This window comes from Pseudomonas sp. JZ134, from assembly GCF_051027695.1.
GTDB lineage: Bacteria > Pseudomonadota > Gammaproteobacteria > Pseudomonadales > Pseudomonadaceae > Chryseomonas > Chryseomonas luteola.
Map to the genome: position 1 here is coordinate 2,757,412 of NZ_CP069250.1, position 115,343 is coordinate 2,872,754.

Annotated in this window: 108 protein-coding genes, 3 tRNA genes, 3 rRNA genes and 1 riboswitch (1 of these 115 running past the window's edge); of the genes, 46 read left to right on the top strand and 68 right to left on the bottom strand. The window is 55.3% G+C overall.

The features are described from left to right. The first annotated feature begins 427 nt into the window (after positions 1-427). From lon to cmoB, 4 genes are all read left to right on the top strand, one after another. On the top strand, positions 428-2,815 hold the full coding sequence (gene lon, locus JQR86_RS12840; RefSeq protein ID WP_434153673.1) for an endopeptidase La: 2,388 nt from the start codon (positions 428-430) through the stop codon (positions 2,813-2,815). A gap of 95 nt (positions 2,816-2,910) precedes the next feature. Further along, positions 2,911-3,312, top strand: coding sequence for a protease inhibitor I42 family protein (locus JQR86_RS12845; RefSeq protein ID WP_434153674.1), 402 nt, complete (start codon positions 2,911-2,913; stop codon positions 3,310-3,312). A 49-nt stretch (positions 3,313-3,361) separates the two neighbouring features. Continuing rightward, positions 3,362-4,102, top strand: a complete 741-nt coding sequence (gene cmoA, locus JQR86_RS12850) for a carboxy-S-adenosyl-L-methionine synthase CmoA (RefSeq protein ID WP_074827558.1) — start codon at positions 3,362-3,364, stop codon at positions 4,100-4,102. After that, a complete protein-coding gene (gene cmoB / locus JQR86_RS12855; protein ID WP_074827559.1) occupies positions 4,099-5,067 on the top strand; it encodes a tRNA 5-methoxyuridine(34)/uridine 5-oxyacetic acid(34) synthase CmoB in 969 nt (322 codons plus the stop codon). The genes cmoA and cmoB overlap by 4 nt, the downstream gene beginning before the upstream one ends. Positions 5,068-5,219: 152 nt before the next feature. On the opposite strand, the gene rrf is transcribed toward cmoB, so the two are convergent. The 16 genes from rrf to rpoE all read right to left on the bottom strand — a co-directional run bounded on the left by rrf (position 5,220) and on the right by rpoE (position 20,853). Further along, positions 5,220-5,335 (bottom strand): 5S ribosomal RNA (rrf, locus tag JQR86_RS12860). A gap of 118 nt (positions 5,336-5,453) precedes the next feature. Next, a 23S ribosomal RNA gene (locus JQR86_RS12865) occupies positions 5,454-8,344 on the bottom strand. A gap of 249 nt (positions 8,345-8,593) precedes the next feature. After that, a tRNA-Ala gene (locus JQR86_RS12870) sits at positions 8,594-8,669 on the bottom strand. A gap of 6 nt (positions 8,670-8,675) precedes the next feature. After that, positions 8,676-8,752, bottom strand: a tRNA-Ile gene (locus tag JQR86_RS12875). Positions 8,753-8,850: 98 nt separating this feature from the next. After that, positions 8,851-10,387: ribosomal RNA gene (locus JQR86_RS12880) — 16S ribosomal RNA — on the bottom strand. Together the 16S, 23S and 5S rRNA genes with 2 tRNA genes alongside form the textbook arrangement of a ribosomal RNA operon. 471 nt (positions 10,388-10,858) lie before the next feature. After that, the gene (gene pdxJ, locus JQR86_RS12885; RefSeq protein WP_010797643.1) at positions 10,859-11,608 is read right to left on the bottom strand and encodes a pyridoxine 5'-phosphate synthase; all 750 of its coding nucleotides are present in this window, start codon (positions 11,606-11,608) and stop codon (positions 10,859-10,861) included. Positions 11,609-11,620: 12 nt separating this feature from the next. Beyond that, positions 11,621-12,295, bottom strand: coding sequence for a DNA repair protein RecO (gene recO / locus JQR86_RS12890; RefSeq protein WP_407363067.1), 675 nt, complete (start codon positions 12,293-12,295; stop codon positions 11,621-11,623). Then, positions 12,295-13,194 carry a GTPase Era gene (era, locus tag JQR86_RS12895; protein ID WP_037030114.1) on the bottom strand — a complete coding sequence of 300 codons (900 nt, stop codon included), beginning with the start codon at positions 13,192-13,194 and terminating at the stop codon, positions 12,295-12,297. The genes recO and era overlap by 1 nt, the downstream gene beginning before the upstream one ends. Then, the gene (rnc, locus tag JQR86_RS12900; RefSeq protein ID WP_010797640.1) at positions 13,187-13,876 is read right to left on the bottom strand and encodes a ribonuclease III; all 690 of its coding nucleotides are present in this window, start codon (positions 13,874-13,876) and stop codon (positions 13,187-13,189) included. The genes era and rnc overlap by 8 nt, the downstream gene beginning before the upstream one ends. Continuing rightward, the gene (locus JQR86_RS12905; protein ID WP_407363066.1) at positions 13,873-14,250 is read right to left on the bottom strand and encodes a DUF4845 domain-containing protein; all 378 of its coding nucleotides are present in this window, start codon (positions 14,248-14,250) and stop codon (positions 13,873-13,875) included. The genes rnc and JQR86_RS12905 overlap by 4 nt, the downstream gene beginning before the upstream one ends. A gap of 14 nt (positions 14,251-14,264) precedes the next feature. Further along, positions 14,265-15,119 (bottom strand): signal peptidase I, encoded by an 855-nt coding sequence (gene lepB / locus JQR86_RS12910; protein ID WP_010797638.1) that lies wholly within the window; start codon positions 15,117-15,119, stop codon positions 14,265-14,267. A gap of 4 nt (positions 15,120-15,123) precedes the next feature. Continuing rightward, complete coding sequence (gene lepA / locus JQR86_RS12915; RefSeq protein ID WP_010797637.1) at positions 15,124-16,923, bottom strand: translation elongation factor 4; 1,800 nt, start codon at positions 16,921-16,923, stop codon at positions 15,124-15,126. A 140-nt stretch (positions 16,924-17,063) separates the two neighbouring features. After that, complete coding sequence (locus JQR86_RS12920; protein WP_019366536.1) at positions 17,064-18,479, bottom strand: DegQ family serine endoprotease; 1,416 nt, start codon at positions 18,477-18,479, stop codon at positions 17,064-17,066. 207 nt (positions 18,480-18,686) lie between these two features. Then, positions 18,687-19,619, bottom strand: a complete 933-nt coding sequence (locus JQR86_RS12925; protein ID WP_434153675.1) for a MucB/RseB C-terminal domain-containing protein — start codon at positions 19,617-19,619, stop codon at positions 18,687-18,689. Positions 19,620-19,637: 18 nt separating this feature from the next. Next, a complete protein-coding gene (locus JQR86_RS12930) occupies positions 19,638-20,240 on the bottom strand; it encodes a sigma-E factor negative regulatory protein (RefSeq protein WP_434153676.1) in 603 nt (200 codons plus the stop codon). A 31-nt stretch (positions 20,241-20,271) separates the two neighbouring features. Continuing rightward, positions 20,272-20,853: an RNA polymerase sigma factor RpoE gene (rpoE, locus tag JQR86_RS12935; protein ID WP_010797633.1), complete on the bottom strand. Its 582-nt coding sequence runs from the start codon at positions 20,851-20,853 to the stop codon at positions 20,272-20,274. A gap of 335 nt (positions 20,854-21,188) precedes the next feature. Between rpoE and nadB the strand changes: the two genes are divergently transcribed. Beyond that, entirely contained in the window at positions 21,189-22,805 is a 1,617-nt protein-coding gene (gene nadB / locus JQR86_RS12940; protein ID WP_434153677.1) for an L-aspartate oxidase, read from the top strand. On the opposite strand, the gene JQR86_RS12945 is transcribed toward nadB, so the two are convergent. Both JQR86_RS12945 and JQR86_RS12950 read right to left on the bottom strand, forming a co-directional pair. Then, positions 22,768-23,220 (bottom strand): protein YgfX, encoded by a 453-nt coding sequence (locus JQR86_RS12945; protein WP_407363063.1) that lies wholly within the window; start codon positions 23,218-23,220, stop codon positions 22,768-22,770. The two genes, nadB and JQR86_RS12945, sit on opposite strands and share 38 nt — an antisense overlap. Then, entirely contained in the window at positions 23,204-23,458 is a 255-nt protein-coding gene (locus JQR86_RS12950) for a succinate dehydrogenase assembly factor 2 (protein ID WP_010797631.1), read from the bottom strand. Before JQR86_RS12950 ends, JQR86_RS12945 begins: the two co-directional genes overlap by 17 nt. Before the next feature lie 147 nt (positions 23,459-23,605). Here JQR86_RS12950 and JQR86_RS12955 point away from each other — a divergent pair, with 147 nt between their 5' ends. Further along, positions 23,606-24,544: a YgfZ/GcvT domain-containing protein gene (locus JQR86_RS12955; RefSeq protein ID WP_407363062.1), complete on the top strand. Its 939-nt coding sequence runs from the start codon at positions 23,606-23,608 to the stop codon at positions 24,542-24,544. 33 nt (positions 24,545-24,577) lie between these two features. Continuing rightward, positions 24,578-25,414, top strand: coding sequence for an HDOD domain-containing protein (locus JQR86_RS12960; RefSeq protein ID WP_407363061.1), 837 nt, complete (start codon positions 24,578-24,580; stop codon positions 25,412-25,414). Here the strand turns inward: JQR86_RS12960 and JQR86_RS12965 are convergent. Further along, entirely contained in the window at positions 25,408-26,823 is a 1,416-nt protein-coding gene (locus JQR86_RS12965; RefSeq protein WP_434154909.1) for a sensor histidine kinase, read from the bottom strand. The genes JQR86_RS12960 and JQR86_RS12965 overlap by 7 nt on opposite strands. A 55-nt stretch (positions 26,824-26,878) precedes the next feature. Next, positions 26,879-27,550 (bottom strand): response regulator, encoded by a 672-nt coding sequence (locus tag JQR86_RS12970; protein ID WP_010797627.1) that lies wholly within the window; start codon positions 27,548-27,550, stop codon positions 26,879-26,881. A gap of 348 nt (positions 27,551-27,898) precedes the next feature. Between JQR86_RS12970 and JQR86_RS12975 the strand changes: the two genes are divergently transcribed. The 4 genes from JQR86_RS12975 (at position 27,899) to JQR86_RS12990 (ending at position 31,977) form a co-directional block, all read left to right on the top strand. Beyond that, on the top strand, positions 27,899-28,882 hold the full coding sequence (locus JQR86_RS12975) for a Bug family tripartite tricarboxylate transporter substrate binding protein (RefSeq protein ID WP_173869112.1): 984 nt from the start codon (positions 27,899-27,901) through the stop codon (positions 28,880-28,882). Between the two features lie 45 nt (positions 28,883-28,927). Continuing rightward, entirely contained in the window at positions 28,928-29,386 is a 459-nt protein-coding gene (locus JQR86_RS12980; RefSeq protein WP_434153678.1) for a tripartite tricarboxylate transporter TctB family protein, read from the top strand. A 1-nt stretch (position 29,387) separates the two neighbouring features. Next, positions 29,388-30,905: a tripartite tricarboxylate transporter permease gene (locus JQR86_RS12985; RefSeq protein WP_010797624.1), complete on the top strand. Its 1,518-nt coding sequence runs from the start codon at positions 29,388-29,390 to the stop codon at positions 30,903-30,905. 67 nt (positions 30,906-30,972) lie between these two features. Then, the gene (locus JQR86_RS12990) at positions 30,973-31,977 is read left to right on the top strand and encodes an AbrB family transcriptional regulator (protein WP_407363360.1); all 1,005 of its coding nucleotides are present in this window, start codon (positions 30,973-30,975) and stop codon (positions 31,975-31,977) included. 3 nt (positions 31,978-31,980) lie between these two features. Here the strand turns inward: JQR86_RS12990 and JQR86_RS12995 are convergent, their stop codons facing one another. From JQR86_RS12995 to ppc, 8 genes are all read right to left on the bottom strand, one after another. Beyond that, positions 31,981-32,766, bottom strand: a complete 786-nt coding sequence (locus JQR86_RS12995; protein WP_434153679.1) for a class I SAM-dependent methyltransferase — start codon at positions 32,764-32,766, stop codon at positions 31,981-31,983. 60 nt (positions 32,767-32,826) lie between these two features. Next, entirely contained in the window at positions 32,827-33,519 is a 693-nt protein-coding gene (locus JQR86_RS13000; protein ID WP_434153680.1) for an extensin-like domain-containing protein, read from the bottom strand. Between the two features lie 46 nt (positions 33,520-33,565). Beyond that, positions 33,566-34,423 (bottom strand): DUF72 domain-containing protein, encoded by an 858-nt coding sequence (locus JQR86_RS13005; protein WP_074827587.1) that lies wholly within the window; start codon positions 34,421-34,423, stop codon positions 33,566-33,568. 6 nt (positions 34,424-34,429) lie between these two features. Then, positions 34,430-34,786 carry a hypothetical protein gene (locus tag JQR86_RS13010; protein ID WP_434153682.1) on the bottom strand — a complete coding sequence of 119 codons (357 nt, stop codon included), beginning with the start codon at positions 34,784-34,786 and terminating at the stop codon, positions 34,430-34,432. A 160-nt stretch (positions 34,787-34,946) separates the two neighbouring features. Then, positions 34,947-35,624, bottom strand: a complete 678-nt coding sequence (gene tsaB / locus JQR86_RS13015) for a tRNA (adenosine(37)-N6)-threonylcarbamoyltransferase complex dimerization subunit type 1 TsaB (protein WP_434153683.1) — start codon at positions 35,622-35,624, stop codon at positions 34,947-34,949. Positions 35,625-35,720: 96 nt separating this feature from the next. After that, positions 35,721-35,909 (bottom strand): CsbD family protein, encoded by a 189-nt coding sequence (locus JQR86_RS13020; RefSeq protein ID WP_434153684.1) that lies wholly within the window; start codon positions 35,907-35,909, stop codon positions 35,721-35,723. A 161-nt stretch (positions 35,910-36,070) separates the two neighbouring features. Further along, the gene (gene adk, locus JQR86_RS13025) at positions 36,071-36,718 is read right to left on the bottom strand and encodes an adenylate kinase (protein ID WP_010797616.1); all 648 of its coding nucleotides are present in this window, start codon (positions 36,716-36,718) and stop codon (positions 36,071-36,073) included. Positions 36,719-36,993: 275 nt separating this feature from the next. Beyond that, complete coding sequence (gene ppc / locus JQR86_RS13030) at positions 36,994-39,633, bottom strand: phosphoenolpyruvate carboxylase (RefSeq protein ID WP_434153685.1); 2,640 nt, start codon at positions 39,631-39,633, stop codon at positions 36,994-36,996. Positions 39,634-39,756: 123 nt separating this feature from the next. Between ppc and JQR86_RS13035 the strand changes: the two genes are divergently transcribed. From JQR86_RS13035 to JQR86_RS13045, 3 genes are all read left to right on the top strand, one after another. Further along, complete coding sequence (locus JQR86_RS13035; protein ID WP_010797614.1) at positions 39,757-40,095, top strand: hypothetical protein; 339 nt, start codon at positions 39,757-39,759, stop codon at positions 40,093-40,095. A gap of 245 nt (positions 40,096-40,340) precedes the next feature. Further along, positions 40,341-40,784, top strand: a complete 444-nt coding sequence (locus tag JQR86_RS13040; protein WP_026004043.1) for a DUF4398 domain-containing protein — start codon at positions 40,341-40,343, stop codon at positions 40,782-40,784. A gap of 46 nt (positions 40,785-40,830) precedes the next feature. Then, positions 40,831-41,604, top strand: coding sequence for an OmpA family protein (locus JQR86_RS13045; RefSeq protein WP_434153686.1), 774 nt, complete (start codon positions 40,831-40,833; stop codon positions 41,602-41,604). A 55-nt stretch (positions 41,605-41,659) separates the two neighbouring features. Here JQR86_RS13045 and JQR86_RS13050 read toward each other — a convergent pair whose 3' ends face one another. The 7 genes from JQR86_RS13050 to JQR86_RS13080 all read right to left on the bottom strand — a co-directional run bounded on the left by JQR86_RS13050 (position 41,660) and on the right by JQR86_RS13080 (position 50,730). Next, on the bottom strand, positions 41,660-42,166 hold the full coding sequence (locus JQR86_RS13050; RefSeq protein ID WP_434153687.1) for an O-acetyl-ADP-ribose deacetylase: 507 nt from the start codon (positions 42,164-42,166) through the stop codon (positions 41,660-41,662). Between the two features lie 25 nt (positions 42,167-42,191). Beyond that, positions 42,192-42,929, bottom strand: a complete 738-nt coding sequence (locus JQR86_RS13055) for a TIGR00266 family protein (RefSeq protein WP_434153689.1) — start codon at positions 42,927-42,929, stop codon at positions 42,192-42,194. A gap of 38 nt (positions 42,930-42,967) precedes the next feature. After that, positions 42,968-44,263, bottom strand: a complete 1,296-nt coding sequence (locus tag JQR86_RS13060; RefSeq protein ID WP_312270109.1) for a flavohemoglobin expression-modulating QEGLA motif protein — start codon at positions 44,261-44,263, stop codon at positions 42,968-42,970. A 143-nt stretch (positions 44,264-44,406) separates the two neighbouring features. Next, positions 44,407-45,909, bottom strand: coding sequence for a lysine--tRNA ligase (gene lysS, locus JQR86_RS13065; protein ID WP_010797608.1), 1,503 nt, complete (start codon positions 45,907-45,909; stop codon positions 44,407-44,409). 62 nt (positions 45,910-45,971) lie between these two features. Further along, positions 45,972-47,067 (bottom strand): peptide chain release factor 2 gene (prfB, locus tag JQR86_RS13070; RefSeq protein WP_100217761.1). Its coding sequence is split into 2 segments (ribosomal slippage): positions 45,972-46,994 and positions 46,996-47,067, totalling 1,095 coding nucleotides; the frame shifts between segments, so codons are not numbered across the junction. A gap of 250 nt (positions 47,068-47,317) precedes the next feature. Further along, positions 47,318-48,940, bottom strand: coding sequence for an MFS transporter (locus JQR86_RS13075; RefSeq protein WP_010797606.1), 1,623 nt, complete (start codon positions 48,938-48,940; stop codon positions 47,318-47,320). 122 nt (positions 48,941-49,062) lie between these two features. Continuing rightward, a complete protein-coding gene (locus tag JQR86_RS13080; protein WP_286787061.1) occupies positions 49,063-50,730 on the bottom strand; it encodes a GMC family oxidoreductase in 1,668 nt (555 codons plus the stop codon). 132 nt (positions 50,731-50,862) lie between these two features. Between JQR86_RS13080 and JQR86_RS13085 the strand changes: the two genes are divergently transcribed. Further along, positions 50,863-51,777: a LysR family transcriptional regulator gene (locus JQR86_RS13085; protein WP_312270112.1), complete on the top strand. Its 915-nt coding sequence runs from the start codon at positions 50,863-50,865 to the stop codon at positions 51,775-51,777. Here the strand turns inward: JQR86_RS13085 and JQR86_RS13090 are convergent, their stop codons facing one another. From JQR86_RS13090 to ffh, 15 genes are all read right to left on the bottom strand, one after another. After that, the gene (locus JQR86_RS13090; RefSeq protein WP_010797603.1) at positions 51,778-52,494 is read right to left on the bottom strand and encodes a tellurite resistance TerB family protein; all 717 of its coding nucleotides are present in this window, start codon (positions 52,492-52,494) and stop codon (positions 51,778-51,780) included. A gap of 154 nt (positions 52,495-52,648) precedes the next feature. Beyond that, positions 52,649-53,752 carry an NADH:flavin oxidoreductase/NADH oxidase gene (locus tag JQR86_RS13095; RefSeq protein ID WP_010797602.1) on the bottom strand — a complete coding sequence of 368 codons (1,104 nt, stop codon included), beginning with the start codon at positions 53,750-53,752 and terminating at the stop codon, positions 52,649-52,651. A gap of 98 nt (positions 53,753-53,850) precedes the next feature. Beyond that, complete coding sequence (gene recJ / locus JQR86_RS13100) at positions 53,851-55,566, bottom strand: single-stranded-DNA-specific exonuclease RecJ (protein WP_010797601.1); 1,716 nt, start codon at positions 55,564-55,566, stop codon at positions 53,851-53,853. Positions 55,567-55,679: 113 nt separating this feature from the next. Then, on the bottom strand, positions 55,680-56,219 hold the full coding sequence (locus tag JQR86_RS13105) for a YaeQ family protein (protein ID WP_010797600.1): 540 nt from the start codon (positions 56,217-56,219) through the stop codon (positions 55,680-55,682). Between the two features lie 62 nt (positions 56,220-56,281). Continuing rightward, on the bottom strand, positions 56,282-57,424 hold the full coding sequence (locus JQR86_RS13110; protein ID WP_434153692.1) for a diguanylate cyclase: 1,143 nt from the start codon (positions 57,422-57,424) through the stop codon (positions 56,282-56,284). A 94-nt stretch (positions 57,425-57,518) separates the two neighbouring features. Further along, the gene (gene thrC / locus JQR86_RS13115) at positions 57,519-58,928 is read right to left on the bottom strand and encodes a threonine synthase (RefSeq protein WP_434153694.1); all 1,410 of its coding nucleotides are present in this window, start codon (positions 58,926-58,928) and stop codon (positions 57,519-57,521) included. Positions 58,929-58,986: 58 nt separating this feature from the next. Beyond that, the gene (locus tag JQR86_RS13120; RefSeq protein WP_010797597.1) at positions 58,987-60,291 is read right to left on the bottom strand and encodes a homoserine dehydrogenase; all 1,305 of its coding nucleotides are present in this window, start codon (positions 60,289-60,291) and stop codon (positions 58,987-58,989) included. Positions 60,292-60,452: 161 nt separating this feature from the next. After that, positions 60,453-61,181, bottom strand: a complete 729-nt coding sequence (gene dsbC, locus JQR86_RS13125) for a bifunctional protein-disulfide isomerase/oxidoreductase DsbC (protein WP_010797596.1) — start codon at positions 61,179-61,181, stop codon at positions 60,453-60,455. A 55-nt stretch (positions 61,182-61,236) separates the two neighbouring features. Continuing rightward, complete coding sequence (xerD, locus tag JQR86_RS13130; protein WP_372238859.1) at positions 61,237-62,127, bottom strand: site-specific tyrosine recombinase XerD; 891 nt, start codon at positions 62,125-62,127, stop codon at positions 61,237-61,239. 15 nt (positions 62,128-62,142) lie between these two features. Further along, positions 62,143-62,562 carry an acyl-CoA thioesterase gene (locus JQR86_RS13135; RefSeq protein ID WP_074827621.1) on the bottom strand — a complete coding sequence of 140 codons (420 nt, stop codon included), beginning with the start codon at positions 62,560-62,562 and terminating at the stop codon, positions 62,143-62,145. Between the two features lie 98 nt (positions 62,563-62,660). After that, positions 62,661-63,011: a 50S ribosomal protein L19 gene (rplS, locus tag JQR86_RS13140; RefSeq protein WP_010797593.1), complete on the bottom strand. Its 351-nt coding sequence runs from the start codon at positions 63,009-63,011 to the stop codon at positions 62,661-62,663. Positions 63,012-63,056: 45 nt separating this feature from the next. After that, positions 63,057-63,800: a tRNA (guanosine(37)-N1)-methyltransferase TrmD gene (gene trmD / locus JQR86_RS13145; protein ID WP_010797592.1), complete on the bottom strand. Its 744-nt coding sequence runs from the start codon at positions 63,798-63,800 to the stop codon at positions 63,057-63,059. Positions 63,801-63,803: 3 nt separating this feature from the next. Then, positions 63,804-64,343 (bottom strand): ribosome maturation factor RimM, encoded by a 540-nt coding sequence (rimM, locus tag JQR86_RS13150; protein WP_010797591.1) that lies wholly within the window; start codon positions 64,341-64,343, stop codon positions 63,804-63,806. Between the two features lie 5 nt (positions 64,344-64,348). Continuing rightward, complete coding sequence (gene rpsP, locus JQR86_RS13155) at positions 64,349-64,600, bottom strand: 30S ribosomal protein S16 (protein WP_010797590.1); 252 nt, start codon at positions 64,598-64,600, stop codon at positions 64,349-64,351. 156 nt (positions 64,601-64,756) lie between these two features. Next, the gene (gene ffh, locus JQR86_RS13160) at positions 64,757-66,133 is read right to left on the bottom strand and encodes a signal recognition particle protein (protein ID WP_010797589.1); all 1,377 of its coding nucleotides are present in this window, start codon (positions 66,131-66,133) and stop codon (positions 64,757-64,759) included. Positions 66,134-66,268: 135 nt separating this feature from the next. Between ffh and JQR86_RS13165 the strand changes: the two genes are divergently transcribed. Both JQR86_RS13165 and JQR86_RS13170 read left to right on the top strand, forming a co-directional pair. Further along, entirely contained in the window at positions 66,269-67,069 is an 801-nt protein-coding gene (locus JQR86_RS13165) for a cytochrome C assembly family protein (RefSeq protein WP_010797588.1), read from the top strand. Positions 67,070-67,304: 235 nt separating this feature from the next. Next, positions 67,305-68,615, top strand: a complete 1,311-nt coding sequence (locus JQR86_RS13170) for an MFS transporter (RefSeq protein ID WP_434153695.1) — start codon at positions 67,305-67,307, stop codon at positions 68,613-68,615. A 43-nt stretch (positions 68,616-68,658) separates the two neighbouring features. Here JQR86_RS13170 and purT read toward each other — a convergent pair whose 3' ends face one another. The 3 genes from purT to JQR86_RS13185 form a co-directional block, all read right to left on the bottom strand. Continuing rightward, positions 68,659-69,840, bottom strand: coding sequence for a formate-dependent phosphoribosylglycinamide formyltransferase (gene purT / locus JQR86_RS13175; protein ID WP_010797586.1), 1,182 nt, complete (start codon positions 69,838-69,840; stop codon positions 68,659-68,661). A gap of 84 nt (positions 69,841-69,924) precedes the next feature. Continuing rightward, positions 69,925-70,116: a DUF1289 domain-containing protein gene (locus JQR86_RS13180; RefSeq protein ID WP_073450372.1), complete on the bottom strand. Its 192-nt coding sequence runs from the start codon at positions 70,114-70,116 to the stop codon at positions 69,925-69,927. Positions 70,117-70,210: 94 nt separating this feature from the next. Then, positions 70,211-70,807, bottom strand: a complete 597-nt coding sequence (locus JQR86_RS13185; RefSeq protein WP_197872740.1) for a CoA pyrophosphatase — start codon at positions 70,805-70,807, stop codon at positions 70,211-70,213. A 113-nt stretch (positions 70,808-70,920) separates the two neighbouring features. On the opposite strand from JQR86_RS13185, the gene JQR86_RS13190 reads away from it, so the two are divergent. After that, the gene (locus JQR86_RS13190) at positions 70,921-71,463 is read left to right on the top strand and encodes an NUDIX hydrolase (protein ID WP_312270121.1); all 543 of its coding nucleotides are present in this window, start codon (positions 70,921-70,923) and stop codon (positions 71,461-71,463) included. Between the two features lie 89 nt (positions 71,464-71,552). Continuing rightward, positions 71,553-72,056 carry a L,D-transpeptidase family protein gene (locus JQR86_RS13195; protein ID WP_037030094.1) on the top strand — a complete coding sequence of 168 codons (504 nt, stop codon included), beginning with the start codon at positions 71,553-71,555 and terminating at the stop codon, positions 72,054-72,056. Between the two features lie 50 nt (positions 72,057-72,106). Here JQR86_RS13195 and JQR86_RS13200 read toward each other — a convergent pair whose 3' ends face one another. Beyond that, a complete protein-coding gene (locus JQR86_RS13200; RefSeq protein WP_010797582.1) occupies positions 72,107-72,418 on the bottom strand; it encodes a Nif3-like dinuclear metal center hexameric protein in 312 nt (103 codons plus the stop codon). Positions 72,419-72,482: 64 nt separating this feature from the next. After that, positions 72,483-76,382, bottom strand: coding sequence for a phosphoribosylformylglycinamidine synthase (gene purL, locus JQR86_RS13205; RefSeq protein ID WP_434153696.1), 3,900 nt, complete (start codon positions 76,380-76,382; stop codon positions 72,483-72,485). A 334-nt stretch (positions 76,383-76,716) separates the two neighbouring features. Between purL and mltF the strand changes: the two genes are divergently transcribed. Then, complete coding sequence (gene mltF / locus JQR86_RS13210; protein WP_407363356.1) at positions 76,717-78,189, top strand: membrane-bound lytic murein transglycosylase MltF; 1,473 nt, start codon at positions 76,717-76,719, stop codon at positions 78,187-78,189. 9 nt (positions 78,190-78,198) lie between these two features. On the opposite strand, the gene tcdA is transcribed toward mltF, so the two are convergent. Then, positions 78,199-78,996, bottom strand: a complete 798-nt coding sequence (gene tcdA, locus JQR86_RS13215) for a tRNA cyclic N6-threonylcarbamoyladenosine(37) synthase TcdA (protein WP_407363045.1) — start codon at positions 78,994-78,996, stop codon at positions 78,199-78,201. Between the two features lie 135 nt (positions 78,997-79,131). Here tcdA and dapE point away from each other — a divergent pair, with 135 nt between their 5' ends. From dapE to JQR86_RS13230, 3 genes are read left to right on the top strand one after another with little or no spacing between them, the layout of a single operon-like run. Next, a complete protein-coding gene (gene dapE, locus JQR86_RS13220) occupies positions 79,132-80,271 on the top strand; it encodes a succinyl-diaminopimelate desuccinylase (RefSeq protein ID WP_434153697.1) in 1,140 nt (379 codons plus the stop codon). After that, on the top strand, positions 80,271-81,074 hold the full coding sequence (locus JQR86_RS13225) for a putative RNA methyltransferase (RefSeq protein ID WP_219652864.1): 804 nt from the start codon (positions 80,271-80,273) through the stop codon (positions 81,072-81,074). The genes dapE and JQR86_RS13225 overlap by 1 nt, the downstream gene beginning before the upstream one ends. Before the next feature lie 20 nt (positions 81,075-81,094). Then, on the top strand, positions 81,095-81,475 hold the full coding sequence (locus JQR86_RS13230) for a hypothetical protein (RefSeq protein ID WP_019366583.1): 381 nt from the start codon (positions 81,095-81,097) through the stop codon (positions 81,473-81,475). A gap of 57 nt (positions 81,476-81,532) precedes the next feature. On the opposite strand, the gene JQR86_RS13235 is transcribed toward JQR86_RS13230, so the two are convergent. Next, positions 81,533-81,742, bottom strand: a complete 210-nt coding sequence (locus JQR86_RS13235; RefSeq protein WP_010797575.1) for a cold-shock protein — start codon at positions 81,740-81,742, stop codon at positions 81,533-81,535. Positions 81,743-81,816: 74 nt separating this feature from the next. Between JQR86_RS13235 and JQR86_RS13240 the strand changes: the two genes are divergently transcribed. The 4 genes from JQR86_RS13240 to JQR86_RS13255 are packed head-to-tail and all read left to right on the top strand — an operon-like array spanning position 81,817 to position 85,845. After that, the gene (locus tag JQR86_RS13240; RefSeq protein ID WP_150347786.1) at positions 81,817-82,125 is read left to right on the top strand and encodes a hypothetical protein; all 309 of its coding nucleotides are present in this window, start codon (positions 81,817-81,819) and stop codon (positions 82,123-82,125) included. Positions 82,126-82,141: 16 nt separating this feature from the next. Continuing rightward, positions 82,142-84,643: a glycerol-3-phosphate 1-O-acyltransferase PlsB gene (gene plsB / locus JQR86_RS13245; RefSeq protein ID WP_434153698.1), complete on the top strand. Its 2,502-nt coding sequence runs from the start codon at positions 82,142-82,144 to the stop codon at positions 84,641-84,643. Between the two features lie 24 nt (positions 84,644-84,667). Then, positions 84,668-85,153, top strand: coding sequence for a YbaY family lipoprotein (locus JQR86_RS13250; protein WP_122043144.1), 486 nt, complete (start codon positions 84,668-84,670; stop codon positions 85,151-85,153). A 14-nt stretch (positions 85,154-85,167) separates the two neighbouring features. Beyond that, positions 85,168-85,845, top strand: a complete 678-nt coding sequence (locus JQR86_RS13255; protein WP_434153699.1) for a DUF4197 domain-containing protein — start codon at positions 85,168-85,170, stop codon at positions 85,843-85,845. 42 nt (positions 85,846-85,887) lie between these two features. On the opposite strand, the gene ung is transcribed toward JQR86_RS13255, so the two are convergent. Then, positions 85,888-86,577: a uracil-DNA glycosylase gene (ung, locus tag JQR86_RS13260; RefSeq protein ID WP_010797570.1), complete on the bottom strand. Its 690-nt coding sequence runs from the start codon at positions 86,575-86,577 to the stop codon at positions 85,888-85,890. A gap of 271 nt (positions 86,578-86,848) precedes the next feature. Beyond that, positions 86,849-86,948, top strand: a riboswitch (guanidine-I (ykkC/yxkD leader). 54 nt (positions 86,949-87,002) lie between these two features. Here ung and JQR86_RS13265 point away from each other — a divergent pair. From JQR86_RS13265 to atzF, 7 genes are all read left to right on the top strand, one after another. Further along, on the top strand, positions 87,003-88,067 hold the full coding sequence (locus JQR86_RS13265) for a putative urea ABC transporter substrate-binding protein (RefSeq protein WP_434153700.1): 1,065 nt from the start codon (positions 87,003-87,005) through the stop codon (positions 88,065-88,067). 56 nt (positions 88,068-88,123) lie between these two features. Then, positions 88,124-88,942 carry an ABC transporter permease gene (locus JQR86_RS13270; RefSeq protein ID WP_434153701.1) on the top strand — a complete coding sequence of 273 codons (819 nt, stop codon included), beginning with the start codon at positions 88,124-88,126 and terminating at the stop codon, positions 88,940-88,942. After that, on the top strand, positions 88,939-89,712 hold the full coding sequence (locus JQR86_RS13275) for an ABC transporter ATP-binding protein (RefSeq protein ID WP_434153702.1): 774 nt from the start codon (positions 88,939-88,941) through the stop codon (positions 89,710-89,712). Before JQR86_RS13270 ends, JQR86_RS13275 begins: the two co-directional genes overlap by 4 nt. 10 nt (positions 89,713-89,722) lie before the next feature. Beyond that, positions 89,723-90,448 (top strand): urea amidolyase associated protein UAAP1, encoded by a 726-nt coding sequence (locus JQR86_RS13280; protein WP_122043149.1) that lies wholly within the window; start codon positions 89,723-89,725, stop codon positions 90,446-90,448. A gap of 11 nt (positions 90,449-90,459) precedes the next feature. Beyond that, positions 90,460-91,095 (top strand): urea amidolyase associated protein UAAP2, encoded by a 636-nt coding sequence (locus JQR86_RS13285; protein ID WP_074827661.1) that lies wholly within the window; start codon positions 90,460-90,462, stop codon positions 91,093-91,095. A gap of 224 nt (positions 91,096-91,319) precedes the next feature. Continuing rightward, complete coding sequence (gene uca, locus JQR86_RS13290) at positions 91,320-94,937, top strand: urea carboxylase (RefSeq protein WP_434153703.1); 3,618 nt, start codon at positions 91,320-91,322, stop codon at positions 94,935-94,937. A gap of 106 nt (positions 94,938-95,043) precedes the next feature. Next, positions 95,044-96,837, top strand: coding sequence for an allophanate hydrolase (gene atzF, locus JQR86_RS13295; RefSeq protein ID WP_434153704.1), 1,794 nt, complete (start codon positions 95,044-95,046; stop codon positions 96,835-96,837). 472 nt (positions 96,838-97,309) lie between these two features. Here the strand turns inward: atzF and JQR86_RS13300 are convergent, their stop codons facing one another. After that, a complete protein-coding gene (locus tag JQR86_RS13300; protein WP_197872700.1) occupies positions 97,310-97,726 on the bottom strand; it encodes an NUDIX hydrolase in 417 nt (138 codons plus the stop codon). 207 nt (positions 97,727-97,933) lie between these two features. After that, the gene (locus JQR86_RS13305; protein WP_434153705.1) at positions 97,934-99,073 is read right to left on the bottom strand and encodes a glycerophosphodiester phosphodiesterase; all 1,140 of its coding nucleotides are present in this window, start codon (positions 99,071-99,073) and stop codon (positions 97,934-97,936) included. Positions 99,074-99,322: 249 nt separating this feature from the next. On the opposite strand from JQR86_RS13305, the gene JQR86_RS13310 reads away from it, so the two are divergent. From JQR86_RS13310 to JQR86_RS13320, 3 genes are all read left to right on the top strand, one after another. Further along, complete coding sequence (locus JQR86_RS13310) at positions 99,323-99,544, top strand: cysteine-rich CWC family protein (RefSeq protein WP_434153706.1); 222 nt, start codon at positions 99,323-99,325, stop codon at positions 99,542-99,544. Further along, a complete protein-coding gene (locus JQR86_RS13315) occupies positions 99,544-100,245 on the top strand; it encodes a 16S rRNA pseudouridine(516) synthase (RefSeq protein ID WP_286787034.1) in 702 nt (233 codons plus the stop codon). Before JQR86_RS13310 ends, JQR86_RS13315 begins: the two co-directional genes overlap by 1 nt. A gap of 67 nt (positions 100,246-100,312) precedes the next feature. Next, complete coding sequence (locus tag JQR86_RS13320) at positions 100,313-101,299, top strand: aldo/keto reductase (protein WP_434153707.1); 987 nt, start codon at positions 100,313-100,315, stop codon at positions 101,297-101,299. A 13-nt stretch (positions 101,300-101,312) separates the two neighbouring features. Here the strand turns inward: JQR86_RS13320 and JQR86_RS13325 are convergent, their stop codons facing one another. Further along, positions 101,313-101,636 carry a protealysin inhibitor emfourin gene (locus tag JQR86_RS13325; RefSeq protein WP_010797555.1) on the bottom strand — a complete coding sequence of 108 codons (324 nt, stop codon included), beginning with the start codon at positions 101,634-101,636 and terminating at the stop codon, positions 101,313-101,315. Between the two features lie 10 nt (positions 101,637-101,646). After that, positions 101,647-102,705, bottom strand: a complete 1,059-nt coding sequence (locus JQR86_RS13330) for a M4 family metallopeptidase (RefSeq protein WP_019366594.1) — start codon at positions 102,703-102,705, stop codon at positions 101,647-101,649. A gap of 174 nt (positions 102,706-102,879) precedes the next feature. On the opposite strand from JQR86_RS13330, the gene JQR86_RS13335 reads away from it, so the two are divergent. Further along, positions 102,880-102,953: transfer RNA gene (locus JQR86_RS13335), tRNA-Gly, on the top strand. Between the two features lie 10 nt (positions 102,954-102,963). Here JQR86_RS13335 and JQR86_RS13340 read toward each other — a convergent pair. From JQR86_RS13340 to JQR86_RS13350, 3 genes are all read right to left on the bottom strand, one after another. Then, positions 102,964-103,332, bottom strand: coding sequence for a DUF1475 family protein (locus JQR86_RS13340; RefSeq protein ID WP_434153708.1), 369 nt, complete (start codon positions 103,330-103,332; stop codon positions 102,964-102,966). A 106-nt stretch (positions 103,333-103,438) separates the two neighbouring features. Continuing rightward, entirely contained in the window at positions 103,439-103,768 is a 330-nt protein-coding gene (locus JQR86_RS13345; RefSeq protein ID WP_010797552.1) for a hypothetical protein, read from the bottom strand. Positions 103,769-103,966: 198 nt separating this feature from the next. Then, positions 103,967-104,467, bottom strand: coding sequence for a UPF0158 family protein (locus JQR86_RS13350; RefSeq protein WP_150347800.1), 501 nt, complete (start codon positions 104,465-104,467; stop codon positions 103,967-103,969). Positions 104,468-104,525: 58 nt separating this feature from the next. Here JQR86_RS13350 and JQR86_RS13355 point away from each other — a divergent pair, with 58 nt between their 5' ends. Beyond that, positions 104,526-104,885 (top strand): hypothetical protein, encoded by a 360-nt coding sequence (locus JQR86_RS13355; RefSeq protein WP_434153709.1) that lies wholly within the window; start codon positions 104,526-104,528, stop codon positions 104,883-104,885. Here JQR86_RS13355 and JQR86_RS13360 read toward each other — a convergent pair. Further along, positions 104,872-106,101: a diguanylate cyclase gene (locus tag JQR86_RS13360; RefSeq protein WP_434154913.1), complete on the bottom strand. Its 1,230-nt coding sequence runs from the start codon at positions 106,099-106,101 to the stop codon at positions 104,872-104,874. The genes JQR86_RS13355 and JQR86_RS13360 overlap by 14 nt on opposite strands. 971 nt (positions 106,102-107,072) lie before the next feature. Here JQR86_RS13360 and JQR86_RS13365 point away from each other — a divergent pair. The 6 genes from JQR86_RS13365 (at position 107,073) to JQR86_RS13390 (ending at position 110,943) form a co-directional block, all read left to right on the top strand. Next, positions 107,073-107,366 carry a metal-sensing transcriptional repressor gene (locus JQR86_RS13365; protein ID WP_033352800.1) on the top strand — a complete coding sequence of 98 codons (294 nt, stop codon included), beginning with the start codon at positions 107,073-107,075 and terminating at the stop codon, positions 107,364-107,366. 117 nt (positions 107,367-107,483) lie between these two features. After that, entirely contained in the window at positions 107,484-107,687 is a 204-nt protein-coding gene (gene cydP / locus JQR86_RS13370; RefSeq protein ID WP_010797548.1) for a cytochrome oxidase putative small subunit CydP, read from the top strand. After that, positions 107,684-109,291 (top strand): cytochrome ubiquinol oxidase subunit I, encoded by a 1,608-nt coding sequence (locus tag JQR86_RS13375; RefSeq protein WP_219652808.1) that lies wholly within the window; start codon positions 107,684-107,686, stop codon positions 109,289-109,291. The genes cydP and JQR86_RS13375 overlap by 4 nt, the downstream gene beginning before the upstream one ends. A gap of 10 nt (positions 109,292-109,301) precedes the next feature. Then, on the top strand, positions 109,302-110,444 hold the full coding sequence (gene cydB / locus JQR86_RS13380; RefSeq protein ID WP_434153710.1) for a cytochrome d ubiquinol oxidase subunit II: 1,143 nt from the start codon (positions 109,302-109,304) through the stop codon (positions 110,442-110,444). 95 nt (positions 110,445-110,539) lie between these two features. Further along, positions 110,540-110,650 carry a cytochrome bd-I oxidase subunit CydX gene (gene cydX / locus JQR86_RS13385; RefSeq protein ID WP_010797545.1) on the top strand — a complete coding sequence of 37 codons (111 nt, stop codon included), beginning with the start codon at positions 110,540-110,542 and terminating at the stop codon, positions 110,648-110,650. After that, positions 110,647-110,943: a cyd operon YbgE family protein gene (locus tag JQR86_RS13390; RefSeq protein ID WP_010797544.1), complete on the top strand. Its 297-nt coding sequence runs from the start codon at positions 110,647-110,649 to the stop codon at positions 110,941-110,943. Before cydX ends, JQR86_RS13390 begins: the two co-directional genes overlap by 4 nt. Before the next feature lie 252 nt (positions 110,944-111,195). On the opposite strand, the gene JQR86_RS13395 is transcribed toward JQR86_RS13390, so the two are convergent. Further along, on the bottom strand, positions 111,196-113,421 hold the full coding sequence (locus JQR86_RS13395) for an ATP-binding protein (protein WP_434153711.1): 2,226 nt from the start codon (positions 113,419-113,421) through the stop codon (positions 111,196-111,198). Between the two features lie 201 nt (positions 113,422-113,622). Here JQR86_RS13395 and JQR86_RS13400 point away from each other — a divergent pair, with 201 nt between their 5' ends. Next, positions 113,623-114,345 carry an SOS response-associated peptidase family protein gene (locus JQR86_RS13400; protein WP_122044823.1) on the top strand — a complete coding sequence of 241 codons (723 nt, stop codon included), beginning with the start codon at positions 113,623-113,625 and terminating at the stop codon, positions 114,343-114,345. A gap of 36 nt (positions 114,346-114,381) precedes the next feature. Here the strand turns inward: JQR86_RS13400 and JQR86_RS13405 are convergent, their stop codons facing one another. Beyond that, on the bottom strand, positions 114,382-115,343 hold the 3' portion of the coding sequence (locus JQR86_RS13405; RefSeq protein ID WP_219652812.1) for an OprD family porin. The gene runs 400 nt beyond the window's last position; only the last 962 of its 1,362 coding nucleotides appear in the window; its start codon lies off the right edge, out of view; it ends in the stop codon at positions 114,382-114,384.

Sequence of the window (115,343 nt, forward strand, 5' to 3'; positions counted from 1 at the left end):
GCTGGTCATTGCCGTAACGAGAACAGTTCTTCACAGGCGTAATACAACATGTGTTGAAAACTGGGTCCGGCGCAGGATAACGCGCTAAAACACGCAACCTTTCCATGACATCAGAAACGTTTTCCGTCATGTCATCTTCATCAAGATAGACAATCAACGTCTGGTTATCGCCTAACCTTGCAAAAGCATAAACACGTTCGCCAAGAGCAGTGCAGGCTTGCAGGCGGCACGCTCTCTACCTCGCCCGTCCAGAGATAATAGCTAAGCAAACAATATAGGACGGAGCCAGTTTGTTTATGTGCACTTACTCAAATGAAGCGCACTTGCCTATTTATCTGCGGTCAAGTCTAGAGTAGCCATCGACCACATTGAAAAGCTTCAAAGCCCTCCCCATGTTGGTCGCAAATAGTCATTCTAAGGTAAGTCAATGAGCGATCAGGAACATACTCCCGAAATCATCAGTGGCGACGGTTCAAAGACCGGCCTTGCACTGCCTGGACAAAATCTTCCCGACAAGCTTTACATCATTCCCATCCATAACCGGCCTTTTTTCCCAGCGCAGGTATTGCCTGTTATTGTGAATGAAGAGCCTTGGGCCGAAACGTTGGAGCTGGTGGCCAAAACCGATCATCACTGTCTGGCATTGTTCTATATGGACAATCCTCCCGAGGATGGAAACAGCTTCGACCCTGATAACCTGCCAGAGCACGGCACACTGGTTCGTATCCATCATGCCAGTCGGGAAAACGGCAAGCTGCAATTCGTAGCGCAGGGGCTTTCACGCGTCAGGATCAGCGGTTGGCTGAGACGTAAGCACCCTTACCTTGTTGAAGTTGAGCATGCCAAGACTCCGACTGACCCAAGCGATGAGGTCAAGGCATATGGCATGGCGCTGATCAATGCCATTAAGGAGCTGCTTCCGCTCAATCCACTCTATAGCGAAGAGCTAAAGAACTATCTCAACCGCTTCAGCCCCAATGATCCCTCGCCTTTAACTGATTTTGCTGCAGCCCTTACAACCGCGCCGGGTCAAGAGTTGCAGCAGGTCTTGGATACCGTCCCGATCCTTAAGCGCATGGAAAAGGTTTTGCCATTGCTGCGTAAAGAGGTTGAGGTCGGACGCTTGCAGAAAGAACTGTCTGCTGAGGTCAACCGAAAAATCAATGAGCGGCAACGAGAGTTCTTCCTTCGAGAGCAGCTCAAACTGATCCAGCAAGAGCTGGGTATAACGAAAGATGATCGCAGCAGCGATCTAGAAAGCTTCAGGCAGCGCCTGGAGGGCAAAGTCCTGCCCGAGCCGGTACGTAAACGCATCGACGACGAGCTCAATAAGCTATCCATTCTTGAAACCGGTTCGCCTGAATATGGTGTAACGCGCAACTATCTGGATTGGGCAACCGATTTACCCTGGGGTATACAGGGCAAGGACAACCTTGATCTAAAACGTGCGCGTAAGGTATTGGATCGTCACCACGCCGGCCTTGATGACATCAAAAGCCGCATTCTTGAGTTTCTGGCTGTTGGCGCGTTCAAAGGGGAAGTATCTGGCTCCATCGTGCTTTTGGTAGGCCCTCCAGGCGTAGGTAAAACCAGTATCGGCAAATCGATTGCCGAATCACTGGGCCGCCCCTTCTATCGCTTCAGCGTGGGCGGTATGCGAGACGAGGCAGAGATTAAGGGGCATCGTCGCACCTATATCGGAGCCATGCCGGGCAAGCTTGTTCAAGCTTTACGTGATGTAAAAGTAATGAATCCAGTCATTATGCTGGATGAAATAGACAAGATGGGAGCCAGCTATCAAGGTGACCCTGCGTCTGCCTTGCTGGAAACGCTGGACCCTGAACAGAATGTAGATTTCCTGGATCACTATCTGGATCTGCGGCTAGACCTATCTAATGTATTGTTCGTATGCACCGCAAACACCATGGACTCCATTCCTGGGCCTCTTCTGGACCGCATGGAAGTCATTCGCCTCTCAGGTTATATCTCGGAAGAAAAGCAAGCGATTGCCAAACGCCACTTGTGGCCCAAGCAATTGGAAAAAGCCGGTGTGCCTAAAGAGCGCCTGATCATCAGCGACAGTGCGTTGAAAAGTATCGTTGAAGGCTATGCTCGAGAGGCTGGTGTACGCCAACTTGAAAAACAGTTGGGTAAGTTGGTGCGTAAGGCTGTTCTACAGCTCATTGAGGAACCTGAGCTCCGAATAAAGGTTGGGGCGAGTGACATCGAAAGTTATCTAGGGAAGCCTGTTTTCCGTAAGGAACAGGTTCTAAACGGCGTAGGCATTATCACCGGCCTGGCTTGGACCAGCATGGGAGGCGCTACCTTACCTGTAGAAGCTACGCGCATTCATACCTTAAACCGTGGATTCAAACTGACCGGTCAATTGGGCGAGGTTATGAAAGAGTCCGCTGAAATTGCATACAGCTACGTTACCTCTCACCTGAAGGAATTCAAGGGAGATCCTACGTTCTTCGACCAAGCCTTTGTACACCTGCATGTTCCAGAGGGTGCTACTCCTAAAGACGGACCAAGTGCCGGTATTACCATGGCTAGCGCCTTGTTATCTTTGGCACGAAATCAGGCACCCAAGAAAAACGTAGCCATGACAGGCGAGCTGACTTTAACCGGCCAGGTTTTGCCCATTGGTGGCGTCAGGGAAAAAGTTATCGCAGCACGTCGGCAGAAAATATTTGAGCTTATTTTGCCAGACGCCAACAAAGGAGACGTCGAAGAGCTGCCTGAGTACTTGAAGGAGGGGCTGACTGTCCACTTTGCAAAGCGTTTTGCAGATGTAGCCAAAATCCTTTTTTAATCCATTAGCAAGGGCAGTTTGTGTACGAGCTTGCCCTTGCCTATCTTAACTTCGTTATCCTTGCAGCCGGTTGAAGAGTTTGGTTGGAGATACGAATGTTAAAATCAGCTACGCTTTGCGCTTTATTGACAACGCTGCTAATGACCGGCTGTGCAAGCAGCCCCGAGCATACCGTCGCAATCAACGAGCGCACGCGCTGTAAACCTCTTTTACTAACACAAGGTCAAGAGCTACACCTCTCACTTCCCAGCGACCCTACAACAGGCTATAGATGGAAGCTCGAAAACACGGTTCCTTCCGTGTTGAAAAGCCTAGGTCCTGAAGTATTTTCATCCTCTGACGAAAGCGAAGATGGCATAGGCTCGGCAGGATTATCTTCCTGGCGCTTCCAAGCGACTCAATCAGGAGCGACTGAGCTTAAGCTGCAATATCAGCAGCCATGGGACGCAAATAGTACTCCCCAAAAGGCCTTCACTTGTCGTATCGAAGTAAAATAGCCACTCACCGCGCGGCTACACCATTTACATTTTCTAGTGGTACCTCTTAATGAGTGAGCAGGACCGTTTATTTGCCAAGCCACAGGCTACTGTTGCCGACTTCGCGTTTAACGAAGATGTCGTTCGGGTCTTCCCCGACATGATCAAGCGTTCAGTACCAGGCTATCCCACTATCGTCGAAAATATAGGCGTTATTGCTGCACAATTCGCTCAGCCTAATACGATTCTCTATGATCTAGGCTGCTCTCTAGGTGCAGTATCCCAGTCGCTGAGACGGCACGTTCAGAGTGAATCAACAAAGGTTGTTGCGGTTGATAATTCAGCGGCCATGATTGAGCGTTGCCGTGAATACATGTCTGCGCAAAGCTCAATGTATGAGCAACTGCTACCTATAGATATTGTTGAAACGGATATCCTTTCGCTGGATTTTCAGCCTGCGTCAGTAGTGGCTTTGAATTTTACTTTGCAGTTTATCGCCCCTGAAAAACGCCTAGGCCTGTTGCGTAAAATTCACAGTACCCTTCACCCAAAGGGCGCTTTGCTTCTATCGGAAAAGATCAGATTTGAATCTCAGGAAGAGCAAGTACTGCTTAACGACCTTCACATTGCATTTAAGCGAGCTAATGGCTACAGCGAAATGGAAATCGCTCAAAAGCGTAGCGCTTTGGAGAATGTCATGATGATCGACTCCATTGAAGCACATCGTGCGCGCTTGAAAGAGGCTGGCTTTAGCTCGGTTATCCCTTGGTTTCAATGCTTCAACTTCGCTTCATTTATAGCTCTTCCATGATCAATACACTAAATATTGAAGGCCTTGCCAATCGCTTGGGTGAAGGCCCCTTAGAAAAGTGGTTAGCCAGTCTGCCACCTGCGATTGCAGCAAAGCTTGAAAAAGGTCATGGCGACCTCGCGAGATGGCAAACGGCTCTCAAGACCCTGCCTGACTTAAAACCCGATTCGATTGTTTTAAAGGATAGGTTTTGTCTAGAAAAGCCTTTAGACGTTGAGACTCAACAAACCTTAAAAAACGCGCTACTTCAATTATCACCATGGCGCAAAGGCCCTTTCGATGTCTTCGGTATTCACATCGACACAGAATGGCGTTCCGACTGGAAGTGGGAGCGCGTGTCCAAACACTTGGATCTGAACAATAAGGTTGTCTTGGATGTAGGTTGCGGGAACGGCTATTACGCATGGCGCATGGTAGGTGCCGGCGCTCATACAGTAATCGGGATTGATCCTAACTGGCTCTTTTTATGTCAGTTTATGGCCATGAAAAAGTATTTGCCCGATATTCCAGTTTGGAGTCTTCCTCTAACGCTTGAAGAGCTTCCCCCTTCTCTCAACGGGTTCGATACCGTCTTCTCGATGGGCGTGCTTTACCATAGACGCTCGCCTATTGATCATCTTCTAGCACTGAAAGAATGTCTGCGCTCATCAGGTGAATTAGTACTCGAGACATTAGTTGTAGAAGGAAACGAGCAGACTGTACTGGTACCAGAAGATCGTTATGCTCAAATGAGAAATGTCTGGTTCCTGCCCTCGCCTGCAGCATTAGAACTATGGCTGCGTCGGGCGGGATTCAAAAATATAAGACTGGCGGATATTAGCAGAACCTCTATTCAGGAGCAGCGCTCTACCGAATGGATGAAATTTCAATCTTTGCCCGACTTTCTTGACACTACTGATATGAGCCGCACTATAGAAGGTCTTCCGGCTCCACTGCGTGCCACATTCATAGCCGAAAAGCCATAGAAAGCTTTTGTATAGCAGCTGTCTATACGGCTGCTATATCGCCTTACCAAATTAGCCAGTAGGCCACGCAAGAAAGAGCAGCCTATCTCTTTTATTTCTACCGCAAAAGCAAAACCCCCGGGCGGTTAGGCCTGGGGGTTCTGGGTATAGGTGCTTGACGATGACCTACTCTCACATGGGGAAACCCCACACTACCATCGGCGATGCATCGTTTCACTTCTGAGTTCGGAAAGGGATCAGGTGGTTCCAACGCTCTATGGTCGTCAAGCAATTCGGGTGGGGAACCGGTGTCTAGTCGTTTCCCCGAATGGGTATGTGATCGGTATTTGCGGTTCAACCAAGCTTTCGGCTGGTCTTTACCAAACAACAGATTGTTTGGGTGTTATATGGTCAAGCCTCACGGGCAATTAGTATCGGTTAGCTCAACGCCTCACAGCGCTTACACACCCGACCTATCAACGTTGTAGTCTTCAACGGCCCTTCAGGAAGCTCAAGGCTCCAGTGAGATCTCATCTTGAGGCAAGTTTCCCGCTTAGATGCTTTCAGCGGTTATCTTTTCCGAACATAGCTACCCGGCAATGCCACTGGCGTGACAACCGGAACACCAGAGGTTCGTCCACTCCGGTCCTCTCGTACTAGGAGCAGCCCCTCTCAAATCTCAAACGTCCACGGCAGATAGGGACCGAACTGTCTCACGACGTTCTAAACCCAGCTCGCGTACCACTTTAAATGGCGAACAGCCATACCCTTGGGACCGGCTTCAGCCCCAGGATGTGATGAGCCGACATCGAGGTGCCAAACACCGCCGTCGATATGAACTCTTGGGCGGTATCAGCCTGTTATCCCCGGAGTACCTTTTATCCGTTGAGCGATGGCCCTTCCATACAGAACCACCGGATCACTAAGACCTACTTTCGTACCTGCTCGACGTGTCTGTCTCGCAGTCAAGCGCGCTTTTGCCTTTATACTCTGCGACCGATTTCCGACCGGTCTGAGCGCACCTTCGTACTCCTCCGTTACTCTTTAGGAGGAGACCGCCCCAGTCAAACTGCCCACCATACACTGTCCTCGATCCGGATAACGGACCAGAGTTAGAACCTCAAGCATGCCAGGGTGGTATTTCAAGGATGGCTCCATGGGAACTGGCGTCCCCACTTCAAAGCCTCCCACCTATCCTACACAAGCAGGCTCAAAGTCCAGTGCAAAGCTACAGTAAAGGTTCACGGGGTCTTTCCGTCTAGCCGCGGATACACTGCATCTTCACAGCGATTTCAATTTCACTGAGTCTCGGGTGGAGACAGCGCCGCCATCGTTACGCCATTCGTGCAGGTCGGAACTTACCCGACAAGGAATTTCGCTACCTTAGGACCGTTATAGTTACGGCCGCCGTTTACCGGGGCTTCGATCAAGAGCTTCGCTTGCGCTAACCCCATCAATTAACCTTCCGGCACCGGGCAGGCGTCACACCCTATACGTCCACTTTCGTGTTTGCAGAGTGCTGTGTTTTTAATAAACAGTCGCAGCGGCCTGGTATCTTCGACCGGCATGAGCTTACGGAGCAAGTCCTTCACCCTCACCGGCGCACCTTCTCCCGAAGTTACGGTGCCATTTTGCCTAGTTCCTTCACCCGAGTTCTCTCAAGCGCCTTGGTATTCTCTACCCGACCACCTGTGTCGGTTTGGGGTACGATTTCTAATTACCTGAAGCTTAGAGGCTTTTCCTGGAAGCATGGCATCAACCACTTCCTCTTCATAAGAAGAGTCGTCATCAGCTCTCGGCCTTAACTGTCCGGATTTACCTAAACAGTCAGCCTACCGCCTTAAACTTGGACAACCAACGCCAAGCTGGCCTAGCCTTCTCCGTCCCCCCATCGCAGTAATTAGAAGTACAGGAATATTAACCTGTTTCCCATCGACTACGCCTTTCAGCCTCGCCTTAGGGGTCGACTCACCCTGCGTCGATTAACGTTGCGCAGGAACCCTTGGTCTTTCGGCGTGCGAGTTTTTCACTCGCATTGTCGTTACTCATGTCAGCATTCGCACTTCTGATACCTCCAGCAAGCTTCTCAACTCACCTTCACAGGCTTACAGAACGCTCCTCTACCGCTCATCTTGCGATGAACCCGTAGCTTCGGTGTGTAGTTTGAGCCCCGTTACATCTTCCGCGCAGGCCGACTCGACTAGTGAGCTATTACGCTTTCTTTAAAGGGTGGCTGCTTCTAAGCCAACCTCCTAGCTGTCTAAGCCTTCCCACATCGTTTACCACTTAACTACAACTTTGGGACCTTAGCTGACGGTCTGGGTTGTTTCCCTTTTCACGACGGACGTTAGCACCCGCCGTGTGTCTCCCATGCTTGCACTTCTGGGTATTCGGAGTTTGCATCGGTTTGGTAAGTCGGGATGACCCCCTAGCCGAAACAGTGCTCTACCCCCCAGAGTGATACATGAGGCGCTACCTAAATAGCTTTCGAGGAGAACCAGCTATCTCCGAGCTTGATTAGCCTTTCACTCCGATCCACAAGTCATCCCCTGCCTTTTCAACGGAAGTGGGTTCGGTCCTCCAGTCAGTGTTACCTAACCTTCAACCTGCTCATGGATAGATCGCCCGGTTTCGGGTCTATACCCAGCGACTAAAACGCCCTATTAAGACTCGCTTTCGCTACGCCTTCCCTATACGGTTAAGCTTGCCACTGAATATAAGTCGCTGACCCATTATACAAAAGGTACGCAGTCACCCAACAAAGTGGGCTCCCACTGCTTGTACGCATACGGTTTCAGGTTCTATTTCACTCCCCTCTCCGGGGTTCTTTTCGCCTTTCCCTCACGGTACTGGTTCACTATCGGTCAGTCAGTAGTATTTAGCCTTGGAGGATGGTCCCCCCATATTCAGACAACGTTTCACGTGCGCCGTCCTACTCGATTTCACTCAAAAGATCCTTTCACCTACGGGGCTATCACCCACTATGGCCGCACTTTCCAGAGCGTTCGGTTAAAATCAATTGAGCTTAAGGGCTAGTCCCCGTTCGCTCGCCACTACTTAGGGAATCTCGGTTGATTTCTTTTCCTCAGGGTACTTAGATGTTTCAGTTCCCCTGGTTCGCCTCTCACACCTATGGATTCAGTGTGAGATACCTGACTTATGTCAGGTGGGTTCCCCCATTCAGAGATCTCCGGATCACAGTCTATTTGCCGACTCCCCGAAGCTTATCGCAGGCTATCACGTCTTTCATCGCCTCTGACTGCCAAGGCATCCACCGTATGCGCTTATTCACTTGACCATATAACCCCAAAGAATCTGAAGTTATGTTTGGCTTGGAACACGACATTCGCCGAAAACTTGCGCTTGAACTCGCAAATTTACCTTGACCACATAGTCTGCAGTGAAACAGCCTATGTGTTCGTACTTCTATCACATACCCAAATTTTTAAAGAACAGTCTGAAAACAAAGTTCAGAAGTCAATGCTCCGACCCAACCCTTAAGGGGGGGGGGTAAGCACTCAGTTCTGAGCTTTAACGCGGTGTTAGATGGTGGAGCCAAGGAGGATCGAACTCCTGACCTCCTGCGTGCAAAGCAGGCGCTCTCCCAGCTGAGCTATGGCCCCATCGATTGGTGGGTCTGGGCAGATTCGAACTGCCGACCTCACCCTTATCAGGGGTGCGCTCTAACCAACTGAGCTACAGACCCAATCGTCTAACGCTTGAGTCTTGACTCATCTCGCGTCTTTATTTCAGTGAATCAAGCAATTCGTGTGGGAGCTTATGCCAAAGCTGGGATCTATCGATTAAGGAGGTGATCCAGCCGCAGGTTCCCCTACGGCTACCTTGTTACGACTTCACCCCAGTCATGAATCACACCGTGGTAACCGTCCTCCCGAAGGTTAGACTAGCTACTTCTGGTGCAACCCACTCCCATGGTGTGACGGGCGGTGTGTACAAGGCCCGGGAACGTATTCACCGTGACGTTCTGATTCACGATTACTAGCGATTCCGACTTCACGCAGTCGAGTTGCAGACTGCGATCCGGACTACGATCGGTTTTATGGGATTAGCTCCACCTCGCGGTTTGGCAACCCTTTGTACCGACCATTGTAGCACGTGTGTAGCCCAGGCCGTAAGGGCCATGATGACTTGACGTCATCCCCACCTTCCTCCGGTTTGTCACCGGCAGTCTCCTTAGAGTGCCCACCATAATGTGCTGGTAACTAAGGACAAGGGTTGCGCTCGTTACGGGACTTAACCCAACATCTCACGACACGAGCTGACGACAGCCATGCAGCACCTGTGTCAGAGTTCCCGAAGGCACCAATCCATCTCTGGAAAGTTCTCTGCATGTCAAGGCCTGGTAAGGTTCTTCGCGTTGCTTCGAATTAAACCACATGCTCCACCGCTTGTGCGGGCCCCCGTCAATTCATTTGAGTTTTAACCTTGCGGCCGTACTCCCCAGGCGGTCAACTTATTGCGTTAGCTGCGCCACTAAAGTCTCAAGGACCCCAACGGCTAGTTGACATCGTTTACGGCGTGGACTACCAGGGTATCTAATCCTGTTTGCTCCCCACGCTTTCGCACCTCAGTGTCAGTATCAGTCCAGGTGGTCGCCTTCGCCACTGGTGTTCCTTCCTATATCTACGCATTTCACCGCTACACAGGAAATTCCACCACCCTCTACCGTACTCTAGCCAGGCAGTTTTGGATGCAGTTCCCAGGTTGAGCCCGGGGATTTCACATTCAACTTACCAAGCCACCTACGCGCGCTTTACGCCCAGTAATTCCGATTAACGCTTGCACCCTCTGTATTACCGCGGCTGCTGGCACAGAGTTAGCCGGTGCTTATTCTGCTGGTAACGTCAAAGCTGCAACGTATTAGGTTACAACCCTTCCTCCCAGCTTAAAGTGCTTTACGACCCGAGGGCCTTCTTCACACACGCGGCATGGCTGGATCAGGCTTTCGCCCATTGTCCAATATTCCCCACTGCTGCCTCCCGTAGGAGTCTGGACCGTGTCTCAGTTCCAGTGTGACTGATCATCCTCTCAGACCAGTTACGGATCGTCGCCTTGGTGAGCCGTTACCCCACCAACTAGCTAATCCGACCTAGGCTCATCTGATAGCGTGAGGTCCGAAGATCCCCCACTTTCTCCCGTAGGACGTATGCGGTATTAGCGTTCCTTTCGAAACGTTGTCCCCCACTACCAGGCAGATTCCTAGGCATTACTCACCCGTCCGCCGCTGAATCAGAGAGCAAGCTCTCTTCATCCGCTCGACTTGCATGTGTTAGGCCTGCCGCCAGCGTTCAATCTGAGCCATGATCAAACTCTTCAGTTCAAACATATCCGGGTTTTGAGAAAACCCTAAACTTAGCTCAGCAATCGCAAATAAACTCTCGAATTCACGAGTGTTACTTGTCTTGCTGATAATCTTGTCGATCCATCAGTCTTACAGCACAAGCACCCACACGAATTGCTTGATTCAACTTGTTAAAGAGCGGTTGGTTAAGACCTCGTCTCAACCGAGGCGCGCATTCTACGCTAACCTCTTGTCCTGTCAAGCTTTTTGTTCAACCGGTCTAACCTGCTGAACTGCTTGTCGGACCTGCCGGATCAGGAAACCTGTTCTGGCAGCGGGAGGCGTATTCTACACAAACCCAGGGGCTTGTCAACTACCGCTTCCCTCTTTCCGCTTCTGCCAGACCGGAGGCCTGACCCTGACTAAACAGCTAACCCATTGACCTACAAGGCTTTTTGCTGTTACGTTGCAGCGGAAGTGGGGCGCATTATAGGCCCCTCCGCTCACAGGTCAAGCTTTATTTTTGAGCCAAGCCGAATACATTAACGCTTTCATTTCTACTACTGCTTGCTTAAAGCCAACGAACACAGCATGGGCCACAATGGCGTGACCTATATTCAACTCATTAATACCTGGGATTGACGCTATTGGCTCTACGTTATGGTAATGAAGGCCATGACCTGCATTCACTATTAACCCGCTAGACAAACCTGCCTCAACACCGTCTTTAATACGCTCAAGTTCGAGGGTTTGACTTTTTTCGCTCGCTGCATCCGCGTACTTTCCTGTATGAAGTTCAATGGCAGGAGCGCCAGCTCTCGCGGCGGCCTCTATTTGCTGCTGATCGGGATCGATAAAAAGTGATACCTGACAACCTGCCGACGCAAGCCTAGCGATAGCTTCCCTTATCCGATGTTCTTGCCCTAGAACATCCAAGCCACCCTCTGTCGTCAATTCTTCTCTTTTTTCAGGTACAAGGCAGACATGCTCCGGCCTGACATCGCAGGCTAAATCCAGCATCGCCGGAGTCATTGCGATCTCAAGGTTCATGCGCGTCTGAAGGGCTGCCTTGAAGAGGCGAACGTCTCGCTCCTGAATATGCCTACGGTCTTCACGTAAATGCAGTGTAATTCCATCTGCACCAGCCTCCTCTGCATCAAGCGCTGCCTTAAGAGGATCGGGATAACGTGTACCGCGCGCCTGGCGCAAAGTTGCCACATGATCAATGTTGACGCCTAATAAAAGTCGGCTAGCAAACATCGCATTCAACTCTCACTTAAGAAACAATTCACGGCTAATAAGCGGCTTGCCACTAAGCAGCGGAGCATAAGCCTGGCGCATGAGTCGTTTAGCTGATTTAAGGACACCTGCATCATTCCAGTCAGCGCCAGACAAGGCCAGCAGCTCACTACCTTGGAATGCACCAGGCTGATATACAGGTATACATTCAAGGCCTTCATCTGGAACAAAACGATAGATATTTTTGGGATCTATAGCGTTGCCGCGACTATCCACTTCTAATGAAAAGCCGTAACCCAACTCATCGAGAAACGTCCACTCGAAGTTCCTTAGCGGAGGTTCCACGTCTGTATGATTACTCAATGCACGCAAGGTATTTGCATATTGATGGAAGATCGCCGGGTGCGGCTCTTCTGGCAAAAGAAGACGTACGATGAGCTCATTGAGATAAAGGCCACTAAACAGAGCATCTCCGCTCAGAAGAAAGGGAGGAGCCAAAGGCTCCATACGGTGAACTGTCTTTAATTCAGTACGTCCCCGGAACTGCCCTTCAAATAGCTGAAACAGCCGAACAACACTGCCAGATTTTCCACGAGCGCCTCGATAGACTGCTCGAAACCTCCCACGCAATGAAAAAAAGTCTACGAGCGTGCTACTTTCCCTGAAGGGCCGAGCATGAAGAACGAAGACTTTCTCAGGTTCCTGCATCAAAGATCTGCGTATCCCAAAGAGCGGAGTGCGCGCTCATCGTCTGACCAGCCGCTTTTTACCTTCACCCAAAGGTTCAACATGACCTTCGAATCGAAGAGGGCCTCCATATCTTTCCGAGCATCCTGACCAATCCGCTTGATTCGCTCACCTGCATTTCCGATGAGTATCTTTTTCTGTCCATCACGCTCTACCAGAATCAGCGCATGGATGTGCAACACATTCCCTTGCTGTTTAAACTCCTCAATTTCAACCGTGACCTGATAGGGAAGTTCAGCACCCAGCTGACGCATAATTTTTTCACGTACGAGCTCTGCAGCCAGAAAACGACTACTACGATCAGTAAGCTGATCCTCAGGAAAGAAGTGGTCTCCCTCAGGCAGCCGATCCGCTACAAGCTTCTCGAGGGAATCCAGATTCACACCATTTTGCGCAGAGATAGGGATAACCTCTGCTTCAGGCAACTGCTCGGATAGCCACTTCAACTGAGGTAGAAGCTCTGCTTTATCTTCCATGCGGTCCGTTTTGTTAACCGCCACAATCACCGGACATTTGACATGGCGGACTCGTTCTAGAACGAACGCATCCTCTTCAGTCCAGCGCATGCGATCCACCACAAAGATAACTACATCTACATCTTTGAGGGCTGCGGATGCGGTCTTATTCATATAGCGATTGAGAGCTTTTTGATTCTCTTTGTGGATACCAGGCGTATCGACATAAACAGCCTGAACATCCCCTTCTGTCTTAATACCCAACAACGTATGACGTGTCGTTTGGGGCTTTCGAGAGGTGATAGCAAGCTTCTGCCCTAAGATATGATTCAGCAGAGTAGATTTGCCCACGTTAGGACGCCCAACGATAGCTACGTATCCACAACGGGATACCGGGTCAGTCATGGCCATTCTCTACTCCTAAAGCAATCAACGCGGCTGTTGCAGCCATTTGTTCTGCGATGCGGCGACTGGGCCCTTGGCCACTGGTTTTTTCGCTTAGCATCGATATGTCGCACTCAACGAAAAAGACGCGACAATGTGGCTCGCCTTCGATCGCGACCACTTCATACTTTGGCAACTCACATCCCCGCGCCTGCAGATGCTCCTGAAGGCGTGTTTTGGGATCCTTGTTCGTATCGACTGGCGTAAGCTCACGAAGTTGCGGCCCTAGCCAAGCCATGATCCGATCTCTGGCCGCTTCCATCCCAGCATCCAGATAGATAGCGCCAATCAGAGCCTCCATCGCATCTGCCAGAATAGACTCGCGGCGAAAGCCGCCACTTTTCAACTCGCCCGAGCCTAGCCGGAGATAGTCTCCAATCTCAAAACTACGGGCCAGGACAGCTAAGGTCTCTCCCTTTACCAATCTTGCGCGCAGGCGAGAAAGCTGGCCTTCACGGGCTTGAGGGAAATGTTGATAGAGCGCTTCGCCAATCACAAAGTTAAGAATAGCGTCTCCTAGAAACTCAAGACGCTCATTATTCTTACTGGCAAAACTGCGATGAGTGAGAGCCAGGACCATTTGGCCCTGGTCTTTGAAGGTGTAACCGAGCCGGCGCTCGAGACGATCTAAGGGTGGGTTCACGGGATACTTATACGGAAGTCGCGTTCAAAATGAACCACTAAATCAATATTACGGATTAGAGGTTCACGCTTTTCATAATCCAGATGGATAAGGAATCTATTGTCCTCAGTCTTCACCTGCATGGCTTTATCAAGGTCAATATCATTAATGCTATTAACCTGCATGCCCTTGCTTACATACGAATACACATCGGGCACGCTATGAATATTCATCGCTTTCTCACTTTCTATAGAGGTGATGACTTTGGTCATCGCCTGATAATCCAGATAATGAGGAATAAGCTTAAAGGCTGTGCTTGCCAAGAAAGCAATAATGCACAGCACTAGCAGCCAGCCTATGAAGGAAAGTCCCTTTTGCCTGTGCGACATAGACATGACGCATTTCCTATTTAATGAATGATCCCTACACGGGAAAAGTTAGGTAAATTTTTGACCTTTGGGTCAGGCCAGCTCATCCAGACAGCAAAGGCTTTGCCAACAATATTTTTATCGGGAACCATGCCAAGCAATTCGTGTGGAATACCAGGGTCGCTCCAGTAACGACTGTCATTGGAGTTATCCCGGTTGTCCCCCATCATGAAATAATGACCAGCCGGTATAACCCATTGACTATCCGCCGGCAGGTTATAACGAGTCATCTCCTCACGAATGACATGCTCTACTTCGCCTAATTTCTCTTTGTATAGCTTTGCACTACCCAAAGAGCCAGGCTCCTCTCCGATCAGTTGCTTTGAGACCAATTGACCGTTCACAAAAAGCTGCTTCTCTGGAGTATAGCGAATGGTGTCGCCAGGCAAGCCTACAACACGCTTGATGTAATTAACGGAGGGGTCGCTGGGATAGCGAAATACCATGACATCACCACGTTGCGGGTCTCCAACCGGGATGATCTTAGTATCGATAACCGGCAAACGGATTCCATAGGCGAACTTGTTTACCAAGATGAAATCGCCCACTTCCAATGTGGGCTTCATTGAGCCCGAAGGAATCTGGAAAGGCTCCACCAGAAACGACCGCAGAACCAAAACGATGGCGAGTACAGGAAAGAATGACTTCCCATACTCGACCAAGAGTGGCTCCTTCCTCAAATTATCCAAAGCAACTGGATCGGGCTCGGTAACCTGCCCTTCGTATGTCGCAATTCTTGTACGCCGGCGTGGCGCCAGAAAGACCAAATCAAACAGTGCCAAACCGCCACACACTGCGACAGCGATAACCAAAAGCAAAGGAAAATTGAATGACATATTCTCAGCTATCCACTTTGAGTACAGCCAGGAAGGCTTCTTGTGGAATTTCCACACTCCCAACCTGCTTCATCCGCTTCTTACCCGCTTTCTGCTTCTCCAGCAGCTTGCGCTTACGGGATACGTCTCCACCGTAACACTTGGCCAATACGTTCTTACGTAATGCCTTTACGGTTGTCCGCGCTACGATCTGCCCACCAATAGCTGCCTGGATCGCCACATCAAACATCTGACGTGGAATCAGCTCCTTCATTTTCTCTGTCAGAGCTCGACCTTTGTGGTGAGCCTTGTCTCGGTGAACGATCAATGCCAGCGCATCGACTTTCTCACCATTGATAAGGACATCAAGCTTGACCAGATTAGAAGCTTCGAAGCGATCAAAACTGTAATCCAGCGAAGCATACCCACGACTAACGGACTTGAGTCGATCGAAAAAGTCCAGAACAACTTCATTCATAGGCAGATCATAACTAACCTGAACCTGGCTGCTGAGGAACTGCATGTCCCGCTGCACACCACGCTTCTCAATACATAGGGTTATGACGTTACCCAAGTGCTCTTGAGGCACAAGAATATTGGCCCGCACGATCGGTTCGCGCATTTCTGCAATCGATGCAAGATCAGGCAGCTTTGAGGGGTTGTCTACGTATACGATTTCGCCATTCTTATGCACGACTTCAAACACTACAGTCGGTGCAGTCGTGATCAGATCCAGATCGTATTCGCGCTCCAAACGCTCCTGGATAATCTCCATATGGAGCATACCGAGGAAACCGCAGCGAAAGCCAAAGCCCAGTGCCTCTGAACTTTCAGGCTCGTACTGCAAAGACGCATCGTTCAAGGTCAGCTTCTGCAGCGCTTCGCGGAAGTCTTCAAAATCATCCGAGCTGACCGGAAAGAGGCCTGCATAGACCTGAGGTTTGACCTTTTGGAAGCCCGGCAGCATGGCTACGTCTGGCGTGCTGGAAAGCGTCAGCGTATCACCTACTGGCGCCCCCAGGATCTCCTTGATACCAGCGATAATGAAGCCTACCTCACCGGCCTTAAGATCCTGCATTTCGGTATGCTTAGGCGTAAAGACGCCAACACTATCCACCTGATGTACTTTGCCGGTGGACTTCACCAGAATCTTGTCGCCTTTTTTCACACGTCCATGCTTGACGCGTACCAAGGACACAACACCTAGATAATTGTCGAACCAGGAATCAATGATCAATGCTTGTAGAGGCGCCTCGATATTGCCTTCAGGAGCAGGGATTACCTTGACCAGTCGCTCCAGGACATCGACAACACCCATGCCACTCTTGGCTGAGCAGGGAACCGCGTCAGTGGCATCGATACCAATGATGTGCTCAATCTCTGCCTTAACGCGCTCTGGCTCGGACTGAGGCAGGTCCATCTTGTTGAGCACAGGCATGACTTCAAGACCTTGCTCAATCGCTGTATAGCAGTTGGCTACGGACTGAGCCTCAACGCCCTGAGCAGCATCAACAACGAGCAAAGCGCCCTCACAGGCAGCCAGAGAGCGGCTTACTTCATAGGTGAAGTCAACATGCCCAGGGGTATCGATAAAGTTGAGCTGGTACGTTTTACCATCCTGCGCTTTGTAGTGCAGCGTCACGCTGTGGGCTTTAATGGTAATTCCGCGCTCGCGCTCGAGGTCCATGGAGTCCAGCACCTGGGCTTCCATTTCGCGGTCGGACAGGCCGCCACACATTTGAATAAAGCGGTCGGCTAGCGTCGACTTGCCATGGTCAATGTGGGCAATGATGGAAAAGTTACGGATATGACTTAGGTCACTCACGGATCAACACTCGAAAGGCCAGCAGCGGAATGCCCGCTGGAAAAAATAGCCTGGGAGTTTACCCGATACTATGGAAACCCGTCACGCACGGACTTACATAAGGTAAAAAGGCGAGGTGTTTCCACCTCGCCTCATTGGCCTTACTTGGGCAGCCTGAAAGTAATAAAGCTGGCTCGTCCATCACGCATGACGCGCATGGAAATGGACTTGTCGGCAGGAAGCTTCTTCATTGTGTCCTGGAATTGGCGCGCCGAGGAAACCGGCTGATTATTCAAATGAGTAATTACATCGCCCGGACGCAAGCCAATCATGGCAGCCGGTCCGTCCGTTACCTGCTTGATTACCACGCCACTTTGCAACTGAAGGCTTTTCTTCTGCTCATCAGTCAGATCCGCAACAGCAATCCCCATTCGATTACTGCTACGCTCAGCGCCGGGCTGACCTGAGGCAGCAATAGAATCATCATCGGGCATATCACCGACCTTAACGGATACGGTCTTGCGTGCGCCTTCACGCACAATATTCATTTCCGCGGTGGCATCAGGCTTCAGGTTACCGATCAGATGAGGCAGATCTGCTGACTCAACAATCTGTTGCCCGTTAACCGACAGGATGACATCTCCCACTTTCAAGCCACTCTTGGCTGCAGGTCCGTTTTCCAAAACCTGAGCGATCAAAGCGCCGGCTGGCTTCTCCAAGCCAAAGGACTCTGCCAGGTCTTTGTCTACTTCTTGAATGACAACTCCCAACCAACCGCGTGTCACCTTACCCTCGGTACGCAACTGATTGGCCACATTCATAGCGACATCGATCGGGATAGCAAAGGAAAGCCCCATAAAGCCGCCCGAACGCGTAAATATCTGAGAGTTGATGCCTACCACTTCCCCGCTCAGATTGAACAGCGGGCCACCAGAATTGCCAGGATTGATCGCAACATCCGTCTGGATGAATGGAACATAGTTCTCGTTTGGCAAGCTACGCCCCTTGGCGCTTACGATACCGGCTGTCACGGAGTGGTCGAACCCGAAGGGCGAACCAATAGCCAGCACCCACTCACCGACCTTGAGCTTGTCAGAATTACCTAACTTAACGGTCGGAAGATTCTTGGCGTCAATCTTGAGGAGCGCCACGTCTGTACGCGGATCAGCACCAATTAATTTGGCAGTATGATCGCTTCTGTCAGAAAGGCGCACGATGATTTCGTCCGCATCGGCTACCACATGGTTGTTGGTCAGGACATAACCATCAGCCGAGATAATAAAACCGGACCCCAACGACTGGGCTTCTCGCCGACGACTGTCCGGCCCTTGCGGCATTTGAGGAATGCTTCGCTCGAAGAATTCACGAATACCTGGCGGCAGCCCTTCGAGATCAGGCATGGACATGGCACCGCCACGGCTAGCCGGCAGGTTTTGGCGAGTACTGATATTAACAACGGCAGGGCTTGCCGACTCTACCAGCGGAGTAAAGTCTGGAAGATCCGCATGGGCCAATAGCGATACGCCTAGCGCCCATGTTGCCATCAAGGCTGCCAGGTAATGTTTAAACATTCGCATGAAATACAGCTCCCGTTCTTGCAGGGGACAGACAGTGCTAACAGTTAGATTTTACCAAGCGATGGTGCAGTACCCACCGCATCACTACTTCAGGCAGCAGACGAACCGCCTTAAAAGAGTCACCTGACGAAATACCATAGAAAAGCTGAATGTTTCCTGATACTCCCTATGAGTATCAGGAAACATGTACTTATTAGCGGCACAGACTTAGTCGGGCCGTACGGATAACGCTATGCGCTCGGCCGTACCGGCAGGAACTTCGCCTACAACAGTAATCAACACATCCTTGTCAGATGGATTGATGCGCTTGGATACGACACTGGTAGGACCAAACTGGTTTCGACTATCGGTCATCGCTGTATGACTATCAGAGTCAACAAATACAGAAAAATTACTCAGACCATCGCTGTATAGAAGGTACTGTACAGGTCGTCCGTCCCCACCTGCCTGCCAGCTCTTCAATGATCGTACCTGCTCGAAGCCGGAGGGAAGCCAGGAAGCCGCCCATGTAGCTTGGTCTGCATGGCTCGCCTCTTCCGCTTCTGCGCTAGGAGCACAGTCACCTTTAGGATCAAGCTCAGCTGTACTTGGCGCAAGCGACGAGTAAGTAATGAACTGAAGTCTTTCCAGTGCATTACCCTTTTGATCGAATGTGGTGGATTTGAGGACCTGTCCAGTCGACTTGCTTAGTTGCATTTCATAAGCGTATCGATAGGAATCTTTAGGAATAAACGCTATGACATCCGTGGGATTGTCTGCAACGCGCGACTCTCCGAGATGCTTGAGGGTATAGCCTTTATCGATTTGATCAGGCCTCAATTTGGGAGCAAGGCTTTTTGCCACATCAACCTGATCATCTGCTGAAGTACTGCAGACAATGCGATTATTATCACGCACTACTTCATAAGGAATGCCATCAAGCCGGTAGAGACGCTCTTTAACATCCCCATTGGAATCGACTTTTCTGGCGATATGATGTGAAGTTAGATTCCCATTGCTCTCGTAGATAAAAGAACCTTGGGAATTAACCTTGTCACTGGTTGATAGCTTGTTCAACCAATCCGTTGACTCGGCGGCTTGTACTGATTGAGTTATCAGTAACAAACCGCCTATTCCATATATAACTGGAGCAAACCGCATGCTCTTCCTTATCAGGGATTAACGAGTTTCTGCGTTAGCACCACGTGCATAAGGAAGCGCGGAACCTTCAACACTGTTGAAAGTAGCCTGCTGTGCATGCTGACGAATGTAGCCAGGCAGCTGTGGGTTGGCCACTGCTGACGGATTAGCCGCCTTGGACTCAGAGCTCTGAGCACTTTCTTCGCTGTAATTAGCCAATACAGCAGGACTCTGTACCTGCGGTACGCTGATAGGTGCTGGAGCCTGTTGGGCCATCTGTTCAGAGACGCCTTCCTGGTTATACAGCCGCACACCTGCCAACACAGCCACTGTTACAGAAGCCGCGACTGCCACTCGACTGATCGCACTCCACCGGCCTGCCTTGGGCTTAGCCACTGCAGCAGGTGTAGTCACCACAGGCGCCTCTTCGTTAGCCAGCGCAGCCGATACTGCAGATGCGATATCAAGCTTTGGCATGATAGGTTCGTTGCGAATGACTGCACGAGCCATTGCATAACGGGACCAAGTAGCACGGAGTTCAGCGTCCTCGCTTGTCGCCGCGAGTACACGTCTGACTTCCAGTTCGTCCGCTTCGTTATCCATAACAGCGGACAGTGATTCCAGCAGAGCTTCACGATTCATATCAACCTCTCTCATAGCTGTCGCCGCTGTCTCATGCTTCCCGCAACAAAGGTTGCAGGGCTTTATCGATGGCTTCCCGCGCACGGAATATGCGCGAGCGTACTGTACCTACTGGACACTGCATCACATTTGCAATGTCCTCGTAACTAAGACCTTCAAATTCACGCAAAGTTAGCGCGGTTCTTAAATCTTCTGGCAATTGCTGAATGGTGCGATGAACGGTACTTTCAATTTCGTCCCGCAACAACGAACGCTCAGGCGACTCAATATCCTTTAAGGCATGATCACCTTCATAGAACTCAGCATCTTCTGCGCTTACGTCACTGTCCGGTGGACGACGACCACGAGCAACCAGATGATTTTTTGCTGTGTTTATCGCAATGCGATATAGCCAGGTATAGAACGCACTATCACCACGAAAATTCCCTAGCGCGCGATAGGCTTTGATGAAAGCTTCTTGCGCTACGTCTTGCGCTTCCTGGGTGTCGTGCACGAAGCGCACAATCAACCCTAAAATCTTGTGCTGGTATTTCAGCACCAGGAGATCAAATGCACGCTTATCGCCTCGCTGCACGCGCTCGACAAGCTGCTGATCCTGTTCCTGGGTTTGCATGGGAGCTCCTTGTTGATTCCGAAGGAGACCCGCTTCACCCTTCTCATCCTGTTGTTTGGATAGACCAGGGTGCTGCGTAAAAGTTCTCCCCACGGCAGATATCGGGCGAACCTTGTCTTCGATTCGCTGATCGGTAAGCCGGTCTTCCGCCGACATCCGCTGATAGCTATTAGCAGTCATTCCACTATTCATTCTCTCGGCCACTTTTTACTGTCCGTGTGGAAAATTATCCTCACATGGACGGCTCCGGGCCCTATAAAGTTCCTTCCTCCATAGAATGACATCGCCATTACGCTAGTTAATCGTATAGCTAAACCAACAAAAAGAGACGATATATGGGCCAACACATCGATCATGATGTTCTGATCATCGGCAGCGGCGCTGCTGGCCTCACCCTGGCACTAACCTTACCCTCGCACCTTCGGATCGCAGTTCTCAGCAAAGGCAACCTTTCCAATGGTTCAACCTACTGGGCACAGGGTGGTGTAGCCGCTGTGCTGGATGAGGACGACACCATAGACTCCCACGTCAAGGATACATTGATAGCGGGTGCTGGATTATGCAACGAACAGGCTGTTCGTTTCACGGTGGAAAGAAGCCGTGAGGCCATGGAATGGCTAATCGACTTAGGCGTTCCTTTTACTCGAAGCGAAGGAGACGCACAGAAAAGGTTTCCTCTTCATCTGACCCGTGAAGGTGGCCACAGCCATAGGCGGATCATCCACGCTGCCGACGCAACTGGCGCTGCAATATTCGATACTCTACTGGCTGCCGCTAAGGAACGGCCTAATATTCATCTGCTTTCACAACAGGTTGCGGTCGATCTGATTACAGGCATCAAGATCGGACTAAAAAACAACCGCTGCCTAGGTGCATACGTACTTGACCGAAACACCGGTGAAGTTGATACATACGGTGCACGCTTCACAGTCTTAGCGACCGGTGGAGCAAGCAAGGTGTACCTCTACAGCAGCAACCAAGAAAGCGCCTGCGGTGACGGCATTGCCATGGCATGGCGAGCCGGCTGCCGTATAAGCAATATGGAATTCAATCAATTCCACCCTACTTGCCTTTATCATCCGCAGGCCCGCAACTTTTTGATTACGGAAGCATTGCGAGGCGAAGGGGCTCTTCTGAAGCTGCCAAACGGTGAGCGGTTCATGCCGCGCTTTGACGAGAGAGCCGAACTGGCGCCACGCGATATCGTAGCCCGGGCGATCGACCATGAGATGAAGCGACTTGGCATTCCTTATGTCCATCTCGATATTAGCCATAAGCCGGCCGACTTCATTACTGCACACTTTCCTACGGTCTATGAGCGATGCCTGAGCCTGGGCTTCGATATTCGCCACGAGCCAATCCCTGTCGTACCGGCTGCTCACTATACCTGCGGCGGGGTATGCGTAGATGAAAACGGAAGTACTGACCTGCCGGGGCTCTATGCCGTCGGAGAAACCAGTTTTACGGGATTGCATGGTGCCAATCGAATGGCCAGCAACTCACTACTCGAATGCTTCGTTTATGCGCGCTCGGCGGCCAGGCATATCGAGAGTCAGCTCGACAAGACACAGCACCTTCCCCACCTTCCCAACTGGGATGCCAGCCAGGTAACCGATTCGGATGAGGATGTCATTATTACGCACAACTGGAAGGAGCTGCGCCGCTTCATGTGGAACTATGTAGGTATCGTCCGAACCGACAAGCGATTGCAACGCGCCTACAACCGCATACAGCTTTTAATGAAAGAAATAGATGACTTCTACAGCAATTACAAAGTAAGCCGTGATCTGATTGAGCTTAGAAATCTTGCCCAAGTAGCAGAGTTGATTGTCCGCTCCGCCATGGCGCGCAAGGAAAGCCGTGGCCTGCACTACACACTGGATTATCCCAGGCCGTGCAATCAGGTACAGGATACTATTCTGGTGCCGCCCAACGTCGCTGCGCAAACCTGAGCCTGACCCGCAAACGCCGGTGAGCATCCGGCGTCATGGCATCAGACGGGATACAAACTGCCCGGGTCCACTTTTCATCTACACGCCGATATCGCAACACGATAATAAGCGGCAGCGCCATGCTATCCCGGCATAGCTGAACAGGGTGCCACCCCTGCCCTGGAGACCAGAGTTGCCATCCGCTCTCATCATGTTTCAGGCGGCGCGGCTCATTTGGCCGATGCAACAATATGGCGCCCGGAATTACCCAGGCAGCATGGGCGACACACATGAGAGCGCCCATGATGGCCGCCCATGTCGGAATGTTGGCCATAAATAACGAGGCGAAGGCCAACAGCAAGGTCGCACAATAGACACAAAATAATTGTCGAGAGTGCTGCCAGTGGCATTCAAACGGCTCAATCCGGTTGGACACGATCCAGAATCATCCGAACGATATACTTTAGGTCTGGATCTTCAGGCTCGCCCCGCTGCATAAACCAGACGAACATGTCCTGATCTTCACAGTCGAGGAGTTTTTTGTAGCGGTCTTGATCCTGCTGGCTCAGTGAAGGGTAAACTTCCTGAACGAAAGGTACCAGCAACACGTCCAGTTCAAGCATGCCGCGACGGCTGTGCCAGAAAAGTCGCTTGAGTTCGGTTTCGTCTGTCATGGTGGCTCCTCAAAGTTGGGCGCATTATAGGCGAGTTCATCAGATTGCTCAGCTCTACCTGCAGGAAGGCATCTTGTTGTTATCGCAACTGACAAGAACACGCCTGCGTTCTATGATGAGCGTTCATTCTCTTGCCGTTGATGCTCTATGGCTGACTCCTTATATTTTTGCGCACTGTCTCATGAAGGCATCCTGGCGATTCGCGGAGCGGACGCGGGAAAATTCCTGCAAGGCCAAGTGACTTGCAACATCAATTATCTCAATGCAGAAACATCCAGCCTGGGTGCTCGCTGTACGCCTAAGGGAAGAATGGTTTCGAGCTTTCGCATCGTGCAAATCCAGGAAGGATACCTGCTGGCGATGGCGAAGGAATTAGTAGAGCCGCAGTTGACGGACCTAAAGAAATACGCAGTGTTTTCCAAGTCGACGCTGGCAGACGAAAGTGCTGAATGGGTGCGATTCGGCGCCAGCGTTGAGACAGCGCAGAAAGCACTGCCGTCATTAACTCTTCCCGAACAGGTTAATGGTGTTGCTCATTTTAACGGCATGCTGGCGATACGTCTGAGTAGACAGCGTATCGAAATCTGGACTCCTAGCGCGCTTGCAGAGTCCTTCCATCAGCAATTAAGCAGCATAGCGCCTGAGGTCGCCCTAGAGCACTGGCTGCTGGGCCAGATACGCGAGGGAATCGGACAGGTGTTCGGCCCCACCCGCGAGCTGTTCATTCCTCAAATGATCAACCTGCAGGCCGTGGATGGCGTCAGCTTCAAGAAAGGCTGCTATACCGGTCAGGAAATCGTCGCACGCATGCAATACCTTGGGCGACTGAAGCGCCGACTCTATCGCCTAAAGGTAGACGCTGATACACCAGCGCCTGGCACCGAGCTGTTTTCTCCGGTGCATAATAGCAGCGTGGGAGAAGTGGTATTGGCTGCGCGGGATGACGGTAGAACAGAGTTTCTGGCTGTTTTACAAATCGATGCGAAAGAGGATGGCCGCATTCATCTCGCATCTAACGAGGGCCCCGTGTGCGAGCTCTTGGATCTGCCTTATGTAATCGATACGGATCGCGAAATTCAACGCTGACGTATCAGACGAATGCTTTTCGAGGGATAAAGAATGATCATGCTTGCCGAACAGGTAGCTCAAGAGCTCAACGAGGCCATTGAAAACGATCAGCTGGTTCTGCCAACGTTACCTGAAGTGGCCCTGCGTGTTCGCGAGGCCGCCGAGGATCCGGATGTCACAAGCGCTGACATGGGCAAGCTCATCGGCAACGATACGGCATTGACGGCGCGAATCATTAAGGTAGTAAACAGTCCGCTGCTCAGAATTAGCAACGAGATCACGGATCTTCACACCGCTATCAATCGGCTAGGTATCAACTACACCTGCAATCTTGCAATCGGACTTGCAATGGAGCAGATGTTCCAAGCTACTACCGACGCGGTTGATCATAAGATGCGTGAGGTATGGGCTAAAAGTACGGAAATCGCGGGTATCAGCTATGTTCTGTGCAAGCACTTCACTCGCCTTTCTCCCGATCAGGCTGCACTGGCGGGCCTGGTGCATCAGATCGGTGTGCTACCCATCCTGACGTATGCCGAAGAACACAGTTCACTGCTGGCCAACTCGCTGACACTGGATCGTGTAATCGAGGAAATCCATCCCAAGATAGGAAAGCGGATTCTGAAAGCCTGGGATTTCCAGGAGCCCATTGTCAACGTGCCTCAGGATTATCTGCACTTCGAGCGCAATACGCCCAAGGTGGATTACGCCGACATTGTTCAGGTTGCTTACCTGCAGAGCCTTAGCGGCACGGAGCACCCCTTGACTAAAATGGACTGGACGCCTATTGCTTCCTTTAGAAAGCTGGGGCTGGATCCTTCTACCGACATCAAGGCCGATGAGGATCTAGGGGAAGCACTGGAACAGTCCAAGCACTTCCTTCAATAGGCCGTCCAATCGATATTGGGGATCACGCGCTCGTCAGGGAATACAACCCTTACACGCAGCCCTCCCGCCGCGCCATCATGCAAGGTTATAGCAGCCTGATGAGCGCGGCAGATCTCTCCCACGATAGCCAATCCCAACCCGGCACCGCCCCGCTGAGGATCCAGCCGGTGGAATCGCTCGAAAACGTGCGCTCGCGCATCGGCAGGAATACCCGGGCCATCATCCTCGACCTCAAGAATACAGGGTGTGAGCACCCGGATTATGACCGTACCATTTTCAGGCGTGTGAGCCAGTGCGTTATCAATAAGGTTGGATAACAACTCATTGAGTAAGGTCGGCTCGCCCTTTACCCATACCTCAGCTTCCGCTTCCAGCTCCAGCGAGACACCTCGCTTATAGGCCAACGGCGCAAGCGCAAGACCAAGATCTCTGGCCAAGGCTCCCAATTCGATGCGCTCTGCTCCACCTTCGGCAATGGCCTGTGCCCCGCTTTCGATCCTTGCCAGGGACAGGAGCTGATTGGCGAGATGAGCCAAACGGTCTGTATTGCGCTGGGCATCAAGCAGGGTTGCATGCCATTGCTGCGGGCTCTGCTCACGAACACCCAGCTCAAGACGAGCCTTTAGCGCGGCCAGTGGTGTACGTAATTCATGGGCGGCGTCGGCAATGAACTGAGCCTGACGCTCGAAGAGCCCTCTCAGCCTGACCGTAAACTGGTTCAATGCGCTTACCAAGGGAAACAGCTCCCGCTGAATCACCACCCTAGGCAGTGGACGCAAATCGTCCGCCTGACGCTCCTCAACCGCAGCCCTTAATCGCTCAAGCGGCTGAAGCGCTACGCTTACAACCCACCAAACCAGCAGCAAAGCTCCCACGGAAAGAAGGCAGAGCCGCAACAAGGTATCAACCAGCAGGCTACGCGCCATGTTTTCACGAGCCTGCTCTGTCTCCGCTACCCGTATTTCAGCCATGCCGTTCATGTTGGTTTCACTGACCGGCTGCATCAAACTGACAACTCGTACACCTTGCCCCCGGTACTGTCCGTCATAGAAGCGCGCCAAGGCAGGATAGTCCTGAGTCAGCGGCGTACCCGGAGGCGGTGGCGGAAGATTTTCGTACCCGGAGGTCAGATGCCCTTCAATGTCGAGCACCTGATAATAGATTCGGCCGGCACTGTCATAAGCAAAGGTATCCAGCGCGACATAGGGCACATCGGCCCTCAGGGTACCGTCCTCTGCGGACAGTCCGGCTGCGATGGTTCGGGCTGATGCTAAAAGCGTCCTGTCATAGGCGGTGTCGGCAACCTGGCGACCATTGATATAGGCGCTAAGGCTGCTCACGATCAATAACAAGGCCAGCAAAACAGCCAGACGACCAAGCAATCGACCCCGCAGACTGCCCTCGATGATAACGCTGCTATTGGCTTCAGAGATCTCCGGGCTTACCCGCACGCCTTCCCTGCGCTCAAGCACCTGAAAACTCCAGCAAGTAGCCCAGCCCTCTAAAGGTCACGATACGAACAGCACTGGCCTCAAGCTTCTTGCGCAAACGATGTATGTAGATTTCGATGGCTTCAGGGCTGGCTTCTTCATCTAGACCAAAGACCTGGGAAGCCAGTTGCTCCTTACTCATCACCCGACCGGGGCGGGCAATCAGAATGCCAAGCACTGCCTGCTCACGCGAGGTCAGGGTCAAGGGTTCATTATCAAGCGTGAAGCGTCGGGTGTTGAGGTCATAGACGAGCGGGCCGCAGCGCTGTTGGCGCTCGCCGCCCAACACACTGCGTCGAAGCAGTGCCTTGACTCGAGCTTCGAGCTCGGTAAGTTCGAAGGGTTTAGCCAGGTAATCGTCAGCCCCTAGGTTAAGCCCCTGAACCCGATCCTTCACTTCCCCGCGCGCCGTCAGCATCAATACCGGCAAACGGTTACCCCGCTCACGAAGACGGGCCAGGATTTCGAAGCCATCCATTCGCGGCAACCCAACATCCAGAATGGCCAATGCGTATTCCTCACTTGCCAGTGCCAGGTCAGCAGCGACACCGTCATTGATGACGTCGACAGTCCAACCTTCTCCCTTCAGCGCCTGCGCCACACTTTCAGCCAGTGACAGATGATCTTCGACGAGCAAGATACGCACTCGATTCTCCGAAATCGTGTTAGATCGTCTCAGTGTACCCAGAGCGACTGATAAATGGTCTAGATCCTTTCAGATTGAAAGCTTCGTGAAAGCTTGTGCCACTACGATCAGGTTAATAAGCCTTATACGCACCAAAGGCCCTACAAAAACAACAATACGGAATCCCATCATGCAGAATCGTCGCGTACTCGCCTCGTCGGAAACTCTTCCACCCTACCCTACTTACGCACTTCGCCAGCCGCCAGGCTCGCTACCTGTTTACGTATCAGTTTTCAACTGACGCAAGATTGCTTCAGCAATGGAATCACACTGCTCTGTTGCCGTTCCGCACTATAAAAACAAAAGGAGATAACCATGGCCCTATCCCTACGCCCCCTGGCAATCGCTGCTGTTGCAGCAATGCTCTCCACACAGCTGCAAGCTGAACCCAAACGCCCTGAATGTATTGCACCAGCCTCTCCAGGCGGTGGTTTCGACCTGACCTGCAAACTTGCCCAGAGCGCGCTGGTAAACGCCAAGCTGCTAGAAAAACCTATGCGGGTTACCTACATGCCAGGAGGTGTAGGCGCAGTGGCTTACAATACTGTCGTGGCACAACGCCCCAAGGAAGGTGGAACAATCGTTGCGTTTTCAAGCGGCTCCCTGCTCAACCTGGCGCAGGGCAAGTTTGGCCGCTTCGATGAAAAGGCCGTTAAATGGCTGGCAGCGGTAGGAACCAGTTACGGTGCTATTGCCGTAAAGAATGATTCCCCCTACAAGACCCTTGGCGATCTGGTCGAAGCGCTTAAAAAGGATCCAGGCAAAGTGGTCATTGGCTCTGGCGGAACCGTCGGTAGCCAGGACTGGATGCAGACCGCCCTCGTTGCCAAGGCCGCGGGTATCAATCCGCGTGACCTCCGCTATGTCTCACTGGAAGGCGGTGGCGAGATCGCAACGGCTCTGCTGGGTGGGCATATTCAAGTAGGCAGTACGGATATTTCTGACTCCATGCCTCACATCGAGAGCGGTGATATGAGAATCCTGGCGGTTTTTTCCGAAAACCGTTTGGATGAGCCTGCCATGGCCAACATCCCCACCGCTCGCGAGCAGGGGTACGACATCGTATGGCCTGTAGTGCGCGGCTATTACCTCGGCCCGAAAGTCAGTGATGAAGACTACAACTGGTGGAAAGCCTCCTTCGACAAACTGCTGGCTTCGGATGACTTTGCCAAACTACGCGACCAGCGTGAGCTTTTCCCATTTGCCATGACTGGCAGTGAGCTGGATGCCTATGTACAGAAGGAAGTTGCCAAGTACCGGGGCATGGCCAAAGAGTTTGGCCTGATCCAATAACGCTACCTGACGCTCCGCGCAGGCGGAGCGTCCGAGGGAAATGCCATGCTTTTTCAACGTCTCTTTCTGGGCGCCTGGCTAATTGCCGGCTTGGTCATGATGTACCTTGCCCTGGATTATCAGGCACCGTTCTCTTACGAGCCGGTCGGCCCCCGCGCCTACCCCATGTTGATGCTGGGACTGATGTCAGCAGGGCTGGCTTACCTTCTGGTCAAGCCTACGCCAATTGATCACGCCCATGACGAACAACCCATGGATGCACCGACTGCGCGCAAGGTAGTCAGCTGCGTTCTGCTGCTACTGGCTTACGCCCTGCTGTTCGAGCCATTCGGCTTTGTTCCCAGCAGCATCGTTGCAGGCTTTCTGTTTGCTCGACTCTATGGCGGGCGCTGGTTGCCCAGCCTCGTGACCAGCATTGTCATGTCCATCTGCCTATACATCCTGTTCGATCGCATTCTGGACGTTCCACTGCCCTTGGGCATCCTAGACGGCCTGGAGATCTAAGATGGAAACCTTGAATTTTCTTGCCCAAGGCTTTGGTGTTGCCTTAACGCCTACCAACCTTATTATCGCCCTGATCGGTACGCTGATCGGAACCGTGGTTGGCCTGCTCCCAGGCTTAGGCCCTATCAACGGGGTGGCCCTGCTGATCCCGGTAGCGTTTGCGCTAGGTCTGCCGCCTGAATCCGCTTTGATTCTTTTGGCAGCTGTTTACCTTGGCTGTGAATATGGCGGACGTATTTCGTCGATTCTACTGAACATCCCGGGCGAAGCATCAACGCTCATGACCACCCTGGACGGCTATCCACTGGCCCGTAAAGGACTGGCCGGCGTAGCCCTGTCCTTGTCGGCCTGGAGCTCCTTTATTGGCGCCTTCGTGGCGACATGCGGCATGGTACTGTTTGCCCCGCTGCTGGCTAAATGGGCAATTGCCTTTGGCCCAGCTGAATACTTCGTGCTGATGGTCTTTGCCATTGTCTGTCTGGCAGGCATGGCGGGTGACAAACCCGTCAAAACGCTGGTCGCCTCGTTGCTAGGGCTTTTCCTGGCAGCCATCGGCATTGATGCCAACAGTGGTGTTTATCGCTTCACCTTTGACAGCATCCATCTGGCAGACGGCATCCAGTTTGTTGTGCTGGTCCTGGGCTTGTTTTCAGTAAGCGAGGTGTTATTGCTGCTTGAGAAAACCCACCATGGCCAGGAAGCTGTCAAGGCAACAGGTCGCATGCTGTTCAACTTCAAGGAAGCCAAGTCGGTATTCCTGACCAACCTTCGCTGTGCTGTTGGCGGTTTTGTCATGGGTGTATTGCCCGGTGCGGGTGCGACACTGGCCAGTGCCTTGGCCTACATGACTGAAAAGCGCATGGCTGGTGAAAAGGGTGAGTTTGGCAAGGGAGACCTTCGCGGCCTTGCTGCACCCGAAACCGCGATCGGTGCGTCCTGCTGTGGCGCCATGATCCCTATGCTGACGCTGGGTGTTCCAGGGTCGGGAACGACAGCAGTCATGATTGGTGCCCTTACGCTGTACAACATCACTCCTGGCCCGCTTCTGTTTCAGAACGAACCTACGCTGGTCTGGGGTCTGATCGCTTCGCTGTTCATTGCCAACGTGATGCTGCTCATCCTGAACGTACCCATGATCAAGGTCTTCACCAAGATCCTGGCAGTACCGAACTGGGCATTGGTCCCTATCATTGCCATCATCACGTCAATTGGCGTTTATGCCGTGCACGCGACAACGTTTGACCTGATCCTCATGGTGATCATTGGAATCATTGGATACATCCTGCGCAAGCTGGACTTCCCACTGTCGCCGCTGCTGCTGGGCTTCATTCTGGGCGGCCTCATGGAACAGAACCTGCGCCGGGCGCTTTCGATCTCCAATGGCAGCATGGACATTCTATGGTCCAGTGGCATCAGCCAAATCGTATGGCTGCTGGTCATCGTCATGTTGATCCTGCCGATAGTTCGCATCTGGCGTCGTCGCTCTCTTCGCCGTAAAGCCAACTTGGCCAACGCGTGATAAAGGCAAAAACCAAACAGTGAAGCGTTTCTGTCACACGTTGATCGTCTCGCTCCGGCCCTGGTGGATGACTCCCCTGGCCGGAGCGGCCGGAGGATACTTAGCCAGTCTCGCGCACTGGCCCCTTCCCTGGATGATCGGATCACTGCTTGGAGTTATCGCTATCCGCTGCTGTGGCTGGCTGACTCAGGAAATGCCTCACGCGCGCAAAGGAGGCCAATGGGTGATCGCCACAGGCATTGGACTGCACTTCAACCAGACCATTGTTGAGCAAATTGCAGCGCACGCGCTGATCATTGTGCTTGGCACGGTGCTGACCGTCACCGCCAGTGTGATAGGCATCGTCTTATTACGACGCGGCGGCGAGGACCGTGCAACTGCTTTTTTTGCCAGCATGCCTGGGGGCGCCAATGAAATGGTCAATCTGGCCAAACGCAATGACGCCGTACTGGCTCGAGTGGCCGCTGCTCAGAGCCTGAGAATGGTGTTTGTGCTATTAAGCGTTCCGGCAGCTTACAAGTATTTATTTGGTGGCGAGCATGTTCTTGTTTCGCACACTGTTGAAATCAGTTTTTCTTGGTTATTGCCCATCATGGTGGCCGGTGCCGGTCTGGCATTCATCTTTCAAAAGCTGCGACTGCCAAACGCCTGGCAATTGGGCGCTCTCCTGACCAGCATTACAGCCAGCGTGACATTCAATTTGAATATCGGCTTGCCTGCAGGAGCGGGGGACATCGGCCAGTGGCTCATTGGCAGCTCACTAGGATGCTATTTCGATCGCCCCTTCTTTCGCCAGGCGCCCGCCTTCATGGCACGCACGGTGTTGGCTACCTGCTTGGCCATCCTCATTGCCACCCCTATTGCAATGGGACTGGGCTGGTTGACCGGACTCGATGCCCGCTCGCTTTTGCTGGGGATGGTACCTGGAGGTATCGCCGAGATGAGCCTGACCGCCGAAGCATTGCATTTGCTGGTACCGCTGGTCACCGCCATGCAGGTGCTTCGGCTGCTGCTGGTTCTTTTCCTGGCACAACCGGTCTACCGGCTCTGGATGCGCCGAGCGACTGACTAGCGACTAGCCCTTGCCCAACGCCTTTTTGGGATAAATATCGTAGCGACTGGATTTGCCATCCAGACTATAACTGGGCTTCGCCCCCTCGATAGGAGGCGCCTTGCGTGGACGCTTCACCACCACGCGATGACTGGCCAACCCGAGGGCAGCCTCAAGCAAGGCTGGTGCGTCAGGATCATCACCCACCAGGGGACGAAAAATGCGCATTTCCTTTTTTACCAACGCCGATTTATCACGATGGGGAAACATGGGATCGAGGTAGATCACTTGAGGTGCCTCATGCATCTTCCGCATCAGCTCAATGGCATTTCCCTTGAGAAGGGTCATGCGCGCCACGATAGCGCCGACTTCCTCGTCGCCTGTTGCACGCCTTAGTCCGTCCTCAAGCAGAGCAGCAATCAAGGGCTGGCGCTCGATTAATGTGACCGCGCAGCCCAGCGTCGCCAGAACGAAGGCATCACGGCCAAGGCCGGCCGTGGCGTCGAGTACACTCGGACGTATGCCTGTGCCAACACCGACAGCCTTGGCAATCATCTGCCCACTGCCTCCTCCAAACCGTCGCCGATGCGCTGCTGCACCTTCCAAAAGATCAACCCGCACGGGTCCTGGCGCATCTGGGCCACGCTGAACCAGTTGAAGACCCGACTCCCCCAACTGAAGCACAAAATCCGTCTCAGGCGCTTGGGTGACAGGCAGGCCTAGCTGCAAGCCCAAGGCATCTGCCTGTCCCTGCCATGCGGCATCAAGCGGTTGGATGGAAATGGCGACAGCACTTGGATCAGTAATCATGACAAGGTCAATCAAGAAACAAAGCCCGCATTCTGCCAGAGCGCTGCCGGATAGGCACGCTTAACGGCACACATGGAAGCCCCCCATGTCGAGATGAAAGTGGTCATGGTGCGCCGCGTTGTAATTTGGAGACAGCGTCGTGTTAAAGGATTTACAGGCTCCTTCTCGAAGCAAATGTAAGAACCGTGCCTTGCTATCGTCCCCTTTCCAATCACGCGCTACGGTAATGCGCTGTCCGTTCTCCAGGCGAAAGCCAGCCAAGTCCAACGCATTGGCGCTAGCATGCTCACTACGACGGGCATTGGCACGATGATAGATATTGCGGCAGGCGAAACTTCCAAAATGCTCGACACTGACGACACGCTGCCCGAAAACGGCCTCTGCTGCTGGTTGTAACGTGTGCAGTTCAAACAAGGCGTAGGCTGTTGCTAAAGGACATGTCGCAAGGAAACTGCCGCTGAAGGCTATATTGGAGCGTTGCACCCTAACGACATTCTCCAGCGGGCACTGCTTGGTCCCGGCATTAGCAGGCATCTGGGCGTAGCGCAGCGGTGACGTCTGCAACGCCTGTGCGCATAGCTCAGGATCGTGTTGCAGCCTCATCAGCTTGTATCGGGTCAGAAAATTGGGTGGCTGTCGCACATCAAGCGGCTTAAATGGATTCCATTGAGGCGGAACACGGATCCAGTCATAGGCCAGACCGATCCCGGCCACTAGAATGATCAAGCACATTAGAGCAAAGACGTAACGCATACCTGTCCTGACGGTGAGCGGTCATGACTGGCGTATATGATCTGGCTTACAGCAAGCCTAGCTGCTCGACAGGCTCAGCCATGACTGGCAATGGCGGTAGTTCCGGCAAGCGCTCCTGCAGTTGCGCATGAAAACGCATGGCAAGTTCAGGAGCATGACGGTTGTCAGGTGTATGCAGAAATATGTAAGGGGTACGCCCTTCCTTGATCCACTCTGCAAATTTATTCACCCAAGGTTCTAGATAGATATCATTGGCCTCAAGTTCCAACCGACCAATGAAGCGGATCTGTGGTGATTGGGTAAAAGCAGGAACACGGACAGGCACGCGAGGCTTTTTGGCTTGCGCATCACGGATGACATCGGAGACCGGTTCGCTACTGAACAAGGCACGGGAATCCAGTCCGATACGCTCGACATTTCTGGCCATCAGCAAATTGTTGAGCTCACGCTCAGCCATACCCTTGCTGAAAAAATCGTCATGTCGCACCTCTACTGCTATTCGCCCTGAGGAAGGCAGTGCATCCAGAAAATCAGCCAGCTCGGCCAGTCGATTCGGACCAAAGCTTGAAGAGAACTGAAGCCAGTATGGGCTGACACGCCTCCCTAACGGGACCAGCAACTGCATGAAGGAGTGCGCATGGGATAAGCAGGCTCTTAGATCACCGTCATGGCTGATCTCGCGAGGAAACTTGGCGCAGAAGCGAAAGTGATCCGGCATCAACTCAGCCCATCTCGATACCGTCTCGACAGAGGGCTCGGCATAGAACGTGGTGTTTCCCTCTACCGCGTTAAACACCTGAGCATAGCGCGGAAGAAATTCCGAGGATCGTGTAGATGCTGGATAAAGTGAGCCTCGCCAATGAGGATCACTCCATGATGGGCAACCGATGTAATAAGGCAGCATTACGCTTTAGACATAAAAGTCCAGCCCTACTACCTGGGCGGCCCCTGGATCTCGCGGTAGCATAGCGATACTGTCGTAACTGGCAATGGCACGTGCGCTACGGGCGCTGATCGGCTGTTCATAGAGAACATATTCCCGCGCTGTCAGCAGCTGAGCATCACTGGTCACTTCATCATCTGGCTGGGTTGACTCGACTCTGCGAATCAGTGGCGCAGTACCCAACCCCTGCGAGGAAACATTACCCGTAGCGGGCTGCTCACGACGGACTTCTTCCTCATTCTGTATCTCATGATACGAGCTGTCCGCCCGATTACGACCAGGACGATCTAATGAGTAAGAGGAAGTGTAGCTATCGATACGCATGATTAATGCCCTTTTGCCAGTATCGCCACTGTATGAGATCTCCTGCGCTTAGCAAATCATCTCAAATACCATATGGTCGATGAAATCAGCAGCTCATCTGTTGACCTCAGTAATACGGACGAGGTTTTACCGCCTGTCGCCTATTGCTGTCGAGGGCGGGTCAACGTGGTTGCTTAGGCGTGGCAACTTGATCACGCAAATACACAGGCTGCGCCTCCTCTGCAGGAACGGCACGCCCCTGAGTCCAGGCATACGTCGCCAGGGTCAGGATATCCTTGGCATGGGGCAAGAGAGTGCTATCCGTTTCGGCAACAGAAGCAGCCATACGGCCAACGTATCCCCATCCTGTACCGGCACCAAACCATTCGCCAGCAGTGTCTTCCGGAAGGTGTGTCTGCTCGGGAGGAAGTACTGCTTCGGCTTCAACCAGCTGCATGACCTCCTGCTCCAGGCGATAGCAGCCCCAGTAGACCTCATCCATACGCGCATCGATAGCGGCGGCTACCTGAATAACGCCTCGCTCACGATAGGCGCGCTGCGCCAGCGCAGCCAGATTGGATACAGGTAACACTGGGCGCTCCAGACCGAAAGCCAACCCCTGAACAACACCGACTGCAATACGTACGCCGGTAAAGGCACCGGGACCGCGACCAAACGCAATGGCGTCTATGGCCGCTAGCGCAAGCTCTGATTCAGCCATGAGTTCCTTAATCATAGGCAGCACTTTCTGTGCATGCATACGGGGAATCACTTCATAGCGGCACATGACGCTTCCTTCATGAAGGAGCGCAACAGAACAGGCTTCGGTAGCAGTATCAATGGCCAACAGCGTAGGCATCGGTAGGTATCCAGACAAAACAGCAAAGTCTGCCAGTATAAGTTCCAGAAACGACAACGGCCATCCGAAGATGGCCGTTGATCGAATCTCTAATGCTTACAAGTTGCCGGCTTTCTTGACGCCATCTTTGACATCGCCAACCACCTTTTGGCCTTTACCCTTGATCTCTTGGGCATCGCCTTCATTCTTGAGGCTCTGGTTATCGGTGGCTTCACCTACACCTTGCTTAGCTTTACCCGCTACTTCATTCGCAGTGCCTTTGATCTTATCTGTTGTGCTGCTCATAGCGTTCTCCTAATTTCGTTGTGTGCCTTATTAGGACTAAGCGCAAGGCAGAGGAGTTCAACTATTCCTGTTTGAGAGGGTGCTTTTTGGTTTTTTGCATTTTCCCTTCAGATACTAAAAACGGCCCTGAAAGGACCGTTTGGCAACAGATGGAAACGCCTTTACTTGAGCGCTTCGAGTACCTTGGCCGTAATCGATTCGACGGACCCGACACCTTCAACCCGGCTGCACTTCGGCGTACCTTCAGCGTCTGCTAGCTTCTGGTAGAAGTCTACCAGCGGCTTGGTCTGGGAATGGTACAGATCGAGACGCTTACGTACGGTTTCTTCTTTGTCATCTTCACGCTGAACCAGATCTTCCCCGGTTTCGTCGTCTTTACCTTCGACTTTCGGCGGATTGTAGAGCGTGTGGTACACACGACCTGAAGCCGGATGTACGCGACGACCCGACATACGCTTGACGATCTCTTCATCATCCACGGCAATTTCAAGCACGTGATCGATGGTGACGCCAGCATTCTTCAGCGCCTCGGCCTGTGGAATGGTGCGAGGGAAACCATCAAAGAGGAAACCGTTGGAGCAATCGGCTTCCAGAATACGCTCGGAAATCAGGGCAATAATGATTTCGTCGGAAACCAGGCCACCACTGTCCATGACGCCTTTGACCTGTTGACCTAGCGGAGTCCCGGCTTTAACGGCAGCACGCAGCATGTCCCCAGTGGAAATTTGCGGAATGCCAAACTTCTCGGTAATGAACCGAGCCTGAGTACCTTTACCGGCACCGGGCGCCCCTAGCAGTATCACGCGCATGCACGTCGCTCCTTAAATGATGGTATCCAGGACTTGCCTTGAAGTGGCCCGCTCAACAGAGCCATTGCGATCCTCAGGCTGTCTCGATGTTTTATTTGGCCGTTTGACGGTCAAGGGGATTCAAAATACACAGCATCACGAGGGGGCACAAGCCACTAAAAGTCGCAGGGATTTATTCGTGCTTTCCAGATGAAATGGAAGGATTGCCTGGCTGACCGTCCTGCTGCTCCCTCATGAGGAGCAGACAGGACGTTTTCAAACAAAAGAACCGGCCCTCAACCCGTATTGCGAAGGCCTGCCGCAATGCCTGCAACGCTGACCAGCAGGGCCTGATCCAGGGGGCTTGCCGTGCCCTCCCCAGCCTGCCGAGAACGTTCCAGCAGCTCGATTTGAAGCAGGTGTAGCGGATCAAGGTAGATATTACGTACGGCAATGAATGCCCGCGTTTGAGGGTTGTGAGCTAGCAGCTCGGCCTGGCCGGTCAGACGCAGTACAGAGCGCTCCGCCTGCGACAACAGGTCGCGGAGCTCTTGCCCTAGCGCACGCCACTGCTCCGGCACCAACTGCTCGTCATAGAGCCGGGCAATGTCTCCGTCAGCCTTGGCTAAAACCATTTCCAGCATATCGATGCGAGTACGAAAGAACGGCCAGCGCTCACGCATCTGCTGTAACCGCTGTTCATCACCCCGCTCCAGGGCCCTAGCCAACGCTGTTTCCCAGCCCAACCAGGCAGGCAACATCAGGCGGGTCTGTGTCCAGGCAAAAATCCAGGGGATGGCACGCAGGCTTTCCACCCCGCCCTCACGACGCTTCGCCGGGCGGCTGCCCAAGGGCAGACGGCCCAGTTCCTGCTCAGGCGTAGCCCTGCGGAAGTAGTCAACAAACTGAGGATGCTCCCGCACCACGCCACGATAAGCCTTCAGGCTGTCTGCAGCCAGACGATCCATGTCAGCCCGCCACTCCGGCTCAGGGACTGGAGGCGGCTGTAATGTAGCCTCCAAGACAGCAGCCAGGTAAAGGTTGAGATTCTGCCGCGCGATATCGGGCTGACCAAACTTGAAGCGTATCATCTCGCCCTGCTCCGTTACCCGGAAACGGCCGCAGACCGAACCTGGCGGCTGCGAAAGGATCGCCTCATGGGCAGGACCGCCACCGCGTCCCACCGTGCCTCCGCGCCCATGGAACAGGATGAGTTCGATACCCTGCCGGCTGCAGATGTCTACCAAGGCTTCCTGGGCACGATACTGCGCCCAGGCCGCAGCCAGGGTTCCTGCATCCTTGGCCGAGTCGGAATAGCCGATCATGACCTCTTGGGGCCCCTGAAGCCGTTCGCGATAGCCCGGCAGCGCCAGCAGGCTTTCAATGACCTCGCCTGCATGTTCAAGATCATCCAGTGTCTCGAATAAAGGTACCACCCGCATGGGTCGACGTACGCCTGCTTCCTTGAGCAAGAGTTGCACGGCCAGGATATCTGACGCTGAGCCCGCCATCGATATCACATAGGACCCCAGCGCTGCTGCAGGTGACTCGGCAATTACACGGCAGGTTGCAAGCACTTCGGCAGTGTCTGCCGAGGGCGTGTAATCCGGTGCCAGCAAGGGTCTGCGATTGGAAAGCTCGGTCTCCAGAAACGTCAGCCGACGCGCTTCATCCCATTCGGCATAGCTGCCAAGCCCCAGATATTCTGTAATTTCGTTCATGGCTGACGCATGGCGGGTCGAATCCTGACGGATATCCAGCCGCACCAGGAAAAGTCCGAAGGTAGTAGCGCGACGCAACGCATCCAACAACGGCCCGTCAGCGATAACGCCCATTCCGCAGGCATGGAGCGACTCATAGCAGAGCTTGAGAGGTCCCAGGAGCTCTTCATTGTGCTCAAGCACCCCTGTGCTGGGGATATGAGGCTCATGAACGGCTCTGGCAGCCCAGTCGCGCGTGGCTTTGAGTCGCTCGCGTAGTTGCTTGAGCAGGGCGCGGTACGGCTCAGGTGTATCACCGACCTCTGCCATGAGTTCAGCCGAGGCACGCTGCATGGAAAGCTCCGATGCAAGGCGGTCTACATCACGCATGTACAAGTCGGCCGCCATCCAGCGTGCCAACAGCAGTACTTCGCGCGTTATCGTAGCCGTTACATTCGGATTCCCATCACGATCGCCGCCCATCCAAGAAGCGAATCGAACAGGCGTTGCCAGCAACGGTAGACGTTCTCCAGTAGCCTCCTGTAACGTTTCGTCTACTTGTCGCAGCAGTTTGGGTACTGCATGCCAAAGCGAGTTTTCAATAACTGCGAATCCCCATTTGGCCTCATCGACAGGCGTGGGCCGCTGTCGGCGAATCTCTTCGGTATGCCAGGCTTCCGCAATGAGGCGGCGCAGTCGCTGCTGCACCTCGTGCCGCTCGGCAGCCGTCAAATCATCGTGATCCTGGGCGGCCAGCTGTTCGGTAATCTCCTCGTACTTCTGAATCAGCGTTCTGCGAGCAACCTCCGTTGGATGCGCAGTGAGAACCAACTCGATACTCAGCTGAGACAGCTGCTCGGCAAGCTTTGGCCCAGTGTGCCCCGCCTGTTTGAGCCGGGACAGAACTTCCTGGAGCACCCGGTCTTCCAGCGGTGCCGGCTCGCCAGCGCTACGCCGACGGATACGGTGATACTCCTCGGCGATATTGGCCAGGTTCAGGAAATGATTGAAGGCTCTGGCAACTGGTAGCAGCTCGGACTCATCCAGCGAATTGAGCGTCTCGGACAGCTGTCTTTCGCCACGGAGCGACCCGCCACGCGAAGCTTTCGCGCCCTTTCGGATACGCTCGATCTTTTCCAGAAAGGCAGGACCATACTGATCGCTAATGGTCTGTCCTAACAGCTCTCCCAGTCGGTGAACATCTTCCCGCAGACGAACATCAATCTCGACGACCATGTTTATCCCTCTTTCGTTGTTCTCTTTGTTGTTCTAGCACACCTGCGCCAGGGACCTCGTACGACACTCTGCTGTCTAGCTTTTGTAGAACTGCAACGAAACGGTCAGGCGAAGGAGATTCTCATGAAGATCAGCGAGCTCGTACAGGAATGGGAGCAGAACGCTACAGGCCGTATGGCCCACGCACACTACAACTTGGTTCTGGACCTTGAATCCGCGGCCCGGTTGCATGCCCTCCACGAAATGTATCCAAAGCGTAGCGTAGAAGAACTCTTAGCTGAGCTGGTAGGCGCGGCGCTAGAGGAACTTGAAGCCAGTTTTCCCTATGTCAAGGGACAGCGAGTCGTAGCAACGGACGAGCTGGGTGATCCACTTTATGAAGATGTTGGCCCCACGCCACGCTTTCTGGAACTGTCGAAGAAGCACCTGGCTGAGCTCAACAAAAACGATTCGTCCACATGATCGCCAGACGCACAATAACCCTAGCCAGAACAATCCATTAGCTGGATTGAAATGCTGTTTTACCGCTTAGCGTGCTATGGATTTTTAGACAAGGGATGAACATTTCGTGACTTGAAGCGGTCCATACGTTAGCCAGTAAATGAGAGGTTTTTTGTCAATAACCTTCGATCCGATAAATAGCGAAGGTAATAAAAGGCCTCGGCCACCCTGTCAGCCAGGGAACAATTTAGCTGTTTGGACTATTAATGGAGCTGAGCCCTATGAATACATTGACTGCCAAGAAATCGATACAAAAGGCCTGTGGTCTGAAATTCGCTGCACTGGCGCTAGGCAGTGCACTGATCCTAACCGGCTGCGCAGGTGATCCGCCTAGTGAGCAGATGGCCGTTACTCAATCCGCAGTCAATGAAGCGGTAAGTGGTGGCGGTAACCAGTACGCTCCGCTGGAAACTAAATCCGCCCAGGACAAGTGGACACAGGCTCAAACAGCACTGAACGAAAAGAACTACGAAAAGGCCAAGCAATTGGCTGAGCAGGCCGAGTGGGACGCACGTCTTGCAACTCGCAAGACCCAGGCTGCCAAGGCTGATGCAGCCCTCCAGGACGCTCAGAAGAGCATTCAGCAGATCCGCGAGGAAGGGATGATCAACGGCGAGCTGCAGCAAAAGCAGAACCAACGCCAGCAATAAGCTGACCCATCCCCTATTCCCGTCTTATGCCTAAAGGATGAATGTTATGCGTAAACAGTTTCTTATCCCTGCCGTATCTGCCCTGAGCATCGCCCTGGCTGCCTGTTCGACTCCACCAAACCCGAACCTTGAGAAGGCCCAGGCTGACTATGCTGCCTTGCAGGCACAGCCCCAATCTTCTCAATTAGCGGCATTGGAAACCAAAGATGCAGGCGATTGGGTAGATAAAGCCAGCCGTGCTTACCGTGAAGGCGAGAATGAAAAGAAAGTCGACCAGCTAGCGTACCTGGCCAACCAGCGCATTCAACTGGCCATGCAAACTGTCAAACTGCGCATGACCGAGCAGCAACTGCAAGGCGTTGACGCACAGCGTACCCAGGCTCGTCTGGATGCCCGTACTGCACAGCTCAAGCAGCTGCAAAGCCAGCTTAACGCCAAGCAGACGGATCGTGGTACTGTCGTAACCTTCGGCAACGTACTATTCGATCTGAACCAGGCCACACTTAAGCCCGCAGGCATGACCAACGTTCAGCAGCTAGCCAGCTTCCTGCAGCAGAACCCAGAACGTCAGGTCATTGTTGAAGGCTACACTGATAGCACTGGCTCCGACTCATACAACCAGCAGCTGTCCGAGCGCCGTGCGAATGCTATCAAGACCGCGCTGGTCAGCATGGGCATATCGCCTAATCGCATCGTAACCCGAGGCTATGGCAAGGCATTCCCGGTAGCTAGCAACTCTACCGCAGCTGATCGCGCCATGAATCGTCGCGTAGAGGTTACTATTTCCAACGACGCGAATCCGGTTGCACCACGCATGTAATAGGTGACCATCCTAAAAGCCCGGCTAATGCCGGGCTTTTTTTATGGGCGGGTGATCAATCAATGAGCGTAGCGTTAGTTAATACCCCTGCCATTTCAGTGGAGAACGCTACCAGGATGACTTCACGAATCGAGCTACCTTCCGGTCTGGGCTCTTGGAGAACGGATACCGCAACGCGTGCCGCTTGCTCCGCAGGATATCCATAGACACCACAGCTGATCGCAGGAAAGGCCAGGGTACGGGCATCGATACTTTCAGCCAGCGCCAACGTGTTTCGATAACACCGCGCTAACTGCTCGGGCTCACCTGAATTGCCTCCGCTCCAAACCGGCCCGACAGTATGAATGATAAAGCGGGCCTGAAGATTGAAACCAGGCGTAAGCCTGGCTTCTCCTACCGGGCATCTGCCCAGTCGTCGGCAATACTCCAAGAGTTCAGGACCCGCTGCCCGGTGAATCGCGCCATCAACGCCACTCCCGCCTAGCAGACGCTCATTCGCCGCGTTGACGATGACATCAACATCTAACGCGGTAATATCCCCTTGCCATACCCGAATTTTCATTCAAACCTCTACGAGCAATGGATGGCTATTCACTGCCTTTCTCGCCTTGCGCCTTGGTCGTTGCTTCATAGACGCGCTCAGCGAGACGTGAAAAAGGGAGCGTTTGGACCCATACGGAGCCGTGTCCTTCTAGGGTTGCCAATACCAAGCCCTCACCGCCAAACAGCATGCTGCGTAGGCCGCCTGCCAAGCCAATGCTGTAATCGATACCTTCGGTAAAACCAACCAGACACCCGGTATCAAGCCGGAGCGTTTCCCCATTGAGCTCTTTGCGAATGACCGTACCGCCCGCATGCATGAAGGCCAGACCATCGCCTTCCAGCTTTTCCAGGATGAAACCCTCACCACCAAAGAAGCCGGCCCCCAGGCGGCGGGTAAACGCTACGCCTACACGCGTACCTAGCGCAGCACAGAGGAAGGCATCGCGCTGACAGAAAAGCGTACCGCCAATAGCTGAGAGGTCAACCGGTACAACGTGTCCTGGATAAGGCGCAGCGAAGGCTACATGACGCTTGCGCTTCCCCTCATTAGTGAAGTGCGTCATGAATAGCGATTCGCCGCCCATCATGCGTTTACCAGCGCTCCACAGCTTGCCCAGCACTCCGCCGGATCCGTCCCCCATGCGGGCAGTGAAATCGATGTCTTCTTCCATATAGGTCATGGCACCTGCCTCGGCGATAACGGTCTCGCCGGGATCAAGTCCGATTTCCACCGCCTGCATGGACTCGCCAATGATGCGGTAATCGATCTCATGACTGGGCATGGCTTACTCCTGTAAGCCGACACAAGGCGTCGGCGTGGTCAAATGATATTGGCGTAATCCGCTTCGATTCGATCCAGGCTGAGATGGTTCAGGAAGTTGGAAAAACACATCCAGGCCGATAAGGCATTGAGATCCTGGAATTGGGGCGGCAGGTATTTGGGCGGCGCGACCAGACCCTCTTCAACCAGCTGGCTCAGAATGCGCATGTCTTCCAGGGTGGTCTTGCCACAAAACAACAGGGGAATCTGCTCTACCTTGCCCTTACGAACGGCCAGCTGAATATAGTTGTAGATGAGAATGAAGCCCTTGAGATAGGAGAGGTCTTTGGTAAACGGTAACTCGGAAGGCGTAGAACCGCGGAATACGCGACTGGCATTCTGGTAACCATCCTCCAGGCTGTAACCCTGCTCCTCATAGAAGCGGAAGACATCCAGAAAATCAGCACCCTCCTCTGCCATGTGAATAGCACGGGTACGATTGGTTAGCTTGCGCAGGCGTGAAGGGTAAGAAGTAAAGGCAATGACCTCCATGAGGATAGCCAAGCCTTCCTGCGTAACGGTGGACGATGGCGGTCCTTTCGAGAGAAAGGTGCAGATCGGCTGATTCTGACCGTTCAGTGTTGTCCCAACATGGACCAACCCTTCATGAACCTCCAACGCACGAATATCACGTTCGTTGAACATGGCGTCCGCCCGGATCTTGATGTAATCCGCGCCTGCGGCAGCGTCGGCAACGATTCCATCTGATTCGAACACACGGATAGTGCCTTCGTCTTCTCCAAATACTGCATTCAGGCGCTGCTGCAGCATCGGTGCAGCTTCCTTGGCGCTGAGTGTCTTGGGCTCGTCTTTGAGATCGCTGCGCTTATCAATGTTGTTCAGATAGTCCGACATCATCATGCCTAGATCCGCCAGAGTCGGGTCACCGGCATGAAAGGCATCGGACGCTGCCCCATAGAGTTCCTGGGAGATCAGGCCAAAATCTCGCGTCCCTCGCGCCTGAAGCATCCGCACGACCATGCGGTACTCACGGCACATACGCCGCATGATTTGCCCCACCGGGCTGAATTGCCCCAGGTGCCGGGTCACTTCCCGCTCGATGCTTTGAAACTCGCCCTTGACCTCATCCGGGTCGAACCCTAACGGCCGCTGTTCATAGTAGGCGCGATCCACCGGGGGTAGCATCTTGCCCTTGCCATCGAGAAAGCGCTGTTTGACCTCATCCTCCCACTTCACCGCATCGAGAATCCGGATGGGGGCCTGGGCCGCCACGATACGATCGGAAAGCGTGCGAATCGTCTCTTGGTACTGGTTTTTCACCTTGCGTGAATTCATGCCCACCTCATTACAGGGAAGACAAACCCTGACGTATGCAGGATAGCGTATCGACTGCCTGGGTAGACGGCGGTTCGACAGATCTCGGTACGCCAGAAATAAAAGAACCGCCATAAAGGCGGTTCTTTGTTTACAGCAACTGCTTACAGCGGGCGCATATGCGGGAACAGAATTACGTCACGGATCGACGGAGAGTCGGTCAACAGCATGACCAGACGGTCGATACCGATGCCCTCACCTGCCGTTGGCGGCATGCCGTATTCCAGCGCCGCCACGAAGTCGGCATCGAAATGCATGGCTTCGTCATCACCGGCGTCCTTATCGGCCACCTGAGCGTGGAAGCGCTCAGCCTGGTCTTCCGCATCGTTAAGCTCGGAATAGGCGTTGGCGATTTCACGGCCACCGATGAACAGCTCGAAGCGGTCAGTCACACTTGGATCGTCGTCGTTACGACGGGCCAGCGGAGAGACTTCGAACGGATACTGAGTAATGAACGTAGGCTGCTCCAGTTTGTGCTCGACCAGCTCTTCGAAAATCATGGTTTGCAGCTTGCCAAGCCCTTCGAAGCCCTTGACGTCCGCACCGGCCTTCTTGGCAATCGCACGTGCTTTCTCGATGTCACGCAGATCATCAGCGCTGATCTCGGGGTTGTACTTCAGGATCGAGTCGAACACGGACAAGCGTGCAAACGGCTCACCGAAGTGGAAGACCTTGCCCTGGTACGGCACATCGGTGGTACCCAGAACCGCCATGGCCAGCTCGCGGAACAATTCCTCGGTCAGGTCCATGTTGTCTTCGTAATCGGCATACGCCTGGTAGAACTCAAGCATAGTGAATTCAGGGTTGTGCCGAGTCGATACGCCTTCGTTACGGAAGTTGCGGTTGATCTCGAACACGCGCTCGAAGCCACCTACTACGAGGCGCTTCAGATAAAGCTCTGGAGCGATACGCAGGAACATATCGATATCCAGCGCATTGTGATGCGTCTCGAAGGGCTTGGCTGCCGCACCGCCTGGAATGGTCTGCAGCATGGGCGTTTCGACTTCGAGGAAGTCACGATCCCGCAGGAACTGGCGAATGTGAGCGATCACCTGCGAGCGTACACGGAACGTATGGCGGACGTCGTCGTTGACGATCAGGTCGACGTAGCGTTGACGGTAGCGCATCTCGGTATCGGTCAGGCCGTGATGCTTGTCAGGCAGAGGACGCAGAGACTTGGTCAGCAGACGAACATTGTCCATGTCTACATACAGGTCGCCCTTGCCGGAGCGGGCCAGTGTGCCCTCGGCCGCGATGATATCGCCCAGATCCCAGGTCTTGATGGCTTCCAGCGTTTCCGCTGGCAGCTTCTTGCGGTCTACATAAACCTGAAGCCGGCCGGTCATGTCCTGAAGAACCATGAACGCACCGCGGTTGAGCATGATGCGGCCAGCAATCTTGACCTTGATGCCCGCTTCGGCCAGCTCTTCCTTGCTTTTGCCTTCATAGGCTTTCTGCAGGTCCGCACAGTAGCTGTCGCGGCGGAAGTCATTCGGGAACGCGATGCGCTGCTCGGCGCGCAGGGCTGCAAGCTTTTCCTTGCGCTGGGCAATCAGCTTGTTGTGTTCCTGCTCTTGGGCATGTTGGTCTAAAGGTTGTTCGCTCATGGTCTGGGTATTTCCATCACGGGATCAGCCCTCCCCTGTCGGAGAAGGCGTTTAAGGTAGTGTTACAGGCCCTGCTTGAGGCTGGCCTCGATAAACTCGTCCAGGTCGCCGTCCAGTACCGCATCGCAGTTGCTGTTCTCGATGCCGGTACGCAGATCCTTGATCCGAGACTGGTCGAGTACATAGGAGCGGATCTGGTGGCCCCAGCCGATATCGGACTTGGAGTCTTCCAACGCCTGGGAAGCGGCCGTACGTTTCTGCATTTCCTGCTCATACAACTTGGCCCGCAGCATTTTCATGGCGGTGTCCTTGTTGGCGTGCTGGGAGCGCTCGTTCTGGCAGCTGACCACCGTGTTGGTGGGCACGTGGGTGATACGCACCGCCGAGTCCGTGGTGTTAACGTGCTGACCACCCGCGCCGGAGGAACGGTAGGTATCGATCCGCAGGTCGGCTGGGTTGATCTCGATTTCGATGTTGTCATCGATCTCCGGCGAAACGAAGACGGCTGTAAACGACGTGTGGCGGCGGTTGCCCGAATCGAATGGACTCTTGCGAACCAGCCGATGTACGCCGATCTCAGTCTTGAGCCAGCCGAACGCATACTCACCCTTCACATGAACGGTTGCGCCCTTGATCCCTGCCACTTCACCTTCGGAGAGCTCCATGATGGTCGTCTCGAAGCCGTGTTTGTCTGCCCAGCGCAGGTACATGCGCAGCAGCATATTGGCCCAATCCTGAGCCTCAGTGCCGCCGGAGCCAGCCTGGATATCAAGGTAGGCATTGTTCGGATCCATCTCGCCACTGAACATGCGACGGAACTCGAGCTTCTCGAGAATCTCGCGCAAACGCTCGACCTCGGTGGCTACATCGTTGACAGCGCCTTCGTCATTTTCCTCGGCAGCCATTTCCAGCAGGTCGTTTGCATCGGCCAGACCACCGGAAAGCTCATCAAGGGTTTCGACCACCTGGGCCAGCTGGGCGCGTTCTTTGCCAAGGCTCTGAGCGTACTCAGGCTTGTTCCAGACACTTGGATCTTCGAGCTCGCGCTCAACTTCGGTCAAACGATCTTTTTTATGATCGTAGTCAAAGATACCCCCGAATGGTCTGGGTACGTCCGGTGAGGTCTTTGATACTGTTCAGAATCGGGTTGATTTCCATGGCTGGCAATCACTCGCGGAAAACGTGGAAAAGCCTGCGAGTATACTGCAACCGGCTCCGATCCGGCAGCCTTTGCCGGTGTTTGTTCGTCCCTCCGTTATTCAGCCCCTCCGAATGGCCTACAGCAGCATGGAAAAGCACTGCTGCAGGCTCCGGTCGACTCATGCCGCTTGGCGCCTACCGGTACGACATCCGATACAGGCGGCACAGTTTACAGCGCGGCCTACACAGCCCAGACCTTTGAGTGCGCTTAATCTGCGTGAATATCGACATGACGGGTCTCACGCAGGAACAGCAGGCCTACCACCAGACTGCCCCCAGTAATAAGCACTGGATACCACAGGCCATAAAAAATATCGCCGGTATACACGACAAGCGCAAAGGACACGGTAGGCAACAGACCGCCGAACCAGCCGTTGCCAACATGGTATGGCAGCGATAGCGAGGTATATCGGATACGGGTCGGAAACAGTTCCACCATCAATGCTGCCAATGGACCATACGTCATGGTAGCGATCAAAATCAGCGCAACGATCAACAGCACGACCATGCCCTGATTGATGGCCGCCGGATCAGCCTTTTGTGGATAACCGGCTGCGTCCACTGCTGCGCTCAGGGTAGCCGCATCATAACCGCGTACTTCCTGTTGCCCTACCCGTACGACGATCTCACTGCCAGCGGCACCTTCAGCGGTCTGATAAGGCAGGCCGCGCTTTACCAGAAGTGCCTTGACCCGATCGCACGGACTGTCGAAGCGTGCCTTGCCGACAGGATCGAACTGGAAGGTACAGGTGGCAGGATCCGCCTCGACGGTAATCGGTGCCTGCCGGCTGGCCATATCAATCTCCGGATTGGCGTAATGCCCCAAAGCCTTGAAGATTGGAAAATAGCAAACCGTTGCCAGCAGCAGTCCTAGCATCATAATCGGCTTGCGACCGACCTTATCGGACAGCCAACCAAAAAAGACAAAGAAAGGCGCACCGATGACAATCGAGATGATAAGCAGCGTATTAGCCAGGGCGGCGTCCATCTTGAGCATTTGCGTCAGAAAGAACAGGACGTAGAACTGCGCGGTATAAAAAGTTACTGCCTGGCCGGCATTGATGCTGAATAACGCAATCAACACAACGCGCAAATTGCTCCAGCGGGTGAACGAATCCCTAATAGGAGAATGGCTCGTCTTGCCTTCGGACTTCATTTTGAGAAACGCCGGGGACTCGTGCATCGACAGACGAATCCAGGTTGAGATACCCAACAGCACAATCGAAAACAGGAACGGCAAGCGCCAGCCCCAGGTTTCGAATGCGTCACCGGTCAGCTTCCGACAGACCAGAATGACCAGTAGCGAAAGCAGAAGCCCAAGGGTTGCTGTTGACTGAATCCAACTGGTATAGCTACCCCGCTTGCCAGCCGGTGCGTGTTCAGCCACATAAGTGGCGGCTCCTCCATATTCGCCACCCAGCGCCAGCCCCTGAAGCAATCGCAACGTAACTAACAAAATGGGGGCGGCAAGTCCGATGGAGGCATAGGTAGGCAACAATCCAACCCCAAAGGTAGAAACACCCATCAATAGGATGGTTGCCAGAAATGTATATTTGCGGCCGATCTTGTCGCCTAGCCTGCCAAAGACAAGTGCACCAAACGGCCTGACCAGAAAGCCCGCCGAAAAAGCCAGCAGGGCAAAGATGAAGGCGGTAGTTTCGTTGACACCTGCGAAGAACTGCTTGCTGATCACGGCCGCCAGGGCGCCGTAAAGAAAAAAGTCATACCACTCGAACACGGTCCCCAAAGAAGAGGCAAAGATAACCTTGCGCTCTTCACGGGTGCTGCTGACGGTGCGGCTGTAGCCGCTGGCCTGGGCATACTCTGCCATGCTTGTCTCCCGACCCTCGTGGGGTCTCAGTGTCTGTTGTCATTGTTATTCACTGCGGGACGCCAGAACCTCATACGGCCTGTTCAAGCGGTACTGCCTTCGTTGAGATTGCCTTGTGTTGCTCAGATTGCCAGCCGCTCCGGCTCACGTCGGATCGTCTGGGCAGCATGGGTCAGCCGCTCGTCTCGCTGGCTTGCCACTATCAGTTCGGCCGCCTTCTGCGCGATCATCAACGTAGGTGAGCAGGTATTACCCGACACGATAGTGGGCATGATCGACGCATCGGCAATACGTAGCCCCGGTATCCCATGAACGCGCAACTGAGCATCCACGACCGCCTCGGGACCTGCCCCCATCTTGCAGGTCCCCACAGGATGAAAGATGGTAGTACCAATACTGCCGGCAGCCATTCTTAGCTGCTCCTCTGTCTGAAAGTCCGGACCCGGCAGGTACTCTTCCGGTGCATAAGGTGCCAGGGCCGGCGAGCCGACAATACGTCGTGTTAGACGAATAGCATCGGCAGCGACCTTGAGATCCGCCTCATGGCTGAGATAGTTCGGCTGGATCAGCGGCGCAGCATCCAGTTCTGCCGAACGAATTTCCACTCGCCCCCGGCTCTCTGGCCGCAGGTTGCACACTGAGGCCGTGAATGCTGGAAAGGTGTGCAGCGGCTCGCCGAAGCGATCCAGCGACAATGGCTGAACATGGTATTGCAGATTGGCAGACGGTTGGCTCGGCTCGGAGCGAGCGAAAGCACCCAGCTGGCTCGGCGCCATGGCCAGCGGGCCGCGGCGTCCGAATGCGTACTGCAGGCCCATGTTCAGCTTACCCCATAGGCTACTGGCCATTTGATTGAGCGTATGAATACCCGAGACCTTGTAGATCAGACGTAACTGCAGGTGATCCTGAAGGTTTGCACCAACGCCGGGCAGTTCATGTTGAACACCAATCCCGAGCCGCTCCAATAGCGGTCGCGGGCCAATACCCGAGCGCTGCAAGATGGCGGGAGAGCCTATGGCACCGCTGCACAGGATAATTTCCCGACGCGCGATAAAGCGCTGCAATTGCCCCTTCCGTACGACCTGAACGGCACGGGCCCGTCCGTCCTCCAGGATGACCCGATCCGCCTCGGCATTGGTCACGATCGTTAGGTTGGCTCGCTGCCGGACAGGCTTGAGAAAGGCCTTGACTGCGTTCCATCGAACTCCGCTACGTTGATTGACCTGAAAGAAACCACAGCCTTCATTGTCACCCGTATTGAAGTCTTCGACCGAAGGAATGCCCGACTCTGCCGCTGCGCGACGGAATGTTTCGAGAATATCCCAGCTCAGGCGCTGTTTCTCGACGCGCCACTCACCACCCGCCCCATGCAGCTCAGACGCTCCTGCGTAGTGATTCTCCATGCGCCTGAATAGCGGCAAGACATCCTGCCAACCCCAACCGGCATTACCCGCAGCCGCCCACTCGTCATAGTCACGCGCCTGACCACGCATATAAATCATGCCGTTGATAGAAGAGCAACCTCCCATCACCTTGCCGCGCGGATAACCCAGCGCCCGCCCGTTGAGACCAGGTTCGGGCTCGGTCTTGAAACACCAGTCAGTACGGGGATTATTGATACAGTAGAGATAGCCGACAGGGATGTGAATCCAGGGATAGGTATCACGGCCGCCCGCCTCTAGAAGCAACACGCGAACCGAAGGATCAGCCGATAGCCGATTGGCCAGCAGGCAACCGGCAGGACCTGCGCCAACGATGACATAGTCGTATGAATTCGGAAGAGTGGTCATCAGAACATCTGCTCTTGTTGTACTTGTTATTGCTCTTCATGCTAGACGGAGTATTTCAGAACAAGAACAATCATTTTCAGGCAGCCGTTGTTCAAAAATGCACAGCAGTTACCTAGGTGAGGAGTCACGCGAATGTTCAACTGGGACGACCTCCGCTTCTTTCTGGAATTACAGCGCAGCGGGCGCTTGCTATCCGCGGCCAGGCGTATGGGAACCAGCCACACGACCGTCGCTCGGCACATCGAATCGCTCGAACGCACCCTGGGCACGCAGCTTCTCGTTCAGCACACCCAGGGGTATCAGCTCACACCAGCCGGTCAGGCATTACTCAAGCATGCCGAGGCCATGGAGGAATCCGCCCTTCTGGCGCAGGAAGAAATGACCTGTAGCGTAAATCCCCTAGGCCAGGTTCGCCTTGGGGTGACGGAAGGACTGGGCACGGGCTTCCTGGCCGGGCGGCTGGCAACCTTACTGGAGCGCTATCCGGGCCTTGAAATCGAGCTGGTCTCGGTTCCCCGCTTTGTCAGCATTACTAACCGGGAGGCGGATATTGCCGTTACGCTCGAACGGCCCAGCGCTGATCTGGTCATCGCTCGAAAACTCAGCAGCTATTGTCTCCAACTGTACGCCAGTTCAGCTTATCTGGAAAAAGCGCCTCCCCTTCACTCACGGGAAGATCTCTCCCGCCATCGCTGGATTGGCTACGTAGACGACCTGATATTCACCAAAGAACTGCTTTTTCTCCAGACAATGTGCAAGCACCCGCAAGTAGCGTTCCGGAGCACCAGCGTGCTGGCTCAGCAAATGGCGGCTCAGGCGGGAATCGGCATTGCCATCCTTCCCTACTACCTGGGAAGCCGCGATCCCCTGTTGATACCAGTCCTGCCGCAGGAGCGCGTCATTCGGCACTACTGGATATCATCGCGCCGAGAACTTCATCGAACGGTGCGGCTGCGCGTTGTCTGGGATTTTCTGGTTGGCCTGTGCGAGCAACACCAACATGTCTTGATGGGCCAGGCCGCCGAGCAAGACGGCCCGGACACATGATCAGCCCTTGGCCTTGCTATCCAACTCAGCCCGGAGGGCGGGATCCAGGTTCAGATGACGCGCCAGCTCGTCTAGATAGGCCTTTTCCATCACTTGCTGATCATCGGCCATCAACAGACTTGCCAGGTAAATCTCGGCAGCCATTTCCGGCGTCTTGGCGCTGGCAGCAATTTCGGCAGGGTCCAGCGGCTTATTGATTTCCTGACGCAGCCAGTTCTGAAGCTCAGGATCATCTGCATGTCGATTCATTTCGTCATCAATGAGCTTACGCTCCTGATCATCGATATGCCCGTCTGCCTTGGCTGCCGCAATAAGTGCCTTCAGAATGGCCTGACTGTGCTGCTCCACCTTTCCTTCCGGCGCACGATCTACTGTCTGAGGCTCGGCCTGAGGCGCATTGGCCTGGCTTTTCTGCCAGTTTGTATAAGCCTGGTAGGCTAGCGTACCCAGCGCGACCAACCCACCATACTTGGCCATCCGGCCACCTCCCATACGGGTGGCGCCCTTGCCGCGCAAAAGCATCCCCAACACACTGGCGGCCAGCGCTCCGCCGCCTGCACTCGACAGCATGCCGCTCAGAGGGTCTTTCGACGAAGGGGTTTGAGACTTCGCATTACCTTGATTCAACTTTCCAAGTGCACCGGACAGGCCGCCCTGCTTGGCGAGCATGTCCTGCCCTGTCTTGAGTAATTGATCCAGCAGGCCACGTGTTTGCATCATTGCTCTCCAGATAATGGTAGATACCTATTAGGGCAAGACACACCGGCAGATGGTTCATGCAGCGGAGCGCTCTTCTGCTGCGAGATATTGCAGGGACGCTTGGAGGGAGGATTAAACAGGGCGAACCTACTGGAAGCTCGCCCTAACAGGGTCAATCGAACGATAGCGGCTTGCGAAGGGGCGTATCCCGGTGTGCCGCGCGAACGTACTGTGCGGGCCAGGAAACCTTGTCGCGCAATGCTTCAGCGGCCTGCAGCGGCCAGTGCGGATCACGCAGCAGTTCGCGTGCCAGCAGTACCACATCGGCCTGACCGGTACGAATGATGTGCTCAGCCTGGGCCGCATCGGTAATCATGCCCACGGCGCCACTGGCAATCTCAGCCTCCTTGCGAACCCGCTCTGCAAATTGCGTTTGATAACCTGGGCCTACCGGGATTTCGGCGTTTGCCGCAGTACCTCCCGAGGAAACATCAATCAGATCGACACCCAGGGGTTTCAAGCGCTTGGCCAGCTCTACCGTCTCGTCTACATTCCAGCCATCTTCTACCCAATCGGTTGCCGATAACCGAACAAAGACAGGCAGCTCATCAGGCCAGACTGCTCGAATGGCTTGTGTAACCTCCAACAGGAAACGGATACGGTTATCGAAACTGCCACCGTATTGATCGCTACGCTGGTTTGAAATCGGTGAAAGAAACTGATGTAGCAGATAACCGTGGGCCGCGTGGATTTCAGCAACCTTGAACCCGGCAGCCAGTGCGCGCTCGGCTGTTGCGACAAAGGCTTTGGTGAGACCGGCAATATCCTCAGCATCCAGCTCGGTAGGACGTGTGTGCTGGGGGTCAAAGGCTATCGCTGACGGAGCTACGGGAACCCAGCCACCTTCAGCGATGGGAACGCTGCCGTGCTTGCCCTCCCAAGGACGCCACGTACTGGCTTTACGCCCGGCATGGGCAATCTGGATACCCGGTACCGCGCCCTGTGACTGAATGAATTGAGTGATGCGGCGCAGCGGCTCAATCTGCTCGTCCTTCCATAAGCCCAGATCCTGCGGAGTAATACGTCCTTCTGGCGTAACGGCAACAGCTTCACTGATGACCAGACCCGCGCCACCAACGGCACGGCTGCCCAGGTGGACCAAGTGCCAATCATTGGCGAAACCGTCTTCGCTCGAATATTGGCACATGGGGGAAACTACAACGCGGTTCGGAAGCGTCAGTTGGCGAAGGGTAAAAGGCTCAAAAAGTTTGCTCATGATCGCTCTCGGCACAAGGACTTGAATCTATTAGAGCCTTACTTTGCCGGAATGATCAATTCGATAGCAATGCAACTATTTTTATGAGGCCTATTACTTCACTTGGGCGTCAGGTGAACCACAATCAGCTGCACGCTTTCCTGACCACGAAATTCGTTCACATCCAGGCGGTAGGCGGCTTCGACCCAGCGAATTTGCGGATTCGGCCAGACCTCGCAATTAATGTTGAACGCAATGCCGTCCAGTTGAATGCCTCCGCACTCACTCTTCAAAACCAGCTTCAAATGCCGCTCACCTACAATACGCTGCTGCACGACCTCAAACACACCGTGAAACATCGGCTCGGGGAAATGCTGCCCCCAGGGGCCAGCATGCTTGAGTGCACGTGCAATCTCCAGTTGAAAATCGCAGGTTTCCAGCGAACCGTCCGATTGCAAACGCCCTGTCAGGTCATCCTCGACCAGATGCCGTCTGACTTCCGCATCGAAAGCCGCAGCAAACGCACCGAAATTCTCTTGAGGCAGTGATAGCCCCGCTGCCATGGCGTGCCCGCCGAACTTAGTGATCAGCCCAGGATGACGCGCCGCAACAGCATCCAGCGCATCACGGATATGAAACCCTGGAACCGAACGCGCCGAGCCCTTGAGCATGCCGTCACCGGCATCGGCAAAGGCCAGCGTGGGCCGGTGGTAACGTTCCTTGAGACGAGATGCCAGAATACCAATGACGCCCTGATGCCATTCGGGATCAAACAGACATAATCCGAACGGCATATCGTCTCTGGGTAACTCCTTGAGCTGCGCCAAGGCCTCACGCTGCATGCCCTGCTCGATCAGCTTTCGATCCTTATTGAGCTGGTCCAGCTGGACGGCCATGTCTCGTGCAAGGGCTTCGTCCTCGCACAGCAGGCACTCGATTCCAAGCGACATATCATCCAGCCGCCCCGCCGCATTCAGGCGCGGCCCCAGAATAAATCCCAGGTCAGTAGAAGTAATCTTACCCGGTTGCCGCCCAGCCACCTCCAGCAATGCTCTGAGCCCCGGACGAGCGCGACCGGCACGTATACGCGCTAATCCCTGATGGACCAGAATCCGATTATTGGCATCCAATGGGACCACGTCGGCAACACTGCCCAGCGCAACTAGATCCAGCAGCTCAGCCAGATTAGGTTCTTTGATGTTCAGCGCATCGAACCAGCCCTCTTCACGCAGCCGCGTCCGCAGTGCAAGCATCACGTAGAAGATAACGCCCACGCCAGCAATGCACTTGCTGGGAAACTCACAGGCAGGCTGGTTGGGGTTAACGATCGCATGAGCAGCAGGTAACTCATGGCCCGGCAAATGGTGGTCGGTCACCAGCACGCGCATTCCTGCGGCTTTGGCAGCCTCGACACCGTCTATGCTGGAAATTCCGTTATCCACGGTCACCAGCAGGTCAGGCTGGCGCTCCCGGGCAACCGCGACGATTTCAGGTGTCAGCCCATAACCGTATTCAAAGCGATTAGGAACAAGGTAATCGACCCAGGCGGCACCCAGACTGCGCAAGGCAAGAACCGCCACACTGGTAGCGGTTGCGCCATCAGCGTCAAAATCACCCACGACCAGAATGCGTTGACGCTTGGCCAGCGCATCGACCAGCAATTCGATGGCGTCATCCATCCCCTTGAACAACCGATAGGGATGTAACCGCGCCAGCCCTTTTTCAAGCTCATCAGCACTCTTCACGCCACGCGCGGCATAAAGACGGGTCAGTAGCGGCGGAAGATCACCCAGATCGGGCAATTCATCCGGCAGGGAACGAAGTTCGATACGCATCGATTACTCAAGTATTACAACAGAAATAGAGAACAGGCCGAACAGACGGCTCAAGCCATGGATAGATTCAAGATGCGTCTGCTTCCATGGCTTTTAAAGCGTTTTCCGATGAATCAACGCTCACCCATCAACCAGTCGAGATGAAGCTCGTGTTGACCACGCTCGTCCGTCACGAACACAGTCCCCTCACTGATCATTACGCTCCAGCTGATCGAGCGTGGCAGATCAGTAGCCAATGCAGCCAGCGGCTCAACAGGCACCGCTGCAATGTTCAGGTTCTTCAGCATCTTCACCGAATCGACTACCTTGCTCTGCCAGACCCGCAAATTGCCATAGGCAAGCAAGCTGACCCGCTCCGCACGGCGAGAACACCAGACCAGGCGCTCAGCATCAGGCTGCCCTACTTCAATCCAATGCAGTACACGATCATCGAGACTCTTTTCCCAAAGGGCAGGCTCATCTACATCGGAAAGTCCCCGACCAAACCCAAGCTGCTCGCCGTACCACAAGGCGTACCCCAGGATGCGCACAGCCAGACGCTCTTCGGTTTCGGAGGGATGACGAGCAACGGTAAAACGCAGGTTCTCGTAGACGCTGCGGTCCAGATCCGTCAGGTTAAGTTCAACTTTATAAGGCGTGGCTTGCAGGGCCATGAATGTCCGCTCGAAAGTAAAGCTGACCAGTGTACCGTGAAAACGCCTGAAAAGTGGCTTGCTCAGACAGGCTGGCTAATGACACTTCGATTCTTGCCGAGCCCCTTGGCTTCATATAATCCCTTATCAGCCAGGGCAATCAGCGAATCAAGCACATAACCCGCCTCCGCCGAACTGGCTACACCAATGCTGATACTCAAGGAAACCCCTGCTACCCGTGAGCATGAAGCAAATTCCTTCCGTATCCGCTCAGCCATTTGATACGCCGCTTCAGTAGTGGTGTCTGGTAGCAGGCACGCAAACTCTTCGCCGCCCAAACGACCAAAAACATCACGTTTTCGAAGCCGCATCCTGGCCACCTCACAAAAGGCTACCAATGCTTGGTCTCCAGCCTGATGACCATGCCTGTCATTGAGCTGTTTGAAATTATCCATATCACACAGTAGCAATGTCACAGGGCTATGCTGAACCTGGCAGTGACGCAGCATGTTTTCGCTGTCTTCGACGAAGGACCGTCGATTGCCAATACCTGTCAGCGAGTCCGTCAACGAGGCTTGCCGGTAACGCCTCTCCGTTCGTTGCTGCACCATGGCTGTCGCCGCAAACGTCAGACCAATGCTGTACAACAAGGTCTCGAGCAGCAGAAACGCCGCAAAGTCGATTCCATGACTTTCCCCGGCGAACGGCAGTGAGCGATCCAGAAAGAAACGACCGACATAAAAAACACTGTGCAATCCAAACAGACTGAACAAGGCCGCCAGCGATACCTGATTTTCGTTCCGGGAGCGCCAGAGTTCATAACCTGCCAACACGGTATAGCTGACAATTACCAGCGAGCTCAGTTGAATTCGCGCAGCCAGCGAGCCATAAAAGGCGGGAATCAGACAGGCAAGCAACCATAGGACACTTCCAGCCCACACTCCGGACCAGAATACTCGTCGTCCGGAAAAAGCCCGCATGGCAGTCCACCCCATGGCATAACAGACATGAACAAGCACGTTTCCCAGCACGATAGGCAACGCATCCATTCCTCGTCCACGCAGGCTACCTATTACCAGCCCCAGCGCGCCCGACCATAGCATCACACACAGAAAGCCCAGAGTTGCCTCGCGGCTCCCTCTTGCCCATGCAAATAGCATCAGCACGCCAAGCAGAACGAGTACATACACATTGGTCACAAGTAGCGTAGGCATGCTCAAAGTCACGGCAGCCCTCCTGGCAGTACGCGTGTCAATCAAACGAGCAAGGGGAAGCTGGTCAGGAGCGAATGCCAGAACAGCATCCGCTCCTGAACGCTATTTAGAGCGGCTTGCCGCGATTACCATGTTGAGCGACAAAAGCCTGTACCGCCTCAATGGCGTTAGGCAGCACAGTGCAGCGCTCCTCGCGCTGGAATAGATCGCTCAGGTGAGCCGGAAGCTCCAGCGCCTTACCAATACCGGCCTTCTCGACTGCGTCAGGAAACTTGACGGGGTGTGCTGTTCCCAGCACTACCATCGGTGTAGACAGGTTACGACGACACTCTCGCGCCGCCTTGACGCCAATTGCCGTATGCGGATCAAGCACCTCGCCGGTACGCTTGAAGACATCAGCGATGGTAGCGCACGTGTCTTCATCACTTACCGCCAATGAATCAAACAGCTTACGCGCTTCAACCCAACGATCTTCTTCAACGGAGAGTTTGCCCGTGGCCTTGAACGTGCTCATCAGCTCGGCCAACGCCACACCGTTACGTCCGTGCAGGTCGAACAACAAACGTTCGAAGTTGGACGACACCATGATATCCATGGAAGGCGATAGCGAGGCGTGCAACGTTTCCTTGAAATACTGGTTGCCGCTCATGAAGCGATGCAGGATATCGTTGCGATTGGTTGCTACAACAAGCTGACTTACAGGCAGCCCCATGTTACGCGCCAGGTATCCTGCGAATATATCGCCAAAGTTACCGGTCGGGACCGAGAACGCTACGGAGCGCGCCGGGGCACCCAACTGCAGCGCTGCATGGAAGTAGTAAACGATCTGGGCCATGATGCGCGCCCAGTTGATCGAGTTTACGGCAACCAGACGCGTGCCCTTGAGGAAGCTCTGGTCGGCAAAACTCGCCTTCACCATCTCCTGGCAGTCATCAAAATTGCCTTCGATGGCGATGTTATGGATGTTTTCGCCAAGGATGGTCGTCATCTGGCGACGCTGGACCTCAGATACACGCTGGTGAGGATGCAGAATGAAAATGTCTACATTTTCACAACGACGACAACCCTCGATAGCGGCAGATCCCGTATCGCCCGAGGTGGCACCGATGATCACGACGCGCTCGCCCCGCTTGAGCAGGATATGGTCCAGTAGACGACCCAACAACTGCAGTGCGAAATCCTTGAACGCCAGGGTTGGGCCATGGAAAAGCTCCATCACCCATTCATTGGCATTGAGCTGACGCAGCGGCGCAATCGCACTGTGAGCGAATGCGCCATACGTTTCCTCAAGAATCTGTTTGAAGTCGGTATCGCTGATACTGCCCTCAACGAACGGGCGCATGACGCGGAACGCCAACTCGTGATAAGGCAGCCCAGCCCAGGAAGCAATCTCTTCCTGAGTAAACCGCGGCAGATTTTCCGGCACATACAGACCTCCGTCACTGGCCAGGCCAGCCAACAGAACGTCTTCGAAATTCAACGCTGGCGCATTGCCGCGGGTGCTGATGTAACGCATCGATTTAACCTTCAATTAGAGCAGCTGATAGCCGGATCCATCATCCGGCCGGCCTGGATCAGTTCAGATGTTCGACTCGGATACGAACAACAGCCCCTACCACATCCTCAAGTGACTCAAGCGCCTTGATGGCTTCATTCATATGCTGTTCATGTACCCGGTGGGTCAGCAGAATCATGGGGATCAAGCCGTCATGTTCTTCGGCTTCCTTTTGCATGATCGACTCTATATTGATGCCACGCTCCGACAGGATACTTGCCACCTGGGCCAACACACCTGGATGGTCCTTGGCTTGGATACGCAGGTAGTAGGCGCTCTCACAGGCTTCGATAGGCAATACCGGATGATCGGACAAAGCGTCAGGCTGGAAAGCCAGGTGCGGAACGCGATTTTCCGGATCTGACGTCATGGCACGTACCACATCGACAAGATCAGCCACTACGGAAGAAGCCGTTGGCTCCATACCAGCGCCTGCGCCATAAAACAGTGTCGAACCCACCGCATCGCCATTGACCATGACGGCGTTCATTACCCCATTTACGTTGGCAATCAGGCGATCGGCTGGAATCAGGGTGGGATGAACACGTAGCTCAATACCCTTCTCGGTGCTGCGCGCAACGCCCAGATGCTTGATGCGGTAACCCAGCGCCTCGGCATAACCAACGTCGGCCGTGGTCAGCGTGGTAATGCCTTCGGTGTAGGCCTTATCGAACTGAAGCGGAATACCGAAGGCAATGGATGCCAGAATGGTAAGTTTATGCGCCGCATCGATACCTTCAACATCAAAGGTTGGATCCGCCTCGGCATAACCGAGCGCCTGGGCTTCCTTGAGTACATCTTCGAACGTACGGCCCTTTTCGCGCATTTCGGTCAGGATAAAGTTGCCAGTACCGTTGATGATTCCCGCCACCCAATTGATGCGGTTAGCCGCAAGACCCTCACGCACAGCTTTGATAACAGGAATGCCTCCAGCAACCGACGCTTCGAAGGCTACGATGACGCCTTTTTCACGCGCCCTGGCAAAAATCTCGTTGCCATGCACTGCGATCAACGCCTTGTTTGCGGTAACCACATGCTTGCCGTTGTTGATTGCACGCATGACCAATTCACGGGCCACTGTGTAACCACCAATCAGCTCGACCACCACGTCGATTTCCGGGTTATCCACCACAGCGAACACATCGTCGGTAATCGGGGTAATACCGGTATCACACTTGGGATTAGGACGACGCTGAGCAATCTGTGCTACTTCAATACCACGGCCGGCACGACGTGCAATCTCTTCAGCGTTTCGTTTGAGCACATTGAAAGTACCGCCACCCACGGTACCCAGTCCGCAAATACCCACTTTTACCGGTTTCACGCTTTATTCCCCTGCTGTAGGCCTCGGTAGAACACCCGGGCTGATAAAAACTTGGAAACGGAGTTTACCTCAAGCACGCCGCTTGGCTGCCACGTATCGCTCAGGCTTATCGTCAAGACCAAACGGCCGAGCTTAGCTCGGCCGTCATGACTGCACTATACCTATTTACCGGCTGCCAGCGCGTCATTTACCAATTCTGACGCTGGCTGGTAACCAGGGATCATATGTCCATTGGCAAGAATAATGGCAGGCGTGCCCTGAATGCCAATCTGTTGCCCCAAAGTGAACTGCTTCGCAACCGGATCATCACAGGAAGCAGCCTTGATTTCCTTACCCTCGAACATGCGCTCCATCGCCTCGGCCCGATCCTTAGAACACCATACTGCCTCAAGCTGCTTATACCCCGCCGAATTTAAACCCTGACGCGGGAATGCCAGATAACGCACCTCGATACCCTGCTTGTTCAACTTGGGAACTTCGGCGTGTAGTTTCTGGCAATAAGGGCATGTGGTATCCGTAAAAACGGTAATGTGAGCTTTCGTCTCGCCCACTGCCGGAAAGACGACCATCTGCTGCTTGTCCAAACCATTGATCTGCTTGGCCACTGCTGCATTTTCAGCCTGTTCCGTCAGGTTAACGGCGTGACCGTCCTTATACTGGTACAGGTATCCTTGAACGATGTATTGCCCATCAGCACTGGCATACAGGATACGCCCGCCCTTGAGCTGAACCTCATAAAGGCCTTCAAAAGGACTTTTTCCAATCGACTCGATACCCAGATCAGGCTGTAATGCACTCAAGGTCTTACGGATAGCCTGCTCGGATTCAGCCATTGCAAAGGTACTTGCGAGCCCCAGGCAAACCGCCAGCACCAAACGAGTAATGCGCATGAATAACTCCTGTGAACAATAGCTGCCAGCCTACCACAGAGGCCGACCCTACAATTTAACCGCGAGGATGATGTTCCGCATGCAAAGCCTGCAAACGAGCCCGGGCGATATGCGTGTAAATCTGGGTTGTCGAAAGGCTTGAATGGCCTAAAAGCATTTGTACGGTACGCAAGTCAGCACCATGGTTGAGCAAATGGGTTGCAAAGGCATGGCGCAGCGTATGGGGTGAAAGCGGCTTATCGATACAGGCCACCTGGGCGTGCAGCTTGATGCGGTGCCAAAAGGTCTGCCGCGTCATTTCAGTCCCACGCAGGCTCGGAAACAGCACATCAGATGCCAACCCGTTCTGTAACAGGCCGCGCGCTTCCTTCACATACCGCTCCAGCCAATTGATAGCCTCCTCCCCCAGAGGAATCAGACGCTCCTTGTTTCCCTTGCCAAACACCCGCATCGAGCCCTGTCGCAAATTTACCTGCTGAAGCGTCAACCCAACCAGCTCGCTGACTCGAAGACCCGTTGCATACAGTACCTCCAGCATGGTTCGATCACGCAAGCCCAGCGGGTCATCAGTATCCGGTGCGGCAAGCAATGCCTCGACATCTGCCTCGGACAAGCTTTTGGGTAGAGGAGCGCCAAGGCGAGGCATATCGACCTGTAGCGTAGGATCAACATCGATCAGTCCTTCACGAACCGCATATCGATAAAAACCACGAACGCTCGATAGAAAACGCGCTGTTGAGCGTGCCTTGTAACCCTTGTCCAGCCGCCAGGCCAAGTGATCAAGAATCATCTCTCGACCAGCTTTTTCAAGCGAAACGCCCTGCTCCGTCAACCAGGCGTTGAACTGCCCTAAATCATTGGAATAGGCGTCACGCGTGTGTTCGGATAAGCCTTTCTCAAGCCATAAGGCATCCAAAAATCGATTGATGTACGGATGATCTCGCATCGGCAGTGTTACAACTCAGGAGTGTTGAGGGAAGTCCGGCAGAACAGCGACGGGACGCTTATCCTCATCGATCGCAACAAAGCTAAAAGCACCACTGATCGCCAGTTCACGTCCTTCGTTATACATACTCTCGAGGTAAACCTCGACACCCACCTTGATGCTGGTATTACCCACTTTTATCACTCGACCAATCAGCTCAACGATAGAGCCACCTGGAATGGCGTGATTAAAATCGATACGGTCGGTCGATACCGTTACCAGCGGCAAACGGCAAAACCGTGTCGCCGTAATGAAAGAGACTTCATCCATCCACGCCATCGCCTGCCCGCCAAACAACGTGTGATGATGATTGGTATCAGGAGGAAATACCGCTTTGGCCACGCGCGTTTCAGACAGCTCTGTTCGGCGTGCGATTTCTTGCTCTCTAGGGGTCACGGACATCCGGGAACTCGCTTAGCTAACTCACCATATTGACTTTTCATCCATGCAACAAAAAAGCAGCCCTAGGGCTGCTTTTTTGTGGAATCGCTGAATTAAGCCAGCTTTTCCTTGATACGTGCTGCCTTGCCAGACAGTTCGCGCAGGTAGTACAGCTTGGCTTTACGAACATCACCGCGACGCTTGACGCTGACGCTGTCGATCATGGGGCTGTAAGTTTGGAAGGTACGCTCTACACCTACACCGTTGGAAATCTTGCGAACGGTGAAAGCACTGTTCAGGCCGCGGTTACGCTTGCCAATTACAACGCCTTCAAAGGCCTGCAGACGCTGACGGTCGCCTTCCTTTACTTTTACTTGAACGATTACGGTATCACCGGGCGCGAAAGCCGGGATTTCCTTGTTCATTTGTTCAGCTTCAAGCTGTGCAATAATCTTGTTGGTCATGCTAGTGTGCTCCTAAGACAAGCCGTCAGACCTGCCATCGATACGTTAACTATCGTCCTGTTGACGAAGGAATTCCGCCAACAGCTTCTGCTCTTCTCCAGAAAGCGAGCGTCTTTCCAGAAGATCAGCGCGCCGTTTATAGGTCCTTCCAAGGGACTGCTGTAAACGCCAACGCCGGATATGCTCGTGATTACCACTGAGCAGCACATCAGGTACCCGCCGTCCCTCATACACCTCAGGTCGAGTGTAATGAGGACAATCGAGCAAACCGTCCGTAAACGAGTCCTGCTCGGCGGAATCTACATGCCCCAACGCTCCAGGCAGTAGCCTCGTCACCGCATCGATCAGGACCATTGCTGGCAGCTCGCCGCCAGACAGCACATAGTCACCAATCGACCATTCTTCATCAACGTGCGCTTCAATAAAGCGCTCGTCGATACCTTCGTAACGACCAGCGATCAGAATGAGGTGTTCTTCTTTCGCCAGCTCCTTCACCCCTTGCTGCGACAGCTGTCGCCCTTGAGGGGAAAGGTAAATTACTTTTACCGAGCCCTCAGCCTTGCTGCGTGCATTATTCAATGCCCGCTCCAATGGCTGAATTTTCATCACCATGCCGGGACCACCCCCAAAAGGACGATCATCAACAGTCTGATGCCGGTCTTCGGTATAGTCCCGCGGATTCAGGCAATTGAGTTGAAGTAACCCCTGCTTGACCGCACGACCGGTAATTCCGAAATCACGGACGGCTGTGAATACTTCAGGAAAGATACTGATGACGTCGACACGCATGATTTAAAAATCCGCGTCCCAGTCAACCCGCATCTCACCTGCCACTAGATCAATCGATTTGACGAATTGCTCCAAAACATAGGGCAACAGGCGTTCGCGATCGTCCAGACTGCCGACACATGGCTTTACCACCATGACATCGTTGGAACCAGTCTCAAGCAAATGATCCACCACGCCGAGCATCTGCCCTTCTTGGTTGATCACTTTCAGCCCTTCGAGCTGGTACCAGTAGTAATCACCTTCGTTCAGGCCTGGAAGCTCATGGCGAGGCACACAAATTTCGAACCCTGAAAGGGCTCGTGCCTCTTCGCGATCATCCAGACCTTTAAGCTTGGCCGTCAGGACTTTGCCGTGAAGGCTGCCCTTTACCAAACTTACCTTGCGGATTTCGCCATCACGACGTAGGGTCCAATGACGATACTCCAGCAGATTGTCCAAGGGGTCGGTGAAGGAATAGACCTTCACTTCGCCACGCACGCCATACACCGAGACAATCTTACCGAGGACAACCAGGTCCTCTTCAGGCGCAGGCGTCTGACTCATAAATTTCAGGCAGTTGCCTTAGCAGAGTCCTTGAGCAGCTGAGCAACGCGCTCAGACGGCTGTGCACCGTGGCTCAGCCAGTAGCTAGCGCGCTCGGAGTCAACAGACAAACGGATTTCATTACCGGAAGCAACCGGATTGAAGAAGCCGATGCGCTCAACGAAACGACCATCACGGGCGTTACGGCTGTTGGTCACGGTCAGGTGATAGAAGGGGCGCTTCTTGGAGCCACCACGGGCAAGACGGATGGTTAACATGTGAACTTTGTTCCTGTAGTCGGTGCTTTACAAATGTTACGCACGCTGGGCCTCAGGCCCGAAAGGCCGCATATTCTAAGGATAATCCGAGCGATTGCAAACTCTTTTTCCCTATCTTATGCAGGGCTGATCGCCCAACGGCAGCAACCTGGGGATTTACAGCTTGGGCATTCCTCCTGGGAACATGCCGCCCATGCCACGCATAAGCTTTGACAAGCCGCCTTTTGAGGTCACCTTTTTCATCATTTTCTGCATCTGCTTATGCTGCTTGATGAGGCGGCCTACATCCTGTACCTGGGTTCCAGAACCCATGGCGATTCGACGCTTGCGCGAGCCGCTGATCGTCTCTGGATCACGGCGCTCAGCAGGCGTCATGGAGTCGATAATAGCCTCCATCTGCTTGAACTGTTTTTCGGCTGCTCCCTGAGCATTTCCCATCTGGGACAAATTGACACCACCCATCATGGTAGGAAGCTTGTCCATAAGCGAGCCAAGGCCGCCCATACTTTTCATCTGGCGAAGCTGGTCACGGAAGTCTTCCAGATCGAACCCTTTGCCCTTCTTGAGCTTCTTGGCCAGCTTTTCGGCTTTTTCTTTATCCAGGTTCTGCTCGGCCTGCTCGATAAGGCTGAGCACATCGCCCATACCCAGAATACGGGAAGCAATACGATCAGGATGGAAAGGATCCAGCGCCTCGCTCTTTTCTCCCATACCCAGGAATTTGATCGGCTTGCCTGTAATGGCTCGCACGGACAATGCCGCACCGCCACGGGCGTCACCGTCGACCTTGGTCAGCACGACGCCTGTCAAGGGAAGCGCGTCATTGAAGGCCTTGGCGGTATTAGCCGCGTCCTGACCCGTCATGGCATCCACAACAAACAGCGTTTCGGCAGGCTTGATCGCGGCATGAACCTGCTGAATTTCAGCCATCATTTCTGCATCGACATGCAAACGACCAGCGGTATCCACGATTACGACATCAATGAACTTGAGCTTGGCTTCACGCACAGCGGCTTCGGCGATCGCAACAGGCTTTTGGCTGATATCGGAGGGATAGAACGTAACGCCGACCTCATGAGCCAAGGTTTCCAGCTGCTTGATCGCGGCAGGACGATAAACGTCAGCAGAGACAACAAGAACGCTTTTCTTCTTGCGCTCTTTCAGGAAGCGCGCCAGCTTGCCTGCTGTAGTGGTCTTACCTGCACCCTGCAGACCGGCCATGAGAATAACGGCCGGTGGAGAGACATTGAGAGCCAGATCTTCGTTTGCAGCCCCCATCAGCTCTTCGAGCTCGGCTCGAACGATTTTCACGAAGGCCTGGCCAGGAGTGAGGCTCTTGGAGACTTCAGTGCCTACGGCACGGTCCCTGACCTTATTGACGAAATCCTTGACGACCGGCAACGCCACGTCCGCCTCAAGGAGCGCCATGCGCACTTCACGCAGCGTGTCCTTGATGTTGTCTTCGGTCAATTTTGCCTTGCCAGTGATATGGCGAAGGCTCTGTGAGAGTCTATCTGTCAGGTTTTCAAACATGCAAATGCGTCCAAAACTGGCGGCAGGTTGTGAAGTATAACGAAGAGGACGTCGGCTGGCATCGTCTACAGTCTTCCTTGAACACTGGCATCTGTGCCAAACTCATCTGCTTTCGGCTCAGTGATTCAAGGATTTATGTCATCCCTGTTGCCCAGCCTGACGGCTGCCCTTCTCTATAGTGTCGCCACGGCCTATCAAAGTGTGTGTCTGACCACGCGCAAGCGTCCCAACAATACCCTTTTGGTCTCGTTGGGCGTAGTAGCGTTGCTCGCCCATGGCGCGGCCTTGTTCATTCAGCTGATTCTACCCAGCAGTCTTTCGCTGGACTTTTTTGATGCGTCCAGCCTGATCGCGGCGGTAGCCATACTTTTGATTCTGCTCGGCTGCATCCGCATGCCGCTACAGACATTACTGGTACTGATTTATCCTCTAGGAGCCATCACGACGCTCCTGGCTGACGTGTTACCGTCGGGCACTGTTCAACCGATCGATATTACGCCGGGCATATTAACCCATGTCCTGCTCTCGATTGTTGCCTACGGTCTGTTAACACTGGCTGTTTTTCAATCGTTGCTGCTATTGATTCAGGACAGGCAGCTCAAGAACAAGCACCCATCGGGGCTGATCCGGAGCTTCCCCCCTCTGCAAACCATGGAAAGCCTGCTGTTTGGTTTTCTGTGGGCGGGTTGGGCTGTATTGTCCTTGTCCCTGATTTCCGGCTGGCTGTTTCTCGAAGACATGCTTGCCCAGCACCTGGTGCACAAGACGGTTCTGTCCTGTGTGGCGTGGGTCCTGTTTGGCGTCCTGCTGTGGGGGCGTCATCGCATGGGCTGGCGTGGACACAAGGCCATCCGCTGGACACTGGCCGGCTTCTGCCTATTGATGCTCGCGTATTTCGGCAGCAAGCTGGTACGTGAATTCATCCTGCACATCTGAAGATCGCCTCATAGGCCCTTTGCCCTTCGCAAGCCTTGCCGTTTCCGGCAAGGCTTGTCCATAATCCAAAGGCTTACCCAGCTAAACGTCTCTCTCTGCGGTTACCCCCTCGCCGATAGAGCCGCGTCATAACAGGCTAACGATTCACATCCGCACCGGATGATTACGCACCTGCGCCTTACCCGGGCAAGCGTACGAGTCAGGCCATAAAAAACGACAGCGCCTGGGACATCCAATGACTGCTACTGCAACCTACGAGGCGGAACCTGTTTCGCCTGCCGCGCCTGCAAACTCTACAGCCCGTATCGCAACGGCAAGCTTTATCGGCACGGCTATCGAGTTTTACGATTTTTATGTCTACGCTACCGCCGCTGCGCTGGTCATCGGCCCGGTGTTCTTTCCACAAACATCTGCGATTGCGCAAACACTCAGCGCATTCATCACCTTTGGCATCGCTTTCCTGGCCCGTCCTCTCGGCTCTGCACTGTTTGGCCATTTCGGCGATCGGATTGGTCGAAAATCCACTCTAGTGGCTTCGCTCCTCTTGATGGGTGTTTCGACCACGCTGATCGGCCTGCTCCCTGGCTATGCCAGCATAGGTGGCTGGGCCCCCGTGCTGTTGTGCGTTCTCAGATTCGCCCAAGGGCTTGGGCTGGGCGGAGAATGGGGTGGCGCCGCGCTGCTGGCAACGGAAAATGCGCCGAAGAACAAGCGAGCCTGGTTTGGCATGTTTCCTCAGCTGGGCCCGTCTATCGGCTTTCTTGCGGCTAACGGCTTGTTTCTCGCGCTGGCCGTGCTGCTATCGGACGAGCAATTTAAGGCCTGGGGCTGGCGGATTCCTTTCATCCTGAGCGCCGCCTTGGTAATGGTTGGCCTTTATGTCCGCCTCAAACTAAGTGAAACACCAGTGTTTGCCAAAGCCATGGAGCGACACGAAAAGCTACGTCTTCCATTAACCGAAGCAATTACCAAGCACTGGCATCCCATGCTGCTGGGCGCCTTATCCATGGTGGTGTGCTATGCGCTGTTCTATATCTCAACGGTGTTTTCGCTGAGCTATGGCGTTAAAACACTAGGGTTCAGCCGAGAGGGCTTTCTAGGGCTCCTGTGCTTTGCCGTTCTGTTCATGACTCTGGCTACACCTCTGTCGGCCTCGCTTGCCGACCGTTATGGCCGCAAACCAGTTCTGGCAATCAGTGCAGCCGCCGCCCTGCTGTCAGGCTTTGCCATGGAGCCGCTGCTTACCCATGGCTCAACAGGTAGCATTGCGCTTTTCCTGGCGCTGGAGCTGTTTCTCATGGGTATGACGTTCGCACCGATGGGCGCGCTGTTACCGGAGATTTTCCCCACCCACGTCAGGTATACCGGCGCCTCGGCCGCGTATAACCTTGGCGGCATCCTGGGTGCCTCGGTAGCGCCTTATATTGCGCAGAAGCTAGCCGATACCGGAGGCTTGAGCTGGGTAGGAGGTTATGTTTCCGCAGCGGCGCTGATCAGCTTGATTGCCGTACTGTGCCTTAAGGAAACACGAGATCGGGAATTGTAATCAAGCGACAGCCCTGTGCAGGCAGGGCTGTCGTCCCGAAGGATTAAAGCGTTACGCTGATGGCTTGCGACGCCTTGGTCGCCTTTTCACGGGCCGCTTCCACCGACTCATCTCGAGCCAGTGCCACGCCCATTCGGCGCTGCCCTGCCACTTCAGGCTTGCCAAACAGGCGCAGGGCCGTATCCGGATCACTTAGCGCTGCACCCAGATTGCCGAAACTTGTCTGGGTAGATTGTCCTTCAACCAGCAGTACGGCAGAGGCTGATGGACCAAACTGGCGAATGACCGGTATCGGTAATCCCAGAATGGCACGGGCATGAAGGGCAAACTCAGAGAGATCCTGAGAGATCAGCGTTACCAGGCCTGTATCATGGGGACGTGGAGAGACTTCACTGAACCACACCTGATCGCCTTTGACAAACAGCTCAACACCAAACAGACCACGCCCGCCCAGCGCCTCGGTAACCGCCCTGGCGACACGCTCGGACTCAGCAAGTGCCTTGGGACTCATCGCTTGCGGCTGCCAGGACTCATGGTAATCACCTTTTACCTGACGATGACCAATAGGTTCGCAGAACGATGTTCCATTGACATGACGGACTGTCAGCAAGGTGATTTCATAGTCAAAGTCGATAAAGCCTTCAACAATGACGCGTCCCTTACCCGCTCGTCCACCCTCCTGAGCATAATCCCAGGCGGCCTGAATGTCTTCGCTGCACTTGATAACGCTCTGCCCCTTGCCAGAGGAGCTCATGATCGGCTTCACGACACAGGGCATGCCTACAGATTCGACGGCAGCGGCATACTCTTCAAAGGTGTCCGCGAAGTGATACGGTGAAGTGGGCAAACCCAACTCCTCCGCAGCCAGACGGCGAATACCTTCGCGGTTCATGGTCAGCTGCGCAGCGCGTGCAGTAGGCACGACGGTATACCCTTCACCCTCCAGCTCAACGAGGGTTGCCGTGGCAATTGCCTCGATCTCGGGCACGATGTAATGAGGTTTTTCCTGCTCGATGATCGCGCGAAGCGCGGCGCCATCCAGCATATTGATGACATGACTACGATGGGCTACCTGCATGGCCGGTGCATTGGCATAACGATCGACGGCAATGACCTCCACACCCAAACGCTGTAGCTCGATGACAACTTCTTTACCAAGCTCACCAGAGCCACATAACAGAACGCGAGTGGCGGTAGGTGACAATGGAGTTCCTATCTGGGTCATGCAGCATCCTCTGGTGTATACAGTCATGGATTTAACCGGGCTGCCCCATAGCGACAACGCACTCGATCGCTATCTGAGGTGCCCTTAGAAATAGTGGCCAGCGGCGCAGGCACGTTCCTCACACAGCTGCAAGACCCTACGCCGCTCGGTGTTGGTCATACGTCCCCATTGAGATATTTCCTGAGCGGTGCGCTGGCATCCTGTGCACATATCGGCCTCATCCAGCACACAGACTTGCACGCAGGGAGAGCGAACAGGCTTTTCGTTTTCATTCATGTCCAAGGCTGTCATCTCGTACAGGCAGCGGCCTGATAACGTATCGTTGGCATGAATTCTACTTGGCCTGATGGCAGAAGTGCATCAAAAGGCATCATTTCTCAACTGAATGAGGCGGCTCATGAAGCGAAATGCCGGCATCATAAAGCAGGTTGACCAGCTCCACGATAATGGCAGCCGTCAGGCCCCAGATCCGATACTCACCGTACTGATAACTTGGGATATAGGAACGTCGCCCCTGCTCATCGATCCTCGGCGTGACCTCTGGAGGCACTTCGCACAGAAAGCTGAGCGGAACCGTAAATACGGCTGCGATTTCAGCGTCGTTGGGCGTGTACTCCACGTAATCGGGAATAATGCCGACATAAGGCGTTACCTTGATCCCGTAATAAGAAATCAAGGGGCTCAACGGCCCGACCACTTCAACCAGCCCCGGCGGCAGACCAATCTCCTCATACGCCTCACGCAGCGCTGTATGAATAAGGTCCGGATCTTCCGGATCACGTCGCCCACCTGGTAATGCGACCTCTCCCCCATGCGTCGACAGATTGCTGGCGCGCAGCGTCAGAACCAGCTCAGGATCATCACCTCGAATAATAGGCAACAATACGGCGGCTTCGGGGTGTGTACGATCAGTCTCCAGGTGACGCGGTCGATAATGCCGCAATCGATGGAGCAACTCATCCACGATGCTTTCTCCACACGCTTACTCTTGAGGCATCATGGCATGGAATATCCAGCTTGCCCAACCCCTTGCTTGCAGCCTCAGCTCCTCGCAAGATGGCAGGACGACGAGGAGGCATCATGAAATTCTGTAACTATTGCGGCGGCACGCTGGTTCAGCGCATTCCCGAGGGGGATACGCGCCCTCGCTACATCTGCACACAGTGCCACACGGTGCACTACCAGAACCCTCGCATTGTGGCGGGATGCCTGCCCGTCTGGGGAGATAAAGTACTTTTATGTCGCCGCGCCATTGAACCTCGCCGCGGCTACTGGACACTCCCGGCCGGCTTCATGGAAAACGGCGAAACGATCGAACAGGCCGCCGCCCGTGAGACCTGGGAGGAAGCCTGCGCTAACGTCGGCAACCTCAAGCTCTATACCTTATTCGACCTGCCCCATATCAATCAGGTCTATATGCTGTTCCTCGGCGAGCTTGTCGGCGGGTCGTTTGGCATCGGTGAAGAAAGCCTGGAAACAGCCCTGTTTGACGAAGCAGATATCCCTTGGTCGTCACTCGCTTTTCCGACCATTGCGCGTACCCTAGAATGCTTTTTTGCTGATCGCCGAACCGGTCACTATTCAGTGCATCATGAAGGCATCGCACCCATGCTGGAACGCTAGTTCCAGCTGATATATACAGAGTGAACAGCAGCACGCCTTGGCTGCTTTCTGCAGTCGCTTAGCTAGGGATTATTTTTCAAATGCGCCGGATGTATTGGCTTACTGCTTTCTGTTGCCTGTTTTTCTCTACCCTCTGCCTTGCCAGCACGACAACAACACTTGATGGGCGGACAATCGACAAGGTGCTGGTCATAAAGTCGATGAACAAGCTTGAGCTGCTCAGCAAGGGCGAAACCATCAAGTCCTACCGGGTATCACTGGGCAAATTCCCCAAGGGCCCCAAGTTTCGCGAAGGCGATCAGCGCACGCCAGAAGGCTTCTACTGGATAGACTGGCGAAAGACGAGCGACAAGTTCAACCTGTCGATGCACATCTCATACCCCAATGCACAGGACCTGGCACGCGCAAAAGCAGCAGGCGTGCCACCGGGCAGCATGATCATGATTCACGGCACCCCTATCGATGAAGAATACCCGGAGTGGTATTTCTCTTCGCTGAACTGGACGAATGGATGCATTGCACTAACCAATGCGGATATGCGTGAAATCTGGACGCTGGTCAAGGACGGTACGTTGATCGAGATACGCCCCTGAAGCTCCGGTACACACCTTGAAGCACAGGAGTCACAACGTTCGGCCTTGACCTAGAATGACGCCAGCTGCCACACCTCATAGGCTGGCGTCTCATAGGGATGGGCTTTGCGTAACGCCTCGACAGCCTGCTTTACATAGTCATCGGTCACGACCAGCTCTACTTTCCATTCTGCCACGCGCTCCAGCTCGCCAATCTTCCCTAGAAAAGGGTTGCTTCCAGCACATGGGCGAAACTGCCCCTCCCCCAAGACCTGCCAGCAGCACGCCTCGTAATTACCGATGCGACCACCTCCTGCAGCAAATACCGCGTCCTTGACGGACTCCACATGGCTGCCTGGCACATAGAAGCATAACTTGTACATAAATCCTCCAGATGCAAAAAGGCCGGTCATACCTGAAACAGTATGACCGGCCTTCTCGGACTTATCAGTCTACCCAGACACGCGCATTACGAAACATGCGCATCCAGCCGCCGTCCTCGCCCTGCCAATCACGTGGAATCCAGGAATTTTGAACTGCGCGGAAAACGCGTTCAGGGTGCGGCATCATGATGGTGACGCGACCATCACGGCTGGTCAGGCCCGTAATACCCAGCGGCGAGCCATTGGGGTTGGCCGGATACGTCTCGGTGACACGCCCATGGTTGTCAACGAAGCGTAGCGAGACGGTGCCAGAGGCATCTGCTGCCTGCAGGGCCGCGGCGTCCCTGAACTCGGCATGGCCTTCACCGTGCGCAATGGCAATCGGCATGCGCGAGCCTGCCATGCCCGCAAAGAACAGGGATGGCGATTCCTGTACCTGTAGCATGGCAATACGCGCTTCGAACTGCTCTGAGCGGTTACGCACGAAGCGTGGCCAGAATTCACTGCCCGGGACAAGCTCGCGCAGGTTCGAGACCATCTGGCAGCCGTTGCAGACGCCTAGCGTAAAGCTATCCGTACGCTCGAAGAATTGCTGGAACGCATCACGTGCACGGGCGTTAAACAGAATCGACTTGGCCCATCCCTCACCGGCACCCAAGACGTCACCGTAGGAGAAACCGCCGCACGCAACGACACCCTTGAAGTCATTCAAATCGACACGACCAGCAAGAATATCGCTCATGTGCACGTCTACCGAGGCAAAGCCGGCACGGTCAAACGCTGCAGCCATTTCGACCTGACCGTTAACGCCCTGCTCACGCAGAACCGCGACCTGAGGCCGTATACCTGTCTTGATATAAGGTGCAGCGATGTTTTCGTTCGGATCAAAGCTCAGCTTGGCAGACAGGCCCGGATTGTTCTCTTCGAGCAATGCGTCGTATTCCTGCTGAGCACAGTCAGCGTTGTCACGCAGTCGCTGGATCTGATAGCTGGTTTCGCTCCAGATACGCTGCAACGAGCGGCGCTCGGCCTTGAAGACGTTCTGCTCGTTATAGGTGATATTGACCTCGTAACCGTTTACCGGCTGGCCAATGACCGCCACGCAATCCTCAAGACCTGCAGCAGTGAACTGCGCCAGCACTTCGGATGTGAAATCCTGAGGCACCTGGATCACAGCACCCAATTCCTCGGCAAACAAGGCGCGGGTCAGTTCATCACGAGTAGCGGCCAAGGCATCCAGTTTCAGAGACAGGCCACAGTGACCGGCAAATGCCATCTCCACGAGCGTCGTGATCAGGCCACCATCGGAACGGTCATGATAGGACAGGATGAGCCCGTCCTTATTGAGCCCCTGGATGACTGCAAAGAAGGCCTTGAGGTCCTCTGCATCATCCACATCAGGTGCCTTGTGGCCGATCTTGTTGTGAACCTGCGCCAGAATTGAACCACCCAGGCGGTTCTGGCCTCGACCAAGATCGATCAGGATCAGGTCCGTTTCGCCTTTATCCATGCGCAGCTCAGGCGTCAGGGTCTGACGAATATCCTGCACTGGAGCAAAGCCCGTCACGACCAGCGACAGAGGCGACGTCACGCTCTTGTCTTGACCGTTTTCTTCCCAGCGGGTCTTCATGGACATGGAGTCCTTGCCCACGGGGATGGTGATACCCAAAGCCGGGCACAGCTCCATGCCCACTGCCTTTACCGTATCGTACAGGCGAGCATCCTCACCCGGATGTCCGGCAGCTGCCATCCAGTTGGCGGAAAGCTTGATATCGCTGATTTTCTCGATACGCGCCGACGCCAGGTTGGTCAGTGTTTCACCTACCGCCATCCGGCCAGACGCTGCCGCATCCAGCAATGCCAAGGGCGTACGCTCGCCCATGGCCATTGCCTCGCCGGTATAAGCGGTGTAGCTGGTCGCTGTAACCGCACAGTCAGCCACTGGAACCTGCCAGGGACCAACCATTTGATCACGCGCAACCAGGCCAGTGATGGTCCGGTCACCGATGGTGATCAGAAAGCTCTTGCTGGCAACGGCTGGATGCCGAAGAACGCGCTCTACCGCCTCCTTGAGCTCCAGGCCGGCACCGTCAAAGTCATCACCCAGCGCTTCCTCGCGAGTAGCGGAGCGATACATACGTGGAGGCTTGCCCAGAAGAACATCTAGCGGCATGTCGACCGCATTATTTTCAAAATGGCTGTCCGCTACCGTGAGACGACGCTCTTCAGTAGCCTCGCCAACTACCGCAAACGGGCAGCGCTCGCGTTCGCAGATAGCCTTGAAGGTTTCAAAGTTCTCGGCGTCCACGGACAGCACATAGCGTTCCTGGGACTCGTTGCACCATATCTCGAGCGGGCTCATGCCGGGCTCGTCGTTAGGCACGTTGCGCAGCTCAAAGCGACCGCCACGACCGGCATCGTTGACAAGCTCAGGGAAGGCATTGGATAGACCGCCTGCGCCTACGTCATGGATGAAGGTAATAGGGTTTTTGTCACCCATCTGCCAGCAGCGGTCGATCACCTCCTGGCAGCGGCGCTCCATCTCGGGGTTTTCACGCTGCACGGAAGCGAAGTCCAGGTCTGCCGAGCTGGAGCCAGTGGACATCGACGAGGCAGCGCCTCCACCCAGGCCGATCAACATGGCCGGGCCACCCAGGACAATCAGCTTGCCACCTACGGAGATATCACCTTTCTGGACATGGTCGGCACGGATGTTACCCATACCGCCCGCCAGCATGATCGGCTTGTGATAGCCCCGGACCTCTTCGCCACGTGGGGTTTCAACCGCCTGCTCGAAGGTACGGAAGTAACCTGCCAGTGCCGGGCGGCCAAATTCGTTGTTGAATGCCGCGCCGCCCAATGGCCCTTCGATCATGATATCGAGTGGTGTCACGATGCGTTCGGGCTTGCCGTATGGCTTTTCCCAAGGTTGCTCGAAACCTGGGATATTCAGGTTGGAAACCGTGAAACCGGTCAGACCTGCCTTGGGTTTTGCACCACGACCGGTCGCCCCCTCGTCTCGGATTTCGCCACCCGAACCCGTAGAGGCGCCAGGGAATGGTGCAATTGCTGTTGGGTGGTTATGGGTTTCCACCTTCATCAGGATATGAATCGGCTCCTGATTGGCGCTGTATTGATGAGTCTGCGGGTCAGGATAGAAACGACCGGCAGTAAATCCCTCGATCACCGCAGCGTTATCCTTGTAGGCAGACAAGACGCCTTCACGGTGCATTTCATAGGTGTTCTTGATCATACCGAACAGGGATTTTTCCTGGCCTTCGCCATCGATATCCCAGCTGGCATTAAAGATCTTGTGACGGCAGTGCTCGGAGTTTGCCTGAGCAAACATCATAAGCTCGATGTCATGGGGGTTGCGACCCAGTCCCTGGAAACTCTTGACCAGGTAATCGATCTCGTCATCCGCCAGGGCAAGACCTAGTTCGCTGTTGGCCTTTTCCAGCGCGGCACGGCCGCCATTCAGGATATCGATGACCGTCAGCGGCTTGGGCGTCGCATGACTGAACAGGGCTTCAGCCTCATCCAGACCTCCCAGTACGAGCTGGGTCATACGATCATGCAGGGTGGCAGCCACAGCCTGAACATCGGCATCGGACAGATCGCCGGCAATATAATAGGCGACGCCCCGTTCGATGCGCTCGACCTTGGCCAGACCGCAATTATGGGCGATGTCAGTGGCCTTGCTGGACCACGGCGAAATCGTGCCAAAGCGCGGGACTACCAGGAACAGCCGGCCTACAGGCTCTTGTACCGGAACACTGGGTCCGTATTTGAGCAAGCGCTCAAGCACGTGCTCCTCTTCAGCGGTAAGCGTGCCGACCACCTCGGCAAAATGAGCGAACTCGGCATAAAGTCCGGAAACACCCGGCACTTTACGGGTCAGTTGGTCGAGCAGTTTGCCGTGACGAAACGAAGAAAGAGCGGGAGCGCCGCGCAAGATCAGCATCGTAGGACAGCCTCGGGGCTAGAGGAATTTCAGGGGCCGGTATTCTACCGCAAAGGACCCGGCGAGACACCTTTAGGCGACAAAGGTTTCGCTAATGCTGCGTCAAACCGACTCATGAAGCCGTCCTGAGAAGCGCTTCGCTCCAGAAATGACGACCTCTCGATGGCTTGAAGGTGCCTCTTGGAAACCCTGGAATCATCGCGACTGATCCCATTTCACTCGGATATTTTGGCCTTGCTTAGCAAAAATTGGTTACGAGTGGAATCCAGGCAATAGAAAATTCTGTGGCGTTCCCCTGGTATGGCACTTGGATAGCTTTGCGTATACTGAGTGGATGTTTGCACACCATGCGCTTTGCCTGAAACGAATCGCCTGCATCATGGCGACTGCGATCTTTCTGTTGCTCCAGGGGTGCGAAGAGCCTGACGAAGCTCCTCCCAAACAACCCACTACCCTGGAACGGATACAGAAGGAGGGCGTTCTACGCGTTATTACCCGCAACAGCCCGGCGACCTATTTCCAGGACCGTAACGGTGATACCGGCTTCGAATACGAGCTGGTGAAAAGCTTCGCCGACAGTATGGGGCTCAAACTGCAGATCGAAACTGCAGATAACCTGGATGATCTTTTCAACCGTCTCGACAGTGCTGAAGGACCAGTCCTGGCAGCGGCAGGTTTGACGCCCAGCCCGGCACGGCAGGAGAAGTTCCACTTCTCACATCCCTATCTTGATGTTGTTCCGCAGATCATCTATCGCAATGGTTCACGGCGCCCTGCACAGGTAAGCGATCTGGTAGGCAAGCGCATCATGGTGCTCAAGGGAAGCAGCCAGGCGGAGCAATTGGCTGCACTCAAACCCCAGCAGCCGGATCTTACCTACGAAGAGTCCGATCAGGTCGAGGTAGCTGACCTGCTGAAGATGGTCGATGAGGGCCAGATCGATCTTACGCTGGTCGACTCCAACGAGCTGGCCATGAATCAGGTCTACTTTCCCAACGTGCGCGTCGCCTTTGATCTCGGAGATGGACAAAGCCTCGCCTGGGTAACAGCCGAGCGCGAAGACGGCACCTTGATGAAAGCCATCAACGCTTTTATCGACAAGGCCAAGCAGGACAATACGCTTCAGCACCTCAAGGAGCGCTACTACGGTCATGTGGATGTTCTGGGGTATGTAGGCGCCTACACCTTTGCCCAACACCTGCAACAACGCCTACCTGTTTATGAGAAGCACTTCCGCAAGGCTGCACAGCAACGGGAGGTCGATTGGCGGCTTCTGGCTGCCATCGGGTATCAGGAATCGATGTGGCAGGCTGATGCGACCTCAAAAACCGGGGTACGCGGCCTCATGATGCTGACCAACAACACAGCCCAGGCCATGGGCGTGTCCAACCGGCTTGACCCTTTCCAGAGCATCGAGGGCGGCGCCCGGTACTTCAATCAGATTCGCGGCGAGCTTCCCGAGTCGATCAAGGAGCCGGATCGGACCTGGTTCGCCTTGGCAACCTACAACATTGGCAGTGCGCATATTGCAGATGCGCGAAAGATGGCGCAGGACGAAGGGTTGGATCCTAATCGCTGGCTGGACGTCAAACGCATGTTGCCACGACTCAGTCAGAAACAATGGTATAGCAAGACCCGTTACGGCTATGCCCGAGGCGGCGAAACGGTGCACTTCGTGCAGAATATTCGCCGCTACTACGACATTCTGACCTGGGTGACCCAGCCGCAGATGGAAGGCTCACAGCTGGCCAAGAGCGGCATGCACCTGCCCGGTATCGCTGAAAAGGAACCCGAGCAGGAAATGTAGCCGACGGGCCTAGACCGTCTTTGGCTTTGAAGACTTGGCGATCAGTTTATCTACCGCCTTGGCTGCGGCCACCATGCCAAAGGTTGCGGTCACCATCATGACCGCACCAAAACCGCCAGAGCAATCCAGTCGTACCCCTTCCCCTACAAAGCTTTTCTGCTGGCACACGCTGCCATCCGGCTTGGGATAACGCAGCTGCTCGGTCGAGAACACGCACGGCACGCTGTAGTGCCGGCTGGGGTTACGTGAAAACCCATAGTCGCGGCGCAGCAGTGAACGTACGCGGGACGCCAGCGGATCGTTATAGGTCCGGTTCAAATCGACGACCTGAATCTGGGTCGGGTCGATCTGACCACCCGCTCCACCGGTTGTGATGATGTTGATCTTGCGGCGCTTGCACCATGAGATCAGAGCAGCCTTGGACGCGACGCTATCGATACAGTCCAGCACCAGATCCATCTCCGGCGTGATGTAATCCGCCATGGTCTCCCGCGTGACGAAATCCGCCACGGCATGGACGGCGCACGCCGGGTTGATTGCCCGGATGCGCTCAGCCATCACATCGACCTTAGCCCGTCCCACCTGTCCTTCCAACGCATGGATTTGTCGATTGGTATTGCTGATGCAGACATCGTCCAGATCGAACAGACTGATACGGCCAACGCCACTGCGCGCCAGGGCCTCGGCCGCCCAGGACCCTACGCCACCAATACCGACTATCGCGACATGACTGGCAGCCAGACGCTCGAGCGCATCGTTACCATACAAGCGGGCAATGCCACCAAAGCGTTGTTGATCAATATTCATAATGGCTCTCACTCAACGAGCTAATAGTATAAAGACATGCCACGGCATTGTTGATCACCGAAGAGCGACGCTCCTTATGGCGTTTTGCTTTACCATGGACAACTTTTCGTGCCCTTGCTGCTTCAGGATTCATCCATGACGACCCTTACCCCGACGCTCGAGCTTGCCTGCGAGCTCATCCGCCGCCCCTCCGTCACACCGGTCGACGAGGGCTGCCAAGCCCTGATGATGACGCGGCTTGAAGCAGCAGGTTTTGCGCTCGAGCCCATGCGTATCGAAAACGTCGATAATTTCTGGGCACGCCGGGGAGGCGAAGGTCCGGTGTTGTGCTTCGCCGGGCATACTGACGTTGTGCCGACCGGGCCGGTCGAGGCCTGGCAACAAGGCCCCTTCGATGCTCAGGTCGACGCAGACGGCATGCTCCTGGGGCGTGGCGCAGCGGACATGAAAGGCAGCCTGGCCAGCATGATCATCGCGGTCGAACGCTTCGTAGCCGATCATCCCAACCATCGAGGCGCCATTGCCTTTCTGATTACCAGTGATGAAGAAGGGCCTGCCCTGCACGGGACACGCGCGGTGGTCGAGCGTCTGCGTGTACGCAATGAACGCCTGGACTGGTGCATTGTAGGCGAGCCTTCCAGTACGACGCTTCTGGGCGACGTCGTCAAGAACGGTCGCCGCGGTTCGCTCAACGGCAAGTTGACGATTCGTGGCAAGCAAGGCCACGTGGCCTACCCTCATCTGGCCCGCAACCCCATTCATCTGGCCGCAGCGGCGCTGGCAGAACTTGCCGCTGAGCAGTGGGATGCCGGTAATGACTTTTTCCCGCCCACCACGTTCCAGATCTCCAACCTGAACTCGGGCACAGGCGCAAATAACGTAATCCCGGGCGAGCTGAATGCCCTGTTCAACTTCCGTTTTTCGACCGAGTCGACCGAAGAGGGACTCAAGGCGCGCGTTGAGGCTATCCTGAACAAGCATAACCTTGACTGGCACATTGACTGGTCTCTTTCGGGCCTGCCCTTCATCACCGAGCCTGGCGAATTGCTGGACGCTATCGCCTCGAGCATCCAGGCGGTTACCGGTCTTACAACAGAAGCCTCTACCAGCGGCGGGACCTCGGATGGTCGCTTTATTGCCACGCTTGGCACACAGGTGGTTGAAGTCGGGCCTGTTAACGCTACGATCCATCAGGTCAATGAACGAGTATTGGCCAGTGACCTGGATTTGTTGACCGAGGTGTACTACCAGACCCTGGTAAGGCTGCTGGCATGATGTTGATCTGCCCCCTCTGCTCGGCCCAGCTGACCGAGGCACAACAAGGTGTTATCTGTGAGCAAGGCCACCGTTTTGACCGTGCACGCCAGGGCTATTTGAACCTGCTGCCTGTACAGCACAAGAAAAGCCGTGACCCTGGCGACAATGCCGAGATGGTCGAGGCGCGTCGCCGCTTTCTCGATGCTGGCCACTATGCTCCGCTGGCGCAGCGTCTGGCGGAACTGGCACAGGAAAAAGCACCGGCTCGCTGGGTCGATATTGGTTGCGGCGAAGGTTTTTATACCACGCGTCTGGCAGAAGCATTGCCACAGAGCGATGGTTACGCGCTGGACATCTCCCGTGAGGCGGTACGCCGGGCGAGTCGCCGGGCGCCGCGGGTGAACTGGCTGGTTGCCAGCATGGCCCGCATTCCCTTGCCCAACACAAGCTGCCAGCTCCTGACCAGCGTATTCAGTCCGATTGACTGGGCTGAAGCCGTACGCTTGCTGACGCCCGGCGGCGGCATACTGCGCCTTGGTCCGGCGCGTGATCATCTGATCGAACTGCGCCAGCGGCTGTACGATGATGTACGTGATTACGACGAGGCCAAGCACCTGCAGGGCTTGCCTTCGGCGCTGACATTGGCCGACAGTGAAACCTTGAATTTTCGCCTCAGCCTGGAAACTCGCGAAGCCCGAGCCGATCTGCTATCCATGACACCCCATGGTTGGCGTGTTAATGCCGAGCGTCGCGAACGCGTACTGGCTGAACCCTTCGAGGTCACCGTTGCCGTACGCTACGATTGGATTACCCGGACCTGAAAGCCCTATCGAGATTAACCATGCGCCAGCCAGACATTGAAATCTACCTCAAGGATGCCGACCAGCCTGCCATTACCGAGTGGCTGAGCCAGGCGCTGGGTACCTGCAGCGAGTGGCGCCAGCAGGGGCAAACCTACAAGTGTACGGTCGACTACCAGGGCACCGTGATTCCAGTAACCTGGCTACCCAAAGCTGTCGGCAAATGGAACAGCCTTCTGCTGGAAAGCGATGCAACCCCCTGGGAAGACGATCTGGCCTGCGCCAAGGCAGCCGCTGCCGCACTGGATATCCAGGTACGGTGCGCCCCTGGGAGCTGGGAAGAGGAACAGGGCGAGGATGATGCCGATCGCTGGATAAAAGTCACCTCAGCCGGCATAGAAGAAATCATCTGGCGAACCTGAAGATTTGCCAGTAATAAAAAAGCCCGTCAGTTGAACTAACGGGCTTTTTTTCAGGATTCAAAGCTTGGAGACGTCTTCGGCCTGTAGACCTTTCTGGCCCTGAATCACAGAAAACTCCACCTTTTGGCCTTCAATCAGCGAGCGATGCCCCTCGCCACGGATGGCGCGGTAATGAACAAACACATCCGGGCCACTCTCACGTTGAATGAATCCATAACCTTTGGCGTCATTGAACCACTTGACGGTTCCGGTCTCACGTTCAGCCATTACCACTCTCCAAGCTTCGCAATTATTATCTGTGCCCTTGCAGGACAGCTCCCCAGCCGATCCGAGTCATCCTCATGGCCTTCCAGGCCAAACAACTGATGCTCGTTTCCGCCGTACCGGCGTATAAAGCAAAAGTTTCCAGGCAATTGCAACAGGTTTTATCACTAAAATGTTTTATGCTCTTTTTTGGTGCTAATTACGTACTAATCGTGGCTGAAAGCACAAAATTCGTGCTTTATAACAACAAATTGCGTAATCGAAATGTCAAAAAAAGAGCGTCAATCAAGCAGTGCCTGAGCCTCTTTAGTTTTGCTGATGAGTGTTTCAGTCTGATGATCGTGGGCTTTGCGCCATCGGGCCATTACGGCACACTGCTCGCTTGAATTTCAGGTACATGTCATGAATCGCTCCCCTTTTCGCCGCATGCTGTTTGCCGCCTTCAAACGCCTGCTGTACACCTGGGTTCGCTCGCAGACCATCAATCAGTCAGCAGTAACCCTCAAGCTCGACCGCAGCAAGCCGGTGATCTATGTCCTGCAGGAGCATTCGCTAAGCGATCTGGCCGTCCTGGATGCCGAATGCATCAAAAATGGCCTGCCCCGTCCGGTAACACCCGTAACGATTGGGGATGTGGTCGAACCGAATGCCTATATCTATACAACGCCCTCACCTGACTGGCTGGGTCGTCCTACCAGGCGTAACGTTCCACCTTGCCTTACCCGACTGCTTGAAGCTGTTGGCCAAAGCACAGTCGAAGATGCCCAGATCGTACCTGTCAGCGTGTTCTGGGGGCAGTCGCCTGACCGTGAAACGAGCCTATGGAAACTGCTCTGGACGGATAACTGGGTCATTACAGGCCGACTACGCAAACTGGCACGTATCCTTTTCCTGGGCCGCATGACGCGAGTGTTGTTTTCTGATCCTATCCATTTGAGCCGGCTTGTCGCCCAGAACAAAGGGCAGGAGCGCACTCAGCGCATGGTGCTGCGTATCCTGAGAGTGCACTTCCGTAACCTGAAGACAGCGGTTATCGGCCCTGATATCTCCCACCGGCGCAATCTGGTCAAAAGCCTGATCCAGGCCCCCCAGGTTCGTGAGGTAATCGAACATGAAGCCAGGCATGGGAACACATCTCATGCACAAGCCGAGCAGCAGGCTTTGGAGTATGCCCAGGAAATAGCCTCGGACTTCTCGTATCCGGTAGTACGCTGCCTTGAAGTCATCTTGACCTGGTTCTGGAACAAGCTCTATGAGGGTCTGCGGGTAAATCATATCGAGCGCGTCCAGAATGTGGCGCAGGGCAACGAGATCGTTTATGTGCCCTGCCACCGCAGCCACATGGACTATCTGCTTCTGTCCTACCTGTTATTTCACAATGGACTGACGCCTCCACACATCGCAGCAGGTATCAACCTGAACATGCCCGTCGTGGGAAATATTTTGCGCCGTGGCGGTGCCTTCTTTATGCGCCGTAGCTTCAAGGGCAATGCGCTCTATACCGCTGTCTTCAATGAATACATGCACACCTTGTTTTCCCGGGGCTTCTCGACCGAATACTTTGTAGAAGGCGGTCGCTCGCGAACGGGACGGATGCTGCAGCCACGCACCGGCATGCTGGCCATTACCCTGCGCAGCTTTTTGCGGGACTCCCGTCGTCCGCTGGTGTTCGTGCCAGTGTACATTGGCTACGAGCGGGTCTTTGAAGGCCGCACTTACCTGGGCGAGCTGCGCGGAGCGACCAAGAAGAAGGAATCTATCTTTGATGTGTTCAAGGCCGTAGGGGCCTTGCGCAAGCGCTTCGGTCAGGTGTGGGTCAATTTTGGCGAGCCCCTGAGCCTGCCGCAGTTTCTGGACCAGCGCCAGGAAGGCTGGCGTAATCTCTCCTTTGATCATGATGCCCGCCCTGAGTGGTTCAGCACGCTGACTCATTGCCTGGGTGAGGTGGTGGCTCGCAGGATCAACGATGCGGCAGCCATCAACCCCGTTAATCTGGTGGCCTTGATCATGCTATCCACCCATCGACAGGCGATGGATGAGCGTGCTTTGGTTGGCGTACTCGACCTTTACCTGGGGCTTTTGCGAAAGGCCCCCTACTCGCCCTCTGCAACCCTACCCGAGGGTGACGGACAAGCGCAGGTGGACTACGTGAAGAGTCTGAACCTGCTGGCCGAGCAACAGGATGCGCTGGGCCGTATCCTCTATCTCGATGAGCAGAATGCCATCCTGATGACCTACTACCGCAACAACATCCTGCACATTTTTGCATTACCGGCGTTACTGGCCAGCTTCTTCCAGAACACGCCTCGCATGAGCCGAGAGCAGATTCACCGATTTACCCTGGCGCTATACCCTTATTTACAAGCCGAACTGTTCATCCGCTGGGACCGCGACGAGCTGCCCCCCATGATTGATCAGTGGCTGGCAGCGTTGGTGGAGTATGACCTGCTTCAACAAGAGGACGAGACCTTTAAGCGCCCGCCTCCCAGCTCACGGCAGTTTGTACGTCTGGCACTGCTGGCCCGCAGCATTCAGCAAACGCTACAGCGTTATTACATGGCCATTGCCCTACTGCTTAACCAGGGCCAGGGTAGACTAACCGCCAGCGAGCTGGAGGAATTGTGTACCGTCATGGCACGGCGACTTTCCATCCTGCATGGCTTGAACGCACCGGAATTCTTTGACAAGAGCCTGTTCCGGCATTTTATCGAAACACTATTGAAAGAAGGCGTGCTGCACAAGAACGCCGAAGGCAAGCTTGGCCATCATGAACTGCTGGGCGAGCTGGCCGAAGAGGCTGGCAAGCGAATGCTGCCAGCCGAAATACGCTTGTCGATTCGACACGTGGCATTGGAACGGCCCGATGAACCCAGCATTCCGCCCTCAGTTCCGATGCCCGATTGACCCATTCAGAAGAGACCTTATGTCATGCGCAAGATTGTTCTGTTAAGTCTGACCAGCCTGTTGCTTACGGCCTGTAGCGGCGGGCTGCGCCCAGTTTCCGAACCTGGCCCTACCCCTACGACTCCCAGCACGAGCAAACCTCCGGTCATCATGCCGCAACCTGGTACGCCTTCACCGGCCAAACGTAGCCTGGAAGGTGATGCCTATTTCGAACAGTCCGAACCCTTGCCGCCTACCGCCAAGCTGACTGTCAGTCTGCACAATGCGGCCACGGGCGATACGCCCTCAGGGCGCCTCGCACAACGTACCGTTTTCGTGAAACAGGAAACGCCTATCCCTTTCCGTCTGGACTACGACCCATCAAAGGTCAAGGCTGGTCAGCGCTATGCCATCAGCGCTCGCGTATTGCTGGGTGGCCGCCCGCTGTTCCTGACGCCAAAGGCAATACCGGTGCAACTCAATGGCACCAACGACCAGCCGGTTGAAATCAAGCTGACCCCCGTCCGTTGATACAAGGGATATAGATGAAACGTTTCGCGCTTACGCTTGCTGCCTTAACCCTCTCGGTCAACGCCTTTGCCTTGAGTCTGTCTGACTTTTCCCAACAAGATTCCGCCAGCGCCATGAAGGACGCACTGACTCAGGGCGCGCAAATCGCGGTTCAACAGCTGGGTAAACCGGGAGGATTTACCAACAACCCGGAAGTCCGTATTGAGCTGCCTGGAAAACTGGGCAAAGCATCCACCCTGCTCAAGCAGTTCGGTATGGGTGCGCAGGTAGAACAGCTGGAAACCAGCATGAACCAGGCTGCTGAAGCCGCTGTGCCAAAGGCGCAGGCCCTGCTGATCGATGCGGTCAAACGTATGACGGTTCAGGATGCCAAGGGTATTCTGACCGGCGGGGACAATGCGGCCACGCAGTATCTGGACCGCTCCAGCCGAGACCAGCTTCGCGCTCAATTGATGCCCATCATCAAGCAGGCAACGGACAAGGTAGGCTTGGCTCAGCAGTACAACGCCCTGGCTGGCAAAGCTGCTGCCTTCGGCGCGGTGGATGCCAAGAGTGCAAACGTTGAAAGCTACGTCACGGACCAGGCGCTTAATGGGTTATTCACCGTAATCGCTGACCAGGAACGCGCACTCCGGGAAAACCCGGCCGCCGCCGCTACCAACATTGCCAAAAAAGTGTTCAGTACGCTTTGAGGATATAACGGGCCGAGTAATCGAATAACCCGGCCCGATGCCTTACAAAGGCGGCAACGCCCAGTCGATGGGCGTAAGGCCTGACTGCTCCAGAAACTTGTTCGTCCGGCTGAAATGGCCGTTGCCGATAAAGCCTCGATGGGCAGAGAGGGGTGACGGATGGGGTGAGCGCAGGATCAAATGCTTTTGTGTGTCGATCAGCTTTTCCTTGCTCTGTGCGTGAGCACCCCACAGCAGAAAGACCAGATGGTTACGTTGCTCGCTGACCACCTGAATCACACGATCAGTGAAACGCTGCCAGCCGGCATTGGCATGGGAGCCGGCCTTGGCCTGCTCTACCGTCAGCGAGGTGTTGAGCAACAGTACGCCCTGCTCGGCCCAATGCTGTAGATAGCCATGATTAGGAATGGGCAGATTCAGGTCCCGCTTCAATTCCTTGTAAATATTCTGCAAGGATGGCGGTGCAGGGACACCGGGCTGTACGGAGAAGCACAAGCCATGGGCCTGCCCTGGGCCGTGATAGGGATCCTGCCCCAAGATAACGACCTTTACCTGATCGAGCGGCGTACTGTTCAACGCATTGAAGATCAAGGGGCCTGGCGGATAGATCACCTTGCCGGCCGCTTTTTCGCTGCGCAGGAACTCACCCAATTGCTTCATATAAGGAGCATCGAATTCATCACGCAGTGCTGCTTTCCACTGCGGTTCCAGTTTGATGCGGTCGTCGTCCACGTTATGTCCTCATGTCAATCGAGCGCACCGTAGGAAAGGTGATCTGCTCTGTCAACCATTCATCCCATTTCCTGCCAGCAGGCTCCCGCCCCACAAACGTGCGAAGCATAGAGCAATGCCCCAAGGTTGCGCACGATACCTCTTTCCAAATGCCCCAATGTATAACGCAACCCATGTGCTATCAGGGTTTGGAGAAGTTGGCATGGTGCTAGCTATACGACCTATGTGCAGGAGCAGCCGGCATACCGGAACCGCAGCACCACAACTTGGCGAAATAGATGACTAGGGTTCCGGCTTACGAAAGTAAGTGACTGGTCCGAGAGTCATCGACCTCCGACGAGGTTACACGGCGGGACAAAAGCCCGGGAGAAGACGCGCATTGCGCTGCTCTGCTCCTGCTTGCCCACCACTCATTCGGAGGTTCCATGCGTAAATGCTTGCTTGCCACCCTCGCTCTCAGTCTGACTGCATGGGTCAGCCTACCCTCTTTGGCATCACCTCGCGACGACTTCAAGGTCTGCTGGACTATTTATGCCGGCTGGATGCCATGGGGTGAAGCCAAGACCCAGGGAATCATCGACAAATGGGCCAAGAAGTACGGCATTACGATCGATGTGGTACAGCTCAATGACTATGTCGAATCCATCAATCAATACACCGCCGGCCAGTTCGATGGCTGCGCCATGACTAATATGGACGCCTTGACCATTCCAGCGGCCGGCGGAGTGGATACAACCGCTCTGATCGTCAGTGACTTTTCCAACGGCAACGATGGCATCGTCATGAAGGGCAAGAGTAAAACCGTTGCGGACCTCAAGGACCAGACCGTCAATCTCGTACAGTTTTCCGTTTCCCATTACCTGCTCGCCCGGGCGCTGGAAACAGTCGGCCTAAGCGAGAAGGACCTGTCTACAATCAATACCTCGGATGCTGACATGGTAGCCGCGTTCAACACGCAGGACGTACAGAACGTAGCGACCTGGAATCCATTGCTCGCTGAAATCAAAACTTCGCCAGACACCACAGAAGTATTCAACTCCAGCCAGATTCCCGGCGAGATCATGGACATGATGGTGGTGAATACCGAAACGTTGAAGGAAAACCCCAATCTCGGCAAGGCCCTGACCGGCGCCTGGTATGAAATGACTGCCCTGATGACAGCCGGAACGCCTGAAGGCCAGGCGGCACTCACGGCCATGGCGAATGCATCGGGTACCGACCTTGCGGGCTTCAAGGCGCAGCTGGCCAATACAAGGCTCTTCTATGCCCCTCAGGACTCCCTGAGCTTCGTACTCAGCCCAGAGCTACCAAAGACGATGGAAAAGATCGCCCGGTTCTCCTTTGATCACGGCCTGTTGGGCGAAGGTGCGCCGGATGCGAATGCCATTGGCATGGCATTCGCCGGCGGTGTAACGGTGGGCGACACCAGCAATATGAAGCTGCGCTTCGACCCGACGTACGTGCAAATGGCTGCTGACGGCACGCTTTGACTAAGGCCTGAGCCGTCTCTTGGGCCGGCCCATATCCGCTACACAGGTAATCCACCATGCGCCTGATCAATCGCCAGCCTGATCGCGGAAGTCGTCTGCTTCTCATCCTGCTGCCTTTCGCCCTGCTGCTGTTTGCTTACTTCAGCGGCTCGGCTACTCGCCTAGCGGAAAACCCCAACGACAAGCTCCTGCCCAGCGCGACTCAAATGGCCGCAGCGATAGATCGTCTGGCGTTCAAGGAAGACAAGCGCACCGGTGACTATGTGTTCTGGCAGGACACAATGTCCAGCCTCTCCCGCCTGGCTACCGGACTGGTCATCAGTGCTTCGATCGCACTGGTGGTCGGTATCGCCACAGGTGCCATTCCGCTATTTGGCGCGCCGCTTTCTCCGCTGGTAACCGTACTCTCCATGGTGCCGCCGCTGGCGATCCTCCCTATCCTCTTTATCGTGTTCGGCTTGGGTGAGCTGTCGAAGGTCATGCTGATCGTCATCGGTATTACACCGGTGCTTGTTCGCGACATGGAGCAGCGGGTCCGCGAGATTCCACAGGAACTCTTGATCAAGGCACAAACCCTTGGCGCCAACAGCTGGACACTGATTCTGCGTGTGGTACTGCCTCAAGTCCTGCCTCGTCTTCTGATCGCGCTGCGCCTGGCGCTCGGCTCGGCCTGGTTGTTCCTGATCGCCGCCGAGGCTATTGCCAGTACTGATGGGCTCGGCTACCGCATCTTTCTGGTCCGCCGCTACATGGCGATGGATGTGATCGTGCCGTATGTCGTCTGGATCACGGCGCTGGCCTGGGCCATGGACGTTGGCCTGCGACAGCTGACGCGCTGGGCTTTCCCCTGGTACGACACAGGAGCCCGTTCATGATCCAGGTTAAGAATGTCTGGAAGCAGTACGGTGATCAGGTCGTACTGGAACACCTGAACCTGAGCATTCAAGAGGGTGAGTTCTGTGCCCTGGTAGGGGCTTCCGGCTGCGGTAAATCAACCTTTCTACGGATGCTCTTAGGCCAGGAAAGCCCCTCCCGCGGGCACATCCTGTTGGATGGGCAACCGCTTTGTGCCGAGCCCGATCCCAGCCGTGGAGTAGTCTTTCAGCGCTACTCCGTATTTCCGCATCTTTCCGTGCTGGATAACGTGGTAATCGGCATGGAGCTCCCCCATTCACGTCTTCTGGGTCGCCTGTTCGGCACCGACAAGCGACGCCTTCGCGAGACGGCAGCGGCCATGCTGAACAGGGTCGGTCTGGGCCATGCGCTCGACAAATATCCCAGCCAGCTTTCCGGTGGTATGCAGCAGCGTCTGGCCATCGCCCAGGCGCTGATTGTGAAGCCACGTATTTTGCTGCTGGATGAACCTTTTGGTGCGCTCGACCCAGGCATCCGCAAGGACATGCATGTGTTGCTGACCGAGCTGTGGAAGGAGCACAAGCTGACCGTCTTCATGGTCACCCATGATCTTTCCGAAGGCTTCACCCTCGCCAGCCGCGTGTTGGTATTCGACAAGATGCGTATCGATCCCCATGCGCCCAACGCCTATGGCGCACGCATTACTTACAACATCCCGGTAAACCGCAGAAAAACCTCCGGCGCCTTGACGTCGGTGGAAACTCTGCTGGGCCAACCCGCCGTCAACTGAGGACCCTGTTATGAACGAAACACGCCCTGTTGCTTCCCTGTTGCTCGAAGAACACGTTCCCGGTGGTGGCCATACCTCGCTCATCGTCAAACGTGGCCAGTTGCTGCGGATCACTGACGAACTGGGCGGCGCCAATGTCAGCCTGATGCTGTTCAACGCGCAGGAGAAGAGCGAACGCCTGAACCTGCCGGATACACTCAAATGCCAGCACACTGCCAAGCTCACCAAAGGGCATTGCCTGTATTCAGACATGGGCCGCGTGCTGGCCGCCATTGTCGAAGATACCTGCGGCTGGCACGACAGCTTTGGTGGCGTGGCAAATGCCGAAGAAGTCACTGAAAAGTACGGCCCCGGCCGATATCAGGAGCTGCGCAACGGCTTTCACCGCAACGGTACTGACAACCTCTTGGTGGAGATGGGCAAGTGGGGGCTGGGGCAGGAAGACCTGCTCATGACGCTGAATCTGTTTAGTCGGGTGGACGTGGACGCCGAAGGCGCCTTCCATTTCATCGAAGGCAATTCCAAAGCGGGCGATTACATCGAGCTGTATGCCCCCATGAATACCTTGGTTGTACTCACTGCCTTGCAGCACCCGCTGGACCCAACACCCGAATACGCACCGAAACCCGTCACGCTGACATTGAAAAGCGCCGACCCAGGCGTGGCCAACGTCTGCCGTACATCCCGTGAAGAGAATATTCGCGGCTTTATCAACACCGAACGCTTCTTTCTGTGAGGATGACTGCCATGACCGTAACCGCTAGCGAAAAACGTCCTGAAAATGCCCTCTACCGTGAGGTCATCCCGGCGGGTGCGCCTTACCTGAAAGAGATCAAGGCCGGCCAGACAATTCGCATTCATGACCTCGAAGGCAATCAGGCTGTTGATACCTTGTTCTACAGCGCAACGAACCCGCGCGAGCGCTATGACGCCCAGCGTACGCTGCGTCGACAGGGCAAGGTCTACCTCACCACCGGGACCGTGTTGTATTCCAACCTGGGCAATCCACTCCTGACCATCGTTGCCGACACCTGTGGCCGACACGACACGCTTGGCGGCGCCTGCGCCCAAGAGAGCAACACCGTGCGCTATGCGCTGGAGAAGCGCTACATGCATAGCTGCCGCGATAACTTTCTCTGCGCCTGCCACCATGACGGCAGGTTGGGCAAGCGCGACATCGCTGCCAACATCAACTTTTTCATGAATGTTCCGGTGACGCCTGAAGGCGGGCTGACCTTCGAGGATGGCATCTCCGGCGCGGGAAAGTACGTAGAACTGCGCGCCGAGACGGATGTAATTGTGATGATTTCGAACTGCCCGCAGCTCAACAACCCATGCAACGGCTGGAACCCGACTCCGGCAGAGGTGCTGATATGGAGCTGAAACAGCGACTACGCACCTGGTTGCATACTCTTTGCCAGAGCCGCTCCGGGCAGTGTTTGAATACACGACGCTCTGAGTGCAAAAGGGACTGAGCGACGCCGAAAACGACAGGTATCGCCCCGCTATACCCCCTCCAGCTATGCATGACAACGACTTGGCTCCCGGGACGACCCTGGAGCGTGAAATTACGGCGGGACGGCCCGCCTCCCTTTCGAGGGTGCGACATGTTCACCAAACTCCTGATCGCTAACCGTGGTGCCATTGCCTGCCGTATTCTGCGTACTTTGTGCGACCTCCAGGTAAAAGGCGTAGCCGTTTACAGCGAGGCCGATCGCGCCAGCCTGCATGTGAGCCACGCTGACGAGGCCGTAAGCCTGGGTGAAGGCGCAGCCGCGACTACTTATCTGGATGTGCCCAAGCTCCTGGCTATCGCTACATCAACCGGCGTACAGGCTATCCATCCAGGCTATGGTTTTCTTTCCGAAAATGCCGCATTCGCCGAAGCCTGCGAGGCCGCCGGCATCGCCTTCGTTGGCCCCACTCCTGAACAGCTGCGTGTCTTTGGCCTCAAGCATACGGCCCGCGCGCTGGCCAAGGCCCAAGGCGTACCGATGCTCGAAGGCACAGAGCTTCTGGAGGATCTGGAGGCTGCGTTAAAGGCTGGCGAGACCGTGGGTTATCCGGTCATGTTGAAAAGCACCGCTGGCGGTGGCGGTATCGGCATGCGGGTGTGCCGCTCGGCCAGTGAACTCGCTGAAGCATTCGACGCCGTCAAACGTCTGGGTCAGAACAATTTCAGCGACGCGGGCGTATTCATTGAAAAATACATCCAGCGCGCCCGCCATCTGGAAGTCCAGATTTTTGGCAACGGCCAGGGCGACGTGATTGCCCTAGGTGTCCGCGACTGCTCCGTACAGCGCCGCAACCAGAAAGTGCTGGAAGAGACCCCAGCGCCTAACCTGCCTGACGGCATGGCGGAAGCCCTGTGCGCAGCAGCAATCACGCTGGGCAAGGCGGTCAATTACCGGAGCGCCGGCACCGTCGAGTTCGTGTATGACAGCGAAGCCCAGCACTTCTACTTTTTGGAAGTAAACACACGCCTGCAGGTCGAGCACGGAGTAACCGAACAGGTTTGGGGTGTGGACCTGGTGCGCTGGATGATCGAGCTGGCCGCAGGCGATCTGCCCCCACTGGCCGAACTTGCCAGACATTTAAAGCCACATGGCCATGCCATCCAGGCGCGGCTGTATGCCGAAGATCCAGGCCGCGACTTCCAGCCCAGCCCTGGCCTGCTGACCGCTGTCGAGTTTCCGCCCTCGGAGGGTCGCGCCCTGCGTATCGATACCTGGGTGGAAGCGGGTTGTGAAATCTCGCCCTACTTCGATCCGATGATCGCCAAGGTCATTACCTGGGCCGACTCCCGAGACGCCGCGCGCAGTGCACTGGACCTTGCTTTGCAACGCACCCGCCTCTATGGGGTAGAAAGTAACCGCGATTACCTGCGTCAGATCCTCACCGATACCCCCTTCGCCTCAGGCAACCCCTGGACCCGCTGCCTGGAGAACCTGACTTATCAAGCTACTACCTTTGAAGTCATCAGCGCGGGCACTCAGACGACCGTACAAGATTACCCAGGCCGCCAGGGGTATTGGGCGGTGGGTATTCCGCCGTCAGGTCCCATGGATGATCGCGCCTTGCGCCTGGGCAATCGTCTGCTGGGCAACCCCGAGGGCACTGCGGGGCTCGAGATCACCATGACCGGGCCGGCCTTGCGCTTCAACACGCCTGCGGTGGTAGCCGTGACAGGGGCAGCCCTGCCTGTACAGCTTGATGGCGTGTCGCAACCCATGAATACCACGCTGTTCATCCCCGCCGGGGCAACCTTGACGCTGGGTACGGTCAGCGGTGCCGGCGCGCGCAGTTATCTCTGCCTGAGAGGCGGCCTGGATCTACCAGATTACCTCGGCAGCAAGAGCACCTTTACTCTTGGTCAGTTCGGCGGGCATGGCGGTCGTGCCTTGCGGGCAGGCGATGTGCTGCACCTGTACCCGTCGCAGGACTACCATGCAGGTGCCAACCTTTCGCCCGAATTGTGCACCTCGCTGACGGATACCCGCACCCTGCGCGTGATCTACGGTCCGCACGGCGCGCCGGAATATTTCAGCGAGGCCTATATCCAGCGCTTCCTGGATACCGAGTGGGAAGTGCATTTCAACTCCAGCCGCACCGGTGTACGCTTGATCGGACCGAAGCCGGAGTGGACACGAGAAGACGGCGGCGAGGCTGGTCTGCACCCCTCCAATATTCACGATAATCCCTACGCCATCGGTGCCGTTGACTTTACGGGCGACATGCCTGTCATCCTCGGACCAGACGGCCCAAGCCTAGGCGGCTTCGTTTGCCCGGTCACAATCATTGAGGCAGACTTGTGGCAGATGGGTCAGCTCAAGGCCGGTGACAAGGTGCGCTTTGTGCCGGTCAGCATCGAGACGGCACGTTTACTGGTCAAGGCGCGTCATGCCGAGACTGAATCGCTGACACCAAATGTCGACTATGACGTGCTGCCGTTGGCCGGTACTGACTCCAAGCTGATCAGCCCCATCGTGCTGGACATCGGCCATAACGACGAACGTCTGGTCGCACGGCTCTCTGGCGATACCCATCTGCTCCTGGAAATCGGACCGGCCGAACTGGATCTGGTCTTGCGTTTCCGGGGGCATGCACTGATGCAGTCCTTAGAAGCCCTCGACCTGCCGGGTATCATCGACCTCACCCCCGGCATCCGTTCGCTACAGATTCACTATCGCCCCGAGCAGTTGTCACTCAATGACCTGCTGATCCTGGTCGAGCGAACCTGGCGGGAATTACGCAACGCCAACGATCTGCGCGTACCCTCTCGTATCGTCCATATTCCGCTTTCCTGGGACGACCCGGCGTGCAAACTGGCGATCGAAAAATACGCAACGACTGTCCGCAAGGACGCCCCCTGGTGCCCGAGCAATCTGGAATTCATCCGCCGCATTAATGACCTCGACTCCATTGAAGCGGTGAAGCGAATCGTCTTTGACGCCAGCTACCTTGTGATGGGTCTGGGAGACGTCTACCTCGGCGCCCCGGTAGCCACACCGCTGGACCCTCGCCATCGTCTGGTAACAACCAAGTACAACCCGGCCCGTACCTGGACGGCGGAAAATTCTGTCGGCATCGGCGGCGCTTACCTGTGCGTGTATGGCATGGAAGGCCCGGGGGGCTACCAGTTCGTGGGCCGCACGCTGCAAATGTGGAACCGTTACAAGCAGGTCGATGCCTTCTGCGGCCAGCCTTATCTGCTGCGCTTCTTCGACCAGATTCGCTTTCATGAGGTGTCAGCAGAAGAACTGCTCACGATACGCGCCGACTTTCCGCTGGGTCGCTATCCCCTGCAGATCGAAGAGACCGAGCTGTCCTTGGCGGACTATCAGGCATTTCTTGCCAAAGAGGCGGACTCTATTCACACCTTCCGCACCCACCAGCAGGCGGCCTTCAATGCCGAGCGCCAGCGCTGGCTCGAGTCCGGTCAGGCGCACTTCGAAAGCGAAGACGTCACGCCAGAGCCCGATGAGGATGCCCCCTTGACTGCCGGGCAGACCGCTGTGGAAAGCCATATTGCCGGCAATCTCTGGCAGGTACAGGTGGAACCGGGCACAGAGGTCAAAGCCGGCGATGTGCTGGTGATTCTGGAATCCATGAAAATGGAGATTCCGCTCTTCTCGCCTTGCGATGGACTCGTAAAGGACGTTCGCGTGCAGCCCGGCTCTCCTGTACGCGCCGGGCAAAGAATGATGGTAATCGAGCACGCCTGATCCAACTTAACTTAGCCAGAGGCGGGTCGAGCAAGGCGATACCCGGCTCAGAACGCTATTGCTGGGTATTGCCAATGGCTTTATCCAGACTACCAGGGACTATTTTATGACTGACCTGCGCCTCGATACCCTCCGCGCCGCCTACCGTGAAGGCCGCACCACGCCACGCACGCTTATTACCGAACTTCGCAACAAGGCCGAGCAGTTGAATCCCGACTTTCACCTGTTCATCCATCTGCTCTCCCTGGCGGAGCTGGAACCCTATCTGGCGGCACTGGAAAGCAGGTCCCCCGCGGACCTTCCGCTGTATGGCGTCCCCTTTGCCATCAAGGACAACATCGATCTGGCGGGCATTCCTACTACAGCCGCCTGCCCAGCCTTTGCCTATACACCGGAGCGCTCGGCCACCGTTGTCGAGCAGCTGATCGCCTTAGGTGCGATTCCCTTGGGCAAGGCCAATCTGGATCAGTTTGCCACCGGCCTCAACGGTACACGTTCGCCCTATGGCGCCTGCCGCAACAGTGTTCATCCAGACTACCCTTCCGGCGGTTCCAGCGCGGGGTCATCCCTAGCCGTAGCGCTGGGCGTGGCTACCTTTGCACTGGGTACCGATACGGCCGGCTCGGGTCGAGTACCTGCTGCGCTGAACAACCTGGTCGGTCTCAAGGCCACCAAAGGGCTGATCTCGACGGCGGGTGTCGTTCCGGCGTGCCGTACACTGGATTGCGTCACCTATTTCACCGCCACGGCTAAAGAGGCCAGCGAACTGCTCGCCCTGACCGCTGTATACGATCCACGCGACGCGTACAGTCGCGCCAATCCGCTCTGGAACGATGCCTCGGCCTTCGGTACTCCGCGCCCGTTCCGCTTTGGTGTACCCAGGCAGCTCGAATTTCTCGGCTGTCCGGAAAGTCCCGCGCTGTTCGAGCACACGGTAAGACAGCTGGAAGCGCTCGGGGGCGAGGCAGTCGAACTGGATTTCGCCCCGTTCCTCGAAGCGGCCAAGCTGCTCTACGAAGGTCCGTGGGTAGCCGAGCGCTACAGCGTGGCGGGTGAGCTGATCGAAGAACAACCGGACGCGGTACTGCCCGTCATCAAGGCAGTACTGGCCAAGGCGCCCGGCACGACGGCCGTAGACGCCTTCCGGGCACAGTACCGCCTGCAAGCACTCAAGGCTGTCTGTGACCAGGCGCTGACCGAGCTGGATTGCGTACTGACGCCTGCCTACCCCCGCCCCGTCACTCTGGATGAGTTGCAGGCCGAGCCTGTCGCCCGTAACTCCGATCTGGGTTACTACACCAACTTCATGAACATGCTGGATTATGCTGCCGTGGCGATGCCAGCCGGCTTTATGCAAAACGGCCTCCCATGGGGCGTGACGCTGTTCGGACGCGCCTTCACCGACCAGTACCTCTTGAGCCTGGCCGATGCCATCCAGCGTGTGCAGCAATTACCTCTGGTAAACGGTGCACATATGCCCGCCTCTGCACCTACTACGGTAGCGCGCCATGATCATGCTCGTGTGGTCGTCTGCGGTGCGCATCTGGAAGGGTTGCCGCTCAACTGGCAACTGATGAAGCGGGGCGGCAAACTGGTTTCACGTACAGAAAGCAGCCCCGACTACAAACTGTACGCCTTGGCCGGTGGACCGCCCTTCCGCCCGGGCATGGTTCGTGTAGCCGAAGGTGGTCGAGCCATTGCCGTGGAAATCTGGGAACTGCCCAGCCGCGAGCTAGGCTCGTTTCTGATGGGTATTCCTGCTCCGCTCGGCCTAGGCAAGGTTCAGCTGGCTGATGGCAGTTGGGAAACCGGGTTTATCTGTGAGCCCTATGGGTTGGAAGGCGCCAAGGACATCACCCACTTCGGTGGCTGGCGGGCTTATATGGCCAGCCAGCGATAGGAGGGGCTTGCTAATCGCTTGCCGGGGCTTACCACCGTCTCGGTGGTGGCCCCCAGTACGGTCTCGGTCCATGACGCCAATAGCCTGGGCCGGGACCGGGGCCCCAACCAGGGCGAAACCGCGGCGGAGGCGGTGGTGGGCCATAATAGAAATTCGAGCGCCAACGTGTCACAGGTCGGTCATAAATAATGACAGAAGGCGGCGGCCCAACAGGAACAGCCGGTGTTACATAAACGGGGGTATAGGAGCGGTAGTAGGTCGTGGTGGTATGACGGTAAGGGTTATCGTCGTAAACCACACAGCCGCTTAACGGTAGAGCAAACGCTAACGCCAAGAATAGACGCCGCAAAACAGTATCCTCCACGCCCTAAAAAACGGTGCGTAATGGCATATTACCGTTCTGCGAAACCCTGTTCTTTGTAATCACCCAGGCATTCAGCTGGCATTAAGCAACGTAACCAGATATTTCATCTCAAGATATCTGCTCAAGGTAGTCGCGCAGCCGTGTTTGCAGATAAGGTACTGCGTCCGGCAAGGACAGGAACTCCGCTATTGGCATCATCTGCCAATACTGGCCCTCATCACCAAAGCGTATGGACTCGATCTCTTCAGCGGTTAGTTCGCCGACGAAGAAATAGGCGTCAAGAGGCTTACGGGTATAACTCGTGTAGCACCTTTCCCAAATGATCCGATCTTTGGTCAGCTGCAGGGAAAACTCCTCATCCAACTCTCGCAATGCGCACTCGACTGGGCTTTCATTCCCCTCTCGACCACCGCCAGCAAAATCCCAGCAGCCCGGGAAGGGAATTGAGTTCTTCTCGTCTCGCTTGTAGGTCAGGAGTTGATCACCACACAACAAGGCAAGTTTAGCCCCGGAAAAGTCGTTCACTACTGCTCTCCTGGTGGCAGACTCTTTTTCAGACCCACCCTGCCAGTTTATCCGTGTTGTGATCGAATTGCGGTGACCGCATAGGTAATTATATGGATAAAGGGGGCGACATGACGGGTATCGCTGCTCCCCCTCCTACGTCCAAGCCGGTCTCTTCTAGAGTGGGTGGAGCAACGCGGTACCCATCATAAAGCTAAAGGGCGTTTATCAATAACCGTGGCGCTTCAGTATCGTGTCGATGCCGTCCTTTGCAGGGCGGTTGTAAAACTTCAACAGCTCGGCAGTGCGGTTGGTAAAGAAGCCATCTACGCCCGCATCGCTGATCTTCTTGAAGTCCACGGCCTCGTCCACCGTGTATGGATGCACGATCAGCCCTTTTTCATGAGCCATCTGATTCATCCAGGGCTTCACCAGATCCGCATAACTCTGATCACCGCCATTTGTCAGTGCCGAGGAAGGCCCTATTCCCAGTGCGCCATGCGCTTTCGCCCAATTCAGCCAGCGTTCGTACTCAGCCTTGGATTTGACCTCCTGCTTGGCATAATAGGCGGCCTTATCCTTTTCGCCCGAGTCGGCAAAGCTCACATTCGACTTGGGCTCGATACTGCCATCGCCCAGCCATAGCAGAAGCACTTTGGGCACCTGCGGCATTTCCTGCTGCAACAGTTCCATACTGCTCTTTTCGAACGTCTGCAGGACTACGCGACCTGGCATCGAGGCCACATGCACCTGCGGGGTATCCGATGTTTTTGCCGCAGGCTTGCCTAGCCAACCACGTGCCTGGAGCTTGTCCTTCAGGTCTTTTTCGATACCTGGGAACAGTTTGGGCTGCTTTGTCTCGATATATAGGCCCGGCTTGTTCTGGCCACCCTCGGCGATATCGATCACCTCGTCCAGGGTCAGAATTTTCTGGCCAGCAAAGCTGGGCCGCGCACGGTCCGGGTGAGCCGTATTGAACCAGGTTCCGGCATCCAGACTTTTAAGTTCCTCCAGCGTAAAGCTACTGACAGGTTGATCCGCCCGGTCCGGAAAGCGCTGCGCAACGTTAGTGGTGCGCTTGAGGTTGTCGTCATGCAGGGCGATCAGGACGCCATCACGGGTACGCTGCAGGTCCAGTTCCAGATAGTCGGCGCCCAAGTCACGGGCCAGCATATACGCGGGCGCGGTGGACTCTGGTGCATCATAGGACGCCCCCCGGTGTGCAATCACGGCCGGATACGGAATGCCCGCCTTCTCGCTCAGCGCCTTGCCTGCCGGCTCGCTCGTGGCACCAGCCGACTGCCCCATCATCCCCATGGCCACCATTAGCGCTCCTGCCAATAATCCCTTGCATAAACCTCTATCCATCGGTGTCTCCCGTTGCTGTGACTTTTTGGATTTTGAATACACAACGCCCATGCTGCGGCATGAACACGACGTTAACGTGACGATACCGCTTATCCCCACCCTTGCGGGCCATCAGTCAAAGAACGTAAGCAAGCGTAGCCCATACGGCTGGTCTTCATAGCCGTACTGCCTCACACGGGGTACGATTACGGTCTACCCCTATTTACATTGAATTTCCGTACGCCCTTACAGGCGCACGAGGCGACAGACATGAACACAGCCTATCCACCCCACCTCTGCCCAGGCTGCGGGCAACCCAATGGCTGTGCTCAGCTCGGTTGCAGCCAACCGGTAACTGACTGCTGGTGCTTCCACACCCGTATCGCTCCCGAAGCACTCGAGACCTTGCCGGAAGACGCTCGCAACGTGGCTTGCCTGTGCGCCCGCTGCGCCAGTGCTACCTTAGAACATGAAACGGATACTAACGGCTGATGCGCCTGGATCGTTTCATCAGTAACCGACCTACCCTCAACCGCCTGGACGCACGCGTGCATTTAGCGCATGGACACGTACGGATCAATGGCGTGCCTGTGCGTGATGGCCGCTACGAGGTACGCTTCTTCGATCGGGTCGAGCTGCTGGACGAGCTGCTTCAAGCTGGCAAGGCTGCTCGTTACTTCATGCTGCACAAACCCGTTGGGTATGTGAGCGCAACGCAGCATCCGGATCACCCCACGGTAATCGATCTGCTGAACGAACAGGACAAGGATGATCTCCACCTGACTGGCCGTCTGGACCTGAACACCTCAGGCCTTATGCTCATCACCAACGATGGTCTCTGGTCTCGTCGTCTGACCCTGCCCGGCAGCAAGCTGCCCAAGGTGTATTACGTCGAGACGGCCAACCCGATCCTGCCGGAATACGTCTCCACATTCGCCGCCGGGCTGTACTTCAAGTTTGAAGACCTTACTACCTTGCCCGCTCATCTGGATATCCTGAGCGAGCGCAGCGCGCGGCTTACTCTCATCGAGGGCCGCTATCATCAGGTCAAGCGCATGTTCGGGCACTTTAGAAATCAGGTCTTACACCTGCACCGGGAGCGGATCGGTCCCATTGTGCTCGATCCCGCCTTGGCACCCGGTGAATATCGTCCTCTTACCGCTACAGAAATCGCATGCGGCGTCCCTGCCTAGACCACTGAGGAACATTCGTCGCGCACTCCGGTCGGCATAAGAATCATTCATCAGCCAGGAGAGCCGTATGCGCATTCACGTTCCCCGCCTCGGTTTTGGCGGCGCCCCGCTGGGCAACATGTTTCATGAGCTCACCGAAGAACAAGCCTCCGCCACGCTTGAGGCGGCCTGGGAGGCCGGTATCCGTCTGTACGATACGTCTCCCCATTATGGTGCCGGCCTGTCGGAAATTCGCTTTGCCGAGGTGCTCAGTCAAAAACCCCGGGATGAATACACCCTCTGCACCAAGGTTGGCCGTCTGCTGCAAAAGGCCGACCAGCCTGAGAATGCGGCCCCGTTCGTCAACGAGCGCCCCTACCGCCGCATTCTGGACTACAGCGCAGACGGTGCCCGTCGTTCCATTGAAGACAGCCTCGAACGCCTCAAAACCGACCGGATTGATATCGTCTGGATCCATGATATATCCGAAGACCAGTTCGGCCCCACATGGCGAGAGTATTTTGACCAAGCCATGAAAGGCGCAGCGGTTGCACTGACCCGGATGCGCGAAGAAGGCCTCATCAAAGGCTGGGGGCTGGGTGTGAACATGGTCGAGCCCTGCCGTCTTGCCCTGGAACAGGCTGACCCGGATGCCTTTCTGCTGGCGGGTCGATACTCACTGCTGGACCATCGCGAGGCGTTGGATACTTTGTTCCCGCAATGCCTGGAGCGCGGTGTAGGTATTGTCGTAGGAGGTCCGTACAACTCGGGTATTTTGGCGGGCGGCGAGAACTACAACTATGCCGAGGCTGATCCGTCCATTAAAGAAAAAGCCAAGCATCTCAAGTGGGTCTGCGAACAGTTCGATGTCGACGTACGCGCTGCCGCCTTGCAATTTTGCGTAGCACACCCCACTGTAGCCGCCACGATCCCGGGCACCAGCAAGCCTGAGCGGGTCAGGGAAAACGTTGAACTGATGCAGGTACCAATCCCGCAGGAACTCTGGACAACACTACGGGAGCAGGGCGTCCTGCCCCCTGATGCGCCGGTGCCAGGCGAGACGGCCAGACACTAGGCGTGAAGTGGGTTCAGGGCACCTTGGCGTCGCCCTTATCCCACAGCCTTACCAGCTCGTTGGGTGCACGGTCTTCCGGAACGGTAATTGTGATCTCGTCGGGCTTGTCCTTGAAGCGCAACTCGATCTTGTAATACCGCTGATCGCCACGCCCTACGCTTTCCGCCGAGGCTGGCAGCGAACGCTCGAGCACGGAACAGATTCGTCCACGCTCATCCTCATTGCAACTGGAAAAATCGATCTCCCGTGGGCGCGCCAGTGCATGGATCGCTGCAAAGCCGCCCTGTCGAGAAAGCCTTAACAAGGCATCCGGCCCCAGTTTCGGTAGCTCTTTCATAATGACCTCCTCAGGTCAGCTCTACCCCAACGTCTTCCCAGGCCTTGTTAATTGCCTGGGTCTCGCGCGCTTCTGCGCCGAAGCGGCGACCGGCATTCGAAACGGTGAGTCGAGCGAAGGCCGCAAAATCAGCATCGTTGGTCAAGCGGCTGTCGCATAAGGTGTCATACCAAACGCGGCCCGCTGTCTCCCATGCGTATCCACCGATCCCGGTTGCCGCCAGATAGAATGCCCGATTTGGAATGCCCGAGTTGAGGTGCACACCGCCATTGTCATCCCGCGTTTCAATGAAGTCACGCATATGGCCAGGTTGCGGGTCCTTGCCCAGCATCGGATCATCATACGCCGTACCCGGCTCAGCCATCGAGCGCAGACCACGACCATTGATCTTCTCGGTCAACAGCCCTTCCCCGATCAGCCAGTTGGCCTCCTCGGCTCGCTGCTTCAGGCTGTATTGCTTAACCAAGACCCCAAAGACATCGGACACGGACTCATTAAGTGCGCCAGACTGGTTGTAATACACCAGCCCCGCCTCACTTTCCGTCACCCCGTGGGTAAGCTCATGGGCAACGACATCCAGCGAAATGGTAAAGCGGTTGAAGATCTCGCCGTCCCCATCGCCGAATACCATCTGCTCGCCATTCCAGAAGGCGTTCTGATAGTCCTGCCCGTAATGTACCGTGCCCGAGAGCGGCAGGCCCCGGTTATCAATGGAGTTGCGGCCCAGCACCTGATAGAAGAAATCGAAGGTGGCGCCGAGATGGTCATAAGCCTCATCTACAGCAATGTCGCTTACGGCAGGCTGGCCTTCCTTGCGAACCAGCACACCCGGCAACTGGTTGCCATTTTTTGCATCATAGATGCTGCGCTGTGCACGCTCATCATCGGTACGCTCCAGCTCACTCACCGGTGCCTGACGCACCCCAGGCGGGCCTGGATTATGCAAAAGCGTACGTACATGACTTAGCGTACCCAACGCGCAGGAGCGCTGGCGTTCATCGCCATGATCAACGATACGGCTGAGGATGTACGGGGGGATAAAACCTTGAACAGAACCCAAGCGAGGCATACGAACGCCCTCCCTAAGCAGCCAGCGTTGGAGCAGCACAACACTACCCCTCTCACGCCACTCTACGTGGCACAGAGTTAGACCGCAAAACCCGCCCTAGACTCCCTCGCACAAAAACCTTATCAAGAGGCTTCACCCAAGGCTCGGCTTCTGGTACAAAGGACGCCTCCCGAAGCGGGCGTCGTATAATGGCATTACCTGAGCTTCCCAAGCTCATGACGAGGGTTCGATTCCCTTCGCCCGCTCCAATTCGCTTCCTCATGATTCAAGCGGGGCTGACATCCTGGCTTGCCTTCCCAGTAGCAGCACTCGCCAATCCCCCTTCGCCCGGATCATTGCTATCACTACGTAAGGCAGCGTAAACAAGGCGCCCGCCATGAGTGCCAGCAAGCCCCATAGCAGACCAACCTGCCAGGGGCGGGCTCGATAGAGGAGCCAGAGGGCAATCAGAAAAACGTTCAGGCTCAGGTCTGAGTGGAACTGCGCTCGCCACGGATGAGCAAAGTCGCCTACAAAGGTGTACAGGCCCGCCACTAAGCCCATCTCGACAGTGCCGCGAAGCGTAATGGCGACCAGCACCAGCCATCCCACTCCAAGCAGCAGCGTTAGCACCGTTACCTTCCGCATATCACCCCTCAAAAATACATACCTGCTGTAAGGATTGTAGGCAGAAGACATGAGTTTGCCCGTGCGCTGCCATTGAGCAACGCACAGGCAACCGGTATGAATGCGCTTAGATATCGCTTTGTGCCAGTGCGGACTTGGTATTCGAGTTGATTGCCTGGTATTTCTTGACCGTACCGTCTTCATCGATCAGGACGCGCAGGCCCTTGGATTGTTCAGAGGCAGCGAGAAAGCCTGAATTGAAATAGGACCAGTACAGCATCTCATAGCCCGACTTGCGGATTTTGGATTGAGGCTCGCCAAACATGGCGATGAGCTGCGAGCGGGTCGTCTGGCCCTCGACAATCTGCCCTACCTGTTGCTCGTCAATGTTGCGCCCGCTCATGACGCAGCCGGTTGTCAGTAACGTGATCAGACTTACTACTACTAAACCACGCATGGTCTCCATCCCCCGTTGTACAGATGACTTTCTTGTTATGTTTTGTCCATCCTATCTATCCCATATGACAGTTCGGTTGGCTAGATAGCTTCATCAAATTTATTTGTGCAGAACGGGCGGGCCAGTGGAGGGGATCAGAGGTATCCAGGCAGGTGCCTGAATCAGTTATTCAGGCACCTGCTGCTATCAGGTAGAGCTCTACTCTTGAACGTTGCTCTTGTTCATGCGGCGCAGAATGCCCTCGGGCACGCCTTCTTTAACACCAGGCTGGGAAGCGTAGTCTTCTGAAACGGGCTCCAGATCATGGTCGTGCAGCCAGATAAGGGCATATTGGCTGACCTGAGTAGCCTCATAGGCTTCCCAGGCTTTCTGGGCTTTGGGGAAATTCTTGAGTTCATAGTCAAAGGTGCGCAGCGGCTTGCGGTCGGTCAAGGCGCGGGAGAGCACCGGATGTGCATGGGGGTCATGAAGGTCGAATAGAAAGGCTTCTCGCATGGCTACGCGCTCGGCGATGCCCAGTGGTTCTATGGGCACGTAGCGGTCTTTCTGGGTTTCGATGGCGTGCAGTTCTTCGGCTTCAAAGTCATCCTCGGTCAGATTCAGGAGCTTGCCGGTTTCCAGATCAAGTACGTGGTCGTGTCGGGCCTCACTGGTGAGGACTGATTTGAGCGCTTCGAGGTTTATCGTAATCGGTCGCATGGCTGCACTGACTTACTGTGGCTTATCGATACAGGTATGACCCAGGGATGACCGGAGGGTGCCCAACATAGGACAAGCAGATACCGCGGAAGCGAAAAGCCGCAGCGGTAGCTGCGGCTTTTCACGGTTACGGCGCGAGTTATTTCTCGGTAAGGCGCACCTGTGCCTTGAGTGGGCGCTCCAGGGCGTTGGCGCCTGCGCTGACGCGGTAGTTACCGCTACAAGTATCCAGGCGAGACGCTGGCATATACCAGACGACAGGGAGGCGTTGATCATGCTGCTAGGTATGGTAATTCCAGGCCCGCAGCGCCGCGCCGCCCTGGGTGCGGCCCCCTCACCTACCTCAGGGGAGCTGGACCGGCTTGTCGACCATGCTGTGCAGTTCTTCCTGCACGGCACCAAGGTCAGGCCCGCCTGACCCGTGAAGCAGGCTGGGCGCTCTGCCCATAAGGCATGACATTGTTACGGCCAGCGCCCTTGGCTTTATACAGTGCCTGATCCGCACACTTGATGACCTCTTCAGGGGTGCGCGCTGCCACGCCCCGCTCTGCGACGCCCATGCTGACTGTGATAAAGACAGTCTTGGCCTCACCGGAGCCACGTTGCTCCCTGCCCCGCTCGTCATCCTGGGGGCGGCTCTGCTTGTCCCGGATACGCAAAGGGTACTCTTCGATGCTACGCCGCACAGCTTCCAGATGCGGCAGGCATTCTTCCAGCGTCTTGCCTGGAAAAAGCAGCGTAAACTCCTCGCCGCCATACCGATACGCACTGCCGCCACCGCCGACCTTGCGCATCTTGCTAGCGACCAGCTTGAGTACCTGATCGCCGACGTCATGGCCGTGGGTGTCGTTGAATTTCTTGAAGTGATCCACGTCCGCCATGGCAATGACGTACTGGTTGCCCAGGCGACTCAAACGCTCATTGAGCGCACGGCGCCCCGGAATACCGGTCAACTCGTCTCGGAAGGCCATGTAGAAGGTTTCATGAATGACCGAGCCGATAATGATGAGCTGAACAAAGCTGATCATTACATCCAGAATCTGGGGCTCGATAAAGACCTTGGACCACATCCACATCAGACAGCCAATAGCCACAATAGGCGCCGCCGTCTGCGGCCTTGGCAAGAGAACATATCGCGTGATGACAAGCCCCAACCCCACGATAAAAGTGAAGTAGGCCAGCTGCGCCAGCTTCATCCAGTCGCCGTGCAGCATGGGCCAATAGATGGTATCGACCGCGTGCAGCATCGCCTCGGGATAGACACGGCCCAGTGCTAGCGGGACGACTGTTGCCACAATCAGTAGCGTCAGCCGGGCAATGCTGTCCTGCAGCAGATGCGCCTTGACCTGCCAAACGCAATAGATGCCAATCAGCAGTGGAGTCATGACTGTGGCAAGGTGAAAGACTAAGGGCGTTTCAGGGTTGAGCGTATGGGTCTGCTGATAATGGCTGACCTGAAGCGACAATGAAAAATGTGCAATGTAAAGCGTGACCAGGGAAAACAGTTGGCTCTGCCGCTGATAGACCACACAAAAGGCTCCTCCCAACAACACCAGAAGCGTTGGGAGTACGCTGAACAGCGATGCCATGAAAGCCGTGCCCGGCCAATACAGGCTAAGCAGCCACGCCACCATTGCTAGAAACAAGGGCGGCGCAAAATGAATCGGGCTTTGAGAGAAGCGGTTCCGCACAAGAAAATCCTGATAACTACGTTCACCGCCACGCGATGAAACAAATCGGATAATGAATGGTTACTGGCCTACCCTGGCAGCCTGACCTGCACGATCCTGTCTGCACCTTGCACAGCCAACAGCTGCTTCATCACGCGGAGCGATGGCCATTCGATATCAAGCATGCGTGCGGAGCATACACCTTGACGCCAATAATCTGTAATCGTCTTTATTGTAACGGCCGTCTCGCTGAGAACCTTAACGTTAAATTGAATCCCCATTAAGAAAACACGTTAATCGATTGATTTATCATGAAAACTTACTAATCAAATCAATCAATACCGTTCATGAACTGTTGCTTTCAATATCAAATCGGCAGCACTCAGAGGCCTACCAGCGGCCTGATCCGACAGAAGGATAAACACGGAAAGGTTAGTGGCCATGTGTTGCAAAGCGTGCAGCGCAGCGAGTCTCTTCTGCCTTGAGTAAACCGCTGTGCTCATGTGCCGCGACCCGATTGATGTCATTCAAGCTGCCTTGGTACGGATACCCTGTAAACCGCAGTAAACACACCTCACTGCTTCATAAAGAGCACAGCCCGTCACCTCAATTGATTCAAGTCAATCGCGAGCGAATTAGTCCGCTGCCTAGACAAGGGCCACCGGCATCACCTGCTAGGCTACATCGGACACACCCTTGCGAGGCTCCAGCCATCGTAACGTCAGCTCTGATGGGCCTGGACTCGTAACCTGCTCCTTTCCATCTGGAGGTAACTCGCAAGCCCTGCTACTTATCAGCCGCTTTGGCGCCTCCTTTATTAATGGATAAGACGTGTCTTTAAGCAGTAGCCATGATCTTGATTACGTTTTTCCGCCTCGCCCTATGGCATAACGCCTTTCAAAGAGCGTGGCCTCGTTATGTTTACTGAGCGCTTCATGAAATCGAATCTTTCCGCAAATGATGATCTACTCGAACACCCCACAGCGCAGCAGGTGATGCTTAAGCGGCTGGCCCGTATCGAAGGCCAGATTCGGGGCCTTCAGGCCATGATCCGACGCGGAGAGCGCTTCGAGTCGGTGGCCCAGCAGTTTTCTGCCTCACGCAGTGCGTTGGAAAAAGCGTATCGCCTGATGCTGACAGCATTGATTGAAGAGGCCATGAGCGATCCCGATCAGGACAGTGCCGAGGCGCTGGCCAAGGTTCGCGAGGTTTTTATCCGCTACACCTGACCCCTGCGGCAAACTGCCATCCCTTGAGGGATGCTTCTACTCTGATTTCATTGCGCCAGATCAATAGATAGCACCCTGCCATCGTCTCTAATGCCGATACTCCACGGAGTATCGACTATGAACTCGCCCTTCAGCTTTCTTAAACACCGCTTGGCCAAGGAGATCGCCGTGATTCTCCTGATCAAGCTGACCCTGCTCATGGGCATCAAGGCCCTCTGGTTCGACGCGCCCACCGTTCCCAAGGACGGCACCGTGGAAATGAGCCAACGCCTTTTGGGTGCCACTCCCGCTTCGCTTAAAATTGAGGAGACACCGAGATGATCTCGGAACAAGTCGTCGACCTGTCGCGTCTGCAGTTTGCCATGACGGCGATGTATCACTTTATCTTCATTCCCCTGACGCTGGGCATGGCCTTCCTGCTGGCCATCATGGAAACGGTTTACGTCATGACCGGCCAGCAGGTCTACAAGGATATGACCAAATTCTGGGGCAAGCTCTTCGGGATCAATTTCGCCCTGGGGGTCACTACCGGCCTGACGATGGAATTTCAGTTCGGCACCAACTGGGCGTACTACTCCCACTATGTGGGCGATATCTTCGGCGCACCGCTGGCGATCGAAGGCCTTATGGCATTCTTCCTCGAATCGACCTTTATCGGCCTGTTCTTCTTTGGCTGGGAGCGGTTATCCAGGAAACAGCACCTGGCGGTAACCTGGCTGGTAGCCCTGGGCTCCAACCTCTCGGCCTTATGGATTCTGATCGCCAACGGCTGGATGCAGAACCCGGTGGGTGCCGAGTTCAATTTCGAGACCATGCGCATGGAGCTGACCGACTTTGGCGCCCTGCTGCTGAACCCGGTCGCGCAGGTCAAGTTCGTGCATACCGTGGCGGCAGGCTATGTGACCGGCTCGGTATTCGTGCTGGCCATCTCCAGTTACTACCTGCTGAAGAAGCGTGACGTAGGCTTTGCGCGCCGCTCCTTTGCAATCGCCTCTGCCTTCGGCCTGGCCTCGGTGCTGTCTGTGATCGTGCTGGGTGACGAGTCCGGCTACGAAGTGGGTGACGTGCAGAAAGCCAAGCTGGCCGCCATCGAAGCCGAATGGCATACCGAAGAAGCTCCGGCCTCCTTTACCCTGTTCGGCTTCCCGAATCAGGAAACCATGCGCACCGACTATGCGGTGAAGATTCCCTATGTCATGGGCATTATCGCCACCCGCTCGCTGGACAAGCAGGTGACCGGCATTCATGAGCTGATCGACCAGCACGAAGACCGCATCCGTAACGGGATGGTGGCCTATAGTCTGCTGGAAAAACTGCGTGGCGGTGAGAAGACCCCTGAAAACATCGCTGCCTTCAACGATGTGAAAAAAGATCTGGGCTATGGCCTGCTGCTGAAGAAATACACCCCTGATGTGGTATCGGCTACCGATGCCCAGATCAAGGAAGCGGCCAAGAGCACCATCCCGCACGTATCTGGCATCTTTTGGAGCTTCCGCATCATGGTCGCCTCGGGTTTCCTGATGCTGATCCTGTTCGCCTGCGCCTTCTACGCCGTGGCACGCCGCAACGAGGCCACCAAGACCTGGCTGCTCAAGTTTGCCCTGTTCAGCCTGCCGCTGCCCTGGATTGCCGGCCAGACGGGCTGGTTTGTCGCCGAGAACGGTCGTCAGCCTTGGTCCATTGGCGAACTGCTTCCTACTCACCTGTCGGCTTCCAGCGTCTCTACAGGTGATGTCTGGGGCTCGCTGATCGCCTTGATCGTCTTCTACAGCGGCCTGCTGGTGATCGAAATGTACCTGATGATCCGCTTCGCTCGCCTCGGTCCGTCCAGCCTGCACACCGGTCGCTACCACTTCGAGAAAGGCGCAAAAACCGAACTGCCGCAGGCTCCGGAAGCGGCTGCGACTCCAACCATCATTGCCTGAGAACACCCTTATGTTTGATTACGAGAGTCTTAAACTGATCTGGTGGGTACTGGTGGGGGTATTGCTCATTGGCTTTGCCCTGACCGATGGCTTCGATCTGGGTGCGGCGATTCTGATGCCCATCGTTGGCCGTACGGACAACGAGCGGCGCGTGGTAATCAACACCATTGCGCCCCACTGGGACGGCAACCAGGTGTGGCTGATCACCGCAGGCGGTGCGATGTTCGCCGCCTGGCCGATGGTTTATGCCGCCGCGTTTTCAGGTTTCTACTGGGCCATGCTGGTAGTGCTGTTTGCACTTTTTGTACGCCCGGTGGGATTCGACTACCGCAGCAAGCTGGAAAATACCCAATGGCGTCAGGCCTGGGATTGGGGGCTGTTCGCCGGTGCAGTCGTGCCCTCGGTCGTGTTTGGCGTGGCCTTTGGCAACCTTCTGCAAGGCGTACCGCTGGAACTGGACAACACGTTGCGTGCCTCTTATCACGGTAGCTTCTGGCAACTGCTGAACCCCTTCGGCCTGCTGGCCGGTATCGTCAGCTTTACCATGCTGGCCCTGCATGGTGGTACCTGGCTGATGATGCGCACCGAAGGTGCCATCAGCCAACGCGCCCGCCGCGCCTCGCAGATTCTGGCGCTGGCGTTCCTTGCTACCTTTATCGGGGCGGGTGTCTGGCTGTGGATGGGTGGCATCAACGGTTTCGCCCTGCTTTCCAGCTTTGACGCCAACGCCGCACTGAATCCGCTAGCCAAGGAAGTCGCGCAGACCAACGTCGGCTGGATGGCCAACTACGTCCAATATCCGACGACCAAGCTGGCCCCGGCTATCGGCATCATCGGCGGTCTGATGGCCCTGCTCTCCTCGTCCTCCGGCCGTAGCTGGGTAGCCTTTCTCGGCTCCAGCCTGGCCATCGTGGGCACGCTGTGTACCGCAGGCTTCGCGCTGTTCCCCTTCATCATGCCGTCAAGCTTTGATCCCGCGGCGAGCCTGACCATGTGGGACGCCGTCTCCAGTCACAAGACTCTGGGGATCATGCTGGTAGCAGCCTGCATCTTCGTCCCGATCATCCTGACCTATACCCTGTGGGGTTATGTGAAGATGTGGGGCAAGGTGACTACCGCGCATATCAACGACAACCCCCACGGCCTTTATTGATTCATTCGTCTGCTCATTCGGCCGACCCTGCGGAGGCTCAAAACAGTCCCAGGGATCGGCCGGACAGGCCCTAAATATCTTCAGGAGTCATCATCATGTGGTATTTCACCTGGGTTCTCGGTATCGCTCTGGCGTGCGGCTTCGGCATCATGAATGCATTGTGGCTCGAAGCGACTGAAAATCTCGACGAGGAGATCCAGCCGTGATCACCCACGCCCGCCCGGTGCTGCTGCGAGGAGGGTTCAGGGTACTCTCCCTGCTCCTCGCCTCGCCACTGTGCCTGTTGCTGCTCATCTATCCCACTGCGTTTCTGAATGCCGAAGGCCACTACAGCCATAGCATGCTTATGCTGGTGATGTGGGGCGTGGCGGGCGGCTTTGTGCACGGCGTAGGGTTCGACCCTCGGGCGAAAGTCTGGAAGTGGGCCTTTGGCCCGTTGTTAGCCTGGACGCTGATGGCGCTGGGCTACGCCCTGCTGATACAGGCCCGAATGGGTTGACGTATGAGCTGCCAGCCTGATTGAGGGCTGGCATCCTTTGGTCAGGTGGTCATAAGCGAGTCGGTTGGATGCCGTGATGCAATCTCCAACCGCTCTGCTGGATACCTTACTGATTCGGTTCTTGCGCTCCAGTTGGGTATCGCATTGCTCAACCCATCCTAATTGCTCTCTCCATTACACTCCGCTCAGCAGGTTGGGTACAGCCCAGCGATACCCAACAGCTGTCCTGGACGGGTAATGCTTAATGCCTCTTCAGGCGGCAGAGCGGTCAAGTTCATCTCTCAGGGTTTGCGCCAGGGTCTTCAAATCGTAGGGTTTGGAAAGGACCTTGAAGCCATAATCCTTTACCGCGTGCTCGGTATAACCGGTGGCCAATACAATCGGCAGACCTGGATCGCGCTCGCGTAGCGCCAACGCCAGTCCGACGCCGTCCAGACGGCCAGGCATAATGATGTCGGAAAAGATGATGTTGGGTCGTACGCTGGGCGAGCCGGACAGCATCGTTTCGTACCGCTGCAAGGCCTCGTCGGCATTGGCGGCTGTGGTTACCTCAAACCCCAACTCTTCCAGCATCGGTCCGACCACTTCCCTCACCTGCTCGTCATCATCCACCAGCAACACCCGGGCAGACGCAACAGGCAACGCGCTGTCGGAAGCGGCCTCCTGGTGCTCGATCAATACGGCCTCCCCCAGGGGCAGCATGATTGTAAGGGTCGTGCCTACGCCTACAGCGCTTTCGATCAGCACCGTCCCCCGCGCTTGCCTGGCAAACCCATAGACCTGGGCAAGCCCAAGCCCGGTGCCTTGCCCCACCTCCTTGGTCGTGAAGAACGGCTCCATGGCCCTGGCCTGCACATCTTCACTCATGCCATGGCCATTGTCCTTCACGCACAACGCCACGTATTCTCCCCCTGCCAATCCCTCTACTTCACCGGTCTGGATTACCTTACGCACCAGCGAGACGGTGATTTCGCCGCCATCAGGCATGGCATCGCGGGAGTTGAATACCATGTTCAAGACGGCCAGCTCGCATTGAAGCGGATCGAGGAATACCGACCAGGACTGGTCCGGTATTTCCAGCGTGAGCCTTATACGGCTGGGCAAGGCGCCATCCAGCAGATCGCCCATACCCATCAGGACCGTACGCAGGTCCACTGTACGAGCCTCATCAACCCGGCTGCGACTGAACGCCATGAGCTGGCGAGTCAACTTGGTGCCCCGCTCAACAGACCGGCTGCAGGCTTCGATCGCTTTTTGGGCGCGGGGTGTCGTGGCTGACTTCTCAGCCAGCGCCAACCCCATGGTTAGCGTTTGCAGCAGGTTATTGAAGTCGTGAGCAATACCGCCGGTGAGGCGCCCCAGAGATTCCAGTTTCTGCCCTTGCAGCAACGCCTTCTGCGAGCGCTCGGCCTGAGCAACCGCCTCATCCACCCGCTGGTTCATCTTGGCGTTGGCGCTCTGTATTTCCTCGCTGGCCTTTGCCAGTACGCTAGCAGTGCGGTCCGTTTCAACCATGCCTGTTGCAATGGGCTTGATCGCCTCGCCTCGGCCCAGCGCCTGGGCCGTTTGATCCAGCAGACGAAGCGGCTGCGCGATTCTGCGCCCCATCCAGAAGGCTAGAAGAATGGCGCACCCCAACAGAATCAGTGATCCTACGATGACGGCAATCGAGGCATGAATAGCCGTACGCTGAATTTCCGCGCGTGGGAGGCCAATAACCACTGACCACCCCGACAAGGGTGCCTTGCTGAAGAAGGAGCGCATGGGCATGCCTTCCAGCGAGACCGAATCGAGAAACCCTTCACTATCGACCATCAGCCGATCCATTAAGGGGCCTGAAGCCTGTCTTCCTACAAAGTCCTGCGGACGGCTACTTCTGGTTACGACTTGCGCCTTGGAATCCATGATGACACCCAGCCAAGTCTGGGGCAGCTGCTGCTCTTTAAGCACCGTATCCATCTGCGAGGCAAACGAGCCCATTGCAATAAAGTAGGTGACCTGCCCATCACGAAAAACAGGCCGCCGGACCGCAAAGCTGTACTCTTTCCCCACAGGCGCGACATACAGTCCACTCACCAGTAACGGCTTGTTGAAGTCGGTGGCATTGATTTCAGCGTTAATGCTATGGGGAAGGTCTGCACCAAAAGGTCTACGGGTATTGATTAGCTGTTGCCCGTCCAGGTCGAACAGGATGATGGAGTTTTCCCAGGTCTGGGTAATCCGTCGCGCATGCTTGTAGAAGGCCTCAAGGTCGTTGCGCTCAAGGGAAGGCGAAATGGCCAGAGTCGAGATAATGGCATCACGCCTGAGCAGATCACGGTCAACGGCCAGCGAAAGCGCCCGGGTGGTGGCCCGCATGCTCTCTTCCACCTTGCTTCGCTGATCCTGGTAGACGTAGTAGATGGCGAATGTAGAAGCCAACAGTGTCGGAGCCAAGATGGCTATTACCAGCGTAATAAGCTTGGCGCGGATCGACATACTGCTGCGACCTTATTCAAAGGTGAATATGCTTGAAATTCTAGGCCCCTTTAGGGACTTTGACTATTACTAGCCAAGGGCCTTCTAGCGTCTCCTGTATCAAGATGCACTCACGCCGCCCTGCTGCGCCTTTCTTAAAAATGAACTCTTATGCCAGGCGGTGTTGTCGACTGGACAGTACTAGCAGCCAGGCACCCCTTCATGTGTGGACGATTTGCGCAATACCGGACCGCCATAGACTATATCGAGGCACTCAAGACATCGGTTGACTTTGCAGGCGGACTCGACCCCATGCCCATTGGCCGTTACAACGTGGCACCTGGCACCCGGGTGCAATTGCTGCATGAAGAGACCGAAGGCATCCGCTTCGATCCAGTGCCGTGGGGATACGCACCCTTTTGGGCACGTGATCCAGAGTCACACAAGCCCAAGCGGCCTCCTGTCATCAATGCCCGTGTAGAAACAGCGGCCACCAGTAAAATGTTTCGCAGCCTGTGGAAGCATGGAAAATCACTGGTAGCAGCTGATGGCTGGTATGAATGGAAAAAGGATGCCGATGACCCCAAACGCAAGCAGCCTTACTTCATCAAGCTGAAGTCAGACGAGCCGATGTTCTTTGCCGCCATTGGACAGTTTCATCGTACCGACCAACACGAACATGAAGATGATGGCTTCGTCATCATCACGGCGGCTGCCGATGAAGGCATGATCGACATTCATGACCGACGGCCGCTGGTATTGACGCCTGAAGCGGCCCGGGAATGGATAGAGCCAGACCTCTCACCCGAACGCGCCGAGGAAATCGCCCAGGACGGCGCGATCTCTGTCGACCAGTTCGAGTGGTATCCGGTGAACAAGGCTGTCGGCAGTGTTCGTAACGACAGCCCTGCCCTGCTTGAGCGAGAACCCAAACCGTTGGTGTAAGCCAATCAGTAGCCCGACAGCGCCGGGCTTTCGTATTCAGAAGATGTCGAGTGGGTAATCAGCGATCAAGCGGAACTCGTTGACCGACCCGCCCGTCGAGGCAGCGCCACGGTGCCATGCCTGACGAACGCGCAGGGACAGATCCTTTGCCGGCCCCTCCTGAACGACATACTTGGCCTCCAGGTTGGTTTCACGCTCTTTGTCATTATGATCGTAGGCATAACCTGTTACCGCACCCGCCTCGTCTCGGGATACGTAGGCACCGCCAGCGTCCGCATGAGTACCGTCGATGTCATAGCCATAGATGTAGCGGGCCATGAAGCTCAGCCCTGGCACGCCATAGGACGTCATATCCAGATCGTAACGCGCCTGCCAGGACTTTTCATTCGGTGCGTTGAAGTCAGACCACTGGATCGAGTTGGCCAGGAAGATCGAGTCACCGCCGCCGCCTGCGCCATTGTTGCCGAAGCCTACGTAATCAAAGGGCGTATCGCCGTGAATGCGCTGGTGCGCCAGCGTAAAGGTATGCGCGCCTAGGTTATAGGCCGCTGCCAGAGACCAGGCCGTGTTACTGATGGAGCCCGCCTCGGCGCGCCCTTCATCATTGGTACGGTAGATGTTGAAGTCGAAGGTTAGCGACTGATCATCCTGCAAGGGCAGCGCATAGTTGACGTTACCGTAGTATTGACGCCAGAGGTCTTGGAATTCCGAGCCATACAGCGAGACACTGAGGTTGTCATTAACCTGATAGGCGCCTCCCAGATAATCAACCTTGCTTGTCTCCACGCCGGCATAAGTAGCCCATAAGCCGCCATCGGTGCTGGTAGAGGTGGGCTCGGTACCCGCCGTGAAATGCCCCAGGTCCAGAGTCAGACCATCGATTTCCTTGCTAATGATGTTCAGACCACGTGCAGTCTGCGGCAATAGTCGGCTGCCACCTGCCGCGAACACCGGGGCCGTCGGCTGCATTTCGCCATACTTCAGAATAGTGTTGGAGA

Excerpts from the sequence above, each read along its gene's own strand:
- JQR86_RS13350 (WP_150347800.1), bottom strand. The coding sequence starts at position 104,467 with ATGCGACCGATTACGATAAACCTCGAAGCGCTCAAATCAGTCCTCACC.
- JQR86_RS12960 (WP_407363061.1), top strand. The coding sequence starts at position 24,578 with ATGATCATGCTTGCCGAACAGGTAGCTCAAGAGCTCAACGAGGCCATT.
- JQR86_RS13105 (WP_010797600.1), bottom strand. The coding sequence starts at position 56,219 with ATGGCCCTGCAAGCCACGCCTTATAAAGTTGAACTTAACCTGACGGAT.
- JQR86_RS13325 (WP_010797555.1), bottom strand. The coding sequence starts at position 101,636 with ATGAAAGAGCTACCGAAACTGGGGCCGGATGCCTTGTTAAGGCTTTCT.
- lon (WP_434153673.1), top strand. The coding sequence starts at position 428 with ATGAGCGATCAGGAACATACTCCCGAAATCATCAGTGGCGACGGTTCA.
- JQR86_RS13275 (WP_434153702.1), top strand. The coding sequence starts at position 88,939 with ATGATCCAGGTTAAGAATGTCTGGAAGCAGTACGGTGATCAGGTCGTA.
- purT (WP_010797586.1), bottom strand. The coding sequence starts at position 69,840 with ATGACCCAGATAGGAACTCCATTGTCACCTACCGCCACTCGCGTTCTG.
- JQR86_RS13035 (WP_010797614.1), top strand. The coding sequence starts at position 39,757 with ATGAAGATCAGCGAGCTCGTACAGGAATGGGAGCAGAACGCTACAGGC.
- JQR86_RS13360 (WP_434154913.1), bottom strand. The coding sequence starts at position 106,101 with ATGGTGGCGTGGCTGCTTAGCCTGTATTGGCCGGGCACGGCTTTCATG.
- JQR86_RS13240 (WP_150347786.1), top strand. The coding sequence starts at position 81,817 with ATGGCCTTCCAGGCCAAACAACTGATGCTCGTTTCCGCCGTACCGGCG.
- JQR86_RS12955 (WP_407363062.1), top strand. The coding sequence starts at position 23,606 with ATGGCTGACTCCTTATATTTTTGCGCACTGTCTCATGAAGGCATCCTG.
- JQR86_RS13315 (WP_286787034.1), top strand. The coding sequence starts at position 99,544 with ATGCGCCTGGATCGTTTCATCAGTAACCGACCTACCCTCAACCGCCTG.
- JQR86_RS13010 (WP_434153682.1), bottom strand. The coding sequence starts at position 34,786 with ATGCGTATCGATAGCTACACTTCCTCTTACTCATTAGATCGTCCTGGT.
- tcdA (WP_407363045.1), bottom strand. The coding sequence starts at position 78,996 with ATGAATATTGATCAACAACGCTTTGGTGGCATTGCCCGCTTGTATGGT.
- JQR86_RS13060 (WP_312270109.1), bottom strand. The coding sequence starts at position 44,263 with ATGAATTCACGCAAGGTGAAAAACCAGTACCAAGAGACGATTCGCACG.
- JQR86_RS12985 (WP_010797624.1), top strand. The coding sequence starts at position 29,388 with ATGGAAACCTTGAATTTTCTTGCCCAAGGCTTTGGTGTTGCCTTAACG.
- purL (WP_434153696.1), bottom strand. The coding sequence starts at position 76,382 with ATGCTGATCTTGCGCGGCGCTCCCGCTCTTTCTTCGTTTCGTCACGGC.
- JQR86_RS13375 (WP_219652808.1), top strand. The coding sequence starts at position 107,684 with ATGATCTCGGAACAAGTCGTCGACCTGTCGCGTCTGCAGTTTGCCATG.
- JQR86_RS12920 (WP_019366536.1), bottom strand. The coding sequence starts at position 18,479 with ATGCGAATGTTTAAACATTACCTGGCAGCCTTGATGGCAACATGGGCG.
- thrC (WP_434153694.1), bottom strand. The coding sequence starts at position 58,928 with ATGCGTTACATCAGCACCCGCGGCAATGCGCCAGCGTTGAATTTCGAA.
- JQR86_RS13090 (WP_010797603.1), bottom strand. The coding sequence starts at position 52,494 with ATGCAAACACGTGGCCTGCTGGATCAATTACTCAAGACAGGGCAGGAC.
- JQR86_RS13235 (WP_010797575.1), bottom strand. The coding sequence starts at position 81,742 with ATGGCTGAACGTGAGACCGGAACCGTCAAGTGGTTCAATGACGCCAAA.
- cydP (WP_010797548.1), top strand. The coding sequence starts at position 107,484 with ATGAACTCGCCCTTCAGCTTTCTTAAACACCGCTTGGCCAAGGAGATC.
- JQR86_RS13230 (WP_019366583.1), top strand. The coding sequence starts at position 81,095 with ATGCGCCAGCCAGACATTGAAATCTACCTCAAGGATGCCGACCAGCCT.
- JQR86_RS13250 (WP_122043144.1), top strand. The coding sequence starts at position 84,668 with ATGCGCAAGATTGTTCTGTTAAGTCTGACCAGCCTGTTGCTTACGGCC.
- dapE (WP_434153697.1), top strand. The coding sequence starts at position 79,132 with ATGACGACCCTTACCCCGACGCTCGAGCTTGCCTGCGAGCTCATCCGC.
- trmD (WP_010797592.1), bottom strand. The coding sequence starts at position 63,800 with ATGCGTGTCGACGTCATCAGTATCTTTCCTGAAGTATTCACAGCCGTC.
- JQR86_RS13045 (WP_434153686.1), top strand. The coding sequence starts at position 40,831 with ATGCGTAAACAGTTTCTTATCCCTGCCGTATCTGCCCTGAGCATCGCC.
- JQR86_RS13095 (WP_010797602.1), bottom strand. The coding sequence starts at position 53,752 with ATGAGCAAACTTTTTGAGCCTTTTACCCTTCGCCAACTGACGCTTCCG.
- JQR86_RS12950 (WP_010797631.1), bottom strand. The coding sequence starts at position 23,458 with ATGACAGACGAAACCGAACTCAAGCGACTTTTCTGGCACAGCCGTCGC.
- xerD (WP_372238859.1), bottom strand. The coding sequence starts at position 62,127 with ATGCGAGATCATCCGTACATCAATCGATTTTTGGATGCCTTATGGCTT.
- JQR86_RS12925 (WP_434153675.1), bottom strand. The coding sequence starts at position 19,619 with ATGCGGTTTGCTCCAGTTATATATGGAATAGGCGGTTTGTTACTGATA.
- JQR86_RS12905 (WP_407363066.1), bottom strand. The coding sequence starts at position 14,250 with ATGTCTATGTCGCACAGGCAAAAGGGACTTTCCTTCATAGGCTGGCTG.
- uca (WP_434153703.1), top strand. The coding sequence starts at position 91,320 with ATGTTCACCAAACTCCTGATCGCTAACCGTGGTGCCATTGCCTGCCGT.
- JQR86_RS13170 (WP_434153695.1), top strand. The coding sequence starts at position 67,305 with ATGACTGCTACTGCAACCTACGAGGCGGAACCTGTTTCGCCTGCCGCG.
- JQR86_RS12980 (WP_434153678.1), top strand. The coding sequence starts at position 28,928 with ATGCTTTTTCAACGTCTCTTTCTGGGCGCCTGGCTAATTGCCGGCTTG.
- JQR86_RS13365 (WP_033352800.1), top strand. The coding sequence starts at position 107,073 with ATGAAATCGAATCTTTCCGCAAATGATGATCTACTCGAACACCCCACA.
- cydB (WP_434153710.1), top strand. The coding sequence starts at position 109,302 with ATGTTTGATTACGAGAGTCTTAAACTGATCTGGTGGGTACTGGTGGGG.
- JQR86_RS13340 (WP_434153708.1), bottom strand. The coding sequence starts at position 103,332 with ATGCGGAAGGTAACGGTGCTAACGCTGCTGCTTGGAGTGGGATGGCTG.
- JQR86_RS13255 (WP_434153699.1), top strand. The coding sequence starts at position 85,168 with ATGAAACGTTTCGCGCTTACGCTTGCTGCCTTAACCCTCTCGGTCAAC.
- JQR86_RS12845 (WP_434153674.1), top strand. The coding sequence starts at position 2,911 with ATGTTAAAATCAGCTACGCTTTGCGCTTTATTGACAACGCTGCTAATG.
- JQR86_RS13400 (WP_122044823.1), top strand. The coding sequence starts at position 113,623 with ATGTGTGGACGATTTGCGCAATACCGGACCGCCATAGACTATATCGAG.
- JQR86_RS12990 (WP_407363360.1), top strand. The coding sequence starts at position 30,973 with ATGACTCCCCTGGCCGGAGCGGCCGGAGGATACTTAGCCAGTCTCGCG.
- JQR86_RS13040 (WP_026004043.1), top strand. The coding sequence starts at position 40,341 with ATGGAGCTGAGCCCTATGAATACATTGACTGCCAAGAAATCGATACAA.
- JQR86_RS13330 (WP_019366594.1), bottom strand. The coding sequence starts at position 102,705 with ATGCCTCGCTTGGGTTCTGTTCAAGGTTTTATCCCCCCGTACATCCTC.
- JQR86_RS13055 (WP_434153689.1), bottom strand. The coding sequence starts at position 42,929 with ATGCCCAGTCATGAGATCGATTACCGCATCATTGGCGAGTCCATGCAG.
- adk (WP_010797616.1), bottom strand. The coding sequence starts at position 36,718 with ATGCGCGTGATACTGCTAGGGGCGCCCGGTGCCGGTAAAGGTACTCAG.
- JQR86_RS13305 (WP_434153705.1), bottom strand. The coding sequence starts at position 99,073 with ATGGATAGAGGTTTATGCAAGGGATTATTGGCAGGAGCGCTAATGGTG.
- JQR86_RS13180 (WP_073450372.1), bottom strand. The coding sequence starts at position 70,116 with ATGAATGAAAACGAAAAGCCTGTTCGCTCTCCCTGCGTGCAAGTCTGT.
- JQR86_RS13265 (WP_434153700.1), top strand. The coding sequence starts at position 87,003 with ATGCGTAAATGCTTGCTTGCCACCCTCGCTCTCAGTCTGACTGCATGG.
- ffh (WP_010797589.1), bottom strand. The coding sequence starts at position 66,133 with ATGTTTGAAAACCTGACAGATAGACTCTCACAGAGCCTTCGCCATATC.
- rplS (WP_010797593.1), bottom strand. The coding sequence starts at position 63,011 with ATGACCAACAAGATTATTGCACAGCTTGAAGCTGAACAAATGAACAAG.
- cydX (WP_010797545.1), top strand. The coding sequence starts at position 110,540 with ATGTGGTATTTCACCTGGGTTCTCGGTATCGCTCTGGCGTGCGGCTTC.
- lepB (WP_010797638.1), bottom strand. The coding sequence starts at position 15,119 with ATGTCATTCAATTTTCCTTTGCTTTTGGTTATCGCTGTCGCAGTGTGT.
- nadB (WP_434153677.1), top strand. The coding sequence starts at position 21,189 with ATGGGCCAACACATCGATCATGATGTTCTGATCATCGGCAGCGGCGCT.
- JQR86_RS13285 (WP_074827661.1), top strand. The coding sequence starts at position 90,460 with ATGACCGTAACCGCTAGCGAAAAACGTCCTGAAAATGCCCTCTACCGT.
- rpoE (WP_010797633.1), bottom strand. The coding sequence starts at position 20,853 with ATGCAAACCCAGGAACAGGATCAGCAGCTTGTCGAGCGCGTGCAGCGA.
- atzF (WP_434153704.1), top strand. The coding sequence starts at position 95,044 with ATGACTGACCTGCGCCTCGATACCCTCCGCGCCGCCTACCGTGAAGGC.
- JQR86_RS13270 (WP_434153701.1), top strand. The coding sequence starts at position 88,124 with ATGCGCCTGATCAATCGCCAGCCTGATCGCGGAAGTCGTCTGCTTCTC.
- lysS (WP_010797608.1), bottom strand. The coding sequence starts at position 45,909 with ATGAGCGAACAACCTTTAGACCAACATGCCCAAGAGCAGGAACACAAC.
- cmoA (WP_074827558.1), top strand. The coding sequence starts at position 3,362 with ATGAGTGAGCAGGACCGTTTATTTGCCAAGCCACAGGCTACTGTTGCC.
- JQR86_RS13020 (WP_434153684.1), bottom strand. The coding sequence starts at position 35,909 with ATGAGCAGCACAACAGATAAGATCAAAGGCACTGCGAATGAAGTAGCG.
- JQR86_RS13165 (WP_010797588.1), top strand. The coding sequence starts at position 66,269 with ATGTCATCCCTGTTGCCCAGCCTGACGGCTGCCCTTCTCTATAGTGTC.
- JQR86_RS13085 (WP_312270112.1), top strand. The coding sequence starts at position 50,863 with ATGTTCAACTGGGACGACCTCCGCTTCTTTCTGGAATTACAGCGCAGC.
- JQR86_RS13050 (WP_434153687.1), bottom strand. The coding sequence starts at position 42,166 with ATGAAAATTCGGGTATGGCAAGGGGATATTACCGCGTTAGATGTTGAT.
- tsaB (WP_434153683.1), bottom strand. The coding sequence starts at position 35,624 with ATGCCTACGCTGTTGGCCATTGATACTGCTACCGAAGCCTGTTCTGTT.
- JQR86_RS13005 (WP_074827587.1), bottom strand. The coding sequence starts at position 34,423 with ATGCTGCCTTATTACATCGGTTGCCCATCATGGAGTGATCCTCATTGG.
- JQR86_RS13080 (WP_286787061.1), bottom strand. The coding sequence starts at position 50,730 with ATGACCACTCTTCCGAATTCATACGACTATGTCATCGTTGGCGCAGGT.
- JQR86_RS13075 (WP_010797606.1), bottom strand. The coding sequence starts at position 48,940 with ATGGCAGAGTATGCCCAGGCCAGCGGCTACAGCCGCACCGTCAGCAGC.
- JQR86_RS13345 (WP_010797552.1), bottom strand. The coding sequence starts at position 103,768 with ATGCGTGGTTTAGTAGTAGTAAGTCTGATCACGTTACTGACAACCGGC.
- JQR86_RS13195 (WP_037030094.1), top strand. The coding sequence starts at position 71,553 with ATGTATTGGCTTACTGCTTTCTGTTGCCTGTTTTTCTCTACCCTCTGC.
- dsbC (WP_010797596.1), bottom strand. The coding sequence starts at position 61,181 with ATGCGCATTACTCGTTTGGTGCTGGCGGTTTGCCTGGGGCTCGCAAGT.
- ppc (WP_434153685.1), bottom strand. The coding sequence starts at position 39,633 with ATGGTCGTCGAGATTGATGTTCGTCTGCGGGAAGATGTTCACCGACTG.
- JQR86_RS13000 (WP_434153680.1), bottom strand. The coding sequence starts at position 33,519 with ATGCGTTACGTCTTTGCTCTAATGTGCTTGATCATTCTAGTGGCCGGG.
- rpsP (WP_010797590.1), bottom strand. The coding sequence starts at position 64,600 with ATGTTAACCATCCGTCTTGCCCGTGGTGGCTCCAAGAAGCGCCCCTTC.
- recJ (WP_010797601.1), bottom strand. The coding sequence starts at position 55,566 with ATGCGTATCGAACTTCGTTCCCTGCCGGATGAATTGCCCGATCTGGGT.
- JQR86_RS13320 (WP_434153707.1), top strand. The coding sequence starts at position 100,313 with ATGCGCATTCACGTTCCCCGCCTCGGTTTTGGCGGCGCCCCGCTGGGC.
- plsB (WP_434153698.1), top strand. The coding sequence starts at position 82,142 with ATGAATCGCTCCCCTTTTCGCCGCATGCTGTTTGCCGCCTTCAAACGC.
- rimM (WP_010797591.1), bottom strand. The coding sequence starts at position 64,343 with ATGAGTCAGACGCCTGCGCCTGAAGAGGACCTGGTTGTCCTCGGTAAG.
- JQR86_RS12995 (WP_434153679.1), bottom strand. The coding sequence starts at position 32,766 with ATGATTACTGATCCAAGTGCTGTCGCCATTTCCATCCAACCGCTTGAT.
- mltF (WP_407363356.1), top strand. The coding sequence starts at position 76,717 with ATGTTTGCACACCATGCGCTTTGCCTGAAACGAATCGCCTGCATCATG.
- JQR86_RS13200 (WP_010797582.1), bottom strand. The coding sequence starts at position 72,418 with ATGTACAAGTTATGCTTCTATGTGCCAGGCAGCCATGTGGAGTCCGTC.
- JQR86_RS13280 (WP_122043149.1), top strand. The coding sequence starts at position 89,723 with ATGAACGAAACACGCCCTGTTGCTTCCCTGTTGCTCGAAGAACACGTT.
- JQR86_RS13310 (WP_434153706.1), top strand. The coding sequence starts at position 99,323 with ATGAACACAGCCTATCCACCCCACCTCTGCCCAGGCTGCGGGCAACCC.
- JQR86_RS12930 (WP_434153676.1), bottom strand. The coding sequence starts at position 20,240 with ATGAATCGTGAAGCTCTGCTGGAATCACTGTCCGCTGTTATGGATAAC.
- cmoB (WP_074827559.1), top strand. The coding sequence starts at position 4,099 with ATGATCAATACACTAAATATTGAAGGCCTTGCCAATCGCTTGGGTGAA.
- era (WP_037030114.1), bottom strand. The coding sequence starts at position 13,194 with ATGACTGACCCGGTATCCCGTTGTGGATACGTAGCTATCGTTGGGCGT.
- JQR86_RS13225 (WP_219652864.1), top strand. The coding sequence starts at position 80,271 with ATGTTGATCTGCCCCCTCTGCTCGGCCCAGCTGACCGAGGCACAACAA.
- recO (WP_407363067.1), bottom strand. The coding sequence starts at position 12,295 with ATGCAGGAACCTGAGAAAGTCTTCGTTCTTCATGCTCGGCCCTTCAGG.
- JQR86_RS13190 (WP_312270121.1), top strand. The coding sequence starts at position 70,921 with ATGAAATTCTGTAACTATTGCGGCGGCACGCTGGTTCAGCGCATTCCC.
- JQR86_RS13395 (WP_434153711.1), bottom strand. The coding sequence starts at position 113,421 with ATGTCGATCCGCGCCAAGCTTATTACGCTGGTAATAGCCATCTTGGCT.
- pdxJ (WP_010797643.1), bottom strand. The coding sequence starts at position 11,608 with ATGTTTGCTAGCCGACTTTTATTAGGCGTCAACATTGATCATGTGGCA.